General features: G+C 36.0%; 120 protein-coding genes and 1 pseudogene (1 of these 121 running past the window's edge). 106 read left to right on the forward strand and 15 right to left on the reverse strand.

The genetic code is table 11. From position 1 onward, the window contains the following. Positions 1-169 precede the first annotated feature (169 nt). The 11 genes from dnaN to OL234_RS00055 all read left to right on the forward strand — a co-directional run bounded on the left by dnaN (position 170) and on the right by OL234_RS00055 (position 12,173). Positions 170-1,300, forward strand: a complete 1,131-nt coding sequence (dnaN, locus tag OL234_RS00005; protein ID WP_275469137.1) for a DNA polymerase III subunit beta — start codon at positions 170-172, stop codon at positions 1,298-1,300. Between the two features lie 199 nt (positions 1,301-1,499). Continuing rightward, a complete protein-coding gene (gene yaaA, locus OL234_RS00010) occupies positions 1,500-1,757 on the forward strand; it encodes a S4 domain-containing protein YaaA (RefSeq protein WP_275469138.1) in 258 nt (85 codons plus the stop codon). Beyond that, positions 1,744-2,865 (forward strand): DNA replication/repair protein RecF, encoded by a 1,122-nt coding sequence (recF, locus tag OL234_RS00015; RefSeq protein ID WP_275469139.1) that lies wholly within the window; start codon positions 1,744-1,746, stop codon positions 2,863-2,865. The genes yaaA and recF overlap by 14 nt, the downstream gene beginning before the upstream one ends. A gap of 14 nt (positions 2,866-2,879) precedes the next feature. Further along, a complete protein-coding gene (gene gyrB, locus OL234_RS00020; RefSeq protein ID WP_437184442.1) occupies positions 2,880-4,820 on the forward strand; it encodes a DNA topoisomerase (ATP-hydrolyzing) subunit B in 1,941 nt (646 codons plus the stop codon). Between the two features lie 17 nt (positions 4,821-4,837). Beyond that, the gene (gyrA, locus tag OL234_RS00025) at positions 4,838-7,342 is read left to right on the forward strand and encodes a DNA gyrase subunit A (protein WP_275469141.1); all 2,505 of its coding nucleotides are present in this window, start codon (positions 4,838-4,840) and stop codon (positions 7,340-7,342) included. A gap of 165 nt (positions 7,343-7,507) precedes the next feature. Then, the gene (gene rpsF / locus OL234_RS00030) at positions 7,508-7,807 is read left to right on the forward strand and encodes a 30S ribosomal protein S6 (RefSeq protein ID WP_275469142.1); all 300 of its coding nucleotides are present in this window, start codon (positions 7,508-7,510) and stop codon (positions 7,805-7,807) included. A 42-nt stretch (positions 7,808-7,849) separates the two neighbouring features. Continuing rightward, on the forward strand, positions 7,850-8,371 hold the full coding sequence (ssb, locus tag OL234_RS00035; RefSeq protein ID WP_275469143.1) for a single-stranded DNA-binding protein: 522 nt from the start codon (positions 7,850-7,852) through the stop codon (positions 8,369-8,371). 21 nt (positions 8,372-8,392) lie between these two features. After that, complete coding sequence (gene rpsR / locus OL234_RS00040; RefSeq protein ID WP_275469144.1) at positions 8,393-8,635, forward strand: 30S ribosomal protein S18; 243 nt, start codon at positions 8,393-8,395, stop codon at positions 8,633-8,635. A 166-nt stretch (positions 8,636-8,801) separates the two neighbouring features. Then, on the forward strand, positions 8,802-9,257 hold the full coding sequence (rplI, locus tag OL234_RS00045) for a 50S ribosomal protein L9 (RefSeq protein WP_275469145.1): 456 nt from the start codon (positions 8,802-8,804) through the stop codon (positions 9,255-9,257). Positions 9,258-9,344: 87 nt separating this feature from the next. After that, the gene (dnaB, locus tag OL234_RS00050) at positions 9,345-10,709 is read left to right on the forward strand and encodes a replicative DNA helicase (RefSeq protein ID WP_275469146.1); all 1,365 of its coding nucleotides are present in this window, start codon (positions 9,345-9,347) and stop codon (positions 10,707-10,709) included. 171 nt (positions 10,710-10,880) lie between these two features. After that, complete coding sequence (locus OL234_RS00055; protein ID WP_275469147.1) at positions 10,881-12,173, forward strand: adenylosuccinate synthase; 1,293 nt, start codon at positions 10,881-10,883, stop codon at positions 12,171-12,173. A gap of 87 nt (positions 12,174-12,260) precedes the next feature. Here the strand turns inward: OL234_RS00055 and OL234_RS00060 are convergent, their stop codons facing one another. Further along, on the reverse strand, positions 12,261-13,886 hold the full coding sequence (locus OL234_RS00060; RefSeq protein WP_275469148.1) for an ABC-F family ATP-binding cassette domain-containing protein: 1,626 nt from the start codon (positions 13,884-13,886) through the stop codon (positions 12,261-12,263). Positions 13,887-14,054: 168 nt separating this feature from the next. Between OL234_RS00060 and OL234_RS00065 the strand changes: the two genes are divergently transcribed. Next, a complete protein-coding gene (locus OL234_RS00065; RefSeq protein ID WP_275469149.1) occupies positions 14,055-15,752 on the forward strand; it encodes a M3 family oligoendopeptidase in 1,698 nt (565 codons plus the stop codon). 39 nt (positions 15,753-15,791) lie between these two features. Beyond that, the gene (yidA, locus tag OL234_RS00070; protein WP_275469150.1) at positions 15,792-16,604 is read left to right on the forward strand and encodes a sugar-phosphatase; all 813 of its coding nucleotides are present in this window, start codon (positions 15,792-15,794) and stop codon (positions 16,602-16,604) included. A gap of 31 nt (positions 16,605-16,635) precedes the next feature. Here yidA and OL234_RS00075 read toward each other — a convergent pair whose 3' ends face one another. From OL234_RS00075 to OL234_RS00085, 3 genes are all read right to left on the reverse strand, one after another. Then, a complete protein-coding gene (locus OL234_RS00075) occupies positions 16,636-17,622 on the reverse strand; it encodes a polyprenyl synthetase family protein (RefSeq protein WP_275469151.1) in 987 nt (328 codons plus the stop codon). A 28-nt stretch (positions 17,623-17,650) separates the two neighbouring features. Continuing rightward, positions 17,651-18,193, reverse strand: a complete 543-nt coding sequence (locus OL234_RS00080; RefSeq protein ID WP_275469152.1) for a Gx transporter family protein — start codon at positions 18,191-18,193, stop codon at positions 17,651-17,653. 148 nt (positions 18,194-18,341) lie between these two features. Then, positions 18,342-20,255: an NAD(P)/FAD-dependent oxidoreductase gene (locus tag OL234_RS00085; protein WP_275469153.1), complete on the reverse strand. Its 1,914-nt coding sequence runs from the start codon at positions 20,253-20,255 to the stop codon at positions 18,342-18,344. A 277-nt stretch (positions 20,256-20,532) separates the two neighbouring features. On the opposite strand from OL234_RS00085, the gene pplA reads away from it, so the two are divergent. From pplA to menA, 3 genes are all read left to right on the forward strand, one after another. Continuing rightward, a complete protein-coding gene (gene pplA / locus OL234_RS00090; RefSeq protein WP_275469154.1) occupies positions 20,533-21,468 on the forward strand; it encodes an extracellular electron transfer flavoprotein PplA in 936 nt (311 codons plus the stop codon). 134 nt (positions 21,469-21,602) lie between these two features. Further along, the gene (locus OL234_RS00095; RefSeq protein ID WP_275469155.1) at positions 21,603-22,685 is read left to right on the forward strand and encodes an FAD:protein FMN transferase; all 1,083 of its coding nucleotides are present in this window, start codon (positions 21,603-21,605) and stop codon (positions 22,683-22,685) included. 11 nt (positions 22,686-22,696) lie between these two features. Next, positions 22,697-23,638 carry a 1,4-dihydroxy-2-naphthoate polyprenyltransferase gene (gene menA, locus OL234_RS00100; protein ID WP_275469156.1) on the forward strand — a complete coding sequence of 314 codons (942 nt, stop codon included), beginning with the start codon at positions 22,697-22,699 and terminating at the stop codon, positions 23,636-23,638. A gap of 30 nt (positions 23,639-23,668) precedes the next feature. Here menA and OL234_RS00105 read toward each other — a convergent pair whose 3' ends face one another. Beyond that, positions 23,669-24,646, reverse strand: coding sequence for a biotin--[acetyl-CoA-carboxylase] ligase (locus OL234_RS00105; protein ID WP_367618565.1), 978 nt, complete (start codon positions 24,644-24,646; stop codon positions 23,669-23,671). Positions 24,647-24,785: 139 nt separating this feature from the next. On the opposite strand from OL234_RS00105, the gene OL234_RS00110 reads away from it, so the two are divergent. The 13 genes from OL234_RS00110 (at position 24,786) to OL234_RS00170 (ending at position 37,570) form a co-directional block, all read left to right on the forward strand. Next, positions 24,786-24,995 carry a zinc ribbon domain-containing protein gene (locus OL234_RS00110; protein ID WP_275469157.1) on the forward strand — a complete coding sequence of 70 codons (210 nt, stop codon included), beginning with the start codon at positions 24,786-24,788 and terminating at the stop codon, positions 24,993-24,995. 112 nt (positions 24,996-25,107) lie between these two features. Continuing rightward, positions 25,108-26,127 (forward strand): LacI family DNA-binding transcriptional regulator, encoded by a 1,020-nt coding sequence (locus OL234_RS00115; protein ID WP_275469158.1) that lies wholly within the window; start codon positions 25,108-25,110, stop codon positions 26,125-26,127. A gap of 140 nt (positions 26,128-26,267) precedes the next feature. Further along, on the forward strand, positions 26,268-27,569 hold the full coding sequence (locus OL234_RS00120) for a pyrimidine-nucleoside phosphorylase (RefSeq protein ID WP_275469159.1): 1,302 nt from the start codon (positions 26,268-26,270) through the stop codon (positions 27,567-27,569). 43 nt (positions 27,570-27,612) lie between these two features. Next, positions 27,613-28,260, forward strand: coding sequence for a deoxyribose-phosphate aldolase (deoC, locus tag OL234_RS00125; RefSeq protein ID WP_275469160.1), 648 nt, complete (start codon positions 27,613-27,615; stop codon positions 28,258-28,260). 11 nt (positions 28,261-28,271) lie between these two features. Beyond that, complete coding sequence (locus OL234_RS00130) at positions 28,272-28,673, forward strand: cytidine deaminase (protein WP_275469161.1); 402 nt, start codon at positions 28,272-28,274, stop codon at positions 28,671-28,673. A gap of 54 nt (positions 28,674-28,727) precedes the next feature. Beyond that, positions 28,728-29,783, forward strand: coding sequence for a BMP family lipoprotein (locus OL234_RS00135; RefSeq protein WP_275469162.1), 1,056 nt, complete (start codon positions 28,728-28,730; stop codon positions 29,781-29,783). A gap of 88 nt (positions 29,784-29,871) precedes the next feature. Next, positions 29,872-31,419 (forward strand): ABC transporter ATP-binding protein, encoded by a 1,548-nt coding sequence (locus OL234_RS00140; protein ID WP_275470157.1) that lies wholly within the window; start codon positions 29,872-29,874, stop codon positions 31,417-31,419. Next, positions 31,412-32,473, forward strand: a complete 1,062-nt coding sequence (locus tag OL234_RS00145) for an ABC transporter permease (RefSeq protein ID WP_275469163.1) — start codon at positions 31,412-31,414, stop codon at positions 32,471-32,473. The genes OL234_RS00140 and OL234_RS00145 overlap by 8 nt, the downstream gene beginning before the upstream one ends. Beyond that, positions 32,473-33,426 (forward strand): ABC transporter permease, encoded by a 954-nt coding sequence (locus OL234_RS00150; RefSeq protein WP_275469164.1) that lies wholly within the window; start codon positions 32,473-32,475, stop codon positions 33,424-33,426. The genes OL234_RS00145 and OL234_RS00150 overlap by 1 nt, the downstream gene beginning before the upstream one ends. A gap of 111 nt (positions 33,427-33,537) precedes the next feature. Beyond that, positions 33,538-34,704, forward strand: coding sequence for a phosphopentomutase (deoB, locus tag OL234_RS00155; protein ID WP_275469165.1), 1,167 nt, complete (start codon positions 33,538-33,540; stop codon positions 34,702-34,704). 18 nt (positions 34,705-34,722) lie between these two features. Further along, positions 34,723-35,544, forward strand: a complete 822-nt coding sequence (locus OL234_RS00160; RefSeq protein ID WP_275469166.1) for a purine-nucleoside phosphorylase — start codon at positions 34,723-34,725, stop codon at positions 35,542-35,544. A 33-nt stretch (positions 35,545-35,577) separates the two neighbouring features. Continuing rightward, positions 35,578-36,285, forward strand: a complete 708-nt coding sequence (gene deoD / locus OL234_RS00165; RefSeq protein WP_275469167.1) for a purine-nucleoside phosphorylase — start codon at positions 35,578-35,580, stop codon at positions 36,283-36,285. 112 nt (positions 36,286-36,397) lie between these two features. Further along, positions 36,398-37,570, forward strand: coding sequence for an iron-containing alcohol dehydrogenase (locus OL234_RS00170; RefSeq protein ID WP_275469168.1), 1,173 nt, complete (start codon positions 36,398-36,400; stop codon positions 37,568-37,570). Positions 37,571-37,602: 32 nt separating this feature from the next. Here the strand turns inward: OL234_RS00170 and gpmA are convergent, their stop codons facing one another. The 3 genes from gpmA to rpiA form a co-directional block, all read right to left on the reverse strand. After that, positions 37,603-38,289, reverse strand: a complete 687-nt coding sequence (gpmA, locus tag OL234_RS00175; RefSeq protein WP_275469169.1) for a 2,3-diphosphoglycerate-dependent phosphoglycerate mutase — start codon at positions 38,287-38,289, stop codon at positions 37,603-37,605. 101 nt (positions 38,290-38,390) lie between these two features. After that, entirely contained in the window at positions 38,391-39,155 is a 765-nt protein-coding gene (locus OL234_RS00180) for a formate/nitrite transporter family protein (RefSeq protein ID WP_275469170.1), read from the reverse strand. Between the two features lie 128 nt (positions 39,156-39,283). Beyond that, complete coding sequence (gene rpiA / locus OL234_RS00185) at positions 39,284-39,967, reverse strand: ribose-5-phosphate isomerase RpiA (RefSeq protein WP_275469171.1); 684 nt, start codon at positions 39,965-39,967, stop codon at positions 39,284-39,286. Positions 39,968-40,271: 304 nt separating this feature from the next. Between rpiA and rpsL the strand changes: the two genes are divergently transcribed. The 41 genes from rpsL (at position 40,272) to OL234_RS00390 (ending at position 65,123) form a co-directional block, all read left to right on the forward strand. Continuing rightward, positions 40,272-40,694 carry a 30S ribosomal protein S12 gene (gene rpsL / locus OL234_RS00190; protein ID WP_275470158.1) on the forward strand — a complete coding sequence of 141 codons (423 nt, stop codon included), beginning with the start codon at positions 40,272-40,274 and terminating at the stop codon, positions 40,692-40,694. Between the two features lie 51 nt (positions 40,695-40,745). Then, a complete protein-coding gene (gene rpsG / locus OL234_RS00195) occupies positions 40,746-41,216 on the forward strand; it encodes a 30S ribosomal protein S7 (protein WP_275469172.1) in 471 nt (156 codons plus the stop codon). 103 nt (positions 41,217-41,319) lie between these two features. Further along, positions 41,320-43,407, forward strand: a complete 2,088-nt coding sequence (gene fusA, locus OL234_RS00200; protein ID WP_275469173.1) for an elongation factor G — start codon at positions 41,320-41,322, stop codon at positions 43,405-43,407. A 109-nt stretch (positions 43,408-43,516) separates the two neighbouring features. Continuing rightward, a complete protein-coding gene (gene tuf, locus OL234_RS00205; RefSeq protein WP_275469174.1) occupies positions 43,517-44,704 on the forward strand; it encodes an elongation factor Tu in 1,188 nt (395 codons plus the stop codon). Positions 44,705-44,827: 123 nt separating this feature from the next. After that, the gene (locus OL234_RS00210) at positions 44,828-45,721 is read left to right on the forward strand and encodes a cell division site-positioning protein MapZ family protein (protein ID WP_275469175.1); all 894 of its coding nucleotides are present in this window, start codon (positions 44,828-44,830) and stop codon (positions 45,719-45,721) included. Between the two features lie 372 nt (positions 45,722-46,093). Continuing rightward, entirely contained in the window at positions 46,094-46,402 is a 309-nt protein-coding gene (gene rpsJ, locus OL234_RS00215) for a 30S ribosomal protein S10 (RefSeq protein ID WP_275469176.1), read from the forward strand. 25 nt (positions 46,403-46,427) lie between these two features. Continuing rightward, entirely contained in the window at positions 46,428-47,057 is a 630-nt protein-coding gene (rplC, locus tag OL234_RS00220) for a 50S ribosomal protein L3 (RefSeq protein WP_275469177.1), read from the forward strand. Positions 47,058-47,082: 25 nt separating this feature from the next. After that, the gene (rplD, locus tag OL234_RS00225) at positions 47,083-47,706 is read left to right on the forward strand and encodes a 50S ribosomal protein L4 (protein WP_275469178.1); all 624 of its coding nucleotides are present in this window, start codon (positions 47,083-47,085) and stop codon (positions 47,704-47,706) included. Continuing rightward, a complete protein-coding gene (locus tag OL234_RS00230) occupies positions 47,706-47,996 on the forward strand; it encodes a 50S ribosomal protein L23 (protein WP_275469179.1) in 291 nt (96 codons plus the stop codon). Before rplD ends, OL234_RS00230 begins: the two co-directional genes overlap by 1 nt. 42 nt (positions 47,997-48,038) lie before the next feature. Continuing rightward, positions 48,039-48,872, forward strand: a complete 834-nt coding sequence (gene rplB / locus OL234_RS00235; protein WP_275469180.1) for a 50S ribosomal protein L2 — start codon at positions 48,039-48,041, stop codon at positions 48,870-48,872. Positions 48,873-48,921: 49 nt separating this feature from the next. After that, complete coding sequence (rpsS, locus tag OL234_RS00240) at positions 48,922-49,200, forward strand: 30S ribosomal protein S19 (RefSeq protein WP_166006959.1); 279 nt, start codon at positions 48,922-48,924, stop codon at positions 49,198-49,200. A gap of 22 nt (positions 49,201-49,222) precedes the next feature. Then, complete coding sequence (gene rplV, locus OL234_RS00245; RefSeq protein WP_275469181.1) at positions 49,223-49,570, forward strand: 50S ribosomal protein L22; 348 nt, start codon at positions 49,223-49,225, stop codon at positions 49,568-49,570. Between the two features lie 16 nt (positions 49,571-49,586). Continuing rightward, on the forward strand, positions 49,587-50,252 hold the full coding sequence (gene rpsC / locus OL234_RS00250; RefSeq protein WP_275469182.1) for a 30S ribosomal protein S3: 666 nt from the start codon (positions 49,587-49,589) through the stop codon (positions 50,250-50,252). Between the two features lie 2 nt (positions 50,253-50,254). Then, positions 50,255-50,689 (forward strand): 50S ribosomal protein L16, encoded by a 435-nt coding sequence (gene rplP, locus OL234_RS00255; RefSeq protein WP_275469183.1) that lies wholly within the window; start codon positions 50,255-50,257, stop codon positions 50,687-50,689. Further along, positions 50,679-50,867, forward strand: coding sequence for a 50S ribosomal protein L29 (gene rpmC / locus OL234_RS00260; protein ID WP_275469184.1), 189 nt, complete (start codon positions 50,679-50,681; stop codon positions 50,865-50,867). The genes rplP and rpmC overlap by 11 nt, the downstream gene beginning before the upstream one ends. Positions 50,868-50,891: 24 nt before the next feature. Continuing rightward, complete coding sequence (gene rpsQ, locus OL234_RS00265) at positions 50,892-51,164, forward strand: 30S ribosomal protein S17 (RefSeq protein WP_126831832.1); 273 nt, start codon at positions 50,892-50,894, stop codon at positions 51,162-51,164. A gap of 52 nt (positions 51,165-51,216) precedes the next feature. After that, complete coding sequence (gene rplN / locus OL234_RS00270) at positions 51,217-51,585, forward strand: 50S ribosomal protein L14 (RefSeq protein WP_275469185.1); 369 nt, start codon at positions 51,217-51,219, stop codon at positions 51,583-51,585. 33 nt (positions 51,586-51,618) lie between these two features. Further along, positions 51,619-51,930, forward strand: coding sequence for a 50S ribosomal protein L24 (rplX, locus tag OL234_RS00275; protein WP_275469186.1), 312 nt, complete (start codon positions 51,619-51,621; stop codon positions 51,928-51,930). 27 nt (positions 51,931-51,957) lie between these two features. Beyond that, the gene (rplE, locus tag OL234_RS00280) at positions 51,958-52,497 is read left to right on the forward strand and encodes a 50S ribosomal protein L5 (protein WP_275469187.1); all 540 of its coding nucleotides are present in this window, start codon (positions 51,958-51,960) and stop codon (positions 52,495-52,497) included. Positions 52,498-52,515: 18 nt separating this feature from the next. Next, positions 52,516-52,701: a type Z 30S ribosomal protein S14 gene (locus tag OL234_RS00285; protein ID WP_016184192.1), complete on the forward strand. Its 186-nt coding sequence runs from the start codon at positions 52,516-52,518 to the stop codon at positions 52,699-52,701. A 33-nt stretch (positions 52,702-52,734) separates the two neighbouring features. Next, positions 52,735-53,133, forward strand: coding sequence for a 30S ribosomal protein S8 (rpsH, locus tag OL234_RS00290; protein WP_275469188.1), 399 nt, complete (start codon positions 52,735-52,737; stop codon positions 53,131-53,133). A gap of 29 nt (positions 53,134-53,162) precedes the next feature. Continuing rightward, on the forward strand, positions 53,163-53,699 hold the full coding sequence (gene rplF / locus OL234_RS00295; protein WP_275469189.1) for a 50S ribosomal protein L6: 537 nt from the start codon (positions 53,163-53,165) through the stop codon (positions 53,697-53,699). 101 nt (positions 53,700-53,800) lie between these two features. Continuing rightward, a complete protein-coding gene (gene rplR, locus OL234_RS00300; protein WP_275469190.1) occupies positions 53,801-54,151 on the forward strand; it encodes a 50S ribosomal protein L18 in 351 nt (116 codons plus the stop codon). A gap of 20 nt (positions 54,152-54,171) precedes the next feature. Continuing rightward, a complete protein-coding gene (gene rpsE / locus OL234_RS00305) occupies positions 54,172-54,672 on the forward strand; it encodes a 30S ribosomal protein S5 (RefSeq protein ID WP_275469191.1) in 501 nt (166 codons plus the stop codon). A 13-nt stretch (positions 54,673-54,685) separates the two neighbouring features. Beyond that, positions 54,686-54,865, forward strand: a complete 180-nt coding sequence (gene rpmD / locus OL234_RS00310) for a 50S ribosomal protein L30 (protein ID WP_275469192.1) — start codon at positions 54,686-54,688, stop codon at positions 54,863-54,865. Between the two features lie 40 nt (positions 54,866-54,905). Then, positions 54,906-55,346, forward strand: coding sequence for a 50S ribosomal protein L15 (rplO, locus tag OL234_RS00315; protein ID WP_275469193.1), 441 nt, complete (start codon positions 54,906-54,908; stop codon positions 55,344-55,346). Continuing rightward, positions 55,346-56,647 (forward strand): preprotein translocase subunit SecY, encoded by a 1,302-nt coding sequence (gene secY, locus OL234_RS00320; protein WP_275469194.1) that lies wholly within the window; start codon positions 55,346-55,348, stop codon positions 56,645-56,647. The genes rplO and secY overlap by 1 nt, the downstream gene beginning before the upstream one ends. Positions 56,648-56,704: 57 nt before the next feature. Continuing rightward, positions 56,705-57,355 carry an adenylate kinase gene (locus tag OL234_RS00325; RefSeq protein WP_275469195.1) on the forward strand — a complete coding sequence of 217 codons (651 nt, stop codon included), beginning with the start codon at positions 56,705-56,707 and terminating at the stop codon, positions 57,353-57,355. A 209-nt stretch (positions 57,356-57,564) separates the two neighbouring features. Further along, a complete protein-coding gene (gene infA, locus OL234_RS00330; RefSeq protein ID WP_275470159.1) occupies positions 57,565-57,783 on the forward strand; it encodes a translation initiation factor IF-1 in 219 nt (72 codons plus the stop codon). Positions 57,784-57,815: 32 nt separating this feature from the next. Further along, positions 57,816-57,929, forward strand: coding sequence for a 50S ribosomal protein L36 (gene rpmJ / locus OL234_RS00335; RefSeq protein ID WP_009488082.1), 114 nt, complete (start codon positions 57,816-57,818; stop codon positions 57,927-57,929). Between the two features lie 18 nt (positions 57,930-57,947). Beyond that, positions 57,948-58,313 carry a 30S ribosomal protein S13 gene (gene rpsM, locus OL234_RS00340; RefSeq protein WP_275469196.1) on the forward strand — a complete coding sequence of 122 codons (366 nt, stop codon included), beginning with the start codon at positions 57,948-57,950 and terminating at the stop codon, positions 58,311-58,313. A gap of 28 nt (positions 58,314-58,341) precedes the next feature. Continuing rightward, positions 58,342-58,731 (forward strand): 30S ribosomal protein S11, encoded by a 390-nt coding sequence (gene rpsK / locus OL234_RS00345; RefSeq protein WP_126831819.1) that lies wholly within the window; start codon positions 58,342-58,344, stop codon positions 58,729-58,731. An 80-nt stretch (positions 58,732-58,811) separates the two neighbouring features. Then, positions 58,812-59,750, forward strand: a complete 939-nt coding sequence (locus OL234_RS00350) for a DNA-directed RNA polymerase subunit alpha (RefSeq protein WP_275469197.1) — start codon at positions 58,812-58,814, stop codon at positions 59,748-59,750. 27 nt (positions 59,751-59,777) lie between these two features. Continuing rightward, positions 59,778-60,158, forward strand: coding sequence for a 50S ribosomal protein L17 (gene rplQ / locus OL234_RS00355; RefSeq protein ID WP_275469198.1), 381 nt, complete (start codon positions 59,778-59,780; stop codon positions 60,156-60,158). 423 nt (positions 60,159-60,581) lie between these two features. Beyond that, the gene (locus tag OL234_RS00360; protein ID WP_275469199.1) at positions 60,582-61,421 is read left to right on the forward strand and encodes an energy-coupling factor ABC transporter ATP-binding protein; all 840 of its coding nucleotides are present in this window, start codon (positions 60,582-60,584) and stop codon (positions 61,419-61,421) included. Then, positions 61,397-62,287 (forward strand): energy-coupling factor ABC transporter ATP-binding protein, encoded by an 891-nt coding sequence (locus OL234_RS00365; RefSeq protein ID WP_275469200.1) that lies wholly within the window; start codon positions 61,397-61,399, stop codon positions 62,285-62,287. Before OL234_RS00360 ends, OL234_RS00365 begins: the two co-directional genes overlap by 25 nt. Further along, on the forward strand, positions 62,281-63,078 hold the full coding sequence (locus OL234_RS00370) for an energy-coupling factor transporter transmembrane component T family protein (protein ID WP_275469201.1): 798 nt from the start codon (positions 62,281-62,283) through the stop codon (positions 63,076-63,078). The genes OL234_RS00365 and OL234_RS00370 overlap by 7 nt, the downstream gene beginning before the upstream one ends. Positions 63,079-63,139: 61 nt before the next feature. Next, positions 63,140-63,895: a tRNA pseudouridine(38-40) synthase TruA gene (gene truA, locus OL234_RS00375; RefSeq protein ID WP_275469202.1), complete on the forward strand. Its 756-nt coding sequence runs from the start codon at positions 63,140-63,142 to the stop codon at positions 63,893-63,895. 160 nt (positions 63,896-64,055) lie between these two features. Continuing rightward, positions 64,056-64,484 (forward strand): 50S ribosomal protein L13, encoded by a 429-nt coding sequence (rplM, locus tag OL234_RS00380; protein ID WP_302471698.1) that lies wholly within the window; start codon positions 64,056-64,058, stop codon positions 64,482-64,484. 13 nt (positions 64,485-64,497) lie between these two features. Beyond that, on the forward strand, positions 64,498-64,890 hold the full coding sequence (gene rpsI / locus OL234_RS00385) for a 30S ribosomal protein S9 (protein WP_275469204.1): 393 nt from the start codon (positions 64,498-64,500) through the stop codon (positions 64,888-64,890). A 107-nt stretch (positions 64,891-64,997) separates the two neighbouring features. Beyond that, positions 64,998-65,123 carry a hypothetical protein gene (locus OL234_RS00390; protein ID WP_275469205.1) on the forward strand — a complete coding sequence of 42 codons (126 nt, stop codon included), beginning with the start codon at positions 64,998-65,000 and terminating at the stop codon, positions 65,121-65,123. A 419-nt stretch (positions 65,124-65,542) separates the two neighbouring features. Here OL234_RS00390 and nagE read toward each other — a convergent pair. Together nagE and OL234_RS00405 are read right to left on the reverse strand one after the other, a co-directional pair. After that, a pseudogene (gene nagE / locus OL234_RS00400) lies at positions 65,543-67,538 on the reverse strand (N-acetylglucosamine-specific PTS transporter subunit IIBC). Positions 67,539-67,598: 60 nt separating this feature from the next. Next, positions 67,599-68,444 (reverse strand): PRD domain-containing protein, encoded by an 846-nt coding sequence (locus OL234_RS00405; protein ID WP_275469208.1) that lies wholly within the window; start codon positions 68,442-68,444, stop codon positions 67,599-67,601. Positions 68,445-68,881: 437 nt separating this feature from the next. Here OL234_RS00405 and murB point away from each other — a divergent pair, with 437 nt between their 5' ends. After that, positions 68,882-69,787 carry a UDP-N-acetylmuramate dehydrogenase gene (gene murB, locus OL234_RS00410; RefSeq protein ID WP_275469209.1) on the forward strand — a complete coding sequence of 302 codons (906 nt, stop codon included), beginning with the start codon at positions 68,882-68,884 and terminating at the stop codon, positions 69,785-69,787. Between the two features lie 33 nt (positions 69,788-69,820). Here the strand turns inward: murB and OL234_RS00415 are convergent, their stop codons facing one another. After that, positions 69,821-70,429, reverse strand: coding sequence for an ECF transporter S component (locus tag OL234_RS00415; protein WP_275469210.1), 609 nt, complete (start codon positions 70,427-70,429; stop codon positions 69,821-69,823). Between the two features lie 107 nt (positions 70,430-70,536). Then, entirely contained in the window at positions 70,537-71,544 is a 1,008-nt protein-coding gene (locus OL234_RS00420; protein ID WP_275469211.1) for an acrylyl-CoA reductase family protein, read from the reverse strand. 202 nt (positions 71,545-71,746) lie between these two features. Between OL234_RS00420 and OL234_RS00425 the strand changes: the two genes are divergently transcribed. From OL234_RS00425 to OL234_RS00475, 11 genes are all read left to right on the forward strand, one after another. Next, positions 71,747-72,289 (forward strand): helix-turn-helix domain-containing protein, encoded by a 543-nt coding sequence (locus tag OL234_RS00425; RefSeq protein WP_275469212.1) that lies wholly within the window; start codon positions 71,747-71,749, stop codon positions 72,287-72,289. Positions 72,290-72,303: 14 nt separating this feature from the next. Continuing rightward, positions 72,304-73,392 (forward strand): ABC transporter ATP-binding protein, encoded by a 1,089-nt coding sequence (locus OL234_RS00430; RefSeq protein WP_275469213.1) that lies wholly within the window; start codon positions 72,304-72,306, stop codon positions 73,390-73,392. 12 nt (positions 73,393-73,404) lie between these two features. Next, complete coding sequence (locus tag OL234_RS00435; RefSeq protein WP_275469214.1) at positions 73,405-74,217, forward strand: ABC transporter permease; 813 nt, start codon at positions 73,405-73,407, stop codon at positions 74,215-74,217. Next, positions 74,217-75,050, forward strand: coding sequence for an ABC transporter permease (locus OL234_RS00440; RefSeq protein ID WP_275469215.1), 834 nt, complete (start codon positions 74,217-74,219; stop codon positions 75,048-75,050). Before OL234_RS00435 ends, OL234_RS00440 begins: the two co-directional genes overlap by 1 nt. After that, positions 75,047-76,120 carry an ABC transporter substrate-binding protein gene (locus OL234_RS00445; RefSeq protein WP_275469216.1) on the forward strand — a complete coding sequence of 358 codons (1,074 nt, stop codon included), beginning with the start codon at positions 75,047-75,049 and terminating at the stop codon, positions 76,118-76,120. Before OL234_RS00440 ends, OL234_RS00445 begins: the two co-directional genes overlap by 4 nt. A gap of 167 nt (positions 76,121-76,287) precedes the next feature. Next, positions 76,288-77,154, forward strand: coding sequence for a 4-(cytidine 5'-diphospho)-2-C-methyl-D-erythritol kinase (ispE, locus tag OL234_RS00450; protein ID WP_275469217.1), 867 nt, complete (start codon positions 76,288-76,290; stop codon positions 77,152-77,154). A 163-nt stretch (positions 77,155-77,317) separates the two neighbouring features. After that, a complete protein-coding gene (locus OL234_RS00455) occupies positions 77,318-78,001 on the forward strand; it encodes a metal ABC transporter ATP-binding protein (protein WP_275470160.1) in 684 nt (227 codons plus the stop codon). Next, complete coding sequence (locus OL234_RS00460; protein WP_275469218.1) at positions 77,974-78,810, forward strand: metal ABC transporter permease; 837 nt, start codon at positions 77,974-77,976, stop codon at positions 78,808-78,810. Before OL234_RS00455 ends, OL234_RS00460 begins: the two co-directional genes overlap by 28 nt. Positions 78,811-78,943: 133 nt before the next feature. Next, a complete protein-coding gene (gene purR / locus OL234_RS00465; RefSeq protein ID WP_437184427.1) occupies positions 78,944-79,765 on the forward strand; it encodes a pur operon repressor in 822 nt (273 codons plus the stop codon). 19 nt (positions 79,766-79,784) lie between these two features. Further along, positions 79,785-81,158 (forward strand): bifunctional UDP-N-acetylglucosamine diphosphorylase/glucosamine-1-phosphate N-acetyltransferase GlmU, encoded by a 1,374-nt coding sequence (gene glmU / locus OL234_RS00470; RefSeq protein ID WP_275469219.1) that lies wholly within the window; start codon positions 79,785-79,787, stop codon positions 81,156-81,158. Positions 81,159-81,249: 91 nt separating this feature from the next. Beyond that, positions 81,250-82,218 (forward strand): ribose-phosphate diphosphokinase, encoded by a 969-nt coding sequence (locus OL234_RS00475; RefSeq protein ID WP_275469220.1) that lies wholly within the window; start codon positions 81,250-81,252, stop codon positions 82,216-82,218. Between the two features lie 38 nt (positions 82,219-82,256). On the opposite strand, the gene mscL is transcribed toward OL234_RS00475, so the two are convergent. Next, positions 82,257-82,715, reverse strand: coding sequence for a large conductance mechanosensitive channel protein MscL (mscL, locus tag OL234_RS00480; protein ID WP_275469221.1), 459 nt, complete (start codon positions 82,713-82,715; stop codon positions 82,257-82,259). Between the two features lie 282 nt (positions 82,716-82,997). On the opposite strand from mscL, the gene yfmF reads away from it, so the two are divergent. From yfmF to OL234_RS00585, 21 genes are all read left to right on the forward strand, one after another. Beyond that, positions 82,998-84,278, forward strand: a complete 1,281-nt coding sequence (yfmF, locus tag OL234_RS00485; RefSeq protein ID WP_275469222.1) for an EF-P 5-aminopentanol modification-associated protein YfmF — start codon at positions 82,998-83,000, stop codon at positions 84,276-84,278. After that, on the forward strand, positions 84,265-85,560 hold the full coding sequence (yfmH, locus tag OL234_RS00490) for an EF-P 5-aminopentanol modification-associated protein YfmH (RefSeq protein ID WP_275469223.1): 1,296 nt from the start codon (positions 84,265-84,267) through the stop codon (positions 85,558-85,560). Before yfmF ends, yfmH begins: the two co-directional genes overlap by 14 nt. 152 nt (positions 85,561-85,712) lie before the next feature. Next, positions 85,713-86,567 (forward strand): helix-turn-helix domain-containing protein, encoded by an 855-nt coding sequence (locus OL234_RS00495; RefSeq protein ID WP_275469224.1) that lies wholly within the window; start codon positions 85,713-85,715, stop codon positions 86,565-86,567. 50 nt (positions 86,568-86,617) lie between these two features. Then, complete coding sequence (pgsA, locus tag OL234_RS00500; protein ID WP_275469225.1) at positions 86,618-87,196, forward strand: CDP-diacylglycerol--glycerol-3-phosphate 3-phosphatidyltransferase; 579 nt, start codon at positions 86,618-86,620, stop codon at positions 87,194-87,196. Positions 87,197-87,317: 121 nt separating this feature from the next. Further along, positions 87,318-88,571, forward strand: a complete 1,254-nt coding sequence (locus OL234_RS00505) for a competence/damage-inducible protein A (RefSeq protein ID WP_275469226.1) — start codon at positions 87,318-87,320, stop codon at positions 88,569-88,571. Between the two features lie 99 nt (positions 88,572-88,670). Continuing rightward, positions 88,671-89,726 (forward strand): recombinase RecA, encoded by a 1,056-nt coding sequence (gene recA, locus OL234_RS00510; RefSeq protein ID WP_275469227.1) that lies wholly within the window; start codon positions 88,671-88,673, stop codon positions 89,724-89,726. Positions 89,727-89,988: 262 nt separating this feature from the next. Beyond that, positions 89,989-91,545, forward strand: coding sequence for a ribonuclease Y (gene rny / locus OL234_RS00515; RefSeq protein WP_275469228.1), 1,557 nt, complete (start codon positions 89,989-89,991; stop codon positions 91,543-91,545). Between the two features lie 136 nt (positions 91,546-91,681). Then, on the forward strand, positions 91,682-92,482 hold the full coding sequence (locus OL234_RS00520) for a TIGR00282 family metallophosphoesterase (protein ID WP_275469229.1): 801 nt from the start codon (positions 91,682-91,684) through the stop codon (positions 92,480-92,482). Positions 92,483-92,502: 20 nt separating this feature from the next. After that, positions 92,503-92,937, forward strand: coding sequence for a YlbF family regulator (locus tag OL234_RS00525; RefSeq protein ID WP_275469230.1), 435 nt, complete (start codon positions 92,503-92,505; stop codon positions 92,935-92,937). After that, positions 92,937-95,582, forward strand: a complete 2,646-nt coding sequence (mutS, locus tag OL234_RS00530) for a DNA mismatch repair protein MutS (protein WP_275469231.1) — start codon at positions 92,937-92,939, stop codon at positions 95,580-95,582. The genes OL234_RS00525 and mutS overlap by 1 nt, the downstream gene beginning before the upstream one ends. 25 nt (positions 95,583-95,607) lie before the next feature. Further along, on the forward strand, positions 95,608-97,734 hold the full coding sequence (gene mutL / locus OL234_RS00535) for a DNA mismatch repair endonuclease MutL (RefSeq protein WP_275469232.1): 2,127 nt from the start codon (positions 95,608-95,610) through the stop codon (positions 97,732-97,734). Between the two features lie 37 nt (positions 97,735-97,771). Beyond that, on the forward strand, positions 97,772-98,323 hold the full coding sequence (locus tag OL234_RS00540; protein ID WP_275469233.1) for a Maf family protein: 552 nt from the start codon (positions 97,772-97,774) through the stop codon (positions 98,321-98,323). 148 nt (positions 98,324-98,471) lie between these two features. After that, positions 98,472-99,089 (forward strand): Holliday junction branch migration protein RuvA, encoded by a 618-nt coding sequence (gene ruvA / locus OL234_RS00545; RefSeq protein WP_275469234.1) that lies wholly within the window; start codon positions 98,472-98,474, stop codon positions 99,087-99,089. A 14-nt stretch (positions 99,090-99,103) separates the two neighbouring features. After that, positions 99,104-100,117 carry a Holliday junction branch migration DNA helicase RuvB gene (ruvB, locus tag OL234_RS00550; RefSeq protein WP_437184428.1) on the forward strand — a complete coding sequence of 338 codons (1,014 nt, stop codon included), beginning with the start codon at positions 99,104-99,106 and terminating at the stop codon, positions 100,115-100,117. 146 nt (positions 100,118-100,263) lie between these two features. Then, positions 100,264-101,298 carry a tRNA preQ1(34) S-adenosylmethionine ribosyltransferase-isomerase QueA gene (queA, locus tag OL234_RS00555; protein WP_275469235.1) on the forward strand — a complete coding sequence of 345 codons (1,035 nt, stop codon included), beginning with the start codon at positions 100,264-100,266 and terminating at the stop codon, positions 101,296-101,298. A gap of 191 nt (positions 101,299-101,489) precedes the next feature. Next, the gene (gene tgt, locus OL234_RS00560) at positions 101,490-102,635 is read left to right on the forward strand and encodes a tRNA guanosine(34) transglycosylase Tgt (protein ID WP_275469236.1); all 1,146 of its coding nucleotides are present in this window, start codon (positions 101,490-101,492) and stop codon (positions 102,633-102,635) included. 82 nt (positions 102,636-102,717) lie between these two features. Then, positions 102,718-103,089 (forward strand): preprotein translocase subunit YajC, encoded by a 372-nt coding sequence (gene yajC, locus OL234_RS00565; RefSeq protein ID WP_275469237.1) that lies wholly within the window; start codon positions 102,718-102,720, stop codon positions 103,087-103,089. Between the two features lie 305 nt (positions 103,090-103,394). Next, positions 103,395-105,977: a bifunctional acetaldehyde-CoA/alcohol dehydrogenase gene (gene adhE / locus OL234_RS00570; protein WP_275469238.1), complete on the forward strand. Its 2,583-nt coding sequence runs from the start codon at positions 103,395-103,397 to the stop codon at positions 105,975-105,977. A 211-nt stretch (positions 105,978-106,188) separates the two neighbouring features. After that, positions 106,189-107,052 (forward strand): rod shape-determining protein MreC, encoded by an 864-nt coding sequence (mreC, locus tag OL234_RS00575; protein ID WP_275469239.1) that lies wholly within the window; start codon positions 106,189-106,191, stop codon positions 107,050-107,052. 2 nt (positions 107,053-107,054) lie between these two features. Next, positions 107,055-107,579 (forward strand): rod shape-determining protein MreD, encoded by a 525-nt coding sequence (mreD, locus tag OL234_RS00580; protein ID WP_275469240.1) that lies wholly within the window; start codon positions 107,055-107,057, stop codon positions 107,577-107,579. A gap of 143 nt (positions 107,580-107,722) precedes the next feature. Next, positions 107,723-109,750 carry a C40 family peptidase gene (locus tag OL234_RS00585; protein ID WP_275469241.1) on the forward strand — a complete coding sequence of 676 codons (2,028 nt, stop codon included), beginning with the start codon at positions 107,723-107,725 and terminating at the stop codon, positions 109,748-109,750. A gap of 47 nt (positions 109,751-109,797) precedes the next feature. On the opposite strand, the gene OL234_RS10995 is transcribed toward OL234_RS00585, so the two are convergent. Continuing rightward, a complete protein-coding gene (locus OL234_RS10995) occupies positions 109,798-110,499 on the reverse strand; it encodes a prepilin peptidase (protein WP_367618537.1) in 702 nt (233 codons plus the stop codon). A gap of 180 nt (positions 110,500-110,679) precedes the next feature. Here OL234_RS10995 and uvrC point away from each other — a divergent pair, with 180 nt between their 5' ends. The 3 genes from uvrC (at position 110,680) to OL234_RS00600 (ending at position 114,725) form a co-directional block, all read left to right on the forward strand. Then, positions 110,680-112,476, forward strand: a complete 1,797-nt coding sequence (gene uvrC / locus OL234_RS00590; RefSeq protein WP_275469242.1) for an excinuclease ABC subunit UvrC — start codon at positions 110,680-110,682, stop codon at positions 112,474-112,476. A gap of 85 nt (positions 112,477-112,561) precedes the next feature. Next, complete coding sequence (locus OL234_RS00595) at positions 112,562-113,461, forward strand: ABC transporter ATP-binding protein (RefSeq protein WP_275469243.1); 900 nt, start codon at positions 112,562-112,564, stop codon at positions 113,459-113,461. Next, positions 113,454-114,725 carry an ABC transporter permease gene (locus OL234_RS00600; protein ID WP_275469244.1) on the forward strand — a complete coding sequence of 424 codons (1,272 nt, stop codon included), beginning with the start codon at positions 113,454-113,456 and terminating at the stop codon, positions 114,723-114,725. Before OL234_RS00595 ends, OL234_RS00600 begins: the two co-directional genes overlap by 8 nt. Before the next feature lie 4 nt (positions 114,726-114,729). Here OL234_RS00600 and add read toward each other — a convergent pair whose 3' ends face one another. After that, positions 114,730-115,343, reverse strand: the 3' portion of a protein-coding gene (gene add, locus OL234_RS00605) for an adenosine deaminase (protein WP_275469245.1). The gene runs 421 nt beyond the window's last position; 614 of the gene's 1,035 nt are visible here — the last part of the coding sequence; its start codon lies beyond the right edge, outside the window; its stop codon occupies positions 114,730-114,732.

Raw genomic sequence — 115,343 nt, forward strand, 5'->3', positions numbered from 1 at the left:
CTTGTGGATAACATAAAAGTTATTAAAAAATTATTAACAGGTTATTCACATATAGGTACGGCTTCATAAATAAGCTTTAGAACGAGTTTTCCACAGTACTAACAGTGCCTACTACTACTACTATTTTTTAATATAATAAAATAAACTAAATAAGGAGTGCTTAACTATTATGAAACTAACAATTAATAGATCAATTTTTTTAAATGAATTATCAACAGTTCAGCGTGCCATCTCATCAAAAACAACGATACCTATTTTAACTGGTGTCAAATTAGCTTTATCTAATGATGGCCTTTCTTTAACAGGAAGTAATGCTGATATTTCAATTGAAACGGTCTTAAGTAATACTAATACTAAAGCGGAAATGTTAATTGAACGAACAGGGGCTGTGGTATTACCCTCACGCTTTTTTGGAGAAATTATCAGAAAATTACCAGAATCAGTTTTCACATTAGAAGTATTGCCTTCAAATGAAGCAATTATTACATCAGGAGCGGCTCGTTTCACTATTAATGGCTTGTCTGCGGATAATTATCCGCATTTACCTATTGTGGATGAAAACAACCAATTAAAGATATCAGTGAGAGTTTTAAACAAGATGATTGCTGAGACTGGTTTTGCAGTTTCGATGCAAGAAAGTCGCCCTATACTGACAGGAGTTCATTTTGTATTAAAGCATGCTAATTTACTAGCTGTGGCAACGGATAGTCATCGACTAAGTCAAAGAAATATTCCGATGGAATCTGGTGCAGAAGGATTTGACATTGTCGTACCAGGTAAAAGTTTATTGGAGCTATCTCGTTCATTTAAAGATGAAGAAGAAGAAGTTGAAATAAGTATTATGGAAAATCAAGTTTTATTTAAAACCAAAACAATGTATTTTTATTCTCGATTATTAGAAGGGAAGTATCCGGATACAGATCGTTTAATTCCAAATAACTTTGGTACAGAGATTCAATTTAGTGTTCCAAAACTATTGGCAGCTATTGAACGTGCCTCACTGTTGTCACATGAAGGACGTAATAACATTGTAAAATTATCAATTGATAGTAATAAAGCAATTATTTCTGGTAATTCCCCAGAGATTGGGAATGTTAAAGAAGAGTTAACTTATTTGAGTTTAAATGGAGAGCCTTTAGAAATTTCCTTCAATCCAGATTATATGAAAGATGCATTGAAAGCATTTGGTGGAATCGACGTGGTTGTTAAGTTTATTTCACCTGTACGGCCGTTTACTTTGGAGCCAGTAGACAATAGTATTTCATTTATTCAATTGATTACTCCAGTTAGAACTACCTAAAAAAGACTGCCTAAAAAGGCAGTCTTTTTTTTAAAAACGCCAAAAAACTCGATTTAAGCCTATTTACTCTCTTTAGGATAAAAACTATCTATTTATCATACAATGACTAAAAATCGAATAAAAACAAGTAAATTTGTAATTTAAGCAATTAAAAGGTATAATAATAAGAAGAAAATGCTTCAATTAAGAAGGTGAAATTTTGAAAGAAAAGTTTAAATTAAAAGCAGAATATATTACATTAGGTCAATTTTTGAAAGAAACCATGATAATTTCAAGTGGTGGAATGGCGAAATGGTATTTACGTGAAAATGCTGTGTTTGTTGACGGCGAATTAGAAACACGTCGTGGTCGTAAGTTATACGCTGGTATGATGATTGAAATACCTGAAGAAGGTACTTTTTTTATGGAAAAAATGACAGATGAGAGTAGTGAGGACCAGCTAAATGAAATTAACTAATATTCATTTAGAAGATTATCGTAACTACGAAACACTTGCATTAGATTTTACTAAATCGTTAACTATTTTTTTGGGAGAAAATGCTCAAGGTAAAACCAATTTATTGGAAAGTATCTATGTTTTGGCAATGACGCGTAGCCATCGAACGAGTCATGAAAAAGAATTAATCGCTTGGGATAAAGATTATGCTCGAATTGTAGGGGATGTCCAAAAAAAGAATCAAACCATTCGTATGGAGATGGCAATAGCCACGAAAGGTAAAAAAACAAAACTAAACCATATTGAACAAAAAAAGCTAAGTGATTATGTTGGCGAGTTGAATGTGGTTTTGTTTGCTCCTGAGGATCTTTACTTAATAAAAGGAGCACCACAAGTTAGACGACGTTTTATTGATATGGAGCTTGGGCAAATCAGTCCCCTTTATTTGTATCATTTATCGAATTATCAACGAGTTTTAAAACAACGTAACAAGTATTTAAAACAAGTAGCTGGACTTAAGGAAGTCGATGAAGCGTATCTTTCTGTTCTATCAGAACAGTTGGCTGAATCAGGCAGCCATGTTTTATACCTAAGGTATCAATTTATTCAGAAGCTTGAGAAATGGTCGCAAGTAATTCATCAAGGTATTACGGAGAATCGTGAAGCTCTAAGTATTCGTTATCAACCAAGTATTAAAATTGACGAAACTCATTCGCAAAAAGAGGTTCAACAAATTTATCTAGATGACTTAGAAAAAAATATAAACAAAGAACTGTTCAAACAAACTACAATCATCGGCCCTCATCGTGATGATTTACTTTTTTTTATAGGTGAACAAAATGTTCAAACTTTTGGTTCTCAAGGGCAACAAAGAACGACTGCCTTAAGTTTGAAACTCGCAGAAATTGAATTAATTAAAGCAGAAATTGGGGAATATCCAATTTTATTATTAGATGATGTCATGAGTGAACTTGATGATGAGCGTCAAATTCACTTGTTAAAAACAATTGAAGGAAAAGTTCAAACGTTTGTCACAACGACAACGTTACAACATTTAACTCATCGTTTACAAAGTAGTCCTGATATTTTTATGGTGACTAATGGCAAGGTAGAGAGGAAGAGTGAGTAAGAGTGACAGAAGAAATAAAAAAATACTCTGATGATAAAGCAAGGGAATATGACGCTAGTCAAATTCAAGTTTTAGAAGGATTAGAAGCGGTAAGAAAACGTCCAGGTATGTATATCGGTTCAACTAGTGGTCAAGGCTTACACCATTTAGTTTGGGAGATTGTCGATAATTCGATTGACGAGGCATTAGCTGGATTTTGTACAGAAATTAATGTAGAAATAGAGCCTGATGGTAGTATTACTGTTGTAGATGATGGACGTGGGATTCCAGTAGGAATGCAGGCTAAAACAGGACGTCCAGCAGTCGAAACAGTATTCACCGTACTACATGCCGGTGGTAAGTTTGGCGGTGGCGGTTATAAAGTTTCAGGTGGCTTACATGGTGTTGGTTCATCTGTTGTTAACGCTCTTTCTAAACAATTAGATGTTAAAGTTTATACTAATGGTAAAATTCATTATCAAGAATTCTTACAAGGAAAAGTAACAGATGATTTAATAGTTATTGGTGAAACTGATCGGCATGGTACGACCGTTCACTTTACACCAGACCCAGAGATTTTTACGGAAACAGTAGATTTTGAATATGAAAAATTAGCGACACGTATGCGTGAGTTAGCTTTCTTAAATCGTGGTTTAAAGTTGACGATTGAGGATAAGCGTGAAGGTCAAGAAGAAAAACGTGAATTTCATTATGAAGGTGGGATCAAGAGCTATGTTGAACACCTAAATGAAAATAAAACAGTTCTGTTTGAAGAGCCAATCTATACTGAAGGTGAGCAACAAGATATTACTGTTGAAGTTGCAATTCAGTATACTGATGGTTATCATACGAATTTATTAAGTTTTGCTAATAATATTCATACCTATGAAGGTGGAACACATGAATTTGGTTTTAGAACGGCATTGACTCGTGTAATTAATGACTATGCGCGTAAACAAAAACTGATTAAAGAGAATGAAGAGAACTTAAGCGGGGAAGATGTACGTGAAGGAATAACAGCAGTTATTTCAATAAAACATCCTGAACCACAATTTGAAGGACAAACTAAAACAAAATTAGGTAATTCAGAAGTGCGAACAGTTACCGATCGTCTATTCTCTGAGGCCTTTAATAAATTCTTGTTGGAAAATCCAACTGTTGCTAAAAAAGTAGTTGAAAAAGGACTTTTAGCTTCAAAAGCCAGATTAGCCGCTAAAAGAGCACGTGAAGTCACACGTCGTAAAGGTGCTTTGGAAATCAGTAATTTACCAGGGAAGCTAGCTGACTGTTCAAGCCGTAATCCTGAAAAATCAGAGTTATTTATCGTTGAGGGAGATTCTGCGGGTGGTTCTGCTAAGCAAGGTCGTGATCGTGAGTATCAAGCAATTTTACCAATTCGTGGTAAAATATTAAATGTTGAAAAAGCTAGTATGGAAAAAATCTTAGAAAACACAGAAATCCGTTCTTTGTTTACAGCAATGGGAACAGGATTTGGTGAGGATTTTGATATATCGAAAGCTCGCTATCATAAATTAGTTATTATGACCGATGCCGATGTTGATGGGGCTCATATTAGAACTTTATTACTAACGTTATTTTATCGTTTCATGCGACCAATCGTTGAAGCAGGTTATGTTTATATTGCACAGCCGCCTTTATACGGAATTAAGCAAGGAAAAAATATTACGTATATTCAACCAGGGAAAGATGCTGATAGTAATCTTGCTAATACTATTGAAGAATTACCAGCAACACCAAAACCAAATATTCAACGTTATAAAGGACTTGGTGAGATGGATGATCACCAATTATGGGAGACAACAATGGATCCTGAGAGACGTTTAATGTTACGTGTGACAGTTGATGATGCAATTAAGGCCGATCAAGTATTTGAGATGTTGATGGGGGACAAAGTAGAACCTCGTCGTAACTTTATCGAAGAAAATGCTCGTTATGTTAAAAATTTAGATATCTAAATTAAGGAGAAGTTTTCATGACAGATGAAATAAGAGAAAATGTAAAAGACGTCAATCTGACCAGTGAGATGCAAGATTCATTTATTGATTATGCGATGAGTGTTATTGTTTCTCGTGCATTACCAGATGTTAGAGATGGGTTAAAACCTGTTCACCGTCGTATTTTATACGGGATGAATGATTTAGGTGTAACACCCGATAAAGCACACAAGAAATCGGCTCGTATCGTTGGAGACGTAATGGGTAAATATCATCCTCATGGTGATAGTGCTATTTATGAATCAATGGTTCGGATGGCTCAACCTTTTAGTTACCGTCAAATGCTAGTAGATGGTCATGGTAACTTTGGTTCAGTTGACGGTGATGGTGCAGCAGCAATGCGTTATACCGAAGCACGTATGAGCAAAATTGCTTTAGAAATGTTAAGAGATATCAATAAAAACACGGTTGATTTTGGTAAAAATTATGATGAGACTGAAAAAGAACCGTTAGTTCTACCAGCTCGTTTCCCGAACTTATTAGTAAATGGTACGACAGGAATTGCAGTTGGTATGGCGACTAATATCCCACCACATAATTTAGGTGAAGTTATTGATGCGACAACGCTCTTGATGGATAATCCAGATGCTTCAATTATGGAGTTGATGGAGGTGCTACCTGGACCTGACTTCCCAACTGGTGGTCTTGTAATGGGCAAATCGGGTATTAGAAAGGCTTATGAGACAGGTAAAGGATCTATTACAGTTCGAGCTAAAGTAGATATTGAAGAAATGTCTAATGGCAAAGAGCGAATTATCGTGACCGAATTACCTTATATGGTAAATAAGGCGAAGCTAATTGAGCGTATTGCTGAGTTGAGTCGTGAAAAACGTATTGAAGGTATGACTGACCTACGTGATGAATCATCGCGTGAGGGGATGAGAATAGTCATTGAAGTTCGTCGTGATGTTAGCGCATCTGTTATTTTAAATAACTTATATAAAATGACAGCTCTGCAAAATTCCTTTGGTTTCAATATGTTGGCGATTGTTGATGGAGAACCTAAAATTTTGAGTTTAAAATCAATTTTATCACACTATATTACCCATCAAGAAGAAGTAATCCGTCGTCGAACAGAGTTTGATAAAGACAAAGCCGAAGCACGTGCTCATATCTTAGAAGGGCTACGTATTGCACTAGACCATATAGATGAAATTATTCGTATTATTCGGGCCTCAGAATCTGATGATGTTGCTAAGGCAAGTTTGATTTCAGAATTTGCACTTTCAGATCGTCAAGCTCAAGCAATTTTAGATATGCGTTTACGCCGTCTAACCGGTTTAGAACGCGATAAAATTGAAAAAGAATACCAAGAACTATTAGCTTTGATTTCTGATTTAAAAGATATTTTAGCCAATCATTACCGTATTGTTGAAATTATTAAAACTGAACTACAAGAAGTCAAAGATCGTTATGATGATGCGAGACGAACAGAATTGCTTGTAGGGGAAGTATTAAGCCTTGAAGATGAAGATTTGATAGAGGAAGAGGACATTGTAATTACCTTGACTCATAACGGTTATATTAAACGTTTAGCGAACTCTGAGTTTAGAGCTCAAAAACGTGGAGGCCGTGGTGTCCAAGGTATGGGGATGCACGATGATGATTTTGTTGAAAATCTAGTGTCATGTTCAACTCACGATACCTTACTATTTTTCACTAATAATGGAAAAGTTTATCAGGCCAAAGGCTATGAAATTCCAGAATATGGTCGTACAGCTAAAGGAATACCTGTTATTAATCTTTTAGGTATCAATTCGTCTGAGAAAATTGAAGCAATTATTAGTGTTGAAGGTCAAGCAACGGAAGATAAGTACTTATTCTTTACAACACGTAAGGGAGTTGTAAAACGTACCTCAACTAAATCATTTGCAAATATTCGTAGTAATGGCTTGATTGCTATTGGTTTACGTGACGATGACGAACTGATTAATGTTTGTGTGACTGATGGTAGTAAAAAAATTATTATCGGGACGCATTTAGGCTATTCAGTAACTTTTGATGAGAATGACGTTCGTGATATGGGTCGAACGGCAACGGGTGTCCGTGGTGTTCGCTTAAGAGATGACGATTTCGTTGTAGGAATGGCTATTATTGATGAACAGAAAGAAGTCTTAGTGATTACTGAAAATGGTTATGGTAAACGCACTTCAGGAGCTGAGTATCCTGTTAAAGGTCGTGGAGGTAAAGGAATTAAAACAGCCAATATAACTGAGAAAAATGGACCTCTTGCAGGACTAACAACAGTCAATGGTGATGAAGATATCTTATTGATTACCGATAAAGGTGTTATTATTAGATTTAGCGTAGATACTGTTTCTCAAACCGGACGTGCCACTCAAGGTGTTCGTTTAATTCGTTTAGAGGAAGATGCTCTAGTTTCAACAATGGCTAAAGTGGATCCAGAAGAAGTTATTGAAGAAGCTATAGTAACTGACACTGAAACAGGCGCAATTGATAATCAAGAAATAAGTAAAAAGTAATAATTATTCAACCTTACTTCAATGAGGTAGGTTGATTATTATAAAAAAATCTTGATTTTAAGGTAAGTTAATAGTATAATTGCAAGATGTGAGTGATCTGTAAAGGAACACTCTCCTTGCTCTATATTTAATAGAGCCTAAAGTCCATGAGGAGGTGAAATATCAATGAACCAAGTTACGAATTACGAAGTTATGTACATCATTCGTCCAAACATTGATGAAGAAACTAAAACTGCATTAGTTGATCGTTTTGATACTATTTTAAAAGACAACGGAGCAGAAATTTTAGAATCAAAAGATTGGGAAAAACGTCGCTTAGCGTACGAAATTAAAGATTGCCGTGAAGGTATCTACCATATCATTAAAGTTTCTTCAACAACTGCTGACGGTATCAACGAGTTTGATCGTTTAGCTAAAATCAATGACAACATTTTACGTCATATGATCGTTAAAGAAGAAAACTAAGATGTTTCACGTGAAACATCTTAATGAAAAGGGGATGGAGATATGATTAACAATGTTGTACTTGTCGGCCGTTTGACAAAAGATCCCGACCTACGTTATACAGCAAGTGGCTCAGCAGTTGCGACTTTTTCTTTGGCAGTAAACAGAAATTTTACTAACCAAAATGGAGAACGTGAAGCTGATTTCATTAATTGTGTAATCTGGAGAAAACCAGCAGAAACTTTAGCTAATTATACTCGTAAAGGATCTTTGATTGGTGTTGTAGGACGTATTCAATCACGTAACTATGAGAACCAACAAGGGCAAAGAGTTTATGTTACCGAAGTCGTTTGTGAGAATTTCCAAATGTTAGAATCTAAAAACGCCAGTGAGCAAAGAAATCAAGATCCTGGGTTTGGTGGAAGCCAAGCACAAGGTGGTTATCAACAACAAAGCAATCAGTCGTTTAACCAATCACCATCATCCCCACAACAAGAAATGCCAAGTTTCACACGTGAAGCAAATGATAATCCATTTGGTTCTGCGTCACAAATTGACATTTCTGATGATGATTTACCATTCTAAAATCGAACAGGAGGGAATATGATGGCTCAACAAAGAAGAGGCGGAAGAAGAAGACGTAAAGTATGTTACTTCTGTGCTAACCACGTAGACCACGTTGACTATAAAGAAGTTGAATTACTAAAAAGTAGATTTATTTCTGAAAGAGGTAAAATCTTACCTCGTCGTGTAACTGGAACATGTGCTAAACACCAACGTACATTAACAGTTGCTATTAAACGCGCACGTATCATGGGATTACTTCCATTCGTAGGCGAAGAACAATAGTAAATAGTTTAGAACCGATGCTTAGGCATCGGTTCTTTTTTGTCTAAAAAATATTTTTTTGAAATTCATAAACATTTATAGGAAGCTAAAAGTGTGGTAAAATAAGAGTAATCAAAGTACAAAAAGTAAGTTTAATCAAAGAAGTTAGAGAAAAGAGGAAACTGAAATGAAAGTTATTTTTCTTAAAGATGTAAAAGGACAAGGTAAAAAAGGTGAAGTGAAAGAGGTAGCATCAGGTTACGCTCAAAACTTCTTAATAAAAAATGGTCATGCCAAAGAAGCTACTACAAGTAGTATTAGTGCTTTAAAAGGTCAGAAAAAAGCTCAAGATAAGAAAGAAGAGCAGATTAAAGTTGAAGCAATTGAATTAAAAAAACATCTAGAAGCTGAAGGGTTTGAAGTAACAATTAAAGCTAAAGCAGGAGAAGATAGTCGCCTATTTGGTTCGATTCCTTCTAAACAGATAGCAGAGGCCTTAAATAAGGAACATGGTATCAAATTAGATAAACGTAAGATGGATTTACCACAACCAATTAGAAGTTTGGGATATCGTAGTGTACCAGTTAAGTTACATCATGATGTAACAGCAAATTTAAGAGTACATGTGATTGCGACTAATTAAAAGCGAATATTTCATTCGCTTTTTCCATTTGTATAAGTTATTGAAACTTCTCTAAGATAGAAGAAGGATAGTTGAAGGAGACAGTTAATGAGTGATGTAATACAAGATAGAGTACCGCCACAAAATATTGAGGCTGAACAGGCCGTTTTAGGATCAATTTTCTTGGATGCTGATTCGCTTATTGAAGCTATGGAATATTTACAAGTAAAAGATTTTTATCGACGTAGTCATCAAATTATTTTTGAAACAATGATTGGTTTGAATGATGTAGGAAATGCAATTGATGTCATCACAGTTAAAGATAAATTAGAACAATTGAATCTGATTGAAGATATCGGTGGTTTGAGTTATTTATCTGAGTTGGCAATGGCGGTACCCACAGCAGCTAATATTGTCCATTATGCTAAAATTGTTGAACAAAAAGCATTGTTACGTAATCTAATTCATACTGCTACAGAAATTGTTAGTCAGGGTTTTGAACAAAATGATGAAGTTGAAACAATTTTAGACGATGCTGAAAGAAAAATCTTGGATATTTCAGAGAAACGTAATCGTAGTGGCTTTTTATCAATTTCAGAAGTTTTAAATGATACATTTGAAGAGATCGATCGATTATCGCAACAAGATGAAGAGATTACAGGTTTACCAACGGGATACCACGCTTTAGATAAAATGACAGCGGGGTTACAACCTGAAGAGTTGATTATTCTTGCAGCACGACCAGCTGTTGGTAAAACAGCTTTTGCCTTGAATATTGCTCAAAATGTAGGAACAAAGACAGATAAAAGTGTGGCGATTTTCAGTTTAGAAATGGGAGCCTCTTCCCTAGTTAATCGAATGTTATGCGCAGAAGGAACAATTGAAGCGAGTCATTTAAGGACTGGTCAGTTGAATGAAGAAGAATGGCAAAATCTGATTATGGCAATGGGAAGTCTTTCTAAAGCCAATATATATATTGATGATACACCGGGAATCAAAATTACTGAAATTCGTGCTAAGTGTCGAAAGTTAGCGCAAGAACAAGGTGATTTAGGACTTATCCTAATTGATTACCTACAATTAATCGAAGGTACTGGACGAGAAAATAGGCAGCAAGAAGTTTCTGAAATTTCACGACAATTAAAAAAACTAGCCAAAGAATTAAAAGTACCAGTTATTGCCCTATCTCAGTTGTCACGTGGTGTTGAACAGCGTCAAGATAAGCGTCCGGTTTTAAGTGATATTCGTGAATCAGGATCAATTGAGCAAGATGCTGATATTGTTGCCTTCCTGTATCGTGATGATTATTATCGTGACGAAGAAGGCGATGATGATACGGAAGAAAAAGAAGACAATAATATTGTAGAAGTCATCATTGAAAAAAATAGAAGTGGTGCTAGAGGAACAGTCGAGTTGTTATTTATCAAGGAGTACAATAAATTTTCATCATTATCAACACGAACAGAATACTAATGTTCGTGTTTTTCTTTTTATGTGTTTTGAAAAAAGATAAATGTAAGGGAATTAAGTTTCATAAAGGGTTTATGAAAATAAATGTTCGATAATTTTCTTGATTTTTAACTCTAGCCTTGTTAGAATAAACAAGGAAACTTGATCATAAAAAAAAGAGAATGAGGTGTTCATATGTCATCAGTTGTTGTAGTAGGTACACAGTGGGGCGATGAAGGTAAAGGTAAGATTACTGACTTTTTAAGTGAGAATGCAGAGGTTATTGCACGTTATCAAGGTGGAGATAATGCAGGACACACAATTAAGTTCGACGGTGAGACATACAAATTACAATTGATTCCTTCAGGAATTTTTTACCAAGATAAAATTAGTGTTATTGGTAATGGTGTAGTTGTGAATCCTAAGTCACTTGTAACGGAATTAAAATATTTATCCGACCGTGGAATTAAAACAGATAATTTGCGTATTTCTGATCGTTCACACGTGATTTTACCTTATCATATTCAGCTAGATACATTACAAGAAGCTTCTAAAGGTGATAATAAAATTGGAACAACTAATAAAGGCATTGGACCAGCATATATGGACAAAGCATCAAGGGTAGGCATCCGTATGGCTGACTTATTAGATCGTGAAGTTTTTGAAGAACGGTTACGCATTAATTTAGAAGATAAAAATCGTGTTTTCACAAAATTATATGAAGCAGAAGCATTAAAATTTGAAGATATTTTTGAAGAGTATTATGAATACGGGCAACAAATTAAAAAGTATGTAACAGATACTTCAGTTATTTTAAATGATGCTTTAGATAGTGATAAACATGTGCTATTTGAAGGTGCTCAAGGTGTTATGCTAGATATTGATCATGGTACTTATCCTTTTGTTACTTCTTCAAACCCAGTTGCTGGTGGTGTTACCGTTGGTAGTGGCGTTGGACCTTCTAAAGTGGACAAAGTTGTAGGTGTTTGTAAAGCTTATACATCACGTGTTGGTGATGGTCCTTTCCCAACGGAACTATTTGATGAAGTTGGTGATCAAATCAGAACAGTTGGTCGTGAATTTGGAACTGTAACAGGACGCCCTCGTCGTGTTGGGTGGTTTGATACAGTGGTGATGCGTCATTCAAGACGTGTTTCAGGGATTACTAATCTATCATTAAATTCAATTGATGTTTTAAGTGGTTTGGAAACAGTTAAAATTTGTACGGCGTATGAGTTAGATGGAAATGTCATTGATTACTATCCAGCAAGCTTAAAAGAGTTGGAACGCTGTAAACCAATTTTTGAAGAACTGCCTGGTTGGTCAGAAGATATTACAGGGTGTCGTACACTTGAAGAATTGCCAGAAACAGCTCGTAATTATGTTAAACGTGTTTCTGAATTAGTGGGCGTTCGCGTTTCAACTTTCTCAGTTGGCCCCGACCGTAATCAAACAAATGTTTTAGAAGATGTTTGGGCACAAGTTTAAGAGTTATATACTAAAAAGTGGAGGTAGATTTAATCTACCTCCACTTTTTTAGTATATAAACAGGTACCACAAGGGTACCTGTAATGATTAGACTGCAAATAATGCTTTGACTTGTTTTTGTAAGTCTTTATTATCTAAGAATTCATCATAAGTTGTTTCAGCACGGTCAACAACACCCTTATCAGAAACAGCAATGATACGGTTGGCTAAAGTTTGAATGAATTGATGGTCATGTGAGGCAAATAAAATTGAGCCTTTGAATCCCATTAAGCCATCATTTAGTGCTGTGATTGATTCTAAATCTAAGTGATTAGTTGGGTCATCTAAGACTAGGACATTAGATTTAGATAACATTAATTTAGATAACATACAACGGACTTTTTCTCCTCCAGATAAAACGTTAACAGGTTTCATTACTTCATCACCTGAGAATAGCATTCTACCTAAGAAACTACGTAGGAAGGTATTGTCATCTTCTTCTTTACCAGCATATTGACGTAACCAATCTAAAATAGGTAAATTATTATCAAATTCGCTTGAATTATCTTTTGGTAAGTAAGCTTGGGTTGTTGTTACACCCCATTTAACAGTGCCTGCATCTGGTTCCATTTCGCCCATGATAATTTTAAATAAAGTTGTTGTGACAATATCCGTATTAGCAATGAAAGCTACTTTGTCATCTTTGTTTAAAGTAAAGGAGATATTGTCTAGAACTTTTTTACCATCAATTGTTTTAGAAACATTTTCAACAGTTAGTAAATCATTTCCAATTTCACGATCGGGACTAAATCCGACAAAAGGATAGCGACGTGAAGAGGGTTGAATATCGTCAATTGTAATTTTTTCTAACATTTTTTTACGTGAAGTTGCTTGTTTTGATTTAGATGCATTGGCACTAAATCTGGCAATGAAGTCTTGTAATTCTTTTACTTTTTCTTCTTTTTTAGAATTTTGATCGGCTTGTAATTTAGAAGCTAATTGACTTGATTCTAGCCAAAAGTCATAGTTACCAACATAAAGTTGAATTTTACCAAAGTCTAAGTCAGCCATATGTGTGCAAACTTTATTTAAGAAGTGACGGTCATGGGAAACAACAATGACTGTATTCTCAAAATTGATTAAAAATTCTTCTAACCAAGCGATAGATTGTGTATCTAACCCATTGGTAGGTTCATCAAGTAAAAGAACGTCAGGTTTACCAAATAAGGCTTGTGCTAGTAAAACTTTTACTTTCTGACCAGCTGAAAGTTCAGCCATTTTTTGATCATGTAAAGTATCAGGAATATTTAATCCTTGAAGCATCATAGCCGCTTCCGATTCTGCTTCCCAGCCGCCTAATTCAGCAAATTCTCCTTCTAATTCAGCAGCTCGAATACCATCTTCATCAGAAAAATCTTCTTTCATGTAAATTTCATCTTTTTCTTGCATTACTTCATATAAACGTTTGTGCCCCATCATAACTGTAGCAATAACAGTTTCTTCTTCATAATCAAAATGATTTTGTTTTAATGTGGCTAGGCGCTCATCTGGGCCCATAATCACAGTACCTGTTGTTGGTTCAATTGTTCCATCTAAAACTTTTAAGAAAGTAGATTTTCCAGCACCATTGGCACCAATTAACCCGTAACAGTTACCTGGGATAAATTTAATATTAACATCTTCAAATAATTTTCGGTCAGTTAATAACAAACTGACATTTGATACAGTAATCATGTCATTCCTCTATTCTTTATTCTATATTTTATCGTAATTTTTCGATAGACCTCTTTGCATTATAACGAGGAATTTATGCTTTTACAAGGTATTTACAAGGTTTTAAATAGAAGTAGTGTTATAATAAAAAAGATTAGAAAATAATGAGATTGAAAGGGTTGGAGCTAAATGGAAAAGTTTTCAGAATTTTGTTATAAACGTCCAAACTATGATGAAGTCAAAAAGCAAATGAGAGCTAGAATAGAAGAGTTGAAAATAGCTGATGCAAAGTTGACTGTGACGTTAGCTGAAGAATTAAATTTATTAAATAGCGAGATTAATTCGCAACAAATCATTAGCAATATTAGACACTCAATTGATATAACAGATACCTTTTATAATGAAGAAAATGATTATTGGAATGAATATGCGCCGTTATATGAAGAATTGATTACGGACTACTATCGTGGAGTATTAGCGTCGCCACATCAAGAAGTATTGAGAACAACATTCCCAGCAACTTTTTTTTTAATAGCAGAAAATCAGCTTAAAACTTTTTCACCAGCAATTATTGAATTGTCTCAAACGGAAAATAATTTGATTAGTCGTTATGAAAAAATATTAGCTACGGCAGAAGTAGAGTTTAATAATGAAAAAATGCCGTTACCTAAATTGGGCCCATTTTATCAAAGTCCAGATCGTCATGTTCGTCAAGCTGCTGATCAAGTAAGAAGTCACTTTTTTGCTAGTAAAGAAATTGAATTAGATGAGATCTACGATAGTCTCGTTAAAGTTAGGACTAGTATGGCAAAAGAGTTAGGTTATCCTGATTATGTAGCAATGGGATACGATATGATGAATCGTTTTGATTATGATCGTAATATGGTAGAAAGTTATCGAAAAGAAATCTTAAGTCAGGTTGTTCCACTCACTCAAAAATTGTATAAAAGACAAGCAGAACGCTTAGGATTAGAAACATTGTATCATTATGATTTGCCTATTGAGTTTAGTGAGGGCAATGCTATACCGAAAGGAACAGCTGAAGAAATTTTAGACAAAGGGGTCACTATGTATCAAGAGTTGTCTCCTGAAACGGGTGAATTTATGTCGCAAATGATGGACCGTCAATTGCTAGATGTATTAAGTAAGCCAGGTAAACAAAGTGGTGGCTATTGTGATTTTATTGCAAGTTATCAAGCTCCGTTTATTTTTGCTAATTTTAATGGAACATCAGGTGATATTGATGTGTTGACTCATGAAGCAGGGCATGCTTTTCAAGTTTATCAGTCTCGTTGGATTAAAGAACCAGAGTGTGTCTTTCCGACATATGAAAGTTGTGAAATTCATTCTATGAGCATGGAATTCTTTACCTGGCCATGGATGCACTTATTTTTTGAAGAGCAAACTGAAAAATACTACTATTCTCATTTATCTGATGCCGTAGAATTCTTACCTTATGGCGTGTTAGTTGATCACTTCCAACACGAAGTATATGAACATCCAGAAATGACACCACAAGAACGCAAAACGACATGGCGTAGATTGGAAAGGATGTACTGCCCAGAACGTGACTATAGTCACGATAACTTTTTAGAAAAGGGGACATATTGGTATCGTCAAGGTCATATCTTTGCCTCACCTTTCTATTATATTGACTATACTTTAGCACAAGTTTGTGCTTTTCAATTTTGGCAGAAAGCCTATATAGAAAAAGATCCATGTGCTTGGAATGATTACATGAGCATTTGCAAAGTGGGGGGGACGAAGACCTTTTTAGAAATTATTAATTTAGCTAAGCTAAATTCACCATTTGAAGAAGGGTCATTAAGAAAAGTGATGGAAACAATCGATGGGTATTTAAGTAATATTAAAGATGAGGTATTATAAAGAAGTAACGATTAATGATTAGTTGAAGGAGAATTTTGAATGGGAATTAAGTTAGTAGCAATTGATATTGATGGAACATTGATTAACTCAAAGCATGAAATAACTGTTAAAACTAAAGAAGTAATTGCTGAGGCAAAAGCGCAAGGAATTAAAATTGTGATTGCAACAGGTCGACCATATCCTGGTGTTGTAAAAATATTAAAAGAGCTTAATTTGGAAGAACAAGGTGATTATGTCATTACATATAATGGTTCTTTAGTGCAGGAAACTGACACACAAAAAGCAATTGCATCTCATGGGTTGTCCCATGATGATTTTATTGAGATTGAGGCGATGTCACGTTCATTGGGAGTTAACCTCCATACGATTGATAGTGAGAAAATTTACACAGCTAATCAACATATCAGTCCTTATACAATTCATGAAGCCAGTCTTGTTAATATGCCACTATATTATCGTTCGGTTGATCAAATGACTGATGATATTGAAGTAGTAAAAATGATGATGGTGGCTGACCCTGAATTTTTAGATACTGCTATTGCTAAAGTTCCAACATGGTTTACTGATAAGTATAGTGTTAGTAAGAGTATGCCATTTTATTATGAAGTGTTAAACAAACAAGCTAATAAAGGTTTAGCCTTAATCGAATTAGCTGAGTATTTAAATATTCCAATAGCTGAAACAATGGCAATTGGGGATAATGAAAATGATTTAGAAATGATTGAAGCAGCAGGTAAAGGAGTTGCTATGGCTAACGCAGTTTCCAAATTAAAAGCAGTAGCTGATTTAGAAACTTTTTCAAATGATGAAGATGGTGTAGCAGAAGCAATAAAAAAATATGTATTAAAATAAAAAAAAACACCGAAATTTTTCGGTGTTTTTTTTATTGTTTCCGACTTAAAAGTAATTCAGTTAAGTCATAAAGAGTTTCTTTAGTTTTTTGTTCATTTTTAGGTAAACGTGAAATTTCTTTTAAGGCTTTAGTTGTATAAAATTCAGCTAATGTATTAGCTGAATCAATACCTCCAGAAGAGTGAACAATTTCAAAGACTTTTTCAGTATCTTCTGAGGTCATATGTTCCTTTTTTGAGAGATAAGGCAGTAATTCTGTTTTATGTGTTTCCAAGGCATAAAGTAAAGGTAGACTATAGACCCCTTGCTTTACATCTTCCAGAACTGGCTTGCCGATTTGTTCACTTTCTTGTGAATAGTCCAAAATATCATCTAAAATCTGAAAGGTAATTCCAATAGCATACCCAATATTTTGACACTTTTTAGCGAATAAAGGAGAGCAACCAGACTCATATGCACCTACAGAGCAACTTAAACCAAAAAGTTCGGCTGTTTTGCCACCAATATTTTTCAAATAGGTCGTTACAGACATAGACGTATCATAACGGTTATTCATTTGGCCTAATTCACCAGCTAAGATTGTCTCCATACTACGTGCATTAAGTTGGATACTTTTCAAGGTTGAGGCATGGTTAGAAAGTATTTTAAAACAGCTGACAAACAGGTAGTCACCGGCATAAACAGCGACGTCTTTACCAAACCGATGTTGCAGAGTTTCTTGATTACGTCTGAGACCTGCTTCATCCACAATATCATCATGAATTAAAGTAGCAGTGTGAAGTGTTTCCATGGCAGCTGCTAAGGCTGTTATCTTATCTTTGTTAACATTTTTGCCAAACTGTGAAAAGAGCAAGAGGTAGGCAGGGCGTAGTAACTTACCTCCAGAATGCATCATTGTCAAAATTGCCTCTTCAACTTCAGGATTTGAGATATTAATAGATTTTTCCATTAATTTTAATGTTTTTTTTAAATCTTTGGACAAATCAGGGTAATCGTTCCATAATTTGTGTATTTTCATGAGTAAACTCCTTATAGTAATAATCCAATTAAGAGTTGCTAGTTTGTGTTTCGTGATGTTCTTTAAATTGTTTTAATGTTTTGACATGTTCTAATAAATAATTTGCAGCAATGCCAACTGCTAAACCTGCTAAGATACCAATAATTGATAGGACAGGTAAATAGAGCATAACAGTCCAAGACTGAGCTATAAAACTAGCTGTAAGCAGCTGACCAACGTTATGAAGGAAACCACCAACAGAACTTATTCCAATAATACTCACTCGTTTAGGTCCTAAACTCTTAGTCAAAATCATACCAAAATAACTTAATAAAGCACCTGATGCACTGTAAAGTAGAGTAGAAATAGTACCACCAAGTAAGGTTGTTAAGATTAAACGCAAGCAAACAAGAAAAAAACTTTCTCTTTTTGACATAGTAAAGAGTGAAATTATTGTAATAAGGTTGGCTAATCCTAATTTAGCACCTGGTGCAAAGGCGAAAGGAAAAGGAATCATATTCTCTAGTAAGCCAATGATTACACCTTGCGCGACTAATAATGAAATATAAATTAATTTTTTATTTTTCGTCATAATAAGCCTCCCAATTGATTAGCTTAGTATATCATAAAATAACTCTTTAAAAGAGTGGGGTTTTTAATAAAAATCGGTTATTTTATGGACTATAAGTAAAAATAAAGCTCTAGAGGATGTCCCCTAGAACTTTATTAGTAAGGGTAGCTTATATGCTTCGCCCATATATTGATTTTACGTCACCGTACCACCATTTACCAAGTTTACGTTGCAACCATGGCACAACCCATTTATCTAAACCTAGAGCTCTACCTGAACCATTCATTAGAGCAAAGGCCACTGGGATAAACCAAATGTTAACCCAATAGAACATTCCTGATAAACAGAAAGCAGCAACTAATGCAATTGTTGTTGCACTAGCTAACCAAGTGAATAAGCCAGCGATAAGTGCTAATGCAATTAACACCTCAAAAATTGTCATGAATTTTTGCATAAATAAAGCAACTTCTTTATTAGGCATCATAAATTCCATAACAGATGAGAACCATTTTGGCATATGATCGAAAACAAGCATTGGTTCTTCACCATAAGCATAGCTTAAACCAAAAGCAGCTTGTGTTGCAGTATCCGTTGCACCAGCTGCAGCAGTATCACCGGCTGCAGAGGCACCAGTTGTAGCAGCATCTTGTAACCACGGGAATGGGAAAGCGACAGTGTCAGTAAACCAAGAACCTTCTCCAAACCATGTTGAAGGTTTTAAGTAATCTCCTTCGCCAACAACTTTTTTCATTGCTTCAACTAACCATACTAAACCATAGAAGATACGTAGTGGTACAGACCATAAGACATTGCTGTTACGCGACGAGTGTCCCCGAGCAACATTACGCTCATCTTTAATATGGAAGAATTCATGCATCATATATTGGAATGCATAGTAACCTGAACGAATATCTAAGAAATATTTTAAGTTAATCATATGTTTCATTAAAATAGCTAGGAAACCACTTAAGTGAATTTTATCAAATAGACAAGCAACTCCATATTTAGAACCAATTGAAACCATGAAACCTTGATAGTTACCTTTATATTTGTGTTTTTCAGTTCCGTTAATCTCAGCAACAATATTTGTAGCGGCGCAATGGCCAGTACCTTCAGCTGCTTGAACAATTTGAGGAGTAGGTGTATTTTCGAACTCTTCATAATAAACTAAATCTCCGACAACATAAACACCTTTATCTTCAAAACCTTTGGCTTGCATGTACTCATTGGCAACTAGACGATTTGCACGAGCTGATTCCATACCGAATTCTTTAGCATCACTATTTGCTTGAACACCAGCTGTCCAGATTAACGTGTGTGTTGGAATGATGTCGCCATTTTTTAGTCTGATAGAATCTTCAGAAACTTCAACGATTGGGGAATCTTTAAGAATTTGAATGCCTTTTTTAACCATGAAACGCTCAGCTTTACCGGCATCATTACGATCCAACATGTTTAAGATAGTAGGGGCTGCTTCGACTACTAATAATTGAATTTCATCAGCTGTAATTTTATTATCTTTAGCCAAACGATCTTTCCAATCTAGTAATTCGCCCATCATTTCAATACCAGTAAACCCTGAACCACAGACAACAAATGTCAGCATTGCTTTACGCAACTCTGCATCGGGTTCAATAGCGGCTTTTTTTACAGTTTTTTGGATGTGCTCACGTAATTTGATAGAGTCTTCCATAGACCATAAAGTGTAGCCGTGTTCTTTAACGCCTGGAGTTCCGAAGTCGTTCGGTTCGCCTCCCATACCCAACATTACATAATCAAATGGGTACTCTCCATTTTCAGTAACAACAACTTTGTTTTCTTTGTCGATAGTTGTAACATTATCAGTTACTAGTTTGACATTTTTACGTTTACAGAATAAACGTTGTAAGTCATATTGAATAGCGGTAGGTTCTACACGACCTCCAGCCACTTCATGTAACTCTGTCATCATTGTTTGATAAGAATGACGATCAATTAATGTGATTTCAACATCTGGATTTTTTTTCAGTTTTTTTGAAAGTGTTTTAGTAGCAAACACGCCTGAGTATCCAGCACCGACTACGACGATTTTTGTTTTTGCCATAGTAAATAACCTCTCCTTTGAAGTGAAATAAAATAAAATAATTGCCTTGAAAATAATTACACAATCTATCTTATTATATATGGAAATAGCCAGTATGTCTAACTAATTCATCATATTATAATAATTTAATAATTCAAAGTTTGAAAAACTTTTTATGTGAAATTTTTAAGGAAAATGTTTTTTTATATTGCATTAAAAGTTAGGATAAGATAGAATGAATATGTAAAATATTTCACAATGAATAAAATAACTACAAAAGAAAAGGTGGAGAAAACTTATGAAAAAAACAAAATTTCTAACAGGTTTTGCAGTATTAGCAATGTCATCATTATTATTGGTAGCATGCGCTCCAGATAATAAAACAGATGATAAGGCAGCAGACACTAAAACAGAAGAAACAGTTAAATCATCTGATAAAAAAGAAGAAGCTAAAGATGAAGAAAAAGCACCTGCCAAAAAAGTTGCTGGTGGCGACTTAAAAGATGGTACTTATAAATTAGAAGAAAAAAATGAAAATAATGGTTACCGTGCAACTTTCGAAATGACAGTAAAAGATGGGAAAATTACTGATTCTAAATACGATAACATCAATAAAGATGGTAAATCAAAAACAGAAGATAAAGAATATAACAAAATGATGACTGAAAAATCAGGTGTTGGTCCAGAAACATTTATTCCTGAATTGAATGAAGCATTTCTTGCAGCACAAGATGCTAGTGGTGTTGAAGTAGTAACAGGTGCGACTCATTCAACAGGTTCATTCAAAAATTATGCACAACAATTAATCCAAGCGGCTCAAGCTGGTAATACTGATACAATTGAAATTGATAATGGTGCTGATTTAAAAGATGGTGAGTACACATTGGAAGAAAAAAATGATTCAAATGGTTACCATACTGTCTTTACAATGGTAGTGAAAGATAAAAAAATTGCGGAATCAAACTATGACAATCTGAATAAAGATGGTAAATCAAAACAAAAAGATGCAGATTATAACAAAATGATGAAAGAACAAGCGGGTACTAGCCCAGAAACATTCATCCCAGAATTAAATAAAGCATTAGAAGAAAAAGGTGCTCCTGCTGAAGTTGAAGTAGTAACAGGTGCGACTCATTCAACACATTCATTCCAAATGTATGCTGAACAATTAGTTAATGCTGCTGAAAAAGGCGCAACTGATAAAATTGTTGTTGATAACATTGTAACTGAATAGTCAGTTTGATAACTGTCTTAAAAAAGCAAGCTCTAAGACTCTTAGGGCTTGCTTTTTTATTAGTTAAAGTCATTTTGATATATTATCGATTCCATTGTAAAATAGAGCAATATCTAAAAAAGGGGAGAAGTGTCATGCATAAAAAATTAAAATTAGTCGCTATAGGCATAGCAGCAACTTTATTAGTTTTAACAGCTTGTGGAGCTAATAAGACCGAGCCAAAGATTAATAATGAGGCCTATTCAGATCAACAGTTTTTAATGGGAACCTATGTAAAAATGCAAATTTTTGATGATGGAAAAGAAGCCGTCTTAAAAAAGTCTTTTGATCGTGTAAAAGAGTTAGCCTCAAAAATAACTGTAAATGAAGATGATCCTAAATCAGAAATTGATAAAATTAACCAAGCAGCAGGAATAAAACCAGTTGAAGTATCAGATGATATTTACCCACTGATAAAAAAAGCGTATCAATATAGTGAAGAGTCAGATGAAGGATTTGATATGACAATTGGAACGATTACTAAGTTATGGCATATAGGATTTGATGATGCAAGAAAGCCAGAACAAAAAGAAATTGATGAGGCTTTAAAATTGGTGCATCATGAGAAAGTTAAGTTAGATGATAAAAAACAGACCGTCTTTTTAGAAGAAGAAGGAATGGAATTAGATTTAGGAGCTATTGCAAAAGGTTATATAACAGATGAAGTAGTCGATGTGATGAAAGAAAATGACGTGACAACTGCTATTATAGATCTAGGTGGCAATGTTTATGTTCTAGGTAATAGTCCTCGTAAAGCAGATGGTGATTGGAAGATTGGGGTTCAAGATCCAAATCAAGCGCGTAATACGGTAGTAGGTTCAGTGACTCAGAGTAATAAATCCTTAGTAACATCAGGAATTTATGAACGTAATTTAACTGTAAATGGAGAAACCTTCCATCATTTATTTGACCCTAAAACAGGGTATCCTTTTAAAAATGAAATCGCTGGAGTGACAATTATTTCGAATAAATCAATTGATGGAGACGGCCTTTCAACTGCTATTTTCTCAATGGGTGTCAAAGAGGGAATGGCTCATATTAATACTTTAGATGATGTGGAAGCTATCTTTGTGACTGTAGATGATAAAATATATATTAGCAAAGGATTAGAAGGGAATTTTGAATTAAATAAAGAATCGAATTACCAACTTGATGATATAAAAAATGTGAAAGGCTAGGTTTAACGAGTATGACCTTAGGTGTCTTTTTAAAATTAGTTGAGATACAAACAAAATTAGCTAGTTTATTCCCCTTTCTAATTGGTGTCTTATTCTCACTAAATTATTTTGGAACAGTTAATTGGCTGAATACCCTTATATTTTTTGTGGGTATGTTAGTATTTGATATGACAACAACTGCTATTAATAATTTTATGGATTATAAAAAAGCTAAAGATGAGATGTATAAACGTGAAGTTAATATTGTAGGACAAGCAAATTTAAAGGAAAAACAAGTTTCAAGACTCATTATATTGATGCTCATAATTTCTGCAGTAGTTGGGATGATTCTAACTTATCGAACTGGTTGGTTACTGTTAATTATGGGAGGAATTTGTTGTTTTATCGGTGTTTTTTATACCTATGGACCGGTCCCCCTTTCAAGAATGCCATTGGGAGAATTATTTAGTGGTGTAACGATGGGATTTGGTATTTTTATGATGACTGTTTATATCAATGCTTATCAATTGAATTTCTTTTTTTTACAAATTGAAAATTGGGCATTTGTTATGAGAGGGGATCTGAAAGTATTATTAATTTTACTGATTGCCTCCCTTCCTATGGTATTTACGATTGCTAATATTATGTTGGCTAACAATTTATGTGATATGGAAGAGGATGTTAAAAATCATCGATATACTTTACCTTATTATATAGGACGCGAGGTTGGAATAAAGTTATTTAATATCCTGATGTATGCGTGCTACATAGTAGTTATTTTTGGAGTAGTAGTTGGCATTTACAAATGGCCAGTATTACTTGTATTGTTGACTTTACCTCTTACTAAAAAGAACTTAGAATCTTTTAATAAGGAACAAGTTAAACAAAAAACTTTTATTATCTCGATTAAAAATCTTGTCATATTTAACGTAACCTTGATAGTTGGATTAATGATGAGCTTATTTTTAAAGTAAAAAACACGGACTCCTTGGAGTCCGTGTTTTTTAGAAATTCGTTAAACTGATTTCTCCAGAAGACAGATAAGTATTTTTTCCAGAATCTAGTTTAACAATTAACTCACCACTATCAGTAATATCTATAGCAGTCCCCTTGTAAGTAATCTGTTGTTTAATGAAACTCACTTTTTCCCCAAGGACTAATGATTTGTCTCGATAAGAGGTCATATAATCAGCTGATGTATTATTTAAAAGATGATAAAAATTATTTAAAAAGGAGGCAATTAATGTATTACGATCACAAATGGGTGTATCTTTAAAAATACTTCCGGCTTTGTCTTGTAGTTCACTAGGGAAGGTAGAAAGTGGAATTGAGAAATTAATGCCAATACCAATAATAATATTTTCAATCATCTGGGTCTCAAAATTTGTCACCGCCTCAGATAAAATTCCGGCCACTTTCCGGTTGTCTATATAAATATCATTTACCCATTTTATTTGAGCAGGGCGATTTTGAATTTTCTCAATAGCTTCTGCTAAGGCAACGGCTGTAATGATTGTATAATGTGACATGTCAGCAAGTATTTGATTGGGATGCAGAAGTAAACTCATGTAGATGCCACCTTCAGAAGAACCGGAAAAATAATTTCGACCGAAGCGACCACGCCCGTTTTCTTGAGTTTTGGCAAGTAACAAGCTATGGGATGGTGCACCGTCAATTGCCATTTTTTTGAGGTGTTGATTTGTAGAATCAATGGTATCCAGAATTGTAATAGTTAAATTGGGTACAGTAGGATCTAATAATTTTAAGATACCTACTTGATTAATGACATCAGATGGTAGATAGAGATAACCTTGTTTAGATTTACTTTGAATGTTATGTCCCTCTTTTTTTAATTCTTGAATCGCTTTCCAAATAGCTGTTCGTGATAAACCTAACTGCTGGGCTAAAGTCTCTCCTGAGAGTATTTGCTTAGGTTGCGCTAAAAGTAACGTAAGTACTTTTTGTTTTGTTGTGATGGTAATCCCCTCCGTTTTTACTTATTGTACCTCAGACCAAGGTTTGATTGTCAATAAATATTAAAAATCAAACCTTGGTCTGAGGTGCTTTGCTAAGAGGTAGTGTATACTAAAAAAATCAATAGACTTAGAGGGGAATATAATTATGGAAAAAGTACAATATCATTGTGAAAAATGTGGACATCAACACTTTGTATCAGATCAATTTCAAGCTACTGGAGGAAACTTCGCTAAAATATTCGATGTCCAAAACAAAAAATTTATTACTGTAAGTTGCGCACGCTGTGGTTTTACCGAGTTGTATAAAGCTAATACTAATAATGGCTGGAATGTCTTAGATTTCTTGATGGGATAGACAGTTGAAAAGGGCTCTTTTTTTGAGAGCCTTTTTTTATATTCTTTAATTTACCAAACAACTTTGCTATTATAAGAGAAATAAAAGGATAATATAGAAAGTTGGGAAATTCTTGAAACTTACAATTAAAGATATTGCCAATAAAGCGGGTGTTTCAATAACAACAGTCTCGCAAATACTAAACAATAAAGGAAGCCGGTTTAGTGAAGAAACTCGAAATAAAGTGTTACGAATTGTAGCAGAAAATAATTACAAACCAGATTTTTTTGCAAAGAGTATGATAACCAAACGGTCAAGGACTATTGGCATGATTGTCCCAGACGTAACGGATTTGTTTTTCTCTAAGCTGATTGAAGGGGTTGAAACATATTTGAACGCTTTAGGGTATATGATTATTTTATGTAATTCTAAACACAGTGTAGAGTTAGAAAAAAAATCATTTGAAGAGTTAATGTATCGATCAGTTGAAGGAATTATTGTGGCTACACCGAATTTACTAGATCCTTTTATTATGGAAGTGTGTTTACGTAAGAAAAAAGATATTCCAGTTGTCTTAGTCGACATGGGAAAAAATACGCGTAATGAGGGTAAATTGATTGTTGAAGAATATAAAGGTGTTCATGAGGGAGTAAGTTATCTTATTAAACAAGGGCATAGAAAAATCGGTTTTTTAAGAGAAGTGGGAGACTATTATCAATTGTCAGAACGAATTACTGGTTATTTAAATTGTTTAGAAGATTATAATATTCCTTATAACCCAGCTTATATTGAAGAATGCTTTCTAACAATTCAAGGGGGATACGAAGGAACTCAAAAATTGTTGCATAAATCCAATAGAGAAATAACGGCTTTAGTTTGCAGTAATGATCAAATGGCTATTGGAGCATATCAAGCAATATATGAAGCTGGCTTAAAAATACCTGAAGATATTTCTGTTATTGGTTTTGATGATTTAGAGACAGGAAAATATTTAGCACCAGCGCTAACAACCATTCATCAGCCGGTTTTTGATATTGGTTTTTCTGCAGCAAAGTTCGCTGTAGACGCAATTGAAAATCCGTATGTGAGGATTCCAAATAAAATTTTCCCAACACAATTAGTAATTAGAGAAAGTGTAAAAAATATTGACTAGTGTTATTATTAATGCTATCATTCAAAATGAAAGCGGTTAATAATAGCGTGTTAGGTTTAGTAAAACCTTTTACTATTTTTGTTTTTTACCTTTTAAACATAGTTAGTTATAATAAAGATTAGATACAGGGGGATATGACAATGAGAATGATAGATTTGATTGAAAAGAAAAGAGAAGGTGGAGTTTTAACGAAGGAAGAGATTCAATTTTTCGTTGATGGCTACACTGATGGGAGCATTCCTGACTATCAAGCTAGCGCATTGTTAATGGCTATATTTTATAAAGATATGACAGATGAAGAAATCACAAACTTAACATTGGCAATGGCTAATTCAGGCGATGTGATTGATCTATCTTCTATCGAGGGAATTAAAGTTGATAAGCATTCAACAGGTGGAGTTGGTGATACGACAACAATTGTGTTAGCACCATTAGTTGCGGCGGTAGGCGTCCCAGTTGCCAAAATGTCTGGCCGAGGTTTAGGTCATACAGGTGGAACAATTGATAAATTAGAAGCTATTCCAGGATTTGAAGTTGAGATTCCAAATGATAAATTTATCAATTTGGTGAATAAGATTCAAGTCGCTGTAACAGGTCAATCAGGAAATCTAGCACCTGCTGATAAAAAATTATATGCCTTACGTGATGTAACCGCAACAGTAGATTCAATTCCACTAATTGCTAGTTCAATTATGAGTAAAAAAATAGCATCAGGAGCTGATGCTATCGTCTTAGACGTTACAACGGGTGATGGTGCCTTTATGAAAAACTTGGATGATGCTAAACGCTTAGCTCAAACAATGGTACGTATTGGTAAATTAGCTGGACGTAATACAATGGCAGTTATTTCTGATATGTCACAACCTTTAGGTGAAGCAATCGGAAATACTATTGAGATTGAGGAAGCTATTAATACCTTAAAAGGCAATGGTCCAGAAGATTTAACTGAAATGGTTTATGTTTTGGGTAGCCAAATGGTTGTACTTGCTGAAAAAGCAGAAACGCTAGAGGAAGCGAGAGCAATGTTGGTTGAGGCATTAGAAAGTGGTAAAGCGTTAGAAAAATTAAAAGAAATGATTAGTAGCCAAGGTGGGAACCCTGATATCGTTGATCACCCAGAAAAAATGGCACAAGCTAAATACACAATTGAATTACCAGCTTTAGAATCTGGTTGTGTGCGTGAGATTCATGCTGAAAACATTGGAATTGCTGCAATGATTTTAGGAGCAGGACGTAAAACAAAAGAAGATTCAATTGATTACAGTGTTGGCGTTAAGCTACACAAAAAAGTTGGTATGACAGTTGAAAAAGGTGAGACTCTTGTCACAATTTATTCAAATACGGATTCAATTGAAGATGTAAAAGAAATGTTGTATAACAATATTTCAATTGGTGAACAAGTTGAAGAACCAGCATTAGTACGTGCGATTATTACTGAATAAGTATTTGGTAAATAAGTATCTATAAAAAGGGAGATCAAAGACTATGGAATTAAACAGAAAAATGGATCATACGATTTTAAAGGCAGATGCAACAAAGGCAGACGTTATAAAATTAATTGAAGAAGCGAAAAAATATCAGTTTTATTCAGTATGTGTTAACCCAACATGGGTTAGACTTGCCACTGATATGTTGAGTCAAGAACCAGTAGCTGTTTGTACAGTAATTGGTTTCCCTTTAGGTGCTAATACCTCTGCAGTTAAAGCTTTTGAAACAACAGATGCTATTGAAAATGGTGCAGATGAAGTTGACATGGTCATCAATATTGGCGCTTTAAAAGCTGGTGAAGATGATTTAGTTCAAGCCGATATTGAAGCAGTTGTTTTAGCTGCTAAAGATAAAGCGTTAGTAAAAGTCATTATTGAAACAGCACTATTGACTGCAGATGAAATTGAAAGAGCTTGTCGTTTAGCAAAAGCCGCTAAAGCCGATTTTGTTAAAACTTCAACTGGCTTTTCTACTGCAGGAGCAACGGTAGAACATGTCGCATTAATGCGTCAAACAGTCGGCAAAGAAATGGGAGTTAAAGCCTCTGGCGGTATCCATTCAGAACAAGATGCTACAAATATGATTGAAGCAGGGGCTTCACGTTTGGGAACAAGCGCGAGCGTTGCAATTATTTCAAAAGGCTAGGTGAGAGTAAGATGTGTGAAAAAGATAAGTGGATAGAAATTGCCCGCGCACAAGCAACAAAAGAGAACGCTTACGTACCGTATTCAAAATTCCCAGTAGGAGCTTGCTTGATTACAGAAGATAATCAAGTCTTTACTGGTGTAAATATTGAGAACGCTTCATATGGCTTAACTAATTGTGCTGAGCGTACGGCTATTTTTAAAGCGGTATCAGAAGGGCACCGTAAATTTAAGCAGATTGTCATCGCAGGAAATACAGATACACCAATCTCACCATGTGGTGCTTGTCGTCAAGTAATGGCAGAATTCTGTGAACCATCGATGCCAGTAACACTAGTTGCTGGTGATGGAAGCACATTGGATATGACATTGGAACAATTATTACCATATTCATTTACTGAAAAACAACTTTAATTTTTCCAGCTAAAAAGGCTGTAAAATAAAATAAAAAAACAGGGGGCTTTAAAAATGAAATTATCTAAGAAATTAGGACTAGGTGTATTGGCTTTAGGAATGACAACAACGTTGGTAGCATGTGGTAGTAACGATGATAAAAAAGAAGGCAGCAAAAGTGATGAAGCAAACACATCAGTTGCTTTAGTTACTGACTTAGGTGGCGTAGACGATAAATCATTTAACCAATCAGCTTGGGAAGGATTACAAGCCTGGGGTAAAGCTAACAACTTAGAAAAAGGTAATGGTGGCTATAACTACTATCAATCTAACTCTGATTCAGAATTTGATACAAATATTAACACAGCCCTAAACGATGGCTTCCAAACAGTATTTGGAATTGGTTTTAAACTAAAACCAGCTATTGAAGCGGCGGCGGGTGCTAATGCTGATAAAAACTTTGTTTTAATTGATGATCAAATCGATGGTAAAGATAATGTAGCTTCTATTGTATTTAAAGATAACGAAGCAGCTTATTTAGCGGGAATTGCGGCAGCAATGACAACTAAATCAGATAAATTAGGTTTCATCGGTGGGCAAGAAGGCGATGTTATTGGACGTTTCGAGGCAGGCTTTGCAGCTGGTGCTAAATCAGTTAAAAAAGATATTGATGTAAGTGTTAACTACGTAGGATCATTTGGGGATGCACCAAAAGGGAAAGCAGCTGCAGAAGCGATGTACGGTAAAGGTATTGATGTTATTTATCACGCATCAGGTGATACAGGTAACGGCGTCTTTACAGCAGCCAAAGATATTGTAAAAGCTGATAAAGACAAAAAAGTATGGGTTGTTGGGGTTGACCGTGATCAAGAAGCCGAAGGTAAAGAAGGCGATCAAAATGTAACATTAACATCAACATTAAAAGGTGTATCTCAAGTTGTACAAGATTTAGCAGATCAAGCTAAAGATGGTAAATTCCCTGGTGGCGATCACTTAGTATATGGACTTAAAGAAGATGGTGTTGATTTGACTGATGGTCAATTAACAGATGAAATTAAAGAGGCTGTCAATAAAGCTAAAGAAGATATCAAATCAGGTAAAGTTGAAGTCCCAGAAAAACCAGCTAAATAATTAGCTCGCTTAAGTAGTAACTATTAAAACATTCATCCGAAATAGTTAGGAAGTGAATCAAGTGGAAAAATCACAATTTGTGATTGAAATGAAGAACATCACCAAAGCCTTCGGTTCATTTAAAGCAAATGATAATATTAACTTAAACGTTAAACGAGGCGAAATCCATGCACTTTTAGGTGAAAATGGAGCAGGTAAGTCAACTTTGATGAATATTTTATCAGGGTTGTTACAACCGACATCAGGTGAAATATTTATCAACGAAAAAAAAGAAGTAATTTCTGGTCCTACAGTAGCAAGTAATCTAGGTATCGGGATGGTGCATCAGCATTTTATGTTGATTGATAATTTTACCGTAGCTGAAAACATTATTTTAGGTAGTGAACCAGTTAAAGGTGTTACCATTGACAAGAAAAAGGCCTATGACGAAATCCAAGCTGTTTCGGATCGATATGGTTTTAACATTGACTTAGATGCTTTAGTTTCAGATATCTCAGTAGGGATGCAACAGCGTGTTGAGATTTTAAAAACCCTTTATCGTGGAGCAGACATTTTAATTTTTGATGAACCTACTGCGGTACTGACACCACAAGAAATTGATGAGTTAATTGGTATCATGCACGGGTTAGTAGCAGAAGGAAAATCATTGATTATTATTACTCATAAACTAGATGAAATCAAAGCCGTAGCAGATCGTTGTACGATTATTCGTCGTGGTAAGAGTATTGATACGGTAAATGTAGCAGACGTTTCATCACAAGATTTAGCAGATTTGATGGTTGGCCGTTCGGTGTCGTTTAAGACACCGAAGGTTGAGGCTAAGCCAACTACACCAGTTTTAGAAGTGAAAAATCTAGTGGTAAAAGAAAACCGCGGATTAGAAGCTGTTAAAAATATGAACCTTGAGGTTCGAGCAGGTGAAATAGTTGGGATTGCTGGAATTGATGGAAATGGGCAAAGTGAATTAATTCAAGCTATCACAGGAATGCGTAGAGTTGAAAGTGGTACGATTGAAATTAATGGTAAGGATATGACGAATTTTAAACCACGTCAGATTACTGAAAACAGTGTCGGACATGTCCCAGAAGACCGTCATAAGTATGGTTTAGTTTTACCGATGACCTTGTCAGAAAATATTGCCTTACAAACTTATTATAAAGAACCAAATAGTAAAAATGGTTTACTGAATTATAAATATATTAACAATCATGCCATTGAGTTAATTAACGAATTTGATGTTCGGACACCGAGTGAAGTTGTACCAGCTAGCGCTCTTTCCGGTGGTAACCAACAAAAAGCGATTATTGCACGTGAAATAGATCGTGATCCAGATTTATTGATTGTCTCACAACCTACTCGTGGTTTAGATGTTGGGGCTATTGAATACATTCATAAGCGTTTAATTGAACAACGTGATAATGGTAAAGGTGTTTTGTGTGTCAGCTTTGAATTAGATGAAATTCTAAACGTTTCAGACCGTATTGTCGTAATGTTTGAAGGAACTATCACGGGAATTGTTGATCCAAAAGAAACAACTGAGCAAGAGCTTGGTATGTTGATGGCTGGAATGACAATTGAACAAGCCCGAGAAACTTTAAAACAACAAGCAACGGAAGGAGCGAGCGGACATGAGTAAATCAAGATTAAATGGATTCGCTGTTCCTGTTATTTCAGTTATCTTTGGTTTAGTTTTAGGAGCCATTGTGATGTTAGTTTCAGGCTATAACCCTGTTGAGGGATACAGCGCGATGTTAAATGGAGCTTTAGGTCGTTCTTATAATGTGGGAGAAGTTTTTAGATTAGCCTCACCATTAATTTTAACTGCCTTAGGATTTTCAGTAGCATATACAGCTGGTTTCTTCAATATCGGGCTTGCTGGTCAAGCACTTTGTGGTTGGTTAGTATCAGTTTCATTAGCCCAATCATTTCCTGATATGCCACGTATCCTACTTGTAACATTATGTTTAGTAGGTGGTGCGGTAGCAGGAGGTTTATATGCCGGAATTGCTGGATTTTTAAGAGCGAAATTTGGAACAAGTGAAGTTATTGTAACGATTATGTTAAACTATACAATCTTATATATCAGTAACCACATGGTGCGTTATGTTTTAACTGATAATGCAGATGCGACGCCAATTATTAGTGAAAATGCTAGTTTACGTGTTCCATTTTTACAGCAGTTAACAGGTGGATCGCGTTTGAATGCTGGTATTTTTATCGCAATTGCAGCAATTATTGTTATTTGGATTTTAATGAAGAAAACAACAGCAGGATTTGAATTACGTTCAGTAGGGATTAACCCTTTCGCTTCACAATATGCGGGTATGAATGCTAATAAAAATATTGTACTAGCGATGGTTATAGCAGGAGCTTTAGCTGGGTTAGGTGGCGTGATTGAAGGTTTAGGTACTTTCCAAAATATTTATGTGATGGCAGCTGTTCCAGAAATTGGATTCGATGGTATGGCCGTATCATTATTAGGTAGTGGTCACCCTATCGGAATCTTTATCTCAGCTATTTTATTCGGTATTTTAAAAGTCGGTGGCTTAAGTATGCCAGGAGCTGGAATTCCAAAAGAAGTTGTTGAAATTGTTATTGCTTCCATTATCTTCTTTGTAGGTGCAAGCTATGTGATTAGCTACTTACTTGGAAGGTTTGGCAAAAATGCACAGAAGGGAGAGATTAAATAATGTTACAGTTTCTAGTGATTGTTGTCTCTTCAACACTTGTGTATTCAGCCCCATTAATCTTCACTGCTCTAGGTGGAACATTCTCAGAGCGTAGTGGTGTGGTCAATGTTGGTTTAGAAGGTATCATGGTGATGGGAGCCTTTAGTGCGTGTGTTTTCAATCTTTTTACAGCTGATTTATTTGGCTCAATGACACCATGGATTGCGTTATTAGTCGGTGGTGGAACAGGTATTGTTTTCTCACTATTACATGCGTTAGCGACAATTAATTGGCGCGCTGATCATATTGTCAGCGGAACTGTTATTAACTTAATGGCGCCTGGTTTAGCGGTATTCTTAACGCGTTTAATTTTTGATGATCGTGGTCAGACAGATATCATCCAAGAACGTTTTGGTAAATTTAGTTTCCCTGTTTTAAAAGACATTCCGTTTATTGGTGATATTTTATTTAAAGGAACATCAGCCCCAGCTTACTTGGCTATTTTAGTGGCAGTAATTTCTTACTTTGTTTTATTTAAAACAAAATTTGGTTTAAGATTACGTGCAGTTGGTGAAAATCCTCAAGCTGCGGATACATTAGGCATTAATGTTTATCGTATGAAATATGCTGGAGTTTTAATTTCTGGTTTCTTAGGAGGAATTGGTGGAGCTGTACTAGTTCAATCAGTGTCATCACAGTTTTCGCGTTCAACGATTACAGGTCAAGGTTTTATTGCCATGGCAGCGATGATTTTTGGTAAATGGAATCCACTAGGAGCACTAGGAGCAGCCTTATTCTTTGGATTAGCTCAAAGTTTAGGGGTAATTGGACCGCAAATTCCAGGTCTAGAAAACTTACCATCAGTCTACTGGCAAGTTGCTCCATATGTTTTAACTATTATCGTGTTAGTCTTGTTCATTGGAACATCACAAGCACCAAAAGCAATCGGTAAAACATATATTAAATCTAAATAGTTTAACGAAACGTGCCAAGGAAAGCCTAGCTTACCTTATGGCACGTTTGTGCTAGAATGAAGTATATTATCTAGCGGATTAGATAAAAAAAGTCAGAAAGAAGGATTTTTTATGTTTAAAAGAGTTCATTTAGTAGTATTAGATTCAGTTGGTATTGGTGAAGCCCCCGATGCTGAAAAATTTGGAGATGTTGGTAGTCATACTTTAGGTCATATTGCAGAACAAGCAGGTATAAAAATTCCAGAAATGGAACAATTAGGGTTAGGAACTATTGAACCTTTAAAAGGGGTAGAAGCAATTGCAGATCATAAAGGGTATGCAACTAAACTAGAAGAAATTTCTGTAGGTAAAGATACGATGACAGGTCACTGGGAAATCATGGGGTTGAATATTCAAACGCCTTTCCGCGTATTCCCTGAAGGTTTTCCTCAAGAGCTATTAGATAAAATTTCTGAATTTTCTGGGAGAGGTATCGTTTGTAATAAACCATACAGTGGTACGGCCGTGATTGATGATTATGGTGAGCATCAAATGAAAACAGGCGATTTAATTATTTATACTTCCGCTGATCCAGTTATGCAAATTGCTGCACATGAAGAAGTTATACCTTTAGATGAACTTTATCGTATTTGTGAATATGCACGAGAGATTACCAAGAATGATCCTTATATGATTGGAAGAATCATTGCACGTCCTTATTTAGGGGAGCCAGGTAACTTTACAAGAACAGCCAATCGTCATGATTATGCTCTAGATCCTTTTGGTAAAACAGTGTTAGATTCATTAAAAGAAGCTGGTAAAGATGTTATTGCAGTTGGTAAAATTAATGATATTTTTAATGGACAAGGTATCACAGATTCTGTTCGAACTAAATCAAATATGGACGGGGTTGACCAATTATTAAGTGTGATGGCAAAAGACTTTATGGGCTTAAGTTTCACAAACTTAGTCGATTTTGATGCGTTATTTGGTCATCGTCGTGATGTTGAAGGATATGGTAAGGCTCTAGAAGATTTTGATGAGCGGTTACCAGAGATTTATGAGGCTATGAGAGAAGATGATTTATTATTAATTACAGCCGACCATGGAAATGATCCGACATTCCCAGGGACAGATCATACAAGAGAATATGTCCCATTGTTAGCTTACAGTAAAAAAATGACAGGGCAAGGAAAATTACCTCAAGGTCACTATGCAGATATTTCAGCAACTATTGCTGAAAATTTTGGTGTCACAGCAACAGAGAATGGCGAAAGCTTCTTACAAGAGTTGAAATAGGAAAGGACGTTTACAATTATGACAAAAAAATTAAGTGAACAATTAAAAGAAACAGCCTCATATATTCAAAGTAAAGGGGTTAAAGAAGTTGATTTTGGTTTAATATTAGGATCAGGTTTAGGTGAGTTAGGAAATGAGATTGAAAATCCAATCGTCATTCCTTATGAAGAAATCCCTAATTTCCCAGTTTCCACAGTTGTAGGTCATGCAGGACAATTGGTTTATGGAGATATGTCAGGTAAAAAAGTATTAGCTATGCAAGGTCGTTTCCATTTTTATGAAGGAAATTCAATGCAAGTAGTGACTTTCCCAGTTCGTGTTATGAAAGCCTTGGGTGCTCACTCTATGGTTGTAACCAACGCAGCTGGTGGTGTTAATACCTCATTTACTCCAGGTAATTTGATGTTGATTACAGATCAGATTAACTTTACTGGAACTAACCCACTGATTGGGGAAAATGATGAAGATTTAGGACCACGCTTCCCTGATATGTCTGAACCATACGATAAAGAATATGGTAAAGTGGCACACAAAGTGGCAAGTGATTTAAAAATCACTTTACAACAAGGTGTTTATATGGGATACACGGGACCTACTTATGAAACACCAGCAGAGATTCGTATGTCACGTATGATGGGTGCCGATGCTGTTGGGATGTCGACTGTCCCTGAAGTAATTGTTGCACGTCACATGGGAATGCGTGTTTTAGGTATCACATGTGTAACTAACTTAGCAGCTGGTATGCAAGCTAACTTGAATCATGAAGAAGTTGTTGAAACAACAGAACGAGTTAAGGCAGATTTCAAAACATTAATCAAAGAAACGTTAAAAAATATCTAAGCATTTTTCAAACTAAAGGAAAGAGGTATTGTGATGAGTGTTCATATTGAAGCAAGACAAGGTGATGTGGCAGACAAAATACTTTTACCAGGGGATCCCTTACGCGCAAGATACATTGCTGAAAATTTTTTAGAAGATGCCCAGTTATACAATGAGGTTCGCGGGATGCTAGGTTATACAGGTTACTATAAAGGACAGCGTATTTCTGTACAAGGAACTGGTATGGGGATGCCCTCAGCAGCTATCTATGCAACAGAGTTGGTGAAAGAATACGGCGTGAAAAAAATGATTCGTGTGGGAACCTGTGGTTCAATCCAAAAAGATGTTCATGTCCGTGACTTGGTATTGGCTCAAGCTGCTGCCACTTCATCAGCAATTATCCGAAATGACTTTCCAAAACATGATTTTCCTCAAATTGCTGATTTTGACTTATTAATGAAGGCATATGAAGTAGGAAAAGAACAAGGATTTACAACCCATGTGGGTAATGTTTTATCAGATGATGTTTTTTATAAAGATTCAATGGATGATATTTTTCGCTTAGGAGAACATGGTGTTCTTGGTATTGAGATGGAAGCAGCGGTATTGTATTATGTTGCCGCCAAATATCAGGTTAAAGCTTTAAGTTTGATGACAGTAAGTGATCATATGTTAACAGGTGAAGAAACAAGTGCTGAAGAACGTCAAAAAACGTTCGATGATATGATGATTGTTGCTCTAGAAACATTAATTCAAGAATAACTAAAAAAGTACACAGACTTCTGTGTACTTTTTTGTTAAATGAAGTAATTATCCTGTTCAAATTTTTAAAATTAGGCTATGCTAAATAGGAATAATGAAAGGAATGACGAGAATGGAGAATTTTAATTTTTATGCACCAACTCAAGTTTTATTTGGAGAAGGTCAGTTAAAAAATTTACCAAATGTCTTAGAAATTTACGGTAAAAAAGTACTGTTAGTTTATGGTGGAGGTAGTATCAAACGTAATGGTATTTATGATGCTATCTATAGATTGCTACCAGATGCAGATTTTACAATTGTTGAATTAGGTGGGGTAGAACCAAATCCACGCATTGATACTGTTAGAAAAGGTGCAGCACTTTGTCATGCAGAAAAGATCGATGTTATTTTAGCAGTTGGTGGTGGTTCAACTATTGATTGTTCTAAAGCTATTGCAGCAGCTTATTATTATGAGGGAGACCCATGGGATTTCACTCAAAACAGAGGGTTAGTGAAAGAGGCTTTGCCGTTAGTCACAGTATTAACAATGGCAGCAACAGGTTCAGAAATGAATGGTGGATCAGTCCTAACCAACCCTGAAACTAATGAAAAGTTAAGTACAGGTGGTATTTCAATGATTCCAAAAGCATCGATCTTAGATCCAACGTATACGTATACTGTTTCTAAATGGCAAACAGCGGCAGGTTCAGCTGATATTACAAGTCATTTGATTGAAAGCTACTTTAGTCAAAATGCCGGTGCTAGTGTTCAAGACCGTTTAGCAGAAGGGTTGATGAAAACCGTAGTTCAATACGCACCAGTTGCCTTAGAGGATCCAACTAATTATGAAGCAAGAGCCAATTTGATGTGGTCAAGTTCTTTAGCTTTAAATGGTTTAACAGGTCGCGGAAAATTAGGATCGTGGTCATGTCATGCGATTGAACACGAACTAAGTGCTTTTTATGATATTACCCATGGTATTGGTTTAGCTATTATCACGCCTCGTTGGATGGAGCACGTATTAAATGACGACACGGTAGCTAAATTTGTAGAGTATGCAGTCAATGTATGGGGAATTTCTACTGAAGGTAAAGATAAATTTTCAATAGCTAAAGAGGGAATACAAGCCCTAAAAGATTGCTTTGTGTCATGGGATATTCCAATGACGTTACCAGAAGTTGGAATTGATAAAGAAAAAATCCGTTTAATGGCAGAAAAAGCTGTGGAACATAGTACAATAGATCAAACAGCGTATGTGCCATTAACAGCAGATGATGTTGAAGCAATCTTATTAAATTGTTTCTAAAGAAAAAAGTTCCCAATTATGGGAACTTTTTTTTATAAGTAATATTTTTTTTCGACACTTAAATTGTCATTTAATTCATAGATAAGGGGTTGACCAGTTGGAATTTCCAAATTCATGATCTCGTCATCAGATATATTTTCGATATATTTTGCTAATGCGCGTAAAGAATTACCATGGGCAGCGACTAAAACGGTTTCCCCAGCTAGTAAACTAGGTGCTATATTATCTTGCCAATAAGGCATAACTCGTTCTAAAGTTACTTTCAAATTTTCACCTCCGGGGATACTACGCTTTTCCAAATTATGATAACGGCGATCATGGGTTGCTGAACTCGGATCATCACTTGCTAATAGTGGAGGGAGCGTATCATATGAACGACGCCATTGTTGCACCTGATCAACCCCGTATTTATCAGCAGTTTCTTGTTTATTTAGACCTTGTAAAGCACCATAGTGACGTTCGTTTAAACGCCATGATTTATATTCAGGTACCCATAATTGGTCAGACTCATCCAAGACATAGTGGCATGTTTTAATGGCACGTTTCAGAACTGAGGTATAGGCGACATCAAAGGTAATATTGGCTTGTTTGATTTTTTGACCAGCTAATTTAGCTTCAGCGATTCCTTTTTCACTTAAATCCACATCAACCCAACCTGTAAATTGGTTGAGAGCATTCCATTCACTTAAACCATGACGAACGAATATTAATTTTGGCATAGAAATCAACTTCTTTCTTTTTTGTAATTTAGTGATAACACGTTTTATTGTATCTTTATTTTTAGAATTAGGCTAATAATAACCATAAAAAAACACCATGATTAATCATGGTGTTTAAATGCTAAATAATATAAACCACTAACCATTACCGCACCACCAACAATATTGCCGATGTAAACAGGAATAACATTAGTGATAAACTCTCCCCAAGTCGCCTGTCCTTCAAAGATTGCTGCTGGAATGACGAACATATTAGCGACACTATGCTGGAAACCAATTGCGACAAAGACCATGACAGGGAACCAAATACCTAAAATTTTACCTGCAGCATCTTTTGCACCATAACATAACCATAATGATAAACCAACAAACCAATTACAACCAATCCCTGATATAAAAGCTTGGAGTGGGGTAGCTGCTATTTTTGACTGAGCAACTGTGACCGTTTCTGTTAAAAAATGTCCAGAATTTGTTAATCCTGTCACATGACCGAAGAAATAGGCTACGAAAATTGCACCAACAAAGTTAGCTAAAGTAATCGTTCCCCAATTGATGATTAGTTCTTTCCCACTGACTTTTTTATCAAACCAGGCGATAGCTACTGCCATCATATTTCCGGTAATTAGTTCTCCCCCGCCTAATAAAATAACAATTAGACCAATTGGGAAAACTGTTGCGCCAACAAAACTGGCAAAGCTTCCCCATTCTTCAGCTACAGAGGCAATTACACGAATGTAGGCAAGATAGCCAAGTGAAATCATTGCGCCTCCGATAAAACCTAAAATTAATTTGGCTAGGAGGGGTTTGGCGATTTTTTTAGTGCCCATTTGAATGCTTATTTCCATAATTTCATCTGGTGAATACATAGTAAGACTCCTTTACTTATCACACTTTGTGAATAAATTATCTTTTCTGGTTCATTATAATACAGTCAAGTGGATAATAAAAGAGGGTTGTGAAAAACTTATCTAAATTGGGAACTTATTTTATAAATTTAGCGTGAAACTTCTAATGTTTCGGGTTCCGTACCTTTTCCAACAATGACAAGATTAACAATATTTAAAAATAGACCGTGCTCAACAACACCAGCCAAGCTATTTAACCAAGTAGCTAAATCATGTGTTTGTTCTTTGTCGATTTTTTTTAAATGTAGATCAATGATGTAGTTACCACTATCAGTTTTTAAAATCTCATTTTCTTTATTTAAGCGAAGGATGGGGCTAAGGTTTTTTTCTTTGAATAATTTCAATAGTTGTTGAGAACCATAAGGGATAACTTCAACTGGCAAAGGAAATTTCCCTAAGTCATCTACCATTTTTGATTCATCAACAATCCAAATGTTCTTATCTGAGTAACTTGCGACAATTTTCTCAAACAGTAGGGCAGCACCGCCACCTTTAATTCCTTGAAAATCTGAACTGATTTCATCAGCACCATCAATTGTAAGGTCAACGTGTGAAACTTCATCAATACTTTTTAAGGGAATACCTAAATTTAATGCTTGTTGTTCCGTAGCTTTAGATGTTGTGACACCAGTGATATTTAAGCCTTCTTCTTTAATACGACGTCCAATCTCTTCTACTAAATAGTAAGCGGTAGACCCCGTACCTAAACCGACAATCATTCCATCTTTTACGTATTTTGCTGCTTCAATTCCAACCATTTGTTTTAAATTCATTGTGATCCTCCTAGATTAATAGTATCAAGATATACAGTGACTGTATCCCCTTTCTATTTTATAGATTGTCCTTGCAAAAAGAAAGGCATATGGGAGTTTTTACAAAATAATAAAAAAAAACACCAGGATATGTTGACAATAAAGTGAAAATCATGTTATTATCTGTAAGGTGCTTAAAGTACAGTGTAACTGTCCAGTTAGCATTTCGACGATAACGCAAGTTGACTTGCTTATTTTTATCGAAAAAAATGAACCACCTGGATGTGTGGTACTAGAAAACCCTTTAGGGAAGGAGGAAATTGAAATGCCAACGATTAATCAATTGATTCGTAAATCTCGTAAATCAAAAGTTACTAAATCAGGTTCACCTGCATTAGGTAAAGGATACAACAGTTTAAAAAAATCTCTTACTGATACTAATGCTCCTCAAAAACGTGGAGTATGTACTCGTGTAGGAACTATGACACCTCGTAAACCTAACTCAGCGTTACGTAAGTACGCTCGTGTACGTTTATCAAACAACCTTGAGGTTACTGCTTATATCCCAGGGATTGGACACAACTTACAAGAACATAGTGTGGTCTTAATTCGTGGTGGACGCGTAAAAGATTTAGCCGGAGTACGTTACCATATCGTTCGTGGTGCGCTTGATACAGCAGGTGTTGCTGATCGTAAACAAAGCCGCTCTAAATATGGTGCTAAACGCCCTAAACCAGCGAAAGCATAATTTCAAAACTAAAACTATTATAAAATTTATTATCGGAAGGAGGAATTTGGAATGTCAAGAAAAGGTCCAGCTCAGAAACGTGAAGTTTTACCTGATCCAATTTTCCAATCAAAAGATGTTACTCGTTTAATCAACCGTATCATGATCGACGGTAAACGTGGAACTGCGGCGAACATTATTTATAACGCCTTTGATATCATTAAAGAATCTACAGGAAATGAGCCATTAGATGTATTTATGCAAGCTATGGATAACATTAAACCTGTCTTAGAAGTTAAAGCTCGTCGTGTGGGTGGTTCTAACTACCAAGTGCCAGTTGAAGTTCGTCCAGAACGTCAAATGACATTAGCATTACGTTGGTTAGCTAACTATGCTCGCTTACGTGGTGAACATACAATGGAACAACGTTTAGCTAAAGAAATCATGGATGCTGCTAACAATACAGGTGCTTCAGTTAAAAAACGTGAAGACACTCATAAAATGGCAGATGCCAACAGAGCATTCGCTCATTACCGTTGGTAAGATAATCCTCTCTGTTATCCGACGTGATTTGCGAATTGCTGTCGGATAATAGATGGTTAACTTGATTTTAAGAAACACTGATCACAAGAGAGGAGAAATTAGAATGCCTAGAGAATTTACCCTAGATAAAACTCGTAATATTGGTATCATGGCCCATATTGATGCTGGTAAAACAACGACAACTGAACGTATTTTATACTACACTGGTAAAATTCATAAAATTGGAGAAACTCATGATGGAGCTTCTCAAATGGACTGGATGGAACAAGAACAAGAACGTGGTATTACAATTACTTCAGCAGCAACAACAGCAGCATGGAAAGGTCATCGCGTAAACATCATCGATACACCAGGACACGTAGACTTCACAGTAGAAGTTGAACGTTCATTACGTGTACTTGATGGTGCTGTTACTGTATTAGATGCTCAATCAGGTGTTGAACCTCAAACAGAAACAGTATGGCGTCAAGCAACTACTTACGGTGTTCCCCGTATTGTATTCATTAACAAAATGGATAAAATCGGTGCAGACTTCTTATACTCAGTAAGTACGTTACATGATCGTTTACAAGCTAACGCAGTGCCAGTTCAATTACCAATCGGTGCAGAAGATGAATTCACTGGGATTATCGATTTAATCACAATGAAGGCTGAAATGTATACTAACGATTTAGGTACAGATATTCGCGAAGAAGAAATTCCAGCGGATTATTTAGAACTAGCTACTGAGTGGCGTGAAAAATTAGTTGAAGCAGTTGCTGAAACTAATGAAGATTTAACAATGAAATATTTAGAAGGTGAAGAAATTTCTGAAGCGGAATTACGTGAGGCTATTCGTCTTGCTACAATCGCTGTAGAATTCTACCCAGTTTACTGTGGTTCAGCCTTCAAAAATAAAGGTGTTCAATTAATGCTTGACGGCGTTATTGATTACTTGCCAGCACCAACTGATGTTGCTGCTATCACTGGTACTGATCCAGATACTGACGAACAAATTGAAGTGCCATCATCAGATGATGCTCCATTTGCTGCGTTAGCATTTAAAGTTATGACTGACCCATTTGTAGGTCGTTTAACATTCTTCCGTGTTTACTCAGGTGTCTTACAATCTGGTTCATACGTGAAAAATGCTTCTAAAGGGAAACGTGAACGTGTAGGACGTATCTTACAAATGCACGCTAACTCTCGTAACGAAATTTCTGAAGTATATGCAGGGGATATTGCTGCTGCTGTTGGTCTTAAAGATACAACAACAGGAGATACTCTATGTGACGAGAAAAACTTAGTTATTCTTGAATCAATGGAATTCCCAGAGCCAGTTATCGAAGTTGCTATTGAGCCTAAATCAAAAGCTGACCAAGATAAAATGGGTACTGCGTTACAAAAATTATCAGAAGAAGATCCAACATTCCGTGCGTCAACAAACACTGAAACTGGTGAAACAATTATCGCTGGTATGGGTGAGCTTCACTTAGACGTCCTTGTAGACCGTATGCGTCGCGAGTTCAAAGTAGAAGCGAACGTAGGAGCTCCTCAAGTTTCATACCGTGAAACTTTCCGTGCCCCTGTTACTCAAGCCGAAGGTAAATTTGTTCGTCAGTCTGGTGGTAAAGGACAATTTGGACATGTTTGGGTTGAATTCACTCCAAACGAAGAAGGAGCAGGATTCGAATTTGAAAATGCTATCGTTGGTGGGGTTGTTCCTCGTGAATACATTCCAGCAGTTGAAGCTGGCTTGAAAGCTTCTATGGATAACGGTGTATTAGCTGGATATCCATTAGTAGATATCAAGTGTAAGCTTTATGATGGTTCATATCATGATGTCGATTCTAATGAAACAGCCTTCCGTGTTGCCGCTTCAATGGCGCTTAAAGCAGCCGCTAAGAAAGCACAACCTGCTATCTTAGAGCCAATCATGGCAATTGAAGTTGTTATCCCTGAAGAATATTTAGGTGATATCATGGGTCACGTTACTGCTCGTCGTGGACGTGTTGAAGGTATGGAAGCTCGCGGAAACTCTCAAGTTGTTCGTGCTATGATTCCATTAGCTGAAATGTTTGGTTACGCTACTACATTACGTTCTGCTACTCAAGGTCGTGGTGTGTTCACAATGACATTTGATCATTATGAAGATGTACCAAAATCAGTACAAGAAGAAATCATCAAGAAAAATGGTGGTTCTGGAGAATAAGATTTAACACTGTCTTTTCTTTCAAGAATCAGGTAAAATTAGTATCGCGAAGATGATCCAATCGGGTCGTTTCGAAAATAAAAAACATATATTAGGAGGAACATTTAAAATGGCTAAAGAAAAATTTGACCGTTCTAAACCACACGTTAACGTTGGTACAATCGGACACGTCGATCATGGTAAAACTACTTTATCAGCTGCGATCGCTACAGTATTATCTAAAAAAGGATTCGGTGAAGCTCAAAACTACGCTGATATCGATAACGCTCCAGAAGAAAAAGAACGTGGTATCACAATCTCAACTTCACATATCGAATATGAAACAGAAAACCGTCACTACGCTCACGTAGATTGCCCAGGTCACGCGGATTACGTTAAAAACATGATCACTGGTGCTGCACAAATGGACGGAGCTATCTTAGTAGTTTCTGCTGCTGATGGTCCAATGCCACAAACACGTGAACATATCTTATTATCACGTAACGTTGGTGTTCCATACATCGTTGTATTCTTAAACAAAATGGATATGGTTGATGATGAAGAGTTATTAGAATTAGTAGAAATGGAAGTTCGTGACTTATTAAGCGAATACGATTTCCCAGGCGATGATACTCCAATCGTTGCTGGTTCAGCTCTTAAAGCTTTAGAAGGCGAAGAAATGTATGAAGATAAAATTATGGAATTAATGGCTGAAGTTGATGCTTACATCCCAACTCCAGAACGTGACCATGACAAACCATTCATGATGCCAGTTGAGGATGTATTCTCAATTACTGGTCGTGGTACTGTTGCAACTGGTCGTGTTGAACGTGGTACTATCAAAGTCGGAGACGAAGTTGAATTAGTAGGTATCGCTGAAGAAACTGCTAAAATCACTGTAACAGGTGTTGAAATGTTCCGTAAATTATTAGATTACGCTGAAGCTGGCGATAACATTGGTGCGTTATTACGTGGTGTTGCACGTGAAGACATCCAACGTGGTCAAGTATTAGCTGCTCCAGGAACAATCACTCCACATACAAAATTTAGCGCTGAAGTATACGTGTTATCAAAAGAAGAGGGTGGACGTCATACTCCTTTCTTCGGTAACTACCGTCCGCAATTCTATTTCCGTACTACTGACGTAACTGGTGTTATCGAGTTACCAGAAGGTACTGAAATGGTTATGCCTGGTGATAACGTTGCTATCAACGTTGACTTAATTCACCCAATCGCGATTGAAGAAGGAACTCGTTTCTCAATCCGTGAAGGTGGACGTACAGTTGGTTCAGGTGTTGTATCTGAAATCATCAAATAATTAGACTTAAAAAAGCTAAGAGGAAACTCTTAGCTTTTTTTTTTTTTTTCTTAAATTGAGTTAAAGTATGGGATAGGGTAAAATAAATAAAGGGAAAGTAGAAGTTATATAGGAGGAAAATTAATGAGAAACTTAAATAAGTACTTAATTGTAGGGGTATCATTTTTATTTGCAGTAGGAGCTATCAGTATAGGAATGTGGTATTCTCAAGCTCAAACAAGTAAAATTGTTACTAAAAAACCTGTTGAGGTTATTGATAAGAAGAAAAAAACAGTTAAAGAAGAAATAGAAAAAGACAATTCTGAGCCGAAAGCTAATTTAGACTTAGAGGAATATTATGCAGAACCCGAACATGTCTTTTTAGCGGAAAGTTTAACAGATGATAAAATAAATGAAATTAAAGAAAAGTTAAAAGATTATTCAAAAGAAGATCAGCAAGCATTTGAGCGTATCGGTGATAAATGGGAGATTCAAAAAGAGTTAAATGATATGTTTGATTCTCCTATTCTATTAGGAGGTAATTTTTTAGAAGCTAATGTTAAGAGCGATATTGATAAAAAATCAGTAGAAAAATTAGAAAAAAAACTAAAGGATAAAGATTTTCAAGATTATTTTGCTATTACTGTTCAAGATATTCTAGACAATAGAGTAAAAAGTGAATTAGTAGATGATTCAGATAATGATGGACAAAAAGAACAAGAAGAGCGAGAAGCAGAAGAAATCGCGAGAAAAGAACAAGAAGAGCGAGAAGCAGAAGAAAGCTTGAGAAAAGAACAACAAGAAGAGCAAGAAGCAAAGGAAGCTGAAGACGTAGCGAAGAAAGAACAAGAAGCAGAAGAAACAGCAAAAAAAGAACAAGAAGACTTAACTAATAACGACTCTTCGGTTGAGATGCCAACTGAACAAGTTGAGCCTAACGGGTCGCCAACTGGTGATAACTTAGACACGACAGCTGAAAGTAACAATATCCAAGAGACTGATAATGAGACAACGGGAATGCTAGATAACCCGATGTAGGTTATTATGTTTGAAATGAATAAAAAAGGCCGTAGGTCTTTTTTTATTTTTATTTAGCGCACTTCAAAGTTGCTTTCTTATAGTGTTTCGTTATATAATCAGAACACTGAGTTTTCTCAGTAAATAGTTGCGGAATGACACACAAATGAAATAATTTATTTCATGAAAAAAGCTTGCAATAAAGCTTTATCTTTTGTATACTGTTTAAGGTGCTAGTTATATAATAGCAAGCGCGAGTGGGGATGTTAGTAGAAACCCTGCGGCTGAGAAGCGAGAGGTTGCGACACACCCGGACGCATTGCCATGGGAGGCTGTGTCGGTATTTTCGTGGAGCTATGTCTACTTTTCAAAATAGGCGAAGGAGGGAACAAGATGGCAAAACAAAAAATTCGTATCCGTTTAAAAGCGTATGAACACCGTATTTTAGATCAATCAGCGGAGAAAATTGTGGAAACAGCAAATAGAACTGGAGCTGACGTATCAGGTCCGATTCCATTACCAACAGATCGTTCTGTTTACACTGTTATCCGTGCGACTCATAAATACAAAGATTCTCGTGAACAATTCGAAATGCGAACTCACAAACGTCTAATTGACATTGTGAATCCAACACCAAAAACAGTTGACGCTTTAATGAAGCTTGACTTACCAAGTGGTGTAAATATCGAAATTAAGTTATAACAATTAAAAGGATGGAGGTGCACTCATGACTAAAGGAATCTTAGGAAAAAAAGTAGGAATGACGCAAATTTTCACTGAAAATGGCGAATTAATCCCAGTTACAGTAATCGAAGCCACTCCAAACGTTGTTTTACAAGTTAAAACAATGGATACAGATGGTTACGAAGCAATTCAATTAGGTTACCAAGACAAGCGTGAAGTATTAGCGAACAAACCTGCGAAAGGTCATGTTGCAAAAGCAAACACGGCTCCTAAGCGCTTCATTAAAGAGTTTAAAGATGTTGAGCTAGGAGATTACGAAGTAGGTAAAGAAATTAAGGTAGATATCTTCGAAGCAGGAGACATCATTAACGTTACAGGAACAACTAAAGGTAAAGGTTACCAAGGCGTTATCAAACGTCATGGTCAATCTCGCGGACCAATGAGTCACGGTTCTCGTTACCACCGTCGTCCTGGGTCAATGGGTCCAGTAGATCCGAATAGAGTATTTAAAAACAAAAAATTAGCTGGTCAAATGGGTGGCGATCGTGTCACTATTCAAAATCTAGAAGTTGTACGTGTAGATGCTGAAAAAAATGTTATCTTAGTTAAAGGTAACGTACCAGGTTCTAAAAAATCATTAGTACAAATCAAATCAGCGAAAGCTGGGAAATAATCGTTAAAGAGAGGAGGACTAAGGAATGCCAACTGTAGCATTATTCAAACAAGATGGTACTAAAAATGGTGAAGTTACTTTAAACGACGCTATTTTCGGTATCGAACCAAACGAAAATGTTGTTTACGATGCAATTATCATGCAACGTGCTTCATTAAGACAAGGAACACATGCGGTTAAAAACCGTAGCGCTGTTCGCGGTGGTGGACGTAAACCATGGAGACAAAAAGGAACTGGACGCGCGCGTCAAGGTTCAATTCGTTCTCCACAATGGCGTGGCGGTGGAGTTGTCTTCGGACCAACACCACGTTCATACAGCTACAAACTTCCTAAAAAAGTTCGTCGTTTAGCAATCAAATCTGTTTTATCAGAAAAAGTTGCAGAAAATAAATTAGTTGTTGTAGATGCATTAGGATTTGATGCACCAAAAACTAAAGGATTTAAAGAAGTTTTAGCTAACTTAGAAGTATCTACTAAAGTATTAGTAGTTTTAGAAAAAGGAAATGACTTTGCAGCGTTATCAGCTCGCAACTTACCAAATGTTTCTGTAGTAGAAGCAGACAACGTAAGTGTGTTGGATGTAGTAGCTAACGATAAAATGTTAATTACTCAAGCTGCTCTTACTCAAGTCGAGGAGGTGCTTGCATAATGGAATTACTAGACGTAATTAAACGCCCTGTTATTACTGAAGCTTCAATGTTAGCTATGGACGAGAAAAAATTCACATTTGACGTGGATACTCGTGCTAACAAAACTTTAGTTAAACAAGCTGTGGAAGCAGCTTTCGATGGTGTAAAAGTTAAAAACGTGAACATCATGAACGTTAAACCGAAATTCAAACGCATGGGTAAATATGCAGGATATACGAAAAAACGTCGTAAAGCGATCGTTACATTAACAGAAGATTCAAAAGAAATTCAATTGTTTGATGCTGAATAGTCAGCGCTAGACTCTAATTTTTAATTAGGAGGGAACAGAGACGTGGGAATTAAAAAGTATAAACCGACCACTAACGGACGTCGTAATATGACAAGTTCTGATTTCGCTGAAATCACAACGTCAACACCTGAAAAAACTTTATTACAACCAATGAAAAACAACGCTGGACGTAATAACATGGGTCGTATTACTGTACGTCATCAAGGTGGCGGACACAAACGTCAATACCGTGTGATTGACTTCAAACGTAACAAAGACAACGTTGTAGGTCTTGTTAAAACGATCGAGTACGATCCAAACAGATCAGCAAACATTGCTTTATTACATTACACAGATGGTGTGAAAACATACATCTTAGCACCAAAAGGATTAGAAGTTGGAATGCAAGTAGTATCTGGTGATAATGTTGATATTAAAGTAGGTAACGCGTTACCACTTGCCAACATCCCAGTAGGTACTGTTGTACACAACATCGAAATGAAACCAGGTAAAGGCGGACAATTAATCCGTTCTGCTGGTACTAAAGCGCAAGTTTTAGGTAAAGAAGGAAAATACGTTTTAGTTCGCTTAAATTCAGGTGAAGTACGTATGATCTTAGCAACTTGCCGTGCTACAATCGGTTCAGTTGGTAACGAACAACATGAGTTGATCAATATTGGTAAAGCCGGCCGTAGCCGTTGGATGCGTAAACGTCCAACTGTACGTGGTAGCGTAATGAACCCTAACGATCACCCACACGGTGGTGGTGAAGGTAAAGCACCAATCGGACGTCCAAGCCCAGTTACACCTTGGGGTAAACCAACACTTGGTTACAAAACTCGTAATAAAAAAGCTGCATCTGACAAACTTATTGTTAGACGTCGTAAAACAAAATAATAAAACACTCATGGCTGCTTAAGCCATACAATTTGAGAGGAGGTTCACCATGGGCCGTAGTTTGAAGAAGGGACCTTTTATTGATGAGCATTTAATGAAAAAGGTTGAAGCTCAAAAAGATTCTGAAAAGAAAAGTGTTATCAAAACATGGTCACGTCGTTCAACAATTTTCCCTAACTTTGTAGGGTATACAATTGCTGTCTACGATGGACGTAAACATGTTCCAGTCTATATTCAAGAAGACATGGTAGGACACAAATTAGGTGAATTTGCACCAACAAGAACATATCGTGGTCACGTTGCCGACGATAAAAAAACAAAACGCTAATTATTGAGGGGAGGAATTGCAAATGTCAGAACAAATCATTTCAGCAAGAGCAACTGCGAAAACAGTTCGTACTTCACCTCGTAAGTCTCGTATCGTAATCGATTTAATCAGAGGGAAAAGCGTAGCAGAAGCTATCTCAATCTTAAAATTCACGCCTAATAAAGCGGCGGGAGTTATTGAAAAAGTATTGATGTCAGCTGTTGCCAATGCAGAAAACAACTATGATTTAGACGTTGAAAAATTGGTAGTATCTGAAGCATTTGTTAACGAAGGACCAACTATGAAACGTTTCCGTCCTCGTGCGAAAGGTTCAGCATCACCAATCAACAAAAGAACAAGTCATCTTACAGTAGTAGTGACAGAGAAGTAAAAAGGAGGGACAACCAGTGGGCCAAAAAATTAATCCTACAGGACTTCGTGTCGGCGTTATCCGTGACTGGGACGCTAAATGGTATGCTGAAAAAGAGTATGCTGAATACTTACACGAAGATTTAAAAATTCGTAAGTTTGTCTCATCAAGACTTGCCGATGCCGCTGTTTCAAAAGTGGAAATCGAACGTGCTGCAAAACGCGTGAACGTTTCACTTCACACAGCTAAACCAGGAATGGTTATTGGTAAAGGTGGATCTGAAGTTGAGAACATTAGAAAAGAATTAGTTAAATTAACTGGTAGAAAAGCTAATGAAATCCATATCAACATTGTGGAAATCAAAAAACCAGATTTAGATGCCAAATTAGTAGCGGAAGGAATTGCACGTCAGTTAGAAAACCGTGTTGCATTCCGTCGTGCTCAAAAGCAAGCAATTACTCGTACAATGAGATCAGGAGCTAAAGGGATTAAAACTCAAGTTTCAGGTCGTTTAAATGGTGCAGACATCGCTCGTGCTGAAGGTTATTCTGAAGGTACAGTGCCATTGCATACATTACGTGCAGATATTGACTATGCATGGGAAGAAGCAGATACTACATACGGAAAACTAGGAGTTAAAGTGTGGATTTATCGCGGAGAAGTTCTTCCAACACTAAAAAACACTGAGAAAGGAGGGAAATAATCATGTTAGTACCTAAACGTGTGAAATACCGTCGTGAGTTTAGAGGTAAAATGCGTGGAGAAGCTAAAGGTGGTAAAGAGGTAGCATTTGGAGAATACGGCTTACAAGCTGTTGATTCAAGCTGGATTACTAACCGCCAAATTGAGGCAGCACGTATCGCTATGACTCGTTATATGAAACGTGGCGGGAAAGTATGGATTAAAATTTTCCCTCATAAATCTTATACATCAAAAGCAATTGGCGTTCGTATGGGTAAAGGTAAAGGAGCTCCTGAAGGATGGGTTGCACCAGTTAAACGTGGTAAAATCATGTTTGAAATTGCTGGCGTACCAGAAGAAGTTGCTCGTGAAGCATTAAGACTTGCTTCTCACAAATTACCTGTTAAAACTAAGATTGTAAAACGTGAGGAAATGGGTGGTGAATCGAATGAAGGTTAAAGATATCAAAGAGTTAACCACTGCCGAAATGCTTGTCAAAGAAAAGGAATTTAAAGAAGAATTATTCAACTTAAGATTCCAACTTGCTACAGGTCAGCTAGAAAACACTGCGCGTATTCAAGAAGTGCGTAAATCGATTGCACGCATTAAAACAGTGTTGCGTGAACAAGAAAAGTAACATTGGAAGGAGGCCATTAGACGAATGACTCAAGATCAAGAGAGAAATCAACGTAAAGTTTACCAAGGACGCGTTGTTTCAGACAAAATGGATAAAACTATCGTTGTTGTTGTAGAAACTCGTAACGCTCATAAAAAATACGGTAAACGTGTTAAATATTCTAAAAAATACAAAGCACATGATGAGAACAATGTTGCCAAAACAGGAGACATCGTGAAAATTATGGAAACTCGTCCATTATCCGCTACAAAACGTTTCCGTTTATTAGAGGTCGTTGAAGAAGCAGTTATTATCTAAGCGAGATTTTCCTATATAGATTGAAGCTAAAATCTGAAAGGAGGATACTATAGTGATCCAAACAGAAAGTCGTTTGAGAGTAGCTGATAACTCAGGTGCTCGTGAGGTTCTAACAATTAAAGTGTTAGGCGGATCAGGACGTAAGACAGCCAACATTGGTGATATTATTGTGGCTACGGTTAAACAAGCAACGCCAGGTGGTGTTGTTAAAAAAGGTGAAATCGTTAAAGCTGTTATCGTTAGAAGTAAAACAGGAGCTCGTCGTACAGACGGTTCTTACATTAAATTCGATGAAAATGCATGTGTAATCATCCGTGACGACAAGAGTCCTCGTGGAACACGTATTTTCGGACCAGTCGCTCGTGAATTACGTGATAGCAATTTCATGAAAATTATTTCACTAGCACCAGAAGTATTATAATCAATTCTTGTCCAAAGGAGGTGCGAAAGAATTATGTTTGTTAAAAAAGGCGATAAAGTAAAAGTTATCACTGGTAAAGACAAAAATAAAGAAGGCGTAGTATTAACTGCGTTTCCTAAACAAGATCGTGTCATCGTTGAAGGTGTTAACATGATCAAAAAACATCAAAAACCTAGCGCTGCGGCTCCTCAAGGAGGAATCGTTGAAACAGAAGCATCAATTCACGTGTCAAACGTGATGGTAATTGACCCATCAAACGGCGAACCAACTCGTGTTGGATTCAAAGATATCGATGGTAAAAAAGTACGTGTTTCTAAACGCACAGGTGAAGTATTAGATAAGTAGTAAAGAACGGAAGGAGGGACCTATAGAATGAACCGCCTAAAAGCAAAATATGTTAAAGAAATCACTCCATCATTAATGGAGAAATTCAATTATACATCTGTAATGCAAACACCTAAAGTTGAAAAGATTGTTATCAACATGGGTGTCGGTGATGCAGTAAATAACGTAAAAAACTTAGACAAAGCTGTTGAGGAGTTAACATTAATTTCTGGTCAAAAACCAGTTATTACAAAAGCTAGAAAATCTATCGCTGGTTTCCGTCTACGTGAAGGTATGCCAATCGGCTGTAAAGTAACTTTACGTGGCGAAAGAATGTATGAATTCTTAGACAAACTAGTAACAGTTTCTCTACCTCGTGTACGTGACTTCCACGGTGTAAGTAATAAATCATTTGACGGTCGTGGTAACTTCACATTGGGAGTTAAAGAACAATTAATTTTCCCAGAAGTAGATTACGATTTAGTAGATAAAGTACGTGGTATGGACATCGTTGTTGTTACAACTGCTAACACAGATGAAGAATCACGTGAATTATTAACACAACTTGGAATGCCATTCCAAAAATAATTAAAGGAGGCGAACTACTTGGCTAAAAAATCAATGATTGCTAAAAACAAACGTCCTGCAAAATTCTCAACACAAGAATATACGCGTTGTGAACGTTGTGGCCGTCCACATTCAGTTTATCGTAAATTTAAACTTTGCCGTATTTGCTTCCGCGAACTTGCCTATAAAGGACAAATTCCCGGCGTGAAGAAAGCTAGCTGGTAACAAAAAACCCGCATAAAGGAGGTAAATAGTTCAATGGTCATGACAGATCCAATCGCAGACTTTTTAACTCGCATTCGTAATGCGAACATGGTTAAACATGATATGTTAGAAGTACCTGCATCAAAAATTAAATTTGATATCGCTGAAATCTTGAAACGTGAAGGATTCATCCGCGACGTTGAAAAAATTGAAGATGATAAACAAGGCATCATTCGCGTATTCTTAAAATACGGAAAAAATGAAGAACGTGTAATCACGAACTTAAAACGTATTTCTAAACCAGGTTTACGTGCTTATGTGAAATCTGATGATGTACCTAAAGTTTTAAACGGCTTAGGTATTGCTATCATTTCAACTTCTGAAGGTGTTATCACTGATAAAGAAGCTAGAGAACGTAACATTGGTGGAGAAGTTATCGCATACGTGTGGTAATCGAAACAAACTAGAAGGAGGTGTCTTGAATGAGCCGTATTGGTAATAAAGTAGTCATCATTCCTGCAGGTGTTACAGTAACACAAAACGGAGATGACGTAACAGTTAAAGGACCTAAAGGTGAATTAACTCGTACTTTCGCTAAAAATATTACAATGAATATTGAAGGTAATGAAGTAACTTTCACACGTCCGAATGACAATAAAGAAAATCGTGCGATGCATGGAACAATGCGTGCCAACTTCAACAACATGGTTGTTGGTGTAAGTGAAGGCTTTGAAAAAGCATTAGAACTTATCGGGGTTGGTTACCGTGCCCAATTACAAGGATCAAAACTTGTACTTAACGTTGGATACTCTCATCCAGTTGAGTTTGTTGCTCCAGAAGGCGTAACAATTGAAGTTCCTGCAAACACAAAAGTTATCGTTAAGGGTGCTAACAAAGAACACGTTGGCGAATTAGCGGCTAACATCCGTGGAGTACGTCCTCCAGAACCTTATAAAGGTAAAGGAATTCGTTATGAAGGCGAATTTGTACGACGTAAAGAAGGTAAAACTGGTAAATAATAAGTGTATAAGATGGACAAGAAAGGTTTTCGACCGAGTATTGTTCTTCGACCGCTTATATTTTAGTTGTTTTGCATAAAAATATAAAAGAGGTGACAATTGTGATTTCAAAACCAGATAAGAATAAAGTACGCCAAAAGAGACATGGTCGCGTACGTGCGAAAATCTCTGGTACTGCTGAGTGCCCACGCTTGAACGTTTTCCGTTCTAACAAAAACATCTACGCACAATTAATTGATGACGTAGCGGGTGTGACGCTAGCAAGTGCCTCTACCTTAGAAGTTACAGGTGGAAACAAAACTGAATCTGCTTCAGCTGTTGGTGCATCAATCGCCAAAAAAGCAACTGAAAAAGGTATCAAAGAAGTAGTTTTTGACCGTGGTGGTTACCTTTACCATGGCCGTGTTGCAGCACTAGCTGAAGCAGCACGTGAAAACGGACTAGAATTTTAGTAGAAGGAGGAACACCATTCATGGTTTATATTGATCCAAAAGGTTTGGAATTAGAAGACCGCGTTGTTGCGATTAACCGTGTTACAAAAGTTGTTAAAGGTGGACGTCGTCTACGTTTTGCTGCTTTAGTCGTGGTTGGTGACAGAAATGGTCACGTTGGATTTGGTACAGGTAAAGCTCAAGAAGTACCTGAAGCAATCCGTAAAGCAATTGAAGATGCTAAGAAAAACTTAATCGAAGTACCAATGGTTGGTTCTACAATCCCTCACGAAGTTATCGGAGTATACAGTGGTGGACGCATCATGATGAAACCTGCTGTTGCCGGTGCTGGAGTTGCCGCTGGTGGCCCCGTTCGTGCCGTATTGGAATTAGCTGGTGTAGCTGATGTTACAAGCAAATCATTAGGTTCTAACACACCTATCAATGTGATTCGCGCTACTGTAGAAGGTTTAGCTCGTTTAAAACGTGCTGAAGAAGTAGCTGAATTACGTGGTAAAAGTGTGGAAGAAATTTTAGGATAAGGAGGACATAGTAATGGCTGATTTAAAAGTTACTCTAAAAAGAAGCGTTATCGGACGTCCTCAAAACCAAAAAGATACAGTTAAAGCTCTTGGTTTGAAAAAAATCAACAGCTCTGTTGTAAAACCTGATAATGTTGCCATTAAAGGTATGATCAACACTGTTTCACATTTAGTGGACGTAGAAGAAGTATAAAACAATTTTTTGAATTACTAAAAGAGGAGGTGCCAAGAATATGAAACTTCATGAGTTAAAACCTTCAGAAGGTTCAAGACATGTACGTAATCGTGTAGGTCGCGGAACTTCATCTGGTAATGGTAAAACAGCTGGCCGTGGTCAAAAAGGACAAAAAGCTCGTTCAGGTGGTGGAGTACGTTTAGGATTTGAGGGTGGTCAAACACCATTATTCCAACGTTTACCAAAACGTGGATTTACTAACATCAACCGTAAAGAGTACGCTGTTATCAACTTAGAAACTCTTAACAGATTTGAAGATGGAACAGAGGTAACACCAGCTATGCTTGTTGAATCTGGTATCATCAAAGATGAAAAAGCAGGAATTAAAGTATTAGCTAAAGGTGAATTAACTAAGAAATTAACAGTGAAAGCTGCTAAATTCTCTGATTCAGCTAAAGCTGCTATCGAAGCTGCTGGCGGTTCAATCGAGGTGATCTAATGTTTAAACTATTGAAAGATGGTTTTAAAGTAAAAGAGATTCGTCAAAAAATATTTTTTACTTTGTTCATTTTATTATCTTTTAGAATTGGTTCTCATATCACTGTCCCTGGTGTTGATGCGCGAGCATTAGTTCAGCTAAGTGATAATCCATTATTTAATATGATGAATACAGTTAGTGGTAGTGCTATGAAAAACTTCTCATTGTTCGCAATGGGAGTTTCGCCATATATAACCGCTTCTATCGTTATTCAATTGTTACAGATGGATATTGTACCTAGATTTGTTGAATGGTCAAAACAAGGTGAGACGGGACGTCGTAAATTAAGTCAAGCTACGCGTTATTTAACATTAGTATTGGGCTTTGTTCAATCTATTGCCATAACAGCAGGGTTTAATCAATTTGCTAGTACCTATGATTTTGTTGATAAGCCAGATGTAACAACCTATTTAACGATTGGAATCATTTTAACTGCAGGGACGATGCTTGTAACTTGGATGGGTGAACAAATTACGGAAAAAGGAATTGGTAACGGAGTTTCAATGATGATTTTTGCTGGGATTATAGCCCAATTACCAAGAGGAATTCTGAATCTTTACGAGGATTACTTCGTAAATATTTCTCCTGATAAATTAGGTCAATCTGCATTATTTGTTGCGGGACTTGTGCTTGCTATTCTAATTATCGTAACATTTGTCACTTATGTTCAACAAGCTGAAAGAAAAATTCCTATTCAGTACACAAAGCGTGTTGCAGGAGCACCACAAAGTAGCTATTTACCTTTAAAAGTAAATGCAGCTGGGGTTATCCCAGTAATCTTTGCAAGTTCCCTGATTTCAACACCAAGTGCCATCATGCAATTATTTGCAAGCACAAAAGGGGATGAAACTTGGTTTAAAGTTTTATCTGAAATGTTTAATTATTCTACCTTACCAGGTGGAATACTGTATACCTTACTGATTATCTCATTCACTTTCTTCTATGCATTTGTTCAAGTGAATCCTGAGAAAGTTGCCGAAAACTTGCAAAAGCAAGGCAGCTATATTCCAAGTGTGCGTCCGGGTAAAGGAACTGAAGATTATTTATCTTCACTTTTACTAAGATTAAGTACAGTTGGCTCAATATTCCTTGCACTTGTTGCAATCATTCCGATTGTGGCACAAAATGTTTGGAACTTACCAGCTTCGATTGGTTTGGGTGGAACAAGTCTTTTAATTGCCATAGGAGTAGCGTTAGAAACTGCGAAACAATTAGAAGGATTGTTGATGAAACGTAAATATACAGGTTTTATCGTCAAGTAAGAGGTGTGTGTTGAGGATTATCCTCAGCACTAACTCGAACTTATAGGAGGAAAACGTATGAATCTCATTATAATGGGGCTACCAGGTGCTGGTAAAGGCACTCAGGCAGAACGTATTATTGATACTTACGGAATTCCACATATTTCTACTGGAGATATGTTCCGTGATGCTATGAAAAATGAAACTGCTTTGGGATTGGAAGCTAAATCTTATATAGATAAGGGCGCGTTAGTTCCAGACGAAGTAACAAATGGTATTGTGAAGGATCGTTTATCAGAGCCAGATACAAAAGCTGGTTTCTTATTAGATGGGTTTCCTCGTACTATTGAACAAACACATGCTTTGGAAGAAATTCTAAAAAGTTTAGGCAAACAAATTGATGCCGTAATTAATATTCATGTAGAGGAAGATGTTTTAATTGAACGTCTTGCTGGTCGTTTTATTTGTCGCGATTGTGGTGCTACGTATCACAAAGTTAATAATAAACCTAAAGTCGAAGGAACGTGTGATCGTTGTGGAGGTCATGATTTCTATCAACGTGAAGATGATAAACCTGAAACGGTTAAAAATCGTCTAGCTGTTAATATAACAGGTAGTGCACCAATTCTAGACTTCTACAAAAACGGTAATCTTTTAAACACAATCGATGGAAATCGCGATATTAGTCTTGTCTTTGATGACGTTAAAGCCATTATTGATACGATCTAATTTCTTAAGCTAAGTGAGTAACCATTATTCTTGTGAATTTGTTTTTGCCTTAGCAATCTTATGGTTGTGTAATAAAATGTCTCTGTCATCTTTTAAATAGCTCATTCTTGTGCTATAATATTTGAGTTGAGGTGTTTTAGGTGGAAACAAACGTCCACCGATTTTTTTATCGTGTGAAAATGCGAAACAAGTATAAGGAGGTACTATGTGTGGCGAAAGAAGATGTGATTGAAATTGAAGGTACAGTCGTCGAAACTTTGCCGAATGCAATGTTTAAAGTAGAACTTGAGAACGGACATGAAATTTTAGCGCATGTTTCTGGTAAAATCAGAATGCATTATATTCGTATCCTTCCAGGAGATAAAGTGACTGTAGAATTATCACCGTATGATTTATCACGCGGTCGCATTACTTATCGCTTTAAATAATTGTACTCCGTAAAATTCAAGGAGGTATAATCATGAAAGTAAGACCATCAGTAAAACCAATTTGCGAAAAATGTAAAGTAATTCGTCGTAAGGGACGCGTTATGGTTATTTGCGAAAATCCAAAACATAAACAACGTCAAGGATAATAGGAGGTGTAACACATAATGGCTCGTATTGCAGGAGTAGATATCCCTCGTGACAAACGCATTGTTATTTCATTAACATACATCTATGGTATTGGAAAAACAACTGCTCAAAAAGTCTTAGCGACTGCCGGAGTATCTGAAGATATTCGTGTTCGTGAATTAACGAATGATCAATTAGATAAAATCCGTGCAGAAGTGGATACATTAAAAGTTGAAGGTGACTTACGTCGCGAAACAAACTTAAATATCAAACGTTTGATGGAAATCGGTTCATACCGCGGAATCCGTCATCGTCGTGGATTACCAACTCGTGGACAAAACACGAAAAATAATGCACGAACTCGTAAAGGCCCAGCTCGTTCTATCGCTGGTAAGAAAAAATAATAAATAAAGTGAAGGAGGTTAGAACTTCATGGTAGCAAAAAAGGTTAGCAGAAAACGCCGTGTGAAAAAGAATATTGAATCTGGGATTGCACATATCCATTCAACATTCAACAATACAATCGTTATGATTACTGATGTACATGGGAATGCTATTTCTTGGTCATCAGCTGGAGCTTTAGGTTTCAGAGGCAGTAAAAAATCAACTCCTTTTGCAGCTCAAATGGCAGCAGAAGCAGCAACTAAAGTTGCAATGGAACATGGTTTAAAAACTGTTGATGTAACAGTTAAAGGACCAGGTTCAGGACGTGAAGCAGCAATTCGTTCATTACAAGCAACAGGATTAGAAGTGACAGCAATTCGTGACGTCACTCCAGTTCCTCATAATGGATGCCGCCCTCCAAAACGCCGTCGTGTTTAATGAGCGTCTTTCATTTTGAGTGTGAACTTAAGAACGTCATTGAACAAGACACTTTCGTTTTGAAAGGGGTATAGATAAGAATGATTGAATTTGAAAAACCAAGAATCACAAAAATTGATGAAGATAGAGATTATGGCAAGTTCGTCATCGAGCCTCTAGAAAGAGGTTACGGGACTACTTTAGGTAATTCTCTGCGTCGTATATTATTATCTTCTCTACCAGGAGCAGCGATTACGACTCTACAAATTGAAGGTGTGTTACACGAATTCTCAACCGTTACTGGTGTACGTGAAGACGTGACTCAAATCATCTTGAATATTAAAGGGTTGGCTTTAAAGCTGTATACTGAAGAAGAAAAATCCCTTGAAATTGATATTACTGGTCCAGCTAATGTAACAGCAGGCGACATTATCACTGATAGTGATGTAGAAATCTTGAATAAAGATTTACACATTTGTAGTGTTGCTGAAGGAGCTACTTTCCGTGCTCGTTTAACAGTTAAACCAGGACGTGGATATGTTCAAGCAGACGAAAATAAAAAAGAAGATATGCCAATTGGTGTATTGCCAGTCGATTCTATTTACACACCAATTCGTCGTGTTAACTACCAAGTAGAAAACACTCGTGTTGGACGTCGTGATGACTTCGACAAATTGACATTAGACGTTTGGACAGATGGTTCAATTATGCCACAAGAAGCTATTAGTTTAGCTGCTAAAATTCTAACTGAGCATTTAGATATTTTTGTAAACCTAACTGATGAGGCTAAAAATGCTGAAATCATGGTTGAAAAAGAAGAAACTCAGAAAGAAAAAATGTTGGAAATGACTATCGAAGAGTTAGACTTGTCAGTACGTTCATACAACTGTTTGAAACGTGCCGGTATTAATACCGTACAAGAATTAACTGATAAATCTGAACCGGAAATGATCAAAGTACGTAACTTAGGACGTAAATCACTTGAAGAAGTTAAAAACAAGCTTCATGATTTAGGTTTAGGACTACGTCAAGACGATTAATACTTTCTTATAAGGAGGGAAACTAACGTGAGCTATCGTAAATTAGGACGCACTAGCAGCCAACGTAAAGCTATGTTGCGTGATTTAACGACTGATTTAATCATTAACGAAAGAATTGTTACTACTGAAGCCCGTGCTAAAGAAGTACGTTCTACAACTGAAAAAATGATTACTTTAGGAAAACGTGGGGATCTTCATGCTCGCCGTCAAGCTGCTACTTTCGTAAGAAATGAAGTTGCTGAAGTACGTGAAGAAAATGAAGCTATCGTGGTTGAAACTGCATTACAAAAATTATTCAGTGATATCGCACCTCGCTATGCAGAACGTAATGGTGGTTATACTCGTATTTTAAAAACAGAACCACGTCGCGGTGACGCAGCTAAAATGGTTATTATCGAACTTGTTTAAATTCAATAGCTATACCATCACTTTATAGATGATTCACTTAGAGTGTTATGATGTTGGGGATTTATCCCCGAGTCTAGCTCGTGGCATCTCCCTAGTTTTTGACTAGGGAGTATGCACTCATCATAAAGTGTTTTTTTGTATCTATGACCACTTGTCGTAAATAGACAAAAGCACTTTATTTAAAAAGAAATAAAGTTGAGAGAATCAGATACGTAAACAAAGAATCACTTTATTCAGTCAATTATATTGAATAATTGTTGGTTTTTTGGTAGTCTTATACGTGTTAAAGATGATGTTAGCTATGAAAATATAAAAAAGAGCTAGCTGGTTAAGGTTAGCTCTTTTTTTTAATATTATCTGCTATTTGGATAGGAATAATGCTAAAATATAGTGATACATAGATTAGACTAGTGAGGGAAAGTAATGAATCCAATTATACAATTAGAACATGTTAGTTTTAACTATCAAGAAGATCAAACAATCCTTGCTTTAAATGATGTTTCGTTTACGATTAACAAAGGCGAGTGGATTGCCATTATTGGTCATAATGGTTCAGGAAAATCTACACTTGCCAAGACAATCAATGGACTAATCATGCCAAGTGAAGGTGAGATTACAGTAGATGGTTTAAGTTTAAATGAAGAGAATGTTTGGAAGATACGTGAAAAAATCGGAATGGTATTTCAAAATCCAGATAATCAATTCGTTGGTTCCACAGTAGAAGATGATGTTGCATTTGGTTTAGAGAATCAAGGCGTTCCTCGTTCTGAAATGCTAGTGAGAGTTTCTGAGGCTTTAGAAAAAGTTAGAATGTCAGATTTTAAAACGAAAGAACCAGCCCGTTTATCAGGCGGACAAAAACAACGCGTGGCTATTGCGGGGGTAGTTGCCTTAAGCCCTGATGTTATTATTTTAGATGAAGCAACCAGTATGCTTGACCCTGAGGGACGTATGGAAGTTATTTCAACGATTCAAAAGTTAAAAAAAGAAAAAGAATTGACGGTTATTTCTATTACTCATGATATTGATGAAGCAGCAAATGCCAATCGAGTGTTGGTAATGAAAGCAGGCCAACTGGTCCAAGAAGGGACTCCTGAGGAAATTTTTTCTGCAGGCGAACAATTAGTAGAAATGGGCTTAGATTTACCATTTCCAGAAAAATTAAAAATAGAGTTAACTAAGTTAGGGATTAATCTACCAGCAGAGTATATGTCAGAAGAAGGGATGGTGGAGTGGTTATGGACATCAAGTTTGAGAAAGTAGGCTTTACTTATCAACCTAATACACCATTCGAGCATCGTGCGTTATTTGATATTGATTTGGACATTCAAGAAGGCTCTTATACAGCAATTGTTGGTCATACAGGCAGTGGTAAGTCTACGCTATTGCAACATCTTAATGCTTTAGTCAAACCAACTAAAGGTACAGTTAGAATTGGTGACCGTGAAATTGTTTCTACAACGAGTAATAAAAATTTAAAAGATATTCGTAAGCAAGTTGGTATTGTTTTTCAATTTCCTGAGGCACAACTTTTTGAAGAAACTGTTGCCCGTGATATTGCTTTTGGACCTAAGAATTTTGGGGTAAGTGAGGAAGAGGCTTTACTCTTAGTGAGTAAAACGTTAAGATTAGTTGGCTTAGATGATTCTTATATGGAGCGTTCTCCTTTTGATTTATCTGGAGGTCAGATGCGTCGTGTCGCGATTGCGGGTGTTTTGGCTATGGAGCCTTCAGTTTTAGTCTTGGATGAGCCAACGGCGGGATTGGATCCTCAAGGACGCTTAGAAATGCTTGAAATGTTTCATAAATTACACAAAGAAATTGGCTTAACAATTGTGCTAGTTACCCATCTAATGGATGATGTGGCTAATTATGCTGACTATGTAGTAGTTCTTGAAAAAGGAACAGTTGTTAAGCAAGGAGTTCCTAATCAAGTCTTTAATGATGTTCAATGGTTAAAGAATAAACAATTAGGGATTCCAACTGCGGCTGAATTTGCGCAAAAATTACAAGCCAAAGGATTTGATTTTACTGAATTACCACTAACTACAAAAGCATTAGCAGAGGTGCTTCAAAAAAAAATTGAAACAGCTGACTCGAGTACACAGGCAGGTGACGAAGAATGTTAGAAAAATTAATATTTGGTCGCTATATTCCTGGCGATTCGATCATTCATAAATTAGACCCACGTGCGAAATTAATTGCTAGTTTTTATTTTATAGGGATTATCTTTTTATGCAATAATTGGCAATCCTATTTATTTATGTTTATTTTTACTTTAGGAGCAATTTTGTTATCAAACGTTAGCGTGAGATTCTTCATTCGTGGTGTTAAACCTTTGATTTGGTTGATTTTATTTACAGTTATTTTACAAGTCCTTTTTACTAAAGGAGGGACGACTTATTTTGAATTTGGGATTATTTCTCTAACTGAATTTGGTTTGATGAATGGGGCGTTTATTTTCAGTCGTTTTGTTTTAATCATTTTTATGTCAACCTTATTAACCCTGACAACGCCACCACTGGCTTTATCTGATGCGATTGAGTATCTATTACGGCCGTTGAAAGTCGTGAAGTTTCCAGCTCATGAGGTGTCATTAATGTTGTCAATTGCTTTGCGATTTGTGCCAACCTTAATGGATGAAACAGAAAAGATTATGAATGCGCAACGTGCCAGAGGAGTTGACTTTGGTGAAGGAAACTTGGCTCAAAAAATGAAAGCAATTGTTCCATTATTAATCCCATTGTTTGTCAGTAGCTTCAATCGTGCGGAAGATTTAGCCATTGCTATGGAAGCAAGAGGCTATCAAGGTGGCGAAGGTCGTACCAAATATCGTCAATTGAAATGGGAAAAAAATGATAGCCTAGTTATTCTAACTTTTGCTATTGTGACCGTGATTTTAGTACTGTTACGTTATTAATAAAATCAAAGTAAGCAGTTCTCTAATTTAGAGGCTGCTTTTTTATAAGGAGAGAATTATTATGCCAAGATATAAAGCTATTATTGCCTATGATGGGACTAATTATTGTGGATTTCAATCACAAGATAATGGTAAGACCGTTCAAGGTGAAATCGAAAGAACCTTAAGCAAATTAAACAATGGAAAAAGAATCATAGTTCATGGATCAGGAAGAACGGATTCAGGTGTCCATGCTAAGGGACAGGTTATTCATTTTGATTTGGATCATTTTCGAGATGAAGAAAAATTTCGTCATGCTTTGGATACACAATCTGCTGATGATATCGCTGTAAAGTCAGTTGAGATAGTAGATGAAGCCTTTCATGCAAGGTTCAATGCTCAGGGGAAAACTTACCATTATTTAGTCGATTATGGGAAACCGAAGAGTCCTTTTACACGTTTTTATGCCGCTTTTTATCCCTATGATTTAGATATTAAAAAGATGCAAGAAGCACTTGATAAAGTCGTAGGAACTCATGATTTTTCGGCTTTTTGTGCAACGGGTACAAGTATTGAAAATAAAGTTAGAACTATTTATGAGGCAAAAGTGGAAGAAATTGGACAAGACCAATTAAGATTTACCTTTAGAGGCAATGGGTTTTTATACAAAATGGTGAGGATTTTAGTAGGGACAATGCTTAAAGTAGGTAATAATCGCTTGCCAGTTTCAGAAATTGATACGATCCTTGCAAGTCATAATCGAAATTTAGCAGGACCTACAGCTCATCCGGAAGGTCTATATTTGATGGAAGTTTATTATGAGGATAGTAAAAAATAAAAAACATCAGAATTTATAACATGATTTTGTTGACATTAAATCTATTTAAGGCTATCATGGTAAGTGGTATTGTTTGCCCCACGATGAGCCCCGGAAACTTATTGTGTCAAACATCACAGACTTATTAAATTGGAGGAAAACAAACGTGCGTACAACATATATGGCCAAAACTGGCGAAGTAGAACGTAAATGGTATGTAGTAGACGCTACAGACGTACCTATGGGTCGTCTTTCAGCAGTAGTAGCATCTATCCTACGTGGTAAAAATAAACCAACATTCACACCTCATGTGGATACTGGTGATTTCGTAATCGTAATCAATGCAGACAAAATTAAATTAACAGGTAACAAAGCAAGTGACAAAATGTACTACCGTCACAGTATGTACCCAGGTGGTTTAAAATCAGTTTCAGCTGGCGAATTACGTGATAAAAATTCACGTCGCTTAATCGAAACTTCTGTAAAAGGAATGCTTCCTAAAAATACTTTAGGTCGTAAACAATTATCTAAATTACATGTGTATGGTGGCGAAGAGCATTCTCATCAAGCACAACAACCTGAAGTATTAGATATCACTAACTTAATTTAAGGAGGGAATTTCATTGGCTAAAGTACAATATATCGGCACAGGCCGTCGTAAAAACTCTGTAGCTCGCGTTCGTTTAATGCCAGGTACAGGTAAAATCGTTATGAACAACAAAACAATCGAAGAATATATCCCACACGCTGACTTACGTAAAGTAATCAACCAACCTTTCGCTGCAACTGCAACTGAAGGCATGTATGATGTTTTCGTAAACGTTAATGGTGGAGGATACTCTGGTCAATCTGGAGCAACTCGTCACGGTATCGCTCGTGCGTTGTTAGAAGTAGATCCAGATTTCCGTAGCGCTCTTAAAACTCAAGGGTTACTTACTCGTGACTCACGTATGGTTGAACGTAAAAAACCAGGTCTTAAGAAAGCTCGTAAAGCTTCACAATTCTCAAAACGTTAATATTTTTATATCAACGATTCGGACGTTTCACAACTTTGTTTGTGGAACGTCTTTTTTATTAAAAAAATAGGTATGATTTATGGTTATATCTCAAAGGTGGAGAAAAAATGAAAGCTAAAGAAAAAATGTTAGAAGTTATCAAAAATAAACAATCAGGTGGGCGCGTAAAGAAAATGGATGCTCCTAAAAATGATCGTAAAAATATGCGCAAAGGGCCAAAAATTTTTAATTAAAAAGACTTGTAAGTTAAAGATAGTCCAGTGATGTATGAAGCACCTATCAGTGAAGATGAGGTGTTTTTTTATCGCTCTGCGGGATCCTCTATAGATTGTGGACAAGTTTAGAGAATAAAAATTTGTTAGCCTGATATTATAGTACCTATCTTTGATTTGGATAACTGTGTACAATTGTCAAATTAGCGTTTAAAAGTTATTAACAAGGGGTAACTTTTAAATAGGCAGTAATTTTTGTGGATAACAAATTCTAATCAATATTTAGAAGGCTGTGGATAAAGTACTAAGGGTCTTAAAAAGAGATCTAAGCATAAAAGAAAGTTGATATGTGGATAAGTCTTGAATAATGTTTTATCGCGTTTAAAAGACAGTTTATAGTTAAATTTTTGTAATAAAAAAACACCCTAACGGGTGTTTTTTTATTTTGTCACATCGATAGCGATAACTTCTTGGTTTGCTTTAACAGGTCCTTCAGTAACTGTAGGCATATCTTTTACTAGATCCATGTTTGTAATAGCGATAACGATTGTTGAGGTTGTATTTGTTTTTTCTAACTCAGCTAAGTCCATTGTCGCTAATTTAGTTTCAGGTGTCACTTTTTGACCTTCTTTAACAAAAACTTCAAAAGGAGCACCGTTTAATTCAACAGTATCGATTCCCATATGAACTAATATTTCTAAACCATTGTCTGTTGTCATTGTGACAGCGTGTTTTGTAGGGAAGACACTTACGATTGTTCCAGCAACTGGTGAGTAAACATCGTTACTAGTTGGTTGAACGCCGTAGCCATCACCTAACATTTTTTCTGAGAAGACGTTGTCTTCAACTTTGTTGATTGGAATTAGGTTACCATCTGCAACAGCATGGAAACTTGTTTTTTTATTTTTCTTTAAAAAGTTAAACATGTTAAATCCTCCAATAATTAGTGATATAGTAGCTTTTTAGCTTATCACACAGTATACACTATTTTTTTAATTTTGACATTTCGTCGGCAACAAATTGAACTTCTGTTCCAACGATGACTTGAATATTTTTATCATCAATTTTTTTAACGCCAGGAACATTTGTTGCTTTTATTTTAGCTTCATCAACTTTAGACATATCTTCAACAACTAAACGTAAACGAGTTGTACAATTATCTATGGAAGTAATATTATCACTACCGCCTAAGCCTTCAATAATTTGTGTAGCCATTCCGGTAAATTTATTACCACCTTCTGGAACGCCTACTACATCAGTTGCCTCAACGGTAACTTTTTCACGTCCAGGTGTCATTAAGTTGAATTTTTTAATCATAAAGTCAAATAAGAAGAAGTAGATAAGTGCAAAGACTAGACCTTGTAATAGTAACATAAAGGGTTTGTTTGCAAGGGGTAAACGAGAACTTAGGATAAAGTCAACGAAACCAGCACTAAAAGCAAAACCAGCAGTCCAATGCATGAATGCTGCAAAAGCAACTGAGATCCCCATTAAGACGGCATGAGTAAAGTATAACATTGGTGCAACGAACATAAATGAGAACTCAAGAGGTTCTGTTACGCCTGTAAAGAAAGCGGCAAAACCAGCTGCCAGCATTAATGAGGCTGTCGCTGTTTTGTTTTCAGGAAGTGCGTTACGATAAATAGCATAAGCTCCTGCTGGTAAACCAAACATCATAATTGGGAAGAAACCAGCTTGGTACATACCAGTAACCCCTTTTTCACCAGTACTTGCCCAGAAATTACCAATATCATTGATACCTGCAACATCAAACCAAAATACTGAGTTTAAAGCGTGGTGTAAACCAGTTGGAATTAATAGACGGTTAAAGAATCCATATAAGCCGGCGCCAACAGCCCCTAAACTTGAAATACCCGTTCCGAATGAAACCAATCCAGCGTAAACAACTGGCCAAACAAATAATAATATTAATGAAATAACTAACATTGCTAAAGCTGACATAATTGGTACTAGACGCTTACCACTAAAGAAAGAAAGTGCCATAGGCAATTGGACTTTACTAAAGCGATTGTACATTGTTGCAGCAACTAGACCTGAGATGATCCCAATAAAAGCATTGTCAATTTTTGAAAAAGCAGCATTGACTTCTTCGACAGGAATACCTTGCATTTGGCCAACAACAGCGGATGATAACAGTGTTGTCACAACCAAAAAGGCTACTAGTCCACTAAGAGCGGCTGCGCCATCTTTATCTTTTGACATTCCAAGTGACAAACCGACAGCAAATAAGATAGGTAAATGATCAATAATTGCACCACCAGCTTTTACTAAGAATACCGCAATAAAGTTAGGATCTCCTCCTTGCATAATTTGTGGGTCAATCCAATATCCGATACCCATTAAAATAGCTGCAGCAGGTAACACTGCTACGGGTAGCATCAATGAACGTCCCATACGTTGTAAATATGTCTTCATTGTATAAAACCTCCAAAAAATTTTATTTATATCTAAACATGTCAAGCATGTTCAAATTAACTAAGAGTGTTGCTGTAGGAGCTGATCTGACAGACGTTCGATATGAAGGGTAATATAGCCCAATTCTTCACTAGGAATGATTAAACCGTAGTTAACTTGGGCCATCTTAGCAATTTTTTCAGCAATTTTATAGCTGCGTTGATATTTAGTTTTGACAAGCTGAAAGACATCATCATCCATTGAATGAAATTTACTTTGATAGATACGCTCGACTACATAGCGCAAGTGTAAGACTAAACGAGAATAGTTGAGCCCCATGTTCATATCAGTAAAATTCACTTCCAATTCATCCGCGATGACCTCGACCATTGAGGAGATGATTGTCACTTCACGAATACTCTTTTTCGTTGAAGCTTGTCCAGAAAGGGCACTATGAAAATGAATGGCAATATAAGCTGCTTCATCAATCGTAAAGTCTTGTGAAAAGCGCTCGCGTAAATAAGTAATCGCCCACTCTGCTGCTCGAAACTCTTCAGGATATAAAATCTGTATTTCATTGAGTAGTTTGTTTCGAATAACAATGCCATCTTTGATACGGTCACTGGCAAAGGCAATATGGTCTGCCAAAATGGAGTGGATATGTTCATTAAATTCTGTTTGCAACATTTTTTCAGCCGCTTCAATAATTTCTTCAGAGGCAATAAAGAATTCCGGATCAATATTTTGGAATAATTGTTGCATCTTATTTTGAGTATCTGCAGCTAAATATTCATGCTCTACTTCGTGTCGAGGGACAAGATCATTTTTTTTCTTATTAAAGCCAATCCCTTTTCCTGTAACGATTTTTTGTGAGTCGTTATCTGAAACCATTACAGCATTTTGATTAAATACTTTGATAATTTTCATGATGTCCTCCTTTTTGACTAATTAAAAATAGACATGGAAAAGAAAGGTCCTCTAAAGTAGGGGATCTTCTTTTCCATGCCTAGTATTATCTAGTCACATGAATTGCTATCAATATTATCTAGTATTATAGCATAGGGAATTACTTAAATAAAGGTCAAAATAAGTAATTGACAATAAAACGTCTCAAACTCAACTTGTGGATAACCCTGTGGATATGTGTATAAGTTTATGTTAACATATTAATTGTGCACATTTTTGAGAGAGAATGAGAAAGTATTTAAAAGAATCTATGTGGAAAAAGTGTGGACACTAGTAAAATTATTTTTAGTAAATGGACACGAATATCTGTATTTACTAAATATCATAATGTGCTACTAGTCACAAGTAAAGGTCCGTGCTAAAATAAATAAAACGAGACAAGGAAAGGAACTGTTATTGTGAATAAAACTAAAATTATGGCTGATTTGCCAAACATGAGATTATTATTTGATGAACCGTTGTCCAATTATACCTTTACGAAAACCGGTGGACCGGCAGATGTACTTGCTTTTCCTAAAAATACGAATGAAGTAAAAGAATTAGTTGATTATTGTAATCAAGAAGCGATCCCTTTTATGGTATTAGGAAATGCTAGTAACTTAATTGTACGTGAGAAAGGGATTGCTGGTGTTGTCATGATGTTAGAAGATATGGCAGAGATGGTAATTGAAGGAACTGATTTGGTAGTTGAAGCAGGAGCCAAGTTGGTTGAAACAGCTAAATTTGCTTTTGAACATACCTTAACTGGCTTAGAGTTTGCTTGTGGTATCCCGGGAAGTATCGGGGGAGCGATTTATATGAATGCCGGAGCTTACGGTGGTGAAGTTGCCAATGTTGTAAAATCTGTAGACGTGGTTTGGGAAAATGGAACATTTGAAACATTAGATAATGACACGTTGAAATTTTCCTATCGTCATAGTAAACTGCAAGAAAAATCTGGTGTGGTAATTTCTGTTCGGTTTGCGTTAGCTAAAGGAGAAAAAGAAGTTATCGGAGCACGTATGGCTGAACTAACAGAATTACGTGAATCAAAACAACCATTGGAGTATCCATCATGTGGTAGCGTCTTTAAACGTCCAGAAGGTCATTATACGGGTCAATTAATTCAAGAAGCAGGCTTGCAAGGATTAATTTGGGGTGGTGCCCAAATTTCAACTAAGCATGCTGGCTTTATTGTCAATATTGACAATGCAACAGCTACAGATTATGTTGAGTTAATCCAACATATTCAGAAAACGATTTTAAAAGAGTTTAATGTTGTTTTAGAAACTGAAGTCCGCATTATTGGTAGAAAAGAAGCTTAAAAAAGAACGTGCGATTATCGCACGTTCTTTTTTTCAATCTCTTTTATCAGGAGATAGGGAGGTAGCTTTAAAAATAGCTTTGACAATAATTGGTGTAATAATCACTGCAGCAATTATTTCTGGCACGCCATTTGTCAAGATTGCTGCGCCAAGCACTGTCCATAGTCCTGCTGCAGTAGTGCCAAATGATTCAGCAACAGGTGTAGTATAGAGTAACCCCATTAAACCAAGAACTAAGAATGTATTGGTGAGCGTCCCAAGTGCTGCTGCAATCATGGTTGAAACTGATAATTTTTGACTTTTTTTGTATAAAATGGTGAAAATAACGCCTGTCACGAGACCAACTATAACACGAGGTAAAACAGAAATAATTGGGTTAGTGAAGACAAGTGTATCCATTGGGGTCGTTGGCATAGTCCATGCCCTGATTAATGTTGTTAGTCCCCACATTAAGCCAATAAACATCCCATCTTTTGTACCTAAAGTAATGGCAGCAATGATGACAGTAATATGAACAATGGTTAGACTAATTAAACCCAAAGGGATAAAGCCTAAGAATGGGACCATACCTTGAATTAGAATAATCGCCGTTAAGATGGCACGAATTGTTAAACGGTATGTTTTATTTCTTCTATCTTTCATAATAGCTCCTTTGGTGGTATTTTAGAAAATCATTGTTTCTATCATAAAAAGTTAAGACTTCAAAGTCAAGTTTATTTAGATTTATTTAATGGAAGTTAAGGATTGGCTTAATCTGTTAACTTTACTAAATAACGACCTGTCATTTTTCCTGATAATAATTGTTGAAAAGCATCGGGTAATTCATCTAAGGACAATTCTGCCAGCGTCGTTTTTTCCAGCAAGTCTGGTAACATATCGTGAGCTAGACGGTTCCAAATATAAAGACGACGTTCAGGTGAAATATTAACAGAATCAATTCCTAAAATTGAGATGCCTCTTAAAATATAAGGTAAAACGGTCGTTTCAAAAGCAATTCCTCCAGCATTCCCACATAGTGAGATACTACCATCATAGGCAATTTGTGGTAATAGCAGTTCTAACTGTTTTCCGCCAACAGTATCCAAGATAAAGTCGTAATTTTGTGCCATTAAGGGGCGTACTGTATCAGTTGCTAGTTCATCGGGTGTTATCACTTTAGAGATGCCCAGTTCTTTGAAGTAGTCACTAGCAAGATTTTTTTTCCGGGATAAGGCAGTGATATTATGGTAGCCCATTTTTTTCAGCATGCCAATGGCTAAACTAGCGACACCTCCTGAGGCACCTGTTACTAAGATTCTTGCTTCTGGGTGTTGACGGAGACCTTGACGTTCTAAAGCATTGATTGAAAGTGCTGCTGTGAGACCTGCTGTCCCAAGGACCATAACTGTTTTTAAATCTAGACCTTCAGGAATTGGAACTATCCATTCCTGAGGTACTTGAGCAAATTCACTGTACCCTCCGCTATGTGAGACGCCAAGTCCATAGCCGGTTACTAATACATTTTGACCGACTTTAAACTGTGAAGAGCCTGGATCAATAACCGTACCGCTCAGATCAATTCCTGGAATCAAAGGATACTGTCGCACGACACCTGAATTTTGTTGGCTAGCTAAGGCATCTTTATAGTTCACGCTAGAGTAAGCAACTTTAATTAGGACATCTCCAGGTGATAGGTCTTGGCGAGTTTGTTTTTTGATAGTAGCGATTAAGTTATTATTTTCTTGAAAGTCTAAGACGAGTGCATTGAAATGAGTCATAATAATCCCCCTAGTAGTCATTTAGTTATCTAGTCTCAGTATAAGAAAAAAATAGAAAAAAAGCGACTTTAAATTCATTAAATTCGATTGAAATTTAATGATGAAGCTTGTATACTAGTTTTTGCTTGGTAAACATTAAGTTTAGTAAAAGTATATTTTTATCTTTTAAGTTTACTTTGACTATACTCGGAGGTATACGTTCATGGATATAGGTAATAAAATTAAAAACTTACGAATTCAAAAAAATTTAACCCAAGAAGAATTAGGCGAACGAACTGATCTGACTAAAGGTTACATTAGTCAATTGGAGCGCAATTTAAGTTCACCTTCAATGGATTCTTTTTTTAACTTATTAGAAGTATTAGGGACAACCCCTAAAGAGTTTTTTAATGAGGAAGCAGTTGATCAAAAAGTCGTTTATGATGAAAGTGAACGGACCTTGTACTATGATGAAGATAAGAAATATCAAGTCGAATGGTTAGTGCCGGAGTCAAATGAAAATGATATGGAACCTATTTTTTTAAGTCTAGAAGAAAAAGGAGAGTTTAAAGAATTTGGTCCATCACTGTCAGATACCTTCGCCTATGTGTTAGAAGGTGAAGTTTGTATTGAAATAGGATTACGACGCTACTTTGCTAAAAAGGGTGAGACAATTTATTATCGTGCAACCGACACTCATCAAATAAAGAATCAATATAATGATAAAAGTAAATTGTTACTTGTCGCAACAGAATCATATTTATAGGGAGGTTAGTTAAAATGACGACTAATATAATTACATTTAGCAATGTATCAAAAAGTTATAATGAAACAAAAGTGTTAAAGAATGTCAGTTTTGAAATCGAACAAGGTAAGTTTTATACCTTATTAGGACCATCTGGTTGTGGTAAAACGACTATTTTGAGACTAATTGCCGGTTTTATTGAAACCTCTGAAGGTGATATCCGCTTAGAAGGTAAACGGGTCAATGATATTCCAGCTAATAAACGGAAAGTGAACACGGTCTTTCAAGATTATGCTCTATTTCCACATCTTAATGTTTTTGACAATGTAGCGTTTGGTTTGAACATAAAAAAAGTACCGAAGAAACAAATAGCTGCTAAGGTGATGGAAGTTTTGAAGTTGGTTCAATTAGCGGGATTTGAAGATCGTGAAATTAGTGAAATGTCAGGGGGCCAGCGGCAACGTGTTGCCATTGCAAGAGCCCTTGCGAACGAACCAGAAGTATTACTACTAGATGAACCGTTATCAGCCTTAGACTTAAAACTAAGAACAGATATGCAGTATGAATTGCGTGAACTTCAAAAACGTTTAGGGATTACCTTTATTTTTGTCACCCACGATCAAGAAGAAGCGTTAGCTATGAGTGATGAAATTTTTGTTTTGAACAAAGGAAAAATCGTTCAAAGTGGTTCGCCAGTTGATATTTACGATGAACCAATTAATCGCTTTGTCGCAGATTTTATTGGTGAAAGTAATATTGTACCTGGACAGATGTTAGAAGATAACTTGGTACAATTTGTGGGTAAAAATTTTGAATGTGTGGATGGTGGTATGCGTCCTAATGAGGCCGTTGAGATAATGATTCGTCCAGAAGATTTAACTTTAACCAGTATTGATCAGGGTAAATTAATCATTAAAATTGATAGTCAATTATTTAGAGGGGTTCATTATGAAATGATCGGTCATGATGCAGAAGGAAATGAGTGGGTGGTTCATTCAACTAGAAAGGCTCAAGAAGGAACAGAAGTTGGTTTAGCCTTTGACCCTGAAAATATTCATGTCATGCGTTTTAATGAATCAGAAGAAGAATTTGATGCGCGTTTAGAAAGTTACGAAGAAGAATAGGAGGAAGATAATGTGACAACATCAAAAAGATTTTATTCCATTCCATATGTCCTGTGGTTAGGTTTATTCGTTATTGCGCCAGTTTTATTGATTATTTATCAATCATTTAAAGGAATTGATGGACAATTCACCTTAGAAAATTATCGGATTTACTTTTCTTCTTCTACTTATTTGCGTATGACACTTAACTCAGTTTTTTATGCCTTTGTTATTACAGTTATTGTATTACTTATTAGTTATCCAGCGGCTTATATTTTGAATCAGTTGAAGCATAAGCAGTTATGGTTGATGTTAATTATTTTACCAACTTGGGTTAATTTACTATTAAAAGCGTATGCCTTTATTGGGCTATTTAGTGCACATGGCAGTTTAAATCAATTTCTATCATTTATTGGTATTGGGTCGCAACAAATTTTATTTACGGATTTTAGTTTTATTTTTGTTGCGGCTTATATTGAAATTCCCTTTATGATTATGCCAATCTTTAATGCTTTAGAAGAACTAAATCCCTCTTTAATTAGTGCTAGTCGTGATTTAGGTGCTAATAATTGGGAAACTTTCCGTCGTGTTATCTTACCTTTGTCAATGAATGGAGTTAAAAGTGGCGTTCAAGCAGTTTTCATTCCATCTTTAAGCTTGTTTATGTTGACGAGGTTAATTGGTGGTAATCGTGTGATTACTCTAGGGACGGCAATTGAAGAGCATTTTATGGTGACACAAAATTGGGGAATGGGTTCAACGATAGGAGTCATTTTAATCATTGCTATGATTGCTATTATGCTCTTAACAGGTGAAAAGCGGAAGAAAGGAGGGCGACGTCACTAATGAAGAAAGTTAAAATTAATTGGTCTCGCTTTTACTTAATTGCAGTTTTTATCTTATTATATTTACCAATTTTTTATCTGATTTTTTATTCATTCAATGCAGGAGGCACGATGACTCGTTTTACAGGGATTACATTGGAGCATTACCAAGCAGTTTTTTCAGATAAACGTTTAATTGGCATTGTGTTAAATACTTTTATGTTAGCCTTTCTTTCGGCTTTGATAGCGACTGTGATTGGCACATTTGGAGCAATGATGATTTATTATACTCGTAAACGAAATTATCGAAATGCCTTGTTGAGCCTGAATAATATCCTAATGGTTTCACCAGATGTCATTATAGGAGCTAGTTTTTTAATCTTTTTCACATTCTTAGGGTTGAGTTTAGGCTTTTCATCAGTCCTTTTATCGCATGTTGCCTTTAGTATTCCAATCGTTGTTTTGATGGTTTTACCGAAATTAAAAGAAATGAATGATTCAATGCTTGATGCGGCACATGATTTAGGTGCTAACAATTGGACAGTTATTCGTAAAGTGATTTTGCCCTCAATCACGCCAGGAATTATTGCTGGTTATTTCATGGCATTTACGTATTCCCTAGATGATTTTGCTGTTACTTTTTTTGTGACAGGAAATGGCTTTACGACGTTGTCAGTAGAAATTTACTCACGGGCTAGACAAGGTGTTAGTTTAGAAATTAATGCTCTAAGTGCGTTGCTTTTCTTATTCTCTATGCTATTGGTTGCAGGATACTATATGATTAGCCAAGGAAATTTAACTAAGAGTCAAAAAAAGCGTCGGAAAGAGCATCGAGAGGCGGTTGATAGCCTATGAAAAAATTACAATCTTTATTAATAGGGGTCGTGGCAATAATTGGACTGTTATTTATCGCTAGCCATCAATTAGAAAAAGCGCAAGGTTTTTCTGGGAATAATACGTTGACGATTTATAATTGGGGGGATTATATTGACCCTACTTTATTAAAAAAGTTTGAAGAAGAGACGGATTATAAGGTTAGTTATGAAACCTTTGATTCGAATGAAGCTATGTTTACTAAGATTCAACAAGGTGGTACAGCTTATGATATCACGATTCCTAGTGAGTATATGATTCAAAAAATGATGAAAGAAAAAATGTTAAAGCCGTTGGATTATAAAAAAATCAAAGGAATGGATCAAATTGATGCTAAATTTAAAAATCAAGCCTTTGATCCTAATAATACCTATTCTATTCCCTATTTTTGGGGAACTTTGGGGATCATTTATAATGATAAATTTATTAACTCAAAGGATATGAAAGAATGGGACGATTTATGGCAGCCGGCTTTAAAAAATAATGTCATGTTAGTCGATGGTGCTAGAGAAGTCTTAGGCTTATCTTTAAATAGTGATAATCATTCTTTAAATAGTAAAAATCAAGCCGAGTTGTCAAACGCTAAAGAAAAGTTAATGACAATGGTCCCAAATGTTAAAGCAATTGTTGCTGATGAAATTAAGATGTATATGATTAATGAAGAAAGTGCTGCAGCAGTTTCTTTTTCAGGTGAAGCTGCAGAGATGTTAGCTAACAATCAACATTTACATTATGTGATTCCAAGTCAAGGAACAAATCTATGGTTTGATAATATGGTAATTCCTAAAACAGTTAAAAATAGTGAAGGTGCTTATGCCTTTATCAATTTTATGTTGCGTCCCGAAAATGCAGCTCAAAATGCTGAATATATTGGTTACTCAACACCTAATAAAGCAGCTAAAAAATTATTGCCTAAGGAAATAACTCAAGATGAACAATTTTATCCGGCAGATTCTGTTATTAAAAATTTAGAAGTCTATCATGACTTAGGTCCGGAATATTTAGGAATTTATAATGATTTATTTTTAGAATTTAAAATGCATCGTAAATAAAAAGAGTTCAAATTTGAACTCTTTTTTTATTGTTTACTGGTTGTAGCTCATAAATTGAACCTATTTGTTAAATGAAATCTAACGCTTATAATACTATCTAGATATTTATTAATTTGGTAGGATAGGTTATAATATGAAAGATTATAATTAAGAAGGTAGGTGAGGACATGGAGATTATTGAAAAAGCGCCAGCTAAAATTAATTTAGGGTTAGATATTTTACATAAACGTGACGATGGCTATCATGAAGTTGAGATGATTATGTCTAGTATCGATCTAGCTGACAAGTTAATTTTCCGTGACTTACCTCAAGACCGTATCTTAATTGAAACAGATAGTAGCTTCTTGCCAGTTGATAAACGCAATCATATTTATCAAGCTGTACTCCTTTTAAAAGAGCGTTTTAGTATTAAACGCGGTATTCATATAGAGGTACGTAAAAGGATACCTGTGGCAGCTGGTTTGGCTGGAGGGAGTAGTGATGCTGCTGCGACACTAAGAGCTTTAAACCGCTTATGGCAGCTAGGACTCTCTATAGAAGAATTGGCTGAGTTAGGGGCGACGATTGGTTCGGATGTCCCTTATTGTGTGAGAGGTAATACGGCTCATGCGACGGGCCGCGGAGATATCCTAACCCCCTTACCTGATATGCCTCAGTGTTGGGTAGTGATTGTCAAACCTCGTGTTAGTGTTTCTACTTGGACGATTTTTACGGATTTAGATGTAGCTAGTTTGACTCATCCTGATGTTAATGCAATTAAACAAGCAGTACTTTCAAGTAATTATCAAGCCTTAATAGACTCAGTAGGAAATTCACTAGAGTCTGTTACTGCTAATAAATACCCAATTGTTCAACAAATTAAAGAAAAAATGATGAAATTTGGTGCGGATGCGGCTGTGATGAGTGGCAGTGGTCCAACTGTTTTTGCCTTATGTGATAAATACTCAAGAGCACAAAGGGTCTACAATGGCCTGAAAGGCTTCTGCGATGATGTGCATATTGTTAGGACATTACAAAGTAATCAGATAGAATAAAAGCGACATTAGCTACTTAATAAAGAGCTATCGTCGTTTTTTTTTTATGAATAAGGCTTGACTGATTGTATAATTCAGTGTTATTCTTGATAAGTTCCTAAAACGTAAAGGTTACGATTTATAAAATAATTAATTTTTGAGAAAGATTGGGGGAAAGAGTGTGATAAAACACTACATAGATGTTCAAAAAGTTACCTTCTATTATGGAGAAGAACCTGTATTGCAAGATATATCTTATCATGTAGATCCGGGAGAATTTGTAATTTTAACTGGTGAGAATGGGGCTGCTAAGTCAACTTTGATTAGAAATACTTTAGGGCTGTTACAACCCGCAAGTGGTCAAGTTATAGTCTCAGAAAAGAACGCTTCAGGAGAGCGTTTAAGCATCGGTTATATCCCGCAACAAGTTGCTTCTTTTAATGCTGGTTTTCCAAGTACGGTTTTAGAATTAGTTCAATCAGGTCGTTTCCAAAGAGGCCGCTGGTTTAAACGATTTACTGAAAGTGATCACCAACATGTTGAGAGAGCTTTAAAATCAGTAGGTATGTGGGAAATGCGTCATCGTCGTGTAGGTGAATTGTCTGGTGGTCAAAAACAAAGAATTTGTTTGGCAAGAATTTTTGCAACAGACCCAGACTTATTTATCTTAGATGAGCCAACAACAGGGATGGATGAAAGCTCTCGTGGCGATTTTTATGAGTTATTGCGTCACAATGCTCATGAACATAATAAAGCAATTTTAATGGTTACCCATGATCATGAAGATATTAAAGAGTATGCTGATCGGCATATTCGCTTAGTTAGAAAGGAGGACTCTGAATGGCGATGCTTTCATATGAGTTCATGAGACGAGCGCTTTTAGCAGCAAGTTTTATGGCCATTATTGCCCCATTATTAGGGGTATTTCTAGTAGTTAGAAGACAGTCCTTATTAGCAGATACGTTGTCACATGTATCTTTAGCTGGGATTGCACTAGGTTTTTTCATCAACTTAAACCCAACGATTACCACCTTAGTAGTGGTAATCATATCAGCAGTTATTTTGGAATACCTAAGGACTGTTTATAGTACTTATTCAGAAGTGTCAACGGCAATTTTAATGTCAGGAGGATTGGCGACAGCACTAGTGTTAATGAATGCTAACAAAGGTGATTCGTCGATGAGAATTCAACAATATTTGTTTGGTTCGATTGTGACAATTAGCTGGGATCAGGTAAAAATATTAGGCGTTTTATTGTTATTTTTAGTAGTTATCTTCATTCTCTTCAAACGTCCGATGTATGTAATGACATTTGATGAAGATACGGCTCATGTTGACGGATTACCAGTTCGTTGGATGTCTCTATTATTTAATGTCCTAACGGGTGTGGCGATTACTGTGATGATTCCGATTGCAGGAGCGCTACTGGTTTCGGCTATTATGGTCTTACCTGCCGCAATTGCCATGAGACTTGGAAGCAGTTTTAATAAGGTTTTAGGTATAAGTGTCATCATTGGCTTGATTGGTATGCTGAGTGGTTTGGTGACGTCATATGAAGTTGATACGCCACCTGGAGCAACGATTACGCTTATCTTCATTCTAATGTTCTTCTTAGTTATGTTAGGGAAACGTCTTCGTTTAATAGTAGTGAAAAAAAATGAAAACAAGCGCAATTAATGTGCTTGTTTTTTGTTTTATCAAGGAAAAAGAAAGATTAAAACGAACAATTTCTAATAATATATCAAAAAGACTAGGAATTTATAGTGATTAATCATATAATACTAGATAAATAAAGAGAGAAGAGGTGGTAATGGTGAAAGTCAGAAGAAGTGAGCGTCTCGTTGATATGACACAATACTTATTAGAGCATCCGCACACATTGATTCCGTTGCCTTTTTTTGCGAAACGATATAATTCGGCCAAGTCTTCAATTAGTGAAGATTTAGGTATTATTAAACGAACATTTAGTCTTAGAAACCGCGGCATATTGGAGACGATTCCTGGCGCAGCAGGTGGTGTCCGTTTTATTCCAGAGATTTCGGAGACCCAAGCGCGTGTTATTGTCAATGAATTATGTGAGCGCTTATCCGAAAAAAATCGGTTACTACCGGGAGGCTACGTTTATTTATCAGATTTACTTGGCGAGCCAGAGCTATTACGTAAGGTTGGGCAAATAATTGCTGCTAAATATAAGGATCAAAAAATTGATGCTGTGATGACAGTCGCGACCAAAGGTGTCCCGATTGCCCAAGCTGTTTCTTATCAATTGAATGTCCCATTTGTAATTGTTCGTAGAGATTCTAAAATAACAGAAGGTTCAACAGTGAGTGTTAATTATGTGTCGGGCTCATCTCAACGCATAGAAAAAATGGAGTTATCAAAACGTAGTTTGAAAAAAGGGTCCCGTGTCTTAGTCGTCGATGATTTTATGAAAGGTGGCGGGACTGTAAACGGAATGAAAGGGCTAATTGAAGAGTTTGAAGCCGAGCTTGTTGGGATTACGGTTTTTGCCGAATCAAACTTTAGCGGGTGTCGTGTGATTGATGAGTATCATTCACTGTTATGTGTAGAAGAAGTTGATGTTCAAACTAAAACAATTAGTGTCATACCAGGAACTTATTTCAATAAATAAAACTAAAGGAGTCATAAAAATGACAAAACGTTATGCCATTATTTTAGCAGCGGGACAAGGGTCTCGTATGAAATCAAAAAAATACAAAGTATTACATGAAATTGCTGGCAAAGCAATGGTTGAACATGTTGTAGGAAATGTTGAAAAATTATCTCCAGAAAAAATAGTTGCAGTAGTTGGATTTGGGGCTGAAAGTGTAAAAGAACGTTTAGGGGAACGTAGTGAGTATGCTTTACAATCTGAACAATTAGGTACTGGCCATGCTGTTTTGATGACGAAAGAATTATTAGCAGATAAAGAAGGAACAACCTTAGTGATTTGTGGTGATACGCCGCTTATTACGGCTGAAACTCTAGACGCTTTATTTGCTGCACATGAAAAAGCGGAGGCTAAAGCGACAATTCTAACAGCACATGCTGAAAACCCATTTTCATATGGCCGCATTATTCGTAATGCTGAGGGACATGTCGAACGTATTGTCGAGGAAAAAGATGCCAATGAAGAAGAGCAAAAAGTCCAAGAGATTAATACCGGGACATTTTGTTTTGACAATAAAGCATTGTTTGAAGCATTGGATCAAGTAGGTAATGATAACGCCCAAGGTGAGTATTACTTACCTGATGTGATTGGTATCTTACAACAACAAGGTGAAATTGTAACAGCTCATCAAATGGCTGAATTTGCCGATTCAATTGGAATTAATGATCGTATGGCGCTATCAGTAGCAACTAAGACAATGCGTCAGCGTTTAAATCATCAACATATGGTTAATGGTGTCACTTTTATTGACCCGGATACAACATATATTGATACCGATGTTGTGATTGGAAATGATACAGTTATCGAAGCTGGTGTGCATATTAAAGGTAATACTGTGATTGGTTCAAATTGTTTAATCGGTGCTAACAGTGAAATTATTGACAGTCAATTAGGTGATCATATCAAAGTAACCTCTTCACACATTGAAGGAGCAACTGTTCAAAATGGTAGTGATATAGGCCCATTTGGACGTTTACGTCCAGGGGCAGAGTTAGCTGAAAATGTCCATATTGGAAACTTCGTCGAAGTTAAAAAAGCGACGATTGCTAAAGGAACCAAAATTGGTCATCTGACTTATGTAGGGGATGCTGAAATTGGTGAAAATGTTAACATTGGCTGTGGGACAGTTTTTGTAAATTACGATGGTAAAAACAAGCATCAATCAATTATTGGTGACAATGTCTTTTTAGGATGCCAAACTAGTATCGTCTCACCGGTCACGATTGGTGATGGGGCATTTACAGCAGCGGGTTCAACAATTACTAAAGATGTTCCAGCTAACTCTTTAGCGATTGCTCGTGCTGAACAAGCTAATAAAGAAAATTATGCTAAAAAACTCCCTTATTCTAAATAATTTATGAGCAATCACTTGATTTTCGAGTGAAAAATGACTACTATTTATAGGGAAACAAAAATTTTTTCAAACATAGAAAGCGGAGGTCCTCATGTCAAAACATTACTTTGATCCAAGACTGAAAATATTTGCATTGAATTCTAACAAGAAATTAGCAGAAAAGATTGCAGATGCAGTAGGAGTAGAGTTAGGCAAATCGTCAGTAAATCAGTTTAGTGATGGCGAGATTCAAATCAATATCGAAGAAAGTATTCGTGGCGATCATGTTTATTTAATTCAATCTACAAGCTATCCAGTAAATGATAACTTGATGGAATTATTAATCATGATTGATGCATTAAAACGTGCAAGTGCTAAAACAATCAACGTTGTGATGCCTTACTATGGTTACGCACGTCAAGATCGTAAAGCTCGTTCTCGTGAACCTATTACAGCTAAATTAGTAGCAAATATGTTAACAGCAGCGGGAGCTAACCGTGTATTAACACTTGATTTACATGCAGTACAAATTCAAGGTTTCTTTGATATCCCAGTAGACCATTTAATGGCTGCCCCATTATTAGCAGATTACTTTATTACAAATGGTTACGTAGGAGATGATACAGTTGTTGTTTCTCCAGATCATGGTGGTGTGACGCGTGCTCGTAAGTTAGCTGAATTCTTAAAAGCGCCGATTGCTATTATTGATAAACGTCGTCCAAAAGCTAACGTAGCAGAGGTAATGAATATTATCGGTAATGTTGAAGGCAAAAAATGTATCTTAATCGACGACATGATCGATACTGCTGGTACAATCACTTTAGCTGCACAAGCACTTAAAGATGCTGGCGCAACAGAAGTTGTCGCTTGTTGTACACATCCAGTTTTATCAGGTCCAGCTTTTGATCGACTAGAAAATTCTCCACTTGAAAAAGTTATTGTTACAGATTCAATTTACTTACCAGACGAAAATCGTATTGATAAGATTGAAGAAGTAAGTGTAGGTGAATTGATTGGGGATGCGATTAAACGTATTCATGAAAATAAACCAGTTAGTCCGCTATTTGAAAAGAAAAATTAATAAAAAAAACCTTATCTTTAATAAGATAAGGTTTTTTTTTATTTTTCCTGAGTTAAATTATCAATCATTACAGACTCTTCTTTTGAGAGTGTTTCTCCGTTTTGTTTCGCTAACAAATCACGAATTTCCATTAATAATAATTCAGAAGCTTCAGGTTCCACTTCTTCTTCTGCAACAAAACCAGTTACCGTTCTAGCTTTATTGATAGCTTTAACAATTAAAAAGACAACAATGGCTGTAATTAAGAAAGTGATAATAGCACTAATAACTAAACCATAGTTAAATTTAATTCCTTTAATAACTAACTCCATTCCTTCCATCTCTTTAGTTCCATTTTTGCTACCTGTAATTAGGCGAATAACCAATCCTACAAGTGGTGTAATTAACCCATCAACGATGGATTTGACAATCGCTGTAAAGGCTCCTCCAATAACAACCCCAACGGCAAGATCTAAGACATTACCTTGCATGATAAACTCTTTAAACTCTTTAATCATGATGATTCTCCTTTATAAATTTGATGTTATTTAATTATAACTAACTTGGAGGTAAATTTAAATAATAACGTTTGATAACAGTTAAGTGTTTTAAAAATAGGCCTCAATTGAACAAAGTATCGGTGTAATAATAGCGTGTTATATGCTATCATAAAGTAGATATAATTAACAATTATAGGGTATTTTTGAGTTGAAATAGTATTAGAATTTATAAGATGATTTGGAAGTCTTAGTTTGATGATTAAGAGCAAGAAGTTAATGTTTTAGAAAGTAGGTAGAACAATGAGTATTAAACTTAAACGCGGGGTCAATTTACATGTTATTCCCACAACTAAATATAAAACAGTTCGGATAATGGTTCGCTTTTCATCACCTTTAGAAGTTGACACTATTAGTAAGCGAACATTGTTGGCGAGTTTATTAGAAACCAATAGTCAGAAGTATGCCACACAACAGCAGTTAAGTGAAAAGTTAGCTGAGTTATATGGTGCAAGTTACGGTATTAATATTGGTAAAAAAGGAGACACACATTTAGTTAGTGCCGTTTTAAATGTTGTAAATGATAAATTTTTACCAGGTTCAGAAGATGTTTTAGCTGAAGGAATCTCCTTTTTAAAAGAGGTTTTATTTTATCCTAATTTTGATGAACAGCTTTTTAACAAAGATACATTTGAGCGTGAAAAAGCGAATCTAATTGACTATATCGCCTCAGTCTATGATGATAAACAAAGTCAGGCAGCATTAGCTTTACAAGAATTATACTTTGCAGAATCACCTAGCCAAAAAATACCAAGTTTTGGAACGGTAGAATCTGTTACAGCTTTAAGTCTTGAAGATGTTACAGCTTACTATCATAGGATGATGGCAACAGATACAGTTGATATTATGGTAATTGGTGATGTCACAGAAGAGGCGATGGTTAGTCTATTTTCGAGCTTACCATTTAATGAGCGTCGAGTAGAGACTCAACTTGATTTTTATGAACAAGATACTCCGATAGAAAAAAGAGAAAAAGTTGAGACGCTTTCTGTCACACAAGCTAAGTTAAATATGGGCTATCACACAGGTGTTTATTATCATGATGCCAATTATTTTGCGTTGCAAATTTTTAATGGTTTGTTTGGTGGCTTTCCCCATTCTAAGTTATTTATGAATGTTAGAGAAAAAGAAAGTATGGCTTATTATGCTTCAAGTTCTTTAGATAGTTTTAGAGGCTTGATAACGGTTCAAACAGGAATTGATAGCAAAAATAAAGAACGTGTACTGACACTTGTAGATGAGCAACTTGCAAGCTTAGTAGCTGGTGATATAAGTTCTGAGGACATGAATCAAACAAAAGAAATGCTTAAAAATCAATATTTCTTGTCGTTAGATAATCCAGGTTCGGTCTTAGAAGCAGCTTATCTTGCTGATAAGGTAAAAAAATCTAATTTGACCGATAAAGAATGGGTAGCTGGTTTAGAAGCAGTGAGTGTCGCAGATGTTCAAGCTATTGCTAAAAAATTAAGTCTACAAGCAGTATATTTTATGGAAGGAGAGTCGTTAAGTAATGGAGAAGATTAATTATCCAGGATTAAATGAAACTTTATATAAAGAGACGTTACCTAACGGTTTAAATGTCATATTATTACCAAAATTAGGTTTTAATAAAACCTATGGCTTATTTACGACTAACTATGGGTCAATTGATAATCGCTTTGTTCCTTTAGGTGAGCATGAAATTGTGGAAGTTCCTGATGGGATTGCTCATTTTTTAGAGCATAAGATGTTTGAGAAAGAAGATGGCGATGTATTTCAACAATTTGGTGCTCAAGGAGCCTCAGCGAATGCTTTTACAAGTTTTACACGAACAAGTTATTTATTTTCTAGTACAACTCAAATTAATGAAAATATTACTACCTTGTTAGACTTTGTTCAAGCACCCTATTTTACAGAGGAGACAGTCGAGAAAGAAAAAGGGATTATTGGTCAAGAAATTCAAATGTATCAAGATGATGCAAATTGGCGTTTGTTTTTTGGAATTATAGGGAATCTTTACCCGACACATCCTTTACATATTGATATTGCTGGGACAATTGAAAGTATTGCTGATATTACAGCCGAAGATTTATACTTGTGTTATCGTACCTTTTATCATCCAAGTAATATGAATTTGCTGGTCGTAGGTAATATGGAGCCGGAAACAATGATGGCTCACATTCGCCACAATCAGGCTAATAAATCATTTCCAGATGCGACTTTAATTGAGCGAGAGTTTCCTGAAGTAACAACAGCCGATATTATTAAAAAAGCTAGCATTAATATGCCTGTTAATCGTAGTAAGGTGATTGTAGGTCTTAAAGGGACAAAATCATTGCCTACAGAAGGATTTGAACTCTTACGTTATCAAACAGCTGTGAACTTATTATTACAGTTACTATTTGGAGACACTTCAAGTAATCGTGAAATCATGTATAATGAGGGACTAATTGACGATAGTTTTGGTTATGATTTTAGTTTGGATCGTGGCTATTACTTTGCAGATTTCGGTGGAGATAGTAAAGAACCTGAGCGTTTAGTAGAGAAAATTCGTGATATTTTATTGACGGCTACAAGTAGCTCAGAAATAACAGAGCCTAAGTTACGGTTATTGAAGAAAAAAATGCTAGGTAAATATCTGCAATCTTTAAATTCGTTAGAATATATTGCTAATCGTTTTAGCCAAATGCAGTTTGGTGATGCGACTTTATTTGATATGGCTGAAGTGATTGAAAGTATAACATTAGATGATATTTATAAGGCAATAGATCATTTTATTCAAGAGGACGCCTTAAGTGAGTTTTATATGTATCCAGAAGATCATTAAACTTAGACAGCTAATATCTAACGAAATATTAAAGAATAGCTAGTATTACTAGTTTTAATTCTTAAATATCGTTACAATAGGAAAGCGATAACGTTATTTATTCTGAAAAAGGCTGAGATAAGAGCCAGAGAAAAAGAAAAAAGGGTGAGCAAGTGAAATCGATAGGCGAAATTTTAAAGAGTGCCCGCTTAACTAGAGGGCTGACGATAGAAGAATTACAGCAAACAACGAAAATTCAAAAACGTTATTTAGAGGCAATTGAGGCTAATGACTTTGATGCCTTACCTAGTGTCTATTATGCTAAATCTTTTATTCGACAATATGCAACAGAAGTTGGGGCGGATGCTGAATATTTGATAGCACGTTTTGAAGGAAAACCGACTGAGGCTATTGTGACACCAGAATCAGTTGAGGGGACACGTGCTGATATCCATACGGAGAAAAATAATTCGAAGCTAACTTTTATTATGGATAATTTACCGATGATTTTATTAACAGTTGCCGCAATTGTGATTATTTCAGGAATTGGATTTATCACGTTGCGAGAAGGCAATAAAAAAGAAATGATAAAAAAACCGAAAGAAGTCCAAGTTGATAAACAAGCGGCACCTGCTTCTAAATCTAAAGAGAAACAAGCTGATGACAAGCCTTCAGAGGACAATAAGGAACAAACAGATATGTCTTTAGAATTTCTTAGTCAAGAGGGGTATGATGTCAATATGGCGGCTAATAATATTAGTGATCCGGTGACATTAGATTTAACAAGTATTAATGATCGGTGTTGGATTGGGATAAAAGTAGGGGATGAATATATTTTTGACCAAACGTTGGAAGCAAACAGCACTGATAGTGTGGTGTTACCTGAAGGGACAACCAGCGTAGCGATTACATTAGGTAATTTAAGCAATGCTCAAATTAAAGTGAATGGGCAAGACTTAGATTTTAATCCAGACGGTGCCGCACAGCTAAAACGTAATGTTAATCTAGACATTAATTTAGCCGAGTAATTAAAGGAAAATAGAACAATGGAATATGATTTTAGAGAGGTGTGGGAAAGATGAATTTACCTAATAAACTAACCGTTATCAGAATTTGTATGATTCCGTTATTTATTATTGTAGTAAGTGAAGGATTTGATTGGGGAGTAATCTCAATAGCTGGGACATTGGTTCCATTAAATCAATTGATAGGAATGTTAATTTTTGCTGTGGCAAGTTTAACAGATTGGCTGGATGGTAAGATTGCACGTGCCCAAGGTCTTGTCACAAATTTTGGTAAATTTGCTGATCCATTAGCAGATAAAATGTTGGTGATGACAGCGTTTATTATTTTAGTTGGCCAAGGCAAGGTCGCAAGTTGGATTGTTGCGATTATTGTCTGTCGAGAACTAGCAGTAACTGGTCTACGTTTGTTGCTAGTTGAAGATGGTGAAGTCATGGCAGCTGCATGGCCTGGAAAAGTAAAAACAGCTACACAAATGTTAGCTATTATTTTATTAATGATTAACAATGCACCATTTGAAGCATTAGGCTTCCCGTTAGCGCAAATTTTATTATATGTTTGTTTGATTTTTACTATCTATTCAGGTGTCGATTATTTCTGGCAAAATAAACATGTTTTTAAAGGATCAATGTAATAATTTTATTAAAAGTCGTAGCAAAAGCTATGGCTTTTTTTTTAGCTCGAAGGTCTATGATATAATTAAATAGAAGCATAAAGAAATACGAATACTATAATAGATAGGTAAGAGGGATACGATGAAAGCAGAAATTATAGCAGTTGGGACAGAATTATTACTGGGACAAGTAGTTAATACGAATGCAACCTTTATCTCGGAAGAATTAGCCAGTCTAGGATTTGAAATATATTATCAGACAGTGGTTGGTGACAATACTCAGCGCTTAGAAAAATTGTTAGATTTAGCTGATGGGCGCAGTGAGTTGATTATTTTATGTGGGGGCTTAGGACCGACTGATGATGATTTAACAAGAGATGTTGTAGCCGCTCATGTAGGTGAAAGTTTGGAGACTGATAAGCAAGCCATGACTAAGATAAGTCGATATATGACTAAGATAGGTCGAGAAATGACTGAAAATAACCGTCGTCAAGCCTTAACTATTTCAGGCGGTAAAGTGGTTAAAAATCCACGTGGTTTAGCTATTGGGACATTTTATCAAGGCGATGAGACAGCTTATTTGTTGCTACCAGGGCCCCCAAGTGAGTTGATTCCAATGTTTCATGAAGAGGTAGTTCCATTGCTGACACAGTTATTACCGCAAAAAGAAGTATTAACATCAAGGGTATTGAGGTTTTATGGTATTGGGGAGTCTCGTTTAGTGACTGTTTTAAAAGACTTGATTGATACCCAAAGTAATCCGACTATTGCGCCATATGCTAAAGAAAATGAAGTTACTTTACGTTTGACAGCTAAGACTGACGATAAATGTTTAGCAGACAAATTATTATCAACGATGGAAGAGACTATTATGTCCCGTGTTGGCACGTTTTTCTATGGCTATGGTGAGACAAATTCATTGATGGCAGAAACAGTTAAACTCTTAAAAGAGACAAATAAAACGGTTACGAGTGCAGAAAGTTTGACGGCAGGTCTATTTCAAAGTCTGCTTGGAGATGTGGCAGGAGCTTCAGTTGTTTATCCTGGAGGTGTGGTAACATATGCGACTAAGGTGAAGAGTCAATTATTAGGCATCCCTTTAGATAAATTAGAAGAAAATGGTGTTATAAGCCAATTTTGTGCTGAAAACATGGCAAAACAAATTGGGAAACAGTTAGAGACAGATTATGCAGTTTCCTTTACTGGAGTGGCAGGACCTGATTCTTTAGAAGATCAAGAGCCTGGGACAGTTTGGTTAGGTATATACTCTCGTAAAGAAGGAACACGTGCTGAGAAATTTATGTTTAACGGTAATCGTAATCAAGTGAGACATCATGCGGTCATGCGTGGAACAGATTTACTAAGACGGCAAATTTTAAAAGAAACAGAAAAATAAGAATGCGAACAAACATTCGCTTTTAGCTTGCTTTTTACGCTGAAAAAAAGTATCATAAATATAGTGAGAAAAGATGAAAATCCAAGGAGGGTTATCGTAATGGCAGATGATCGTAAAGTAGCATTAGATGCTGCGTTAAAAAAAATAGAAAAGAACTTTGGGAAAGGTTCAATTATGAAATTGGGTGAAAAAGTTGATACCCAAATATCAACAATTCCTAGTGGTTCTTTGGCATTGGATGTGGCTTTAGGCGTAGGTGGTTATCCACGTGGGCGTATTGTTGAAGTCTATGGTCCTGAAAGTTCAGGTAAAACAACGGTTGCGCTACACGCGATAGCTGAAGTTCAAAAACAGGGTGGAACAGCGGCTTTTATTGATGCAGAGCATGCTTTAGACCCAAAATATGCCCAAAATTTAGGGGTTAATATTGATGAGTTATTATTATCACAACCAGATACAGGAGAGCAAGGCTTAGAAATTGCTGATGCTTTAGTTTCAAGTGGTGCCATTGATATCGTAGTAGTCGATTCAGTAGCTGCCTTAGTGCCCCGTGCTGAGATTGATGGTGAGATGGGAGATTCCCATGTTGGTTTGCAAGCACGACTAATGTCTCAAGCCTTACGTAAACTATCTGGCTCAATCAATAAAACAAAGACTATAGCATTGTTTATTAACCAAATCCGTGAAAAAGTTGGCGTTATGTTTGGTAATCCCGAAATTACCCCAGGTGGACGTGCACTTAAATTTTATGCAACGGTTCGTTTAGAAGTACGCCGTGCAGAGCAGTTAAAAAATGGTACGGATATTATCGGTAACAGAACTAAAATTAAAGTTGTGAAAAATAAAGTAGCACCGCCATTTAGAATTGCTGAAGTTGATTTAATGTACGGAGAAGGTATTTCTAAAGCTGGTGAATTACTAGATATGGCATCTGAACAAGACATCGTGGATAAGAGTGGGTCATGGTACTCTTATAAAGAGGAGAGAATCGGTCAAGGTCGTGAAAATGCGAAGAAATATATGTTAGATCATCCAGAGATGTATGAAGAAATTGAAAAACGAGTAAGACAAGCTTACGGTATTGGTTCTGAGGAATATATTGAAGAAACAAGTAAAGAAGCTGAAAAAAAAGCTGAAAAAAAAGCTGAAGAATAAAAAAAAGACCTTACAAGGTCTTTTTTTTATTGGATGCGTTTTTATTAACTGATAAGATATAGTAAATTAATAAGAGATTATTGGACGGATAGGCAAAACAAGGGTAATTTAAAGTTGACACACCATGCGACTAATATTAGAATAAAGTTTGTATATTAAATTATTTTATACATATATGCAAGTAGGGCATATTGATAAGTAGTAGATGTTTTTTTATCAACTAAAAACTACACATATAAAAGATTATGCGGAGGTGTACCAAATGGTCACAAATATACTCCTCGGTGTCATCGGATTAATTGTAGGTCTCGGTGTAGGGTTTGTTATCGCTAACAATCGACATGAAAATGCGATTAAAGGTGCTAAAAATTCAGCAGAAGGTATTTTAGCAGAAGCTAAAAGAGAAGCTGAAACTTTGAAAAAAGAAACGTTATTAGAGTCCAAAGAAGAGAATCAAAAGTATCGACTAGAAATTGAAAGTGAGTTGAAAGAGCGCAGAGACGAAGTAAAAGTTCAAGAGAATCGTTTACTACAAAGAGAGTCAAATCTTGATCGTAAAGATGAAACTCTTGTTAAACGCGAACACTCACTAGAAGAGAAGGAAGAGAAACTAGATTCTAAGCAACAGTTGATTGGTGAACGAGAAAAAGAAGTAACAGTATTAATTGAAGCTCAACAACAAGAATTAGAAAAAGTTGCTGCCTTATCGAGAAATGAAGCTAAGGACATTATTATGACAACAACAGAAGAAGAGCTAACTCATGAAGTTGCTGTTATGGTAAAAGAAAGTGAACGAAAAGTCAAAGAAGAAGCAGATCGAAAAGCTAAAAATATTTTATCACTTGCTATGCAACGCTGTGCTGGTGACCAAGTATCGGAAGCAACCGTTTCGGTTGTAACATTGCCAAATGATGAGATGAAAGGTCGAATTATCGGGCGTGAAGGACGTAATATTCGTACGCTAGAGACGTTGACTGGGATTGACTTAATTATTGATGATACACCAGAAGCTGTCGTGCTATCAGGTTTTGATCCAATCAGACGTGAGACGGCTCGGATTGCTTTGGAAAAATTAATTCAAGATGGTCGTATTCATCCGGCTCGAATTGAAGAGATGGTTGAAAAAGCACGTAAAGAAATGGATGAGACAATTCGTGAGTATGGTGAGAATGCTGCATTTGAAGTAGGTGCTCATACCTTACACCCAGATTTAATCAAAATTATGGGACGTTTAAGATTCCGAACAAGTTATGGACAAAATGTTTTAAATCACTCAATTGAAGTAGCTAAGTTAACAGCTGTTTTAGCCGCTGAATTAGGTGAGGATGTTGAATTAGCTAAGCGAGCAGGTTTCTTACATGATATTGGGAAAGCTCTTGATCGTGAGGTCGAAGGTTCTCACGTCGAGATTGGAACGGAACTAGCTAAGAAATATAAAGAGCATCCTGTTGTGATTAATGCTATCGCATCTCACCATGGTGATACGGAAGCAACCTCTGTTATTTCAGTGTTAGTAGCTGCAGCCGATGCGTTGTCAGCAGCCAGACCAGGAGCTAGAAGTGAGTCATTAGAGAACTATATTAAGCGTTTGGAACGTTTAGAAGGTATTTCAAATGATTTCCCAGGTGTGGAATCAAGTTTTGCTATTCAAGCGGGACGTGAAGTACGTATTATGGTTAAGCCTGATGAAATTTCAGATGATGAATCAGCTTTGTTAGTTCGTAAGATTCGTAAGCGAATTGAAGATGAGTTAGATTATCCAGGCCACATAAAAGTTACAGTTGTACGTGAAACACGTGCGGTGGATTATGCTAAATAAATAGTATCAAGAGGCTAACTTTGGTTAGTCTCTTTTTGTGTTCTGAGACAAGGTGAAGTAGATAATTTGTTTTCTTTCCTTTGCTCTTAAAAATTGTTAAAATAGAGAATGATATTAAAGAGAAGAGGAAGCATTAATGCGTATATTGTTTGTAGGAGATGTAGTAGGTTCGTTAGGAAGAGATACAGTAAGTATGTACTTACCTAAATTAAAGAAAAAATTCCGTCCACAAGTGACCATTTTAAATGGTGAAAATGCGGCATCAGGTCGTGGGATTACTGAAAAGATTTATAAAAAATTTTTACAAGATGGTGTAGATGTTGTGACTCTAGGAAATCATACATGGGATAATCGAGATATTTTTGAGTTTATTGAAGATGCCAAAAAAATGATTCGACCAGCTAACTTTCCAGTTGAGACAACACCAGGCAAAGGAATAGTCTATGTTAAGGTTAATCAATTGGAATTAGCTGTTATCAATTTACAAGGTCGAACATTTATGGTCGATTTAGACGATCCTTTTAAAAAAATTGATGAGATGGTGACTGAGGCACGTAAAAGAACTCCGTTTATTTTTGTAGACTTCCATGCAGAGACAACTAGTGAAAAACAAGCGATGGGATGGTTTTTAGATGGTCGAGTTTCTGCTGTTGTCGGCACACACACACATGTCCAGACTAATGATGCTCGTGTCTTACCAGAAGGGACGGCCTATTTGACCGATGTTGGCATGACAGGACCGTTTGATGGAATCTTAGGGATGAAGCGTGATGCCGTGTTAGGTAAGTTTAGAACAGCACTACCACATCGTTTCGAAGTGGTAGAAAATGGCCGTAGTAATCTATCTTATTGTGTGATTGAGTTAGATGATCAAACAGGTAAAGCTAAAAAAATTGACATCGGTCAAATTAATGAAGATACACCATTTAGAGACTAGAAAGTAGTAGGTGTCTTGTTATGTTAGAATCAGAACCATTTGAATTAGATGATGAGGTTAAGGAAGCCTTAGCTGAGGTCATTCAATTATTAAATAATAGTCAAGTTTTTAAAGAGTATAAGGCCATTGAATTGAAAGTAGAGGGACATCAAGGGCTTGTTTCTTTAGTAGAGGAGATTAAAGCACGACAAAAGGATGCTGTTCAGTTTGCTCACTACGGTAAGCCAGTTGCGGAAAAAGAAGCAATAAAGAAGGCTGATTATCTCACAAAAGAATTTGATCAACACGCCTTAGTTATTCGTTATCGTGAAAAGTTAAGAGAAGCTAACGATGTGTTACAACATTTAACAAAACGTTTAGAGTTTCAGTTTAATGAACAACTAGGGACTCAGTTATACCACTATCTTAAAGAACACACGCTAGATATAAATGAATCAAAGGATGTGACAAAGTAGTGCCACAAAAAACAAAACATACACCGATGATGGAACAATATTTTAAAATTAAAGAAGATTATGAAGACGCCTTTTTATTTTATCGTTTAGGTGATTTTTATGAAATGTTTTATGAGGATGCTATAAAAGCATCACAGCTGTTAGAACTAACTTTAACCAGTCGTAACCGCAATGCTGATGAGCCAATCCCAATGTGTGGGATCCCTCATCATGCAGCTAAAGGCTACATCGAAACTTTAATAGAAAAAGGGTTTAAGGTGGCTCTATGTGAGCAAGTTGAAGATCCTAAAACAACTAAAGGTATGGTTAAAAGAGAAGTTGTCCAGTTAATCACACCTGGAACAATGATGGAAACTAAGAGTTTAGAAGCAAAATCAAATAATTACTTAACAGCTATCGTGGCAGATATGAGTAGTGATCAGTATGGTTTTGCCTATGTTGATTTAAGTACTGGTGAGTTAAAGGTCAGTACCTTAAAAGGAAAAGAAAGTGTTTTAAATGAGGCGTCAAGTTTACAAACGAAAGAAGTCGTTTTAGGCAGTAGTATTCCGGATAGTCTGGCGGAAAAATTAAGTCAACGTTTAAATACGGTTTTTTCAGAACAATTTGAGACACTTCAAACATCCGAGCTAAGTTACCTAACAAGTGACTTAACACAACCGTTGGCAAAAGAAGTTATCAGTAAATTATTAGCATATCTGAGTAACACACAAAAAAGAAGTTTAGGTCACCTTCAAAAAGCGCAAGTGTATGAGCCAACACATTATTTGAAAATGGACCATTACTCTAAGTTTAACTTAGAACTTTCTCAGTCTATTCGGACTGGGAAAAAGCAGGGGACGTTGCTTTGGTTATTGGATGAAACGAAAACGGCTATGGGTGGAAGATTATTAAAACAATGGTTAGACCGTCCGTTAATTCAAGAGAAAAAAATTAAACAACGACAAGAAATGGTTCAAAGTTTACTAGAGGCCTTCTTTGAACGATCAGACTTACAAGAAACGCTAGCTAGTGTGTATGATTTAGAACGTTTAGCTGGTCGGATCGCTTTTGGTAGTGTTAATGGGCGTGATTTAATTCAATTACAAACATCATTAAAACAAGTTCCGCGTATTAAAGATCTTTTAGTAGGTCTGGATAAAGGTGAATGGACGTCTTTATTAGAGCGTCTCGATCCAGTGACAGATGCGGTTGATCTAATTAAAAAAGCGATTATGTCAGAGCCTCCATTAGCTATAACAGATGGTGGTGTTATCGCAGACGGTTACAATGCTCAGCTAGATCAGTATCGTGAGGCAATGACACATGGAAAGCAGTGGATTGCTGAATTAGAAGCTAAAGAGCGTGAAAATACTGGTATTAAAAATTTGAAAATTGGTTTCAATCGAGTGTTTGGCTATTATATTGAGGTGACCAAGAGCCAGCTTGCAAATGTGCCGGAAGAGCGTTTTGATCGTAAACAAACTTTAGCAAATGCGGAGAGGTTTATTACACCAGAACTGAAAGAAACAGAAACTTTAATTTTAGAAGCTGAAGAAAAATCAAAGGATTTAGAATATCAATTATTTATCAATGTTCGTGAAAGTATCAAATCGGAAATAGGACGTATTCAAAACCTCGCTAAATCATTAGCGGCTATTGACGTATTGCAAAGTTTTGCCACAATTAGTGAAAAATACCAGTATGTTCGTCCTACTTTGACGAGTGCTAGTCACAATTTAGCATTAGTCGAGGGGCGTCATCCAGTGGTTGAAAAAGTGATGGGACATCAAGAATATATTCCAAACAGCGTGATAATGGCACCAGAGACAACGATTCAACTTATTACGGGTCCTAATATGTCTGGTAAGAGTACCTATATGCGTCAACTAGCTTTAACGGTTATTATGGCTCAAATGGGGTGTTTTGTTCCAGCTGAATCAGCTGAAATGCCTATTTTTGATCAAATTTTTACACGAATTGGGGCTTCAGATGACTTGATTTCAGGACAAAGTACTTTTATGGTTGAGATGATGGAGGCCAACGAAGCACTGCGACATGCAACTCCAAATAGCCTGATTCTGTTTGACGAATTAGGACGTGGTACGGCCACTTATGATGGGATGGCCTTGGCTGAAGCAATTATTCATTATATTCATACCAATGTCCGAGCCAAAACGTTATTTTCAACGCACTACCATGAATTAACAGCCTTAGAAGGACAGCTGACTGGGCTTATGAATAGTCATGTAGGTGCGGTAGAAAAAGATGGTGAGGTGGTCTTTCTACATAAAATGCTTGAGGGACCAGCTGACAAAAGTTATGGGATTCATGTTGCGAAGTTAGCAGGCTTACCAGAGGATTTATTAAAGCATGCGACAACTATTTTAGCCTCTCTAGAAGCTGGGGATACACCAATCAGAGAAATACCACCGGTTGTAGAGAAAGAAACTCTCTCAATAAGTGAGCCTTTTGAAGAACCAGTCGTAGTAGAAAGTAAAACAACTAGACAAGAGTATGAAGAAAGTGATCAACTATCGTTGTTTGGAGGGCTTACTGCTGAACAAGAAGCGGTCTTAACAAAAATTGAGACTATCAATTTACTTGAAATGACGCCAATAGCAGCTCTTAATTTCTTGTATGATTTACAAAAAACAGTAAAGTGAATAGTCGCGGGGGAGGTGTAAGTAAATGAGTAAAATCGTTGAATTATCAGACATTTTAGCCAATCAAATTGCAGCAGGCGAAGTGGTCGAGCGCCCTGCTTCAGTTGTTAAAGAGTTGGTTGAAAATGCGATAGATGCGAATAGTACTCAAATTGATATTTATTTGGAAGAAGCTGGGTTACGAAAAATCCAAGTAATCGACAATGGGGATGGGATTGAACCAGATGATGTTTTAAATGCCTTTAAACGTCATGCCACAAGTAAAATCATAACGAGAGATGATTTGTTTAGGATTAAAACGTTAGGGTTTCGAGGGGAAGCATTACCAAGTATTGCCTCGGTTTCAGAAATTACATTAGAGACATCAACAGGCGAGAATGAAGGTAGTTTTGTCAAGTTATCAGGTGGTCAAATAATTGAAACAAAACCAAATGCTTTGCGAAAAGGGACAAAATTGAAGGTTGAAAATTTATTTTTTAATACGCCAGCCCGCTTAAAATATGTTAAAACGCTCCAAACTGAGTTAGCTAATGTAGGTGATATTGTAAATCGATTAGCAATGAGTCATCCATATATTGCCTTTAGATTAGTTCATGACGGCAATAAAATGTTAGCTACTACAGGCAACGGTGATATCCGCCAAACGATAGCTGGTATTTATGGGATGAGTACTGCAAAAAAAATGTTAGAAATATCAGGTGAAGACTTAGATTTTAAGGTGAGTGGTTATATTTCACTACCAGAGCTGACAAGAGCGAGTCGTAATTATTTATCGATTATTATTAATGGTCGCTATATCAAAAATCATTTACTGAATAAAGCAATTGTTGAAGGTTACGGTTCTAAATTAATGATTGGCCGTTTTCCTTTAGCGGTTATCCAAATTGATATGGATCCATTATTAGTAGATGTAAATGTCCATCCTACTAAACAAGAAGTACGTCTTAGTAAAGAGAATGAATTAATGGATCTGATTTCTCACACAATCCAAAGTGTTTTAAGCGAAAAACAATTAATCCCAAGAGCTGATTTGGAACAAACATTTAAAAAGAAATTACCAAAAGAGACCAAGTTAGAGCAAATTAAGATACCACTTGGGACAATAGATGCAGAAGATAAACTATCAGATGAGATGGTTTCTTTGAAAGAAACCAAGACAAAGAATGCCCCAACAACTATTAAAGGAAGTTCACTTGCCTATGATGCGACTGAAGGGAAATTTTATATTCCTTCCATAGAGTCTGAAGACCGTTATTCAGATTCTATGGTTGAAAAAAATCATCGGTTGAAGCATATTGAGCCGGTCGTCGAAGAGCCTCGAGTTTCTCTTCAATCGTCGCAAAGTTTTGACTCGCTTATAGCCCAAGATCCAGCAGGAGAACCAATCACCGAAACGGAAATAACGTCACCTCACTTGTCAGGTAGGCCGGATGAAGGACTTGATCAAGTCCGTTTAGTTGATTTAGACCATGTCGATGATACGTTATTTAACTATCCTTTTGGCTTAGAATATTCAGACTCATCACTTGTTGAAGAAGACAGTGAGGTCGGGCAGAGGCAACGTTTTCCAGAGTTGGAATATTTTGGCCAGATGCATGGCACCTATCTGTTTGCTCAAAGTTCTGAGGGATTATACATCATTGACCAGCATGCTGCTCAAGAAAGAATTAAATATGAATATTTTCGTAAAAAAATAGGCGAGGTCAGTTCAGATTTACAAGAAATGCTAGTCCCTTTGGTTCTAGATTATCCTAAAACAGATTGGTTGAAAATTCAAGAACAGAGTGAGTTATTAAGTCAGTTAGGAATTAATTTAGAACCATTTGGGCAGACAAGTTTTATCTGTCGCTCGCATCCTACCTGGTATCCAGCAGGTCAGGAAGATAGTATTATCAAAGAAATGATTGAGACAGTTATCGATTCTGGTAAATTGAGTGTTGCAAAATTTCGTGAAGATACGGCCATTATGATGAGCTGTAAGCAATCAATCAAGGCTAATCATCACTTAGATACTATGCAAGCACGTCAGTTATTATTAGACTTAGCCAAATGTGACAATCCTTTTAATTGTCCACATGGTCGTCCAGTTTTAATTCATTTTGATAATAAGGATATGGAAAAAATGTTTAAACGTATTCAAGACTCTCATTAATGATGAGAGACTAATTTATTGAAAAGGCGGAATAGTAGTGGAAATTATTTTAGCATCGCAATCGCCACGTCGTAAGGAACTTTTGGGATATATTACCCGAGAATTTAAAACAATACCTGCAGATATTGATGAAACAATTCCTAAAGGAATAGAGCCAAAAAATTATGCGACGACTATGGCTGAAGAAAAGGCAAAAGTTATCTCTGAACAATATCCTGATCATATTGTGATAGGAAGCGATACAATTGTCGCTTTAGGGGATGAAATCATGGGGAAACCGAAAGATGATCAAGAAGCTGTTGTCATGATATCCAAATTAAGTGACAGACACCATCAGGTACACACTAGCGTTTGTCTACGCCAAGGGAATAAGGTGTTAACAAAGGTCTTCACAGCAACGGTCTCTTTTTTCGAACTTAGTCTTCAAGAAATTGAACAATATGTTCAAACAGGAGAACCTTTCGATAAGGCGGGAGCCTATGGTATCCAAGGTCCGGCTTCCGTTTTTGTAAAAGAGGTTGTGGGAGATTACTATGCAATCGTAGGTTTTCCAATTGGTCAAGTTAATCAAATGTTAAAAGAATTTTAACTTCAAGGAGGGTCTCTGGTCGGACTCTCTTTTTTTATATGGTTGGTATCATGAGAACATTATTTTTGATTTAGGGATATATGCCGGTATCGATAATTATGTTACAATTAAGGGAACGTATGTACTTATTTAAATGGAGGATACAATTATGTATGAATATATTAAAGGGATTGTTACTTTTGTCAGTCCTTATTATATTGTAGTAGAAACAAATAACATTGGCTATCAAGTTGCAGTAGCGAATCCGTTTTTATACAATTTAAAGGAACAGAAAGAAGTAATCATCTATCTTTATCAAGTCGTCAGAGAAGACTCTTTGACCTTGTATGGCTTTACTAATTTGGAAGAAAAGCAACTGTTCATTAAGTTGATAAGTGTTTCAGGGATTGGCCCTAAGAGTGCTTTAGCAATTATGGCTAGCGAAGATCACTCGGGTTTAGTTTCAGCAATTGAATCAGCTGATTCAGCTTTTCTAACAAAGTTCCCAGGGGTTGGGAAAAAAACAGCGCAACAAATGATTTTAGATTTGAAAGGAAAATTATCTGATATTGTAGTCACTGGTTTATCAGGTCAGGATGTACTGTTCTCTATTGAAGAGATGGAGAGTAGTGAAGGGAAATACTTAGAGGAATCTTTAGAAGCGCTCTCTGCTTTAGGCTATAGCGAACGAGAATTGAAACGTATTTCTAAAGAATTAGCTAAAACTCAGGGACAATCAACCGATGACTATTTACGCCAAGGATTAAAATTATTAATGAAAAAATAGGGAGGACGAGCTAAGTGTCAGAGTCAGATGAAAGGATTGTCTCGCAAGAAGCTACAGCTGAAGAAGAATTTAGTGAATCATCTTTACGACCACAATACTTATCACAATATATTGGTCAGGCAAAAGTTAAGCAAGAGTTAGAAATTTATATAAAAGCTGCCAAATACCGTTCTGAATCTTTGGATCATGTCCTATTATATGGACCACCGGGCTTAGGAAAAACAACGATGGCTATAGTAATAGCTAATGAGATGGGTGTTCAAGTTAAGACGACGAGTGGACCGGCAATCGAACGTCCTGGTGATTTAGTGGCCTTACTGAATGAATTGGAGCCTGGGGATGTATTATTTATTGATGAAATACATCGTTTGCCTAGAGTAGCTGAGGAGATGTTATATTCGGCTATGGAGGATTTTTATGTCGACATCATGGTAGGTCAAGGCCCAACTGCTCATCCTGTTCACTTTGCGCTTCCGCCGTTCACTTTGGTAGGGGCTACTACTAGGGCAGGGATGTTATCTGCCCCTTTACGTGATCGGTTCGGTATTATTTCGCATATGGAATATTACGATACTGATGATTTGAAGGAAATTGTCTTACGGTCAGCAACTATTTTTAAGACAGAAATGATGGAAGACGGTGCCTATGAAATTGCCCGCCGTTCACGTGGCACCCCTCGGATTGCTAATCGCTTATTAAAAAGAGTACGGGATTTCGCTCAAGTTCAAAGTAACGGAATTGTCAATCGTGAACTAGCTGATAGAGCATTATTAATGCTACAAGTGGATCACGAAGGATTGGATTATGTGGATCAAAAGATTTTAAAAACAATGATTGAATTATATCAAGGGGGCCCTGTCGGCTTAAGTACGCTAGCAGTTAATATCAGTGAAGAAACAGAAACAGTTGAAGATATGTATGAGCCTTATTTGATTCAAAAAGGATTTATTAAGAGGACGCCGCGTGGTAGATTGGCAACAAGACTTGCGTATGATCACTTAGGTTATCCTTATATAGAAACTGATTAATATAACTTGGTTACGGTGCTTTCAAGCAAAGTAATCAAGTTATTATCTTTATGTGAATGAGACTTAAAGGGTGGTCGCATTAAGATTGGAAAAGTGATAAACTAACACAAGAGAATAAAAGTTTAAGTAGAAAGAGTGAATGTTAGATGACATTAACAACAGCAGATTTTGATTTTGAATTACCAGAAGAGTTAATAGCCCAAACGCCTTTAGCAAATCGTGAAGCATCAAGATTATTAATATTGGATAAAAAAACAGGTAGTATTGAAGACAAGCATTTCTATGACATTGTAGATGAATTAAATGAAGGTGACGCTCTTGTAATGAATAATACTCGTGTATTGCCGGCTCGTTTATATGGTGAAAAACCTGAAACAGGTGGTCATTTAGAAGTTTTATTATTAACAAACACAGAAGGTAACAAATGGGAAACCTTGATCAAGCCTGCTAAAAGAGCAAAGGTAGGAACAATTATCTCATTTGGTGATGGTCGCTTACGAGCAGAAGTTTTAGAGGAATTAGAACATGGTGGCCGTATTATTGAGTTTAAATATGAAGGTGTATTTCTAGAAATTTTAGAATCTTTAGGTGAAATGCCCTTACCTCCGTATATAAAAGAACGTTTAGAAGACCCAGACCGTTATCAAACAGTTTATGCTGAGGAGAATGGTTCTGCAGCAGCACCCACAGCTGGGTTACATTTCACTAAAGCATTGCTAGAACGGATAGAAGAAAAAGGTGTAAAATTAGTTTATTTAACTTTACATGTTGGACTGGGGACTTTTCGACCTGTAAATGTGGAGTCGATTGAAGATCATGCGATGCACAGTGAATTTTATAAATTAACTGAAGAATCAGCTAGTGCCTTGCGGGAAATTAAAGCTAATGGTGGCCGAATTATAGCAGTCGGGACGACTTCAATTAGAACACTTGAAACCATTGGGACAAAATTTAATGGTGAAATTCAGGCTGATAGTGGCTGGACAGATATTTTTATTACTCCAGGCTATGAGTTTAAATTAGTTGACGCCTTTTCGACTAATTTTCACTTGCCGAAGTCAACGTTGGTGATGCTGGTTAGTGCTTTTGCCACACGTGATTTAACAATGAAAGCTTACCATCACGCTGTATCAAATCGTTATCGTTTCTTTAGTTTTGGAGATGCTATGTTTGTTAGATAATAGGATTAAAAAGTAATCGACTTTATAAGATTGCTTTTTTTTGAAAAATAGAAAGCGTTATTAATTTGAAACGGTAGTCTAATACTCATGTCAATGTTATACTAAAAAAGTCTAGTAAGTGAACTTTGATTGAGTAGATTAAAGGGAAACTTGCTCAAATAAACAAATAGTAAAGAAAGTAGGGCAACGTAATGACAGAACCAGCCATTCGTTATCGATTAATAAAAACAGAAAAACATACAGGTGCACGTTTAGGTGAAATTATCACCCCGCATGGGACCTTCCCGACACCGATGTTTATGCCAGTTGGAACATTAGCGACAGTTAAAACTCTTGCTCCAGAAGAGCTAAAAGAGATGGGTGCAGGAATTATCTTAAGCAATACATACCATCTATGGTTAAGACCGGGAGAAGACTTAGTTGAAAAAGCCGGTGGTTTACATAAGTTTATGAATTGGGATCAAGGTATTTTAACAGATTCAGGTGGTTTCCAAGTCTGGTCTTTATCAGAAATGCGTAATATTACTGAAGAAGGTGTCAGTTTTAAAAATCATCTTAATGGGTCTAAAATGTTTTTATCCCCAGAAAAAGCAATTCAAATTCAAAATAAATTAGGGCCAGATATAATGATGAGCTTTGATGAATGTGCGCCATTTTATGAAAGTCATGATTATGTTAAGCGTTCGATAGAGAGAACGAGTCGTTGGGCGGAACGCGGCTTAGAGGCTCATGCTAATAAAGATCGTCAAGGTCTATTTGGTATTATTCAAGGTGCTGGTTTTAAAGATTTGCGCGAGCAAAGTGCCCGTGATTTAATCAGTATGGACTTCCCAGGTTATTCTATTGGAGGTCTATCTGTAGGAGAAACTAAAGATGAAATGAATCAGGTCTTAGAGTACCTAAATCCGATTATTCCAGCGGATAAACCACGTTACTTAATGGGAGTAGGAACAGCAGACTCGCTAATTGATGGTGTTATTAATGGTGTTGATATGTTTGATTGTGTCTTGCCAACACGGATTGCACGTAATGGAACATGTATGACAAGCCAAGGTCGTTTGGTTGTTAAAAATGCTAAATATGCTGAGGACTTTAGACCATTAGATGAAAAATGTGATTGTTATACATGCCGTAATTATACACGTGCGTACATTCGTCATTTAATCAAATGCAATGAAACGTTTGGTATTCGCTTAACGTCATATCACAATTTATACTTTTTATTAAACGTGATGAAGCAGGTAAGGCAAGCTATTATGGATGATAATTTATTAGAATTCCGTGAAGCATTCTTCGAAGAATATGGCTTTAATGAAAAAAATGCCAAAAACTTTTAGTTAAAAGTAGTAAAAAACTAGTAGTTTAGCTAATTATTTGTTAGAGTAGAAGAGATAAAATAGAAAAAAGAGGTGCAATATAATGAATGCTACAATGTTACTTCCCTTAATATTATTAGGGGGTATGATGTTTTTTATGACCCGTTCTCAAAAGAAACAACAAAAACAACGTCAAGAATTATTAAATAGTATGGATGTTGGCAGTAAAGTTGTGACAATCGGTGGTTTACATGGTGTTGTCTCAGAAATTAATACGGAAAAAAGTACTGTGATCTTAGATTGCGAAGGTATCTTCTTAGAGTTTAACCGTGTTGCTATTGCGACAGTTACGCCAACTGAAGAAACTGCTACAGTAGAGCCAGCAGTAGAAGTAAAAGAAGATAAAATCGTTAAAGAAGTCGAGACAGTAGAAGAAGTTGACGCAACGGAAGCAATTGTTGAGGAACAAAAATAATCATATAAGATACATGTTTAAAAGCCTAAAGATTAATCTTTAGGCTTTTTTTATTTTCATTTTTCATGAAACCTATTTTCATGTTATTAGAAAGAAAGTGATCTTAATCACAATAGAAAAAACATCCTTAAAAGAGAGGGTATGACTATTTTAAAAAGGGTCAAAACACCTTGTTTAAAGGCTGACAGAGTTGTTTTGTTTGTTTTGTGATTAAAATCACAAAAAACTATTTACAAATAATAAAACGTGTAGTATGATAAATTGTGAAAAGAGTAACAAAAGAAAATTTTCAAGGGGGATTCATAATGGTAGCCAAAAAAGAAACGATTAACGTGAATAATATGATAGATGAATTAGTGAGTAAAGGTAACAAAGCTTTAGAGGTGATGGAAGAATTTACTCAGGAGCAAGTAGATAATATTGTTCATCAAATGGCGATGGCTGCATTGAATGCACATATGCCATTAGCTAAAATGGCAGTCGAAGAGACTGGTCGAGGTATTTATGAAGATAAAGCTATTAAAAATATGTACGCTTCAGAATCAATTTGGAATAGTATTAAAGATGATAAAACCGTGGGAGTAATTAATCGTGATGAAACAAAAGGTATTGTTGAAATCGCCGCACCAGTTGGTGTTGTATGTGGGGTGACGCCGACAACTAATCCAACCTCAACGACTATTTTTAAAGCAATGATTTCAATTAAAACGCGTAATCCAATTATCTTTGCTTTCCACCCAAGTGCTCAAAGATGCTCTGCTGAAGCTGCTAAAATTGTCCGCGATGCAGCTGTTGCAGCGGGTGCTCCTGATAATTGTATTCAATGGATTGAACAGCCTTCGTTAGATGCTACAAGCGGGTTGATGAATCATCCAGGTGTTGCAATTGTTTTAGCAACTGGTGGTTCTGGCATGGTAAAATCAGCTTATTCAACAGGGAAACCAGCTCTAGGTGTAGGACCAGGAAATACTCCAGCATATATTGAAAAATCAGCAAAAATTAAACGTGCGGTCAATGATATCATCGTTTCTAAATCATTTGATAATGGTATGATCTGTGCCTCAGAGCAAGGAATTATTGTAGATAAGGAAATTTATGAAGAAGTTAAACGTGAATTAGAGTCACACCAAGTTTATATTGTCAAATCTTCAGAATTAGAAAAACTTGAAAATACAGTGATGAATGAAGCAAAAACAGCAGTTAATCCAGCAATTGTTGGAAACTCAGCTGAGGCTATTGCGAAACTAGCAGGCATTAAAGTTCCGACAGGAACTAAAATTTTAGTAGCAGAATTAGCGGGTGCAGGTTTAGAGTATCCTTTATCACTAGAAAAACTATCACCAGTTTTAGCAATGATTAAGGCTAACGACCAAAAACATGCTTTTGAGTTATGTGAAAAAATGCAAGAGTTTGGTTTAGGACACACAGCCGTGATTCATTCTGAAAATGAAGAGTTACAAATTAAATTTGGCTTGAAGATGAAAGCATGTCGCATCTTAGTTAATACGCCTGCTTCAGAAGGTGGGATTGGTGATATCTATAATGAGATGGTACCATCATTAACCTTAGGTTGTGGCTCATATGGTAAAAACTCAGTTTCTAAAAATGTTTCATCAATTAACTTAATTAATATAAAAACTGTAGCGAAACGGAGAAATAATATGCAATGGTTTAAGTTACCGCCAAAAATTTATTTTGAAAAAAATTCATTAAATTATTTAGAAGAAATGGCAGATGTTGAACGTGTCTTCTTGGTTTGTGACGAAGGAATGGTTAAGTTTGGCTATGCAGATCGTGTGATTGAAACACTTCGTAAACGTAAAAATACGGTACAAATAGAAGTCTTTTCAGATGTAGAACCTGATCCATCAAGTAACACCGTTTACGCTGGAACAAAACGAATGGTTAGTTTCCAACCTGATACAGTCATCGCTTTAGGCGGGGGGTCAGCTATGGATGCTGCCAAAGGGATGTGGATGTTCTTTGAACACCCTGATACTGAGTTTTTTGGAGCAAAACAAAAATTCCTAGATATTCGCAAACGTGCTTATAAAATACCGACAGCCGAAAAAGCAAAATTCGTTTGTATCCCAACTACATCGGGAACAGGATCAGAAGTCACACCGTTTGCTGTTATTACTGATAGTGAGACCGGTGTTAAATATCCATTAGCAGATTATGCGTTGACGCCAGATGTTGCTATTATTGACCCGCAGTTTGTCATGTCAGTTCCTAAATCAGTTACTGCAGACACAGGGATGGATGTTTTAACGCATGCTTTAGAATCATATGTATCAGTAATGGCTTCTGATTATACCCGTGGGTTAAGTTTGCAAGCTATCAAATTAGTTTTTGAGAACTTAGAAGCGTCATGTGATCATCCTAATGAAGAAAATCGTGAAAAAATGCATAATGCTTCTGCTTTAGCGGGTATGGCATTTGCTAATGCTTTTCTGGGTATTTCTCATTCAATTGCTCATAAATGTGGAGGGGAGTTCCATATTCCTCATGGACGTACGAATGCTATTTTATTACCACATGTTATTCGTTATAATGCTAAGGATCCATCAAAACACGCTATGTTTCCTAAGTATGATTATTTCCGAGCGGATCAAGATTATGCAGATGTTGCTAAGTTTTTAGGTTTATCTGGTAATACTACTGCTGAATTAGTCGAATCATTAGCTAAAGCTGTTTCAGATTTAGGGAAGCGTGTTGGAATTGAGATGAGTTTTAAAGCTCAAGGTGTTACCAAAGACCACCTAGATAGTAAAGTGGATCGTTTAGCTGAACTAGCTTATGAGGATCAATGTACAACAGCCAATCCGAAAGAGCCGTTAATTAGCGAGTTAAAGGAAATTATTATACAAGCATATAAGGCCAAATAAAAGTTAACTAAAATTTAAAGAGTGCATCTATCTGACAGATGTACTCTTTTTTAGTTGTTTTTATTTTAAAATAGCAAGTTAAACAGTTGTTAGGAGCGATATATTGATAGGTTTGAGCAATCATTTATAGAAAAAACTAACGAATAATGTTAAAATAATTGGCAGGTGTGTCTTTTATGGCATGAATTAGAAAGGAATTTGAGGTGGGCTAGTGAAAAAAATAAATTCGAGTAAAAATATCATCATTGCAATCATTATTGTGGTTATTGTTGTGTTTCTAGTCAGTGTTAGTTCAACAAATCGAAATAAGTCAAAAGAAGTCGGACTCGTACAGTCATTAACAAATGATGTGACGGCCACAGTTGATAAAGTTGTGGCATTTCCATTTAAAGCAATTAACAATGGTGTTCACTCGGTTAGTAATTTGTTTAGTACATATGATGATAATGAGCGCTTGAAACGTCGTTTAGATGAGTATGTGCAACTTGAGAGTGAAAATCAAACACATAAACAAGAGGTTAAGGAATTAAAAGAACAGTTAAGTTTAAATGAAACAATCTCAAGTTATGATAAGGTAAATGCAGCTGTGATTAGTCGATCACCAGATACATGGCAAGATATATTAATTATTAATAGAGGAACCAAAAATGGTATTGATGTTGATATGCCAGTGTTAGGTAATAAGGGATTGATAGGTCGTGTACTATCAGCCAATGCACACTCAGCCAAAGTTGAGTTATTGACGTCGACGAACAAAAATACAAACCATTTTCCAGTTATGTTATCACCTGAAGGAGAAGCAGAAACTTATGGATTGATGGAAGAATATAGTGAAGAAGAAGAGGCGTTTGTTGTTCGACAATTCAAATCTTTAGAGGGTGTAAAAGTTGGCGATAAAGTAACAACGTCAGGTCTGGGTAAAACATCACCGCGTGGGTTGTTGGTTGGTGAGGTTAAAAAGATTAAAGATAGTAAGTTTGGTTTAAATAAAGAAGTCTATGTTAAACCAGCTTCATCAATGTACGATATTTCTGTTGTAACAGTTGTTCAACGTGCGATAGAGAGTGATGAATAATTATGATGGATAATATTGAAAAAAAGAGTCTTATAAAAATGACTTTACCGATTATTTTGGTTGTTGTAATGTTACTAGATGGACAGATTAGCAATAATTTGCGTTTATTAACTGATAATACCATTTATTTTAATAGTCATCTTTTATTATTAGGGTTGATTTTAGCTAGTTTACATTTTTCTAAACGGTATATGATGATTCTATCTGTTTGTGTAGGGATTCTATTTGATGTGTATTATTATAGTTTAGTCGGGATAAATATGGTATCGTTACCGTTGACAGTGTTGCTGATTTATATGGTGTTTAAATATATAGAGCCGTCGATTGTTTCAATCAGTATTAGTTTAGTTGTATTTATTACAATCATGGATACTAGTGCGTATATGCTGCCTGTCGTATTTAAATTAATTAATGGTAACATTTTTGAGTTTATTGCTAAAAACTTAGGACCAACACTATTGTTTAATGTTGTTATGTTCTTATTGTTAGTATATCCATTGAAAAAAATAATCACGGTGACTAACTAATTATCCTAGGTGAGCGCTTTTGAAATGTTTTTGTAACATAGATATTATATCACTGACATGTAACTGTGTTACAATTCAGATGTTGATTAAGAAAAGGTTAAGAGTAAATACTTATAAAAAAGAAAAATTCGGAGGAATGACACGTGAAGAAACGCATCATGTCTGCATTAATGATTAGCTCGATTGTTTTAGGAACAGTTGTAGCACCAGCGGTAGGTCTTGCCGATGAGTTTGATGAAAAAATTGAAAAGTCAAACGAGAAGATTAATGAATTAAACGCCAAAGAGGCTTTAGCAAATGAAACTTTAGCAGCTGTAAGAGCTCATATTGAATCAATTAAAGGTCAAGCAGAGGACTTACATAAAGAACAAGGTTCATTACGTAAAGAAATCAAAAAACTGAAAAAAGATATTAAAAATCTTGAGAAAAAGATTGCTAAGAGAGATGCTTCAATTAAAAAACAAGCTCGCTCAGTACAGGTAGAAGGCAAAGCTACTAGCTATGTTGATGCCGTTTTAACATCAGATTCAGTATCATCAGCTGTTACTCGTGTAGCAGCCGCTACTAAATTAGTAAGCGCTAATGATGAGTTAATGAAACAACAAAAAAATGATAAAAAATCTATTGAGAAGAAAAAAGACTCAGCAGAAGAGAAAATGGAGCAACTAAATGCTAATGCTGTTGAATTAGAAGCTACTAAAGGTCAGTTACTAGATCAAGAGTATTACCAAGTTGCTTTAATTAATGAAATCGCTGCTGAACGTGCTACTGAAGAAGCACAACGTGATGAGTTCTTACAGTTAAAAGCTGAAGCGGAAGCACAACGTTTAGAAAATGCTAATATGCAACCGGTTGAAGATGTCCCAACATTAATTGAAAATGTTGTCCCAGTAGTTGAAGAAACTCCAGTAGTTGAAGAAACTCCAGTAGTTGAAGAAACTCCAGTAGTTGAAGAAACTCCAGTAGTTGAAGAAACTCCAGTAGTTGAAGAAACTCCAGTAGTTGAAGAAACTCCAGTAGTTGAAGAAACTCCAGTAGTTGAAGAAACTCCAGTAGTTGAAGAAACTCCAGTAGTTGAAGAAACTCCAGTAGTTGAAGAAACTCCAGTAGTTGAAGAAACTCCAGTAGTTGAAGAAACTCCAGTAGTTGAAGAAACTCCAGTAGTTGAAGAAACTCCAGTAGTTGAAGAAACTCCAGTAGTTGAAGAAACTCCAGTAGTTGAAGAAACTCCAGTAGTTGAAGAAACTCCAGTAGTTGAAGAAACTCCAGTAGTTGAAGAAGCTCCAGTAGTTGAAGAAGCTCTAGTAGTTGAAGAAGCTCCAGTAGTTGAAGAAACTCCAGTAGTTGAAGAAACTCCAGTAGTTGAAGAAGCTCCAGTAGTTGAAGAAGCTCCAGTAGTTGAAGAAACTCCAGTAGTTGAAGAAGCTCCAGTAGTTGAAGAAGCTCCAGTAGTTGAAGAAACTCCAGTAGTTGAAGAAACTCCAGTAGTTGAAGAAACTCCAGTAGTTGAAGAGGAAGCATTGATGCTTGATGTTCCAAAAGTTGATACAGTTCCAATGACTGATTTAGAACCAGCTAAACCAGAAGTTCAACCAGAACCAGAAGTTCAACCAGAACCAGAAGTTCAACCAGAACCAGAAGTTCAACCGGAACCAGCTCCAACACCGGAACCAGAGCCAACACCGGAACCAGAGCCAACACCGGAACCAGCTCCAACACCGGAACCAGCTCCAACACCGGAACCAGCTCCAACACCGGAACCAGCTCCAACACCGGAACCAGAGCCAACACCAGAACCAGCTCCAGCACCGTCAGCTAATGGTGCTGCAATTATTGCAGAAGCTCAAAAACATTTAGGGAAACCTTATGTTTGGGGAGCAAAAGGACCAGATTCTTTTGACTGTTCAGGCTTAACTCGTTATGTTTATTTACAAGTAACAGGTAGAGATATTGGTGGGTTTACAGTTCCTCAAGAAAGTGCTGGAACTCAAATTTCAGTATCACAAGCACAGCCAGGAGATTTATTATTCTGGGGTGGTCATGGTGGTACATACCATGTAGCAATTTCAACTGGTGGAGGCGGATATATCCATGCCCCAGCACCAGGACAAGGTGTAACGTACGGATCAGTAGAATACTTCACACCAGATTTTGCAGTACGTGTACTTTAAAATTAAAATTTGAAGCTAACCCATACGGGTTAGCTTTTTTTGTACTTTTATAAGAGAGAATAATTTATAAGTAGTGAGACAAATAAGAAAGGGACAAAGGGTAAGCCGTGGCAAGGTTTAAAATTAGGTAATAAATAGAATGTCATAATAGCTAAGGCGGCTGCTAATAAAATAGTCATCAACAAGAGATAATTTGATAATATAAGGGCCCAACTTAATAATAGTTTAATATCACCTAGACCAATGTTATTAGGATAGTATTGATAATATAAATAGAAGAAAATGAAAAGAAGAAAAAAATCTGTTAAGTGAATCGAATGAAAACCATTAAAGTAGAGTTGAAATATTAATGAAAGAATAGTACTGATAAGAAGAAGTGTAGGTTCAACGATAAAGAAATAAAGATCAAAAAAAGTTAACCAAAAGCTAAAAAAAAGTAATGAAATGATTGGGAGATTGGAAGGTTTTGATAGTATCATATAGGAAAGTAGAACAAATAGAGTGCCAGTGAGTAGTTCTATGTAAAAATTAGAACTATTAAACTTTTTTTTACAATAAAAACAGCGACCTTTAAGTAATAGATAAGATAACAATGGAATTAATTGCCAAAAAGGAAGTATCTTGTGACATGATAAACAGTAGGAGCGTGGAGTTAAAATTGAATCAGTAGTGTAATATCGCTCTAATGATAGAGAGATAAAGGAACCCATGCAGCAACCAAATATAAACATGATAAAAAAAATGATCATAGATAATACCTCCTAATAAGTAAGTACGCAATAATCGATGACTATTATTAATATTAAATGTAAAAGTAAAATATAAATCATAGAATATGAAGCAGGAAGATAATTGGGTTATAATAAACATAATATGTAAAAATACGAGGTAAAATATAACTATACATAAGTGAAAGTTGGAGGGATTTGATGGTTGTTAATGAACAAATTAAATATAAATTAGCCTTACTACCGGATCAACCTGGCTGTTATTTAATGAAAGACAAAGATGGCGTTATTATTTATGTAGGAAAAGCTAAAATTTTAAAGAATAGAGTTCGTTCTTATTTCACAGGAAGCCATGATACTAAAACAGAGAAATTAGTAAGTGAAATCGTGGATTTTGAATACATTGTAACAGAGTCGAATATTGAAGCATTATTATTAGAAATAAATTTGATTCAAAAAAATAACCCTAAATATAATATTATGTTAAAAGATGATAAGAGCTACCCATTTTTGAAAATAACTAATGAGGCTTATCCTCAATTGCAAATTGTACGGAAAATAAAAAAAGATAAAGCTCTATATTTTGGCCCATATCCAGATGTAAAAGCAGCAAATGCTACAAAAAAATTATTAGATAAACTTTATCCATTGCGAAAATGTAGCTTGACAGCAAAAAAACCGTGTTTATATTATCATTTAGACCAATGTTTATGTCCCGGGGTATTTGATGTAGATCCCAAGATTTATCAGGAGATGGTTTCAGAAATTAAATTATTTTTAAATGGTGGCTATGATAAAATTAGACAAGAATTGAATAAAAAAATGTCCAGCGCTGCTGAAGATATGGAGTATGAAAAAGCTGCAGAATATCGTGATCAGATAAGTTCTATTGAAACAATTATGATGCCGCAAAAAATGACTACTACAGATTTTGTAAACAGAGATATTTTTGGTTATGCAGTCGATAAAGGATGGATGTGTGTTCAAGTTTTTTTTGTCAGGCAAGGAAAGATAATTGAGAGAGAGATTTCTCGTTTTCCTTTTTATGGCGAGCCAGAAGAAGATTTTTTAACCTATATCGGTCAATTTTATTTAAAAGAGCAACATATATTACCAAAAGAGGTATTGATACCAGACAATGTTGATTTAGAGAGCGTAGAAGCTATGTTATTAACTAGAGTATTGCAACCTAAACGCGGTGATAAGAAAAAACTAGTATTACTTGCCAATAAAAATGCTGAGGTATCATTAAAAGAGAAATTTGATATTATTAGCCGTCAACAAGAACGTACTACTGGAGCGATTGAAAAATTGAGTAAAGCTTTGGGGGGGATACCCTTAGATAGAATTGAAGCGTTTGATAATTCTAATACAATGGGAACTAATCCAGTCTCTGCAATGGTTGTATTTGAAAATGGTAAACCTTGTAAAAGCGATTATAGAAAATATAAAATTAAGACAGTAATGGGACCAGATGATTATGGTTCAATGAGAGAAGTAATTTATCGCAGATATGCACGTCTGCTTAAAGAAGAGTCTGACTTACCAGATTTAATTATCATTGATGGTGGTAAAGGGCAGGTTGAAGTAGCACGTGATGTTTTAGAAAATCAATTGGGACTTAGTATTCCCATAGCAGGTTTAGTAAAAAATGATCAACATAAAACGAGTGAGTTGTTATTTGGAAATCCTTTAGAAGTAGTAACGCTGAAGAGAAATTCATCAGAATTTTTTCTATTACAACGTATCCAAGAGGAAGTACATCGTTTTGCGATTACATTTCACCGGAGTCTTCGTAGTAAAAATAGTTTTTCATCTCAGTTAGATGGCGTAGATGGACTTGGTCCAAAGAGGAAAAAGTTATTATTAAAACATTATAAATCATTAAAAAATATTAAGGCAGCTTCTCAAGAAGAGTTAGAAGGACTTGGAATACCTAGAAATGTCGCAGTTAATTTAAGAAAACACTTTGATCTAGGTGAAAATATAGAAGGTTAGTATTATTTTTTTTGTTAAAATGGTATGCTTGAAACTAGTCAAGCTGTTTTACCATGTGAAATATGGTAGAGAGGGAGGAATGTAGATGTTAGAAGTAAAGCAAGTAGTCAAAAAATTTGGGGACATGACAGCTGTTAACAATGTCTCGTTTACGATTCCAGAAGGACAGATTTTAGGATTAATTGGGCAAAATGGTGCAGGAAAGACGACTACTTTTCGTTTGATTTTGGATTTTTTGACACCTGATAAAGGGGAGATTTTATGGAAGGGTCAGCCACTTACAGAAAAAGATTACAATATTATTGGTTATTTACCTGAAGAGCGTGGCTTGTATCCTAAAATTAGTATTGAAGAACAGTTGATTTATTTTGCGAAACTACGTGGCAAAAGTAAAAAAGAAATTATTCCCAAGATCGATTTTTGGATGGAGAAATTTAAAGTGAAAGGGAAGAAGACTGATAAAGTAAAGTCACTTTCTAAGGGGAATCAGCAAAAAGTACAATTGATTGCTACGCTAATACATGAACCTAAATTGATTATTTTAGATGAACCTTTTAGTGGGTTAGATCCAGTTAATGCAGAGTTATTGAAGGATGGTATTATTGAATTAAAAGATAAGGGATCATGTGTTATTTTTTCTAGTCATAACATGGATAACGTAGAAAAAATTTGTGATCATTTGATTATGTTACGAAATGGTGAAATAGTATTAGATGGTAAGGTTCACGATATTCGACAGCAGTTTGGTCGAACAAACTTATTGATTGAATCTCAGTTAGAACTTTCTGAAATAGCCGCTATTTCAGGTGTTAATTATGCCAAGTTAAGACCTGATGGAATGATAGAGGCAGAGTTAGCGACACCAGAAGTCGGGAAAGAAATTTTTGAAAAAGCCGCTGCTTTTGGTTACATGCCAGTTTTCAACCAATTACCGCCAACTTTAGAAGAAATTTTTAAATTGAAAGTAGGTGAACACGTTGAATAAATTTTGGGTAGTAGCACTTGAAACATACAAACGCAATGTTAAAAGTGTCTCTTTTGTGATTATGATTTTAGCTCCTTTTTTAATGATAGGATTTTCTTTATTGATTGGTTTAGTTAGCGCCAAGTTTAATGATACTTCTGATATTGCCGTTATCTCAAATAATACGGAAATACGCCAAACTTATTTAAAAGAAACTCATTTTAAAGTGAAAGAAGAGGTCCAGTCGATTAAAGCAGCGCAAGTTGCTATGAAAGATAAAGAAATTGATGGTTATTTAGTGATTGAATTTGATGATAAAACTGATAAAATAGCAGGGGATTATATTGGTTCTACGTCACTAGGAACAAGTGATGAATTAGAAATAACACAAGCTCTCACTACGATGCAACTTGCTAAAATCAGTAAGAGTATCAATTTAGCATCGAGTGATTTAAAAAGATTGAATGAACCTGCCAAGTTACAAACGAAAACAGTCGAATTTAAAAAAGGTAAGATGGAAGAAAAGGGTTTAAATCGAATAGCTTTGTCAGCGGGCTCTGTTTTTATTGGATTGGCAATGTATATGATTATTCTGATGTATGCCCAAGTAACGGCTACAGAAGTAGCTTCTGAAAAAGGCACACGGATGATGGAAATTATCCTATCTAGCACATCGGCAGCTAAGCATTTTTATGGAAAAATCATGGGTATTTTCTTAGTCATCTTAACTCAAGTATTAGTGTATTTTGTTTTAGGTGTGGGGGGCTTTATGCTGGCAAAAGATATGTCTGTCATTCAAGATTTTTTAAAAACTGTCTCATTGAAAGAATTATTAGGAGGACTATTAGGGTATAATTTGATTTACCTTCTTTTAGGGGTGGTTATTTATACGATTTTATCTGCTTTATGTGGGTCGTTAGTTTCAAAAGCAGAAGATGCGGGAAAATCAGTTTCGCCTGTGACCTATTTAACTATTTTCGGTTTTATGATTAGTACAATGTTTGGTATGAGTAATCCCCAACATTTAATTATGAAAGTGACGTCTTATATTCCGTTCTTTTCATCTTTTACAATGCCAGCTAGAATTGCTAGCGGTACAGTGGAAAGTCGTGGCATTATCATATCGTTATTAATTTTAATAGTATCTACATTAGTATTGTTGAAATTTTCAGCCAATATGTATCGTTCAACGGCTTTGATGTATAGTGATGAGAACATGTGGAAAGTTTTAAAACGGTCATTTACGTCAATGAAACGAGAAAACATTCAAAGAAAAAAACGATAAGCAATTAGCTTATCGTTTTTTTTATAGAGGTACTATATCCATGAGTGATGATACTATGTAAGATTTCTTTTTGTTTGGAATCGATAAAGGCGCCGTCAATAGCATGGTGATTTAATTTTTCTAAACAGGCATAATCAATACCGTACCACGCCTCTAATTTTAAATATTCTTCTGTTAGCGTAGTATTTGAGACAGTTCGATTATCAGTGTTGATGCAAATTTTTAAACCAGCATCTAGAAATTTTTTAAAAGGATAGTCGGCTAAGTGAGTGACGGCTTTCGTCTGAAAATTACTTGTTGGACACATCTCAATAACAGTTTGGTTTTCCAGACAGGTTTTGATAACAGTCTCATCTTTTTGAATAGCGATACCATGTCCAATCCGTGTTGCACCTAATTTGATTGAGGTCATGACGTTGTGTGGACAGCCACATTCACCAGCGTGCAAGGTTAGTGGTAGCTTGGCTTCTTTGGCAAAGTTGAGGACGTCTGAAAAATTTTCTGTTGGATAATTAGCCTCATCACCAGCTAAATCAAAACCAACGACCCCGTTTTGAGAGAAATCAGATACGGCTTGGACCACTTGTTTATTATCAGCTATGGTATGGTGTCGCATAC

It is taken from the genome of Vagococcus intermedius (assembly GCF_029144185.1).
Classification (GTDB): domain Bacteria; phylum Bacillota; class Bacilli; order Lactobacillales; family Vagococcaceae; genus Vagococcus_D; species Vagococcus_D intermedius.

Coding starts and splice junctions, on each gene's coding strand:
- OL234_RS00170 (WP_275469168.1), top strand. CDS start 36,398: ATGGAGAATTTTAATTTTTATGCACCAACTCAAGTTTTATTTGGAGAA.
- OL234_RS00135 (WP_275469162.1), top strand. CDS start 28,728: ATGAAATTATCTAAGAAATTAGGACTAGGTGTATTGGCTTTAGGAATG.
- rpsL (WP_275470158.1), top strand. CDS start 40,272: ATGCCAACGATTAATCAATTGATTCGTAAATCTCGTAAATCAAAAGTT.
- OL234_RS00420 (WP_275469211.1), bottom strand. CDS start 71,544: ATGACTCATTTCAATGCACTCGTCTTAGACTTTCAAGAAAATAATAAC.
- OL234_RS00370 (WP_275469201.1), top strand. CDS start 62,281: ATGTTAGAAAAATTAATATTTGGTCGCTATATTCCTGGCGATTCGATC.
- truA (WP_275469202.1), top strand. CDS start 63,140: ATGCCAAGATATAAAGCTATTATTGCCTATGATGGGACTAATTATTGT.
- yfmF (WP_275469222.1), top strand. CDS start 82,998: ATGAGTATTAAACTTAAACGCGGGGTCAATTTACATGTTATTCCCACA.
- OL234_RS00445 (WP_275469216.1), top strand. CDS start 75,047: ATGAAAAAATTACAATCTTTATTAATAGGGGTCGTGGCAATAATTGGA.
- rpmC (WP_275469184.1), top strand. CDS start 50,679: ATGAAGGTTAAAGATATCAAAGAGTTAACCACTGCCGAAATGCTTGTC.
- rplV (WP_275469181.1), top strand. CDS start 49,223: ATGTCAGAACAAATCATTTCAGCAAGAGCAACTGCGAAAACAGTTCGT.
- OL234_RS00425 (WP_275469212.1), top strand. CDS start 71,747: ATGGATATAGGTAATAAAATTAAAAACTTACGAATTCAAAAAAATTTA.
- OL234_RS00160 (WP_275469166.1), top strand. CDS start 34,723: ATGACAAAAAAATTAAGTGAACAATTAAAAGAAACAGCCTCATATATT.
- rpsS (WP_166006959.1), top strand. CDS start 48,922: ATGGGCCGTAGTTTGAAGAAGGGACCTTTTATTGATGAGCATTTAATG.
- OL234_RS00525 (WP_275469230.1), top strand. CDS start 92,503: ATGTTAGAATCAGAACCATTTGAATTAGATGATGAGGTTAAGGAAGCC.
- OL234_RS00120 (WP_275469159.1), top strand. CDS start 26,268: ATGAGAATGATAGATTTGATTGAAAAGAAAAGAGAAGGTGGAGTTTTA.
- purR (WP_437184427.1), top strand. CDS start 78,944: ATGGTGAAAGTCAGAAGAAGTGAGCGTCTCGTTGATATGACACAATAC.
- ruvA (WP_275469234.1), top strand. CDS start 98,472: ATGTATGAATATATTAAAGGGATTGTTACTTTTGTCAGTCCTTATTAT.
- OL234_RS00065 (WP_275469149.1), top strand. CDS start 14,055: ATGGAAAAGTTTTCAGAATTTTGTTATAAACGTCCAAACTATGATGAA.
- OL234_RS00150 (WP_275469164.1), top strand. CDS start 32,473: ATGTTACAGTTTCTAGTGATTGTTGTCTCTTCAACACTTGTGTATTCA.
- ssb (WP_275469143.1), top strand. CDS start 7,850: ATGATTAACAATGTTGTACTTGTCGGCCGTTTGACAAAAGATCCCGAC.
- OL234_RS00075 (WP_275469151.1), bottom strand. CDS start 17,622: ATGAAAATACACAAATTATGGAACGATTACCCTGATTTGTCCAAAGAT.
- OL234_RS00405 (WP_275469208.1), bottom strand. CDS start 68,444: ATGAAAATTATCAAAGTATTTAATCAAAATGCTGTAATGGTTTCAGAT.
- OL234_RS00095 (WP_275469155.1), top strand. CDS start 21,603: ATGCATAAAAAATTAAAATTAGTCGCTATAGGCATAGCAGCAACTTTA.
- OL234_RS00210 (WP_275469175.1), top strand. CDS start 44,828: ATGAGAAACTTAAATAAGTACTTAATTGTAGGGGTATCATTTTTATTT.
- rpiA (WP_275469171.1), bottom strand. CDS start 39,967: ATGAATTTAAAACAAATGGTTGGAATTGAAGCAGCAAAATACGTAAAA.
- rpsF (WP_275469142.1), top strand. CDS start 7,508: ATGAACCAAGTTACGAATTACGAAGTTATGTACATCATTCGTCCAAAC.
- rny (WP_275469228.1), top strand. CDS start 89,989: ATGGTCACAAATATACTCCTCGGTGTCATCGGATTAATTGTAGGTCTC.
- yajC (WP_275469237.1), top strand. CDS start 102,718: ATGAATGCTACAATGTTACTTCCCTTAATATTATTAGGGGGTATGATG.
- glmU (WP_275469219.1), top strand. CDS start 79,785: ATGACAAAACGTTATGCCATTATTTTAGCAGCGGGACAAGGGTCTCGT.
- OL234_RS00060 (WP_275469148.1), bottom strand. CDS start 13,886: ATGATTACTGTATCAAATGTCAGTTTGTTATTAACTGACCGAAAATTA.
- rpsK (WP_126831819.1), top strand. CDS start 58,342: ATGGTAGCAAAAAAGGTTAGCAGAAAACGCCGTGTGAAAAAGAATATT.
- OL234_RS00475 (WP_275469220.1), top strand. CDS start 81,250: ATGTCAAAACATTACTTTGATCCAAGACTGAAAATATTTGCATTGAAT.
- OL234_RS00430 (WP_275469213.1), top strand. CDS start 72,304: ATGACGACTAATATAATTACATTTAGCAATGTATCAAAAAGTTATAAT.
- OL234_RS00145 (WP_275469163.1), top strand. CDS start 31,412: ATGAGTAAATCAAGATTAAATGGATTCGCTGTTCCTGTTATTTCAGTT.
- OL234_RS00440 (WP_275469215.1), top strand. CDS start 74,217: ATGAAGAAAGTTAAAATTAATTGGTCTCGCTTTTACTTAATTGCAGTT.
- rpsG (WP_275469172.1), top strand. CDS start 40,746: ATGTCAAGAAAAGGTCCAGCTCAGAAACGTGAAGTTTTACCTGATCCA.
- rplF (WP_275469189.1), top strand. CDS start 53,163: ATGAGCCGTATTGGTAATAAAGTAGTCATCATTCCTGCAGGTGTTACA.
- OL234_RS00390 (WP_275469205.1), top strand. CDS start 64,998: ATGAAAGCTAAAGAAAAAATGTTAGAAGTTATCAAAAATAAACAATCA.
- gpmA (WP_275469169.1), bottom strand. CDS start 38,289: ATGCCAAAATTAATATTCGTTCGTCATGGTTTAAGTGAATGGAATGCT.
- OL234_RS00140 (WP_275470157.1), top strand. CDS start 29,872: ATGAAGAACATCACCAAAGCCTTCGGTTCATTTAAAGCAAATGATAAT.
- deoB (WP_275469165.1), top strand. CDS start 33,538: ATGTTTAAAAGAGTTCATTTAGTAGTATTAGATTCAGTTGGTATTGGT.
- secY (WP_275469194.1), top strand. CDS start 55,346: ATGTTTAAACTATTGAAAGATGGTTTTAAAGTAAAAGAGATTCGTCAA.
- uvrC (WP_275469242.1), top strand. CDS start 110,680: ATGGTTGTTAATGAACAAATTAAATATAAATTAGCCTTACTACCGGAT.
- rpsM (WP_275469196.1), top strand. CDS start 57,948: ATGGCTCGTATTGCAGGAGTAGATATCCCTCGTGACAAACGCATTGTT.
- recF (WP_275469139.1), top strand. CDS start 1,744: ATGAAATTAACTAATATTCATTTAGAAGATTATCGTAACTACGAAACA.
- rplM (WP_302471698.1), top strand. CDS start 64,056: ATGGCCAAAACTGGCGAAGTAGAACGTAAATGGTATGTAGTAGACGCT.
- gyrA (WP_275469141.1), top strand. CDS start 4,838: ATGACAGATGAAATAAGAGAAAATGTAAAAGACGTCAATCTGACCAGT.
- rpsQ (WP_126831832.1), top strand. CDS start 50,892: ATGACTCAAGATCAAGAGAGAAATCAACGTAAAGTTTACCAAGGACGC.
- OL234_RS00085 (WP_275469153.1), bottom strand. CDS start 20,255: ATGGCAAAAACAAAAATCGTCGTAGTCGGTGCTGGATACTCAGGCGTG.
- OL234_RS00505 (WP_275469226.1), top strand. CDS start 87,318: ATGAAAGCAGAAATTATAGCAGTTGGGACAGAATTATTACTGGGACAA.
- rpmD (WP_275469192.1), top strand. CDS start 54,686: ATGGCTGATTTAAAAGTTACTCTAAAAAGAAGCGTTATCGGACGTCCT.
- OL234_RS00520 (WP_275469229.1), top strand. CDS start 91,682: ATGCGTATATTGTTTGTAGGAGATGTAGTAGGTTCGTTAGGAAGAGAT.
- menA (WP_275469156.1), top strand. CDS start 22,697: ATGACCTTAGGTGTCTTTTTAAAATTAGTTGAGATACAAACAAAATTA.
- OL234_RS00325 (WP_275469195.1), top strand. CDS start 56,705: ATGAATCTCATTATAATGGGGCTACCAGGTGCTGGTAAAGGCACTCAG.
- pplA (WP_275469154.1), top strand. CDS start 20,533: ATGAAAAAAACAAAATTTCTAACAGGTTTTGCAGTATTAGCAATGTCA.
- rplP (WP_275469183.1), top strand. CDS start 50,255: ATGTTAGTACCTAAACGTGTGAAATACCGTCGTGAGTTTAGAGGTAAA.
- deoD (WP_275469167.1), top strand. CDS start 35,578: ATGAGTGTTCATATTGAAGCAAGACAAGGTGATGTGGCAGACAAAATA.
- rplO (WP_275469193.1), top strand. CDS start 54,906: ATGAAACTTCATGAGTTAAAACCTTCAGAAGGTTCAAGACATGTACGT.
- OL234_RS00230 (WP_275469179.1), top strand. CDS start 47,706: ATGGAATTACTAGACGTAATTAAACGCCCTGTTATTACTGAAGCTTCA.
- mscL (WP_275469221.1), bottom strand. CDS start 82,715: ATGATTAAAGAGTTTAAAGAGTTTATCATGCAAGGTAATGTCTTAGAT.
- OL234_RS00350 (WP_275469197.1), top strand. CDS start 58,812: ATGATTGAATTTGAAAAACCAAGAATCACAAAAATTGATGAAGATAGA.
- rpsJ (WP_275469176.1), top strand. CDS start 46,094: ATGGCAAAACAAAAAATTCGTATCCGTTTAAAAGCGTATGAACACCGT.
- rplD (WP_275469178.1), top strand. CDS start 47,083: ATGCCAACTGTAGCATTATTCAAACAAGATGGTACTAAAAATGGTGAA.
- OL234_RS00460 (WP_275469218.1), top strand. CDS start 77,974: ATGGCGATGCTTTCATATGAGTTCATGAGACGAGCGCTTTTAGCAGCA.
- rpsE (WP_275469191.1), top strand. CDS start 54,172: ATGGTTTATATTGATCCAAAAGGTTTGGAATTAGAAGACCGCGTTGTT.
- rplE (WP_275469187.1), top strand. CDS start 51,958: ATGAACCGCCTAAAAGCAAAATATGTTAAAGAAATCACTCCATCATTA.
- yfmH (WP_275469223.1), top strand. CDS start 84,265: ATGGAGAAGATTAATTATCCAGGATTAAATGAAACTTTATATAAAGAG.
- rpsH (WP_275469188.1), top strand. CDS start 52,735: ATGGTCATGACAGATCCAATCGCAGACTTTTTAACTCGCATTCGTAAT.
- mreD (WP_275469240.1), top strand. CDS start 107,055: ATGATGGATAATATTGAAAAAAAGAGTCTTATAAAAATGACTTTACCG.
- ispE (WP_275469217.1), top strand. CDS start 76,288: ATGGAGATTATTGAAAAAGCGCCAGCTAAAATTAATTTAGGGTTAGAT.
- recA (WP_275469227.1), top strand. CDS start 88,671: ATGGCAGATGATCGTAAAGTAGCATTAGATGCTGCGTTAAAAAAAATA.
- OL234_RS00595 (WP_275469243.1), top strand. CDS start 112,562: ATGTTAGAAGTAAAGCAAGTAGTCAAAAAATTTGGGGACATGACAGCT.
- dnaN (WP_275469137.1), top strand. CDS start 170: ATGAAACTAACAATTAATAGATCAATTTTTTTAAATGAATTATCAACA.
- yidA (WP_275469150.1), top strand. CDS start 15,792: ATGGGAATTAAGTTAGTAGCAATTGATATTGATGGAACATTGATTAAC.
- OL234_RS00180 (WP_275469170.1), bottom strand. CDS start 39,155: ATGTATTCACCAGATGAAATTATGGAAATAAGCATTCAAATGGGCACT.
- queA (WP_275469235.1), top strand. CDS start 100,264: ATGACATTAACAACAGCAGATTTTGATTTTGAATTACCAGAAGAGTTA.
- OL234_RS00360 (WP_275469199.1), top strand. CDS start 60,582: ATGAATCCAATTATACAATTAGAACATGTTAGTTTTAACTATCAAGAA.
- rpmJ (WP_009488082.1), top strand. CDS start 57,816: ATGAAAGTAAGACCATCAGTAAAACCAATTTGCGAAAAATGTAAAGTA.
- adhE (WP_275469238.1), top strand. CDS start 103,395: ATGGTAGCCAAAAAAGAAACGATTAACGTGAATAATATGATAGATGAA.
- dnaB (WP_275469146.1), top strand. CDS start 9,345: ATGAGTGATGTAATACAAGATAGAGTACCGCCACAAAATATTGAGGCT.
- OL234_RS00130 (WP_275469161.1), top strand. CDS start 28,272: ATGTGTGAAAAAGATAAGTGGATAGAAATTGCCCGCGCACAAGCAACA.
- rplX (WP_275469186.1), top strand. CDS start 51,619: ATGTTTGTTAAAAAAGGCGATAAAGTAAAAGTTATCACTGGTAAAGAC.
- tuf (WP_275469174.1), top strand. CDS start 43,517: ATGGCTAAAGAAAAATTTGACCGTTCTAAACCACACGTTAACGTTGGT.
- deoC (WP_275469160.1), top strand. CDS start 27,613: ATGGAATTAAACAGAAAAATGGATCATACGATTTTAAAGGCAGATGCA.
- tgt (WP_275469236.1), top strand. CDS start 101,490: ATGACAGAACCAGCCATTCGTTATCGATTAATAAAAACAGAAAAACAT.
- rplI (WP_275469145.1), top strand. CDS start 8,802: ATGAAAGTTATTTTTCTTAAAGATGTAAAAGGACAAGGTAAAAAAGGT.
- OL234_RS00080 (WP_275469152.1), bottom strand. CDS start 18,193: ATGACGAAAAATAAAAAATTAATTTATATTTCATTATTAGTCGCGCAA.
- OL234_RS00365 (WP_275469200.1), top strand. CDS start 61,397: ATGGACATCAAGTTTGAGAAAGTAGGCTTTACTTATCAACCTAATACA.
- rpsR (WP_275469144.1), top strand. CDS start 8,393: ATGGCTCAACAAAGAAGAGGCGGAAGAAGAAGACGTAAAGTATGTTAC.
- OL234_RS00055 (WP_275469147.1), top strand. CDS start 10,881: ATGTCATCAGTTGTTGTAGTAGGTACACAGTGGGGCGATGAAGGTAAA.
- pgsA (WP_275469225.1), top strand. CDS start 86,618: ATGAATTTACCTAATAAACTAACCGTTATCAGAATTTGTATGATTCCG.
- OL234_RS10995 (WP_367618537.1), bottom strand. CDS start 110,499: ATGATCATTTTTTTTATCATGTTTATATTTGGTTGCTGCATGGGTTCC.
- mutL (WP_275469232.1), top strand. CDS start 95,608: ATGAGTAAAATCGTTGAATTATCAGACATTTTAGCCAATCAAATTGCA.
- fusA (WP_275469173.1), top strand. CDS start 41,320: ATGCCTAGAGAATTTACCCTAGATAAAACTCGTAATATTGGTATCATG.
- OL234_RS00110 (WP_275469157.1), top strand. CDS start 24,786: ATGGAAAAAGTACAATATCATTGTGAAAAATGTGGACATCAACACTTT.
- rplC (WP_275469177.1), top strand. CDS start 46,428: ATGACTAAAGGAATCTTAGGAAAAAAAGTAGGAATGACGCAAATTTTC.
- OL234_RS00415 (WP_275469210.1), bottom strand. CDS start 70,429: ATGAAAGATAGAAGAAATAAAACATACCGTTTAACAATTCGTGCCATC.